Source organism: Neoaquamicrobium sediminum (assembly GCF_040970315.1).
In the GTDB taxonomy this organism is placed as follows: Bacteria; Pseudomonadota; Alphaproteobacteria; order Rhizobiales; family Rhizobiaceae; genus Aerobium; species Aerobium sediminum.
The window spans coordinates 619,567-729,173 of record NZ_JAZHFV010000001.1; the positions used below are offsets into that span (position 1 = coordinate 619,567).

The 109,607-nt window shown below is 63.9% G+C and carries 117 protein-coding genes, 1 tRNA gene, 1 pseudogene and 1 riboswitch; of the genes and pseudogenes, 64 read left to right on the forward strand and 55 right to left on the reverse strand.

Going from position 1 to position 109,607, the window contains the following annotated elements; translation table 11 throughout:
- Position 1: 1 nt before the first annotated feature.
- The 7 genes from bglB (at position 2) to V1479_RS03135 (ending at position 8,961) form a co-directional block, all read left to right on the forward strand.
- On the forward strand, positions 2-1,108 hold the full coding sequence (gene bglB, locus V1479_RS03105; RefSeq protein WP_368801620.1) for a beta-galactosidase BglB: 1,107 nt from the start codon (positions 2-4) through the stop codon (positions 1,106-1,108).
- A complete protein-coding gene (gene kduI / locus V1479_RS03110) occupies positions 1,105-1,941 on the forward strand; it encodes a 5-dehydro-4-deoxy-D-glucuronate isomerase (RefSeq protein ID WP_368801621.1) in 837 nt (278 codons plus the stop codon). Before bglB ends, kduI begins: the two co-directional genes overlap by 4 nt.
- Positions 1,938-4,475 (forward strand): hypothetical protein, encoded by a 2,538-nt coding sequence (locus V1479_RS03115; protein WP_368801622.1) that lies wholly within the window; start codon positions 1,938-1,940, stop codon positions 4,473-4,475. The genes kduI and V1479_RS03115 overlap by 4 nt, the downstream gene beginning before the upstream one ends.
- 37 nt (positions 4,476-4,512) lie before the next feature.
- Complete coding sequence (locus tag V1479_RS03120; RefSeq protein WP_368801623.1) at positions 4,513-5,778, forward strand: ABC transporter substrate-binding protein; 1,266 nt, start codon at positions 4,513-4,515, stop codon at positions 5,776-5,778.
- Between the two features lie 62 nt (positions 5,779-5,840).
- Positions 5,841-6,815, forward strand: coding sequence for a carbohydrate ABC transporter permease (locus V1479_RS03125; RefSeq protein ID WP_368801979.1), 975 nt, complete (start codon positions 5,841-5,843; stop codon positions 6,813-6,815).
- The gene (locus V1479_RS03130; RefSeq protein ID WP_368801624.1) at positions 6,815-7,867 is read left to right on the forward strand and encodes a carbohydrate ABC transporter permease; all 1,053 of its coding nucleotides are present in this window, start codon (positions 6,815-6,817) and stop codon (positions 7,865-7,867) included. The genes V1479_RS03125 and V1479_RS03130 overlap by 1 nt, the downstream gene beginning before the upstream one ends.
- A gap of 8 nt (positions 7,868-7,875) precedes the next feature.
- On the forward strand, positions 7,876-8,961 hold the full coding sequence (locus V1479_RS03135) for an ABC transporter ATP-binding protein (protein ID WP_368801625.1): 1,086 nt from the start codon (positions 7,876-7,878) through the stop codon (positions 8,959-8,961).
- On the opposite strand, the gene V1479_RS03140 is transcribed toward V1479_RS03135, so the two are convergent.
- Complete coding sequence (locus V1479_RS03140; RefSeq protein ID WP_368801626.1) at positions 8,943-9,836, reverse strand: alpha/beta hydrolase family protein; 894 nt, start codon at positions 9,834-9,836, stop codon at positions 8,943-8,945. The two genes, V1479_RS03135 and V1479_RS03140, sit on opposite strands and share 19 nt — an antisense overlap.
- Positions 9,837-9,912: 76 nt before the next feature.
- Positions 9,913-10,797, reverse strand: a complete 885-nt coding sequence (locus tag V1479_RS03145; protein WP_368801980.1) for a LysR substrate-binding domain-containing protein — start codon at positions 10,795-10,797, stop codon at positions 9,913-9,915.
- 103 nt (positions 10,798-10,900) lie between these two features.
- On the opposite strand from V1479_RS03145, the gene V1479_RS03150 reads away from it, so the two are divergent.
- From V1479_RS03150 to V1479_RS03165, 4 genes are all read left to right on the forward strand, one after another.
- Positions 10,901-11,881: an NAD(P)-dependent oxidoreductase gene (locus tag V1479_RS03150; RefSeq protein WP_368801627.1), complete on the forward strand. Its 981-nt coding sequence runs from the start codon at positions 10,901-10,903 to the stop codon at positions 11,879-11,881.
- A 132-nt stretch (positions 11,882-12,013) separates the two neighbouring features.
- On the forward strand, positions 12,014-12,541 hold the full coding sequence (locus tag V1479_RS03155; RefSeq protein ID WP_368801628.1) for a Spy/CpxP family protein refolding chaperone: 528 nt from the start codon (positions 12,014-12,016) through the stop codon (positions 12,539-12,541).
- 41 nt (positions 12,542-12,582) lie between these two features.
- Positions 12,583-13,281, forward strand: coding sequence for a response regulator (locus V1479_RS03160; protein WP_368801629.1), 699 nt, complete (start codon positions 12,583-12,585; stop codon positions 13,279-13,281).
- Positions 13,282-13,288: 7 nt separating this feature from the next.
- Positions 13,289-14,533: a sensor histidine kinase gene (locus tag V1479_RS03165; protein WP_438620498.1), complete on the forward strand. Its 1,245-nt coding sequence runs from the start codon at positions 13,289-13,291 to the stop codon at positions 14,531-14,533.
- Here the strand turns inward: V1479_RS03165 and phnN are convergent.
- The 14 genes from phnN to phnG all read right to left on the reverse strand — a co-directional run bounded on the left by phnN (position 14,486) and on the right by phnG (position 26,144).
- Positions 14,486-15,109 (reverse strand): phosphonate metabolism protein/1,5-bisphosphokinase (PRPP-forming) PhnN, encoded by a 624-nt coding sequence (gene phnN, locus V1479_RS03170; RefSeq protein ID WP_368801631.1) that lies wholly within the window; start codon positions 15,107-15,109, stop codon positions 14,486-14,488. The genes V1479_RS03165 and phnN overlap by 48 nt on opposite strands.
- Positions 15,106-16,245, reverse strand: coding sequence for an alpha-D-ribose 1-methylphosphonate 5-triphosphate diphosphatase (locus tag V1479_RS03175; protein ID WP_368801632.1), 1,140 nt, complete (start codon positions 16,243-16,245; stop codon positions 15,106-15,108). The genes phnN and V1479_RS03175 overlap by 4 nt, the downstream gene beginning before the upstream one ends.
- Positions 16,246-16,247: 2 nt before the next feature.
- Complete coding sequence (locus tag V1479_RS03180; protein WP_368801633.1) at positions 16,248-16,967, reverse strand: DUF1045 domain-containing protein; 720 nt, start codon at positions 16,965-16,967, stop codon at positions 16,248-16,250.
- Positions 16,968-17,044: 77 nt separating this feature from the next.
- Positions 17,045-17,902, reverse strand: a complete 858-nt coding sequence (phnE, locus tag V1479_RS03185; protein ID WP_368801634.1) for a phosphonate ABC transporter, permease protein PhnE — start codon at positions 17,900-17,902, stop codon at positions 17,045-17,047.
- A complete protein-coding gene (phnE, locus tag V1479_RS03190) occupies positions 17,899-18,813 on the reverse strand; it encodes a phosphonate ABC transporter, permease protein PhnE (protein ID WP_368801635.1) in 915 nt (304 codons plus the stop codon). The genes phnE (V1479_RS03185) and phnE (V1479_RS03190) overlap by 4 nt, the downstream gene beginning before the upstream one ends.
- A gap of 4 nt (positions 18,814-18,817) precedes the next feature.
- Positions 18,818-19,669: a phosphonate ABC transporter ATP-binding protein gene (phnC, locus tag V1479_RS03195; protein WP_368801636.1), complete on the reverse strand. Its 852-nt coding sequence runs from the start codon at positions 19,667-19,669 to the stop codon at positions 18,818-18,820.
- 77 nt (positions 19,670-19,746) lie between these two features.
- A complete protein-coding gene (phnD, locus tag V1479_RS03200) occupies positions 19,747-20,676 on the reverse strand; it encodes a phosphonate ABC transporter substrate-binding protein (RefSeq protein WP_368801637.1) in 930 nt (309 codons plus the stop codon).
- Positions 20,677-20,850: 174 nt separating this feature from the next.
- Positions 20,851-21,465, reverse strand: coding sequence for a DapH/DapD/GlmU-related protein (locus V1479_RS03205; protein ID WP_368801638.1), 615 nt, complete (start codon positions 21,463-21,465; stop codon positions 20,851-20,853).
- On the reverse strand, positions 21,462-22,169 hold the full coding sequence (phnL, locus tag V1479_RS03210; RefSeq protein ID WP_368801639.1) for a phosphonate C-P lyase system protein PhnL: 708 nt from the start codon (positions 22,167-22,169) through the stop codon (positions 21,462-21,464). The genes V1479_RS03205 and phnL overlap by 4 nt, the downstream gene beginning before the upstream one ends.
- A gap of 2 nt (positions 22,170-22,171) precedes the next feature.
- Entirely contained in the window at positions 22,172-22,963 is a 792-nt protein-coding gene (gene phnK / locus V1479_RS03215) for a phosphonate C-P lyase system protein PhnK (RefSeq protein ID WP_368801640.1), read from the reverse strand.
- Positions 22,953-23,819 carry an alpha-D-ribose 1-methylphosphonate 5-phosphate C-P-lyase PhnJ gene (locus V1479_RS03220; protein ID WP_368801641.1) on the reverse strand — a complete coding sequence of 289 codons (867 nt, stop codon included), beginning with the start codon at positions 23,817-23,819 and terminating at the stop codon, positions 22,953-22,955. The genes phnK and V1479_RS03220 overlap by 11 nt, the downstream gene beginning before the upstream one ends.
- A gap of 150 nt (positions 23,820-23,969) precedes the next feature.
- Positions 23,970-25,067 carry a carbon-phosphorus lyase complex subunit gene (locus V1479_RS03225; protein WP_368801642.1) on the reverse strand — a complete coding sequence of 366 codons (1,098 nt, stop codon included), beginning with the start codon at positions 25,065-25,067 and terminating at the stop codon, positions 23,970-23,972.
- Positions 25,068-25,071: 4 nt separating this feature from the next.
- A complete protein-coding gene (gene phnH / locus V1479_RS03230; RefSeq protein WP_368801643.1) occupies positions 25,072-25,677 on the reverse strand; it encodes a phosphonate C-P lyase system protein PhnH in 606 nt (201 codons plus the stop codon).
- Complete coding sequence (gene phnG / locus V1479_RS03235) at positions 25,677-26,144, reverse strand: phosphonate C-P lyase system protein PhnG (RefSeq protein ID WP_368801644.1); 468 nt, start codon at positions 26,142-26,144, stop codon at positions 25,677-25,679. Before phnG ends, phnH begins: the two co-directional genes overlap by 1 nt.
- 83 nt (positions 26,145-26,227) lie before the next feature.
- Here phnG and phnF point away from each other — a divergent pair, with 83 nt between their 5' ends.
- On the forward strand, positions 26,228-26,992 hold the full coding sequence (gene phnF / locus V1479_RS03240) for a phosphonate metabolism transcriptional regulator PhnF (protein WP_368801645.1): 765 nt from the start codon (positions 26,228-26,230) through the stop codon (positions 26,990-26,992).
- On the opposite strand, the gene V1479_RS03245 is transcribed toward phnF, so the two are convergent.
- On the reverse strand, positions 26,989-27,918 hold the full coding sequence (locus V1479_RS03245) for a sugar phosphate isomerase/epimerase family protein (protein ID WP_368801646.1): 930 nt from the start codon (positions 27,916-27,918) through the stop codon (positions 26,989-26,991). The two genes, phnF and V1479_RS03245, sit on opposite strands and share 4 nt — an antisense overlap.
- Positions 27,919-28,148: 230 nt before the next feature.
- On the opposite strand from V1479_RS03245, the gene V1479_RS03250 reads away from it, so the two are divergent.
- From V1479_RS03250 to V1479_RS03290, 9 genes are all read left to right on the forward strand, one after another.
- On the forward strand, positions 28,149-28,511 hold the full coding sequence (locus V1479_RS03250) for a hypothetical protein (protein WP_368801647.1): 363 nt from the start codon (positions 28,149-28,151) through the stop codon (positions 28,509-28,511).
- Positions 28,512-28,633: 122 nt separating this feature from the next.
- A complete protein-coding gene (locus V1479_RS03255; RefSeq protein WP_368801648.1) occupies positions 28,634-29,971 on the forward strand; it encodes an extracellular solute-binding protein in 1,338 nt (445 codons plus the stop codon).
- A gap of 88 nt (positions 29,972-30,059) precedes the next feature.
- A complete protein-coding gene (locus V1479_RS03260; RefSeq protein WP_173188169.1) occupies positions 30,060-30,944 on the forward strand; it encodes a carbohydrate ABC transporter permease in 885 nt (294 codons plus the stop codon).
- 14 nt (positions 30,945-30,958) lie between these two features.
- Entirely contained in the window at positions 30,959-31,855 is an 897-nt protein-coding gene (locus V1479_RS03265; protein WP_368801649.1) for an ABC transporter permease subunit, read from the forward strand.
- A 13-nt stretch (positions 31,856-31,868) separates the two neighbouring features.
- On the forward strand, positions 31,869-32,996 hold the full coding sequence (locus V1479_RS03270) for an ABC transporter ATP-binding protein (protein ID WP_368801650.1): 1,128 nt from the start codon (positions 31,869-31,871) through the stop codon (positions 32,994-32,996).
- Positions 32,997-33,044: 48 nt separating this feature from the next.
- The gene (locus V1479_RS03275; protein ID WP_368801651.1) at positions 33,045-33,881 is read left to right on the forward strand and encodes a UDP-2,3-diacylglucosamine diphosphatase; all 837 of its coding nucleotides are present in this window, start codon (positions 33,045-33,047) and stop codon (positions 33,879-33,881) included.
- An 11-nt stretch (positions 33,882-33,892) separates the two neighbouring features.
- Complete coding sequence (locus V1479_RS03280) at positions 33,893-34,954, forward strand: glycosyltransferase family 4 protein (RefSeq protein WP_368801652.1); 1,062 nt, start codon at positions 33,893-33,895, stop codon at positions 34,952-34,954.
- Entirely contained in the window at positions 34,951-36,207 is a 1,257-nt protein-coding gene (locus tag V1479_RS03285) for a BtaA family protein (protein WP_368801653.1), read from the forward strand. The genes V1479_RS03280 and V1479_RS03285 overlap by 4 nt, the downstream gene beginning before the upstream one ends.
- Before the next feature lie 5 nt (positions 36,208-36,212).
- The gene (locus V1479_RS03290) at positions 36,213-36,881 is read left to right on the forward strand and encodes a class I SAM-dependent methyltransferase (RefSeq protein WP_368801654.1); all 669 of its coding nucleotides are present in this window, start codon (positions 36,213-36,215) and stop codon (positions 36,879-36,881) included.
- Positions 36,882-36,884: 3 nt separating this feature from the next.
- On the opposite strand, the gene V1479_RS03295 is transcribed toward V1479_RS03290, so the two are convergent.
- The 3 genes from V1479_RS03295 to V1479_RS03305 all read right to left on the reverse strand — a co-directional run bounded on the left by V1479_RS03295 (position 36,885) and on the right by V1479_RS03305 (position 39,757).
- Entirely contained in the window at positions 36,885-37,700 is an 816-nt protein-coding gene (locus V1479_RS03295) for an ABC transporter permease (protein WP_368801655.1), read from the reverse strand.
- Positions 37,697-38,707 carry an ATP-binding cassette domain-containing protein gene (locus V1479_RS03300; RefSeq protein WP_368801656.1) on the reverse strand — a complete coding sequence of 337 codons (1,011 nt, stop codon included), beginning with the start codon at positions 38,705-38,707 and terminating at the stop codon, positions 37,697-37,699. The genes V1479_RS03295 and V1479_RS03300 overlap by 4 nt, the downstream gene beginning before the upstream one ends.
- Before the next feature lie 153 nt (positions 38,708-38,860).
- Entirely contained in the window at positions 38,861-39,757 is an 897-nt protein-coding gene (locus V1479_RS03305) for a LysR family transcriptional regulator (protein WP_368801657.1), read from the reverse strand.
- A 101-nt stretch (positions 39,758-39,858) separates the two neighbouring features.
- On the opposite strand from V1479_RS03305, the gene V1479_RS03310 reads away from it, so the two are divergent.
- The gene (locus V1479_RS03310; RefSeq protein ID WP_368801658.1) at positions 39,859-41,724 is read left to right on the forward strand and encodes an adenine deaminase; all 1,866 of its coding nucleotides are present in this window, start codon (positions 39,859-39,861) and stop codon (positions 41,722-41,724) included.
- Between the two features lie 6 nt (positions 41,725-41,730).
- Here the strand turns inward: V1479_RS03310 and V1479_RS03315 are convergent, their stop codons facing one another.
- The gene (locus V1479_RS03315) at positions 41,731-43,617 is read right to left on the reverse strand and encodes a bifunctional sugar phosphate isomerase/epimerase/4-hydroxyphenylpyruvate dioxygenase family protein (protein WP_368801659.1); all 1,887 of its coding nucleotides are present in this window, start codon (positions 43,615-43,617) and stop codon (positions 41,731-41,733) included.
- A gap of 116 nt (positions 43,618-43,733) precedes the next feature.
- Positions 43,734-44,420 carry a TetR/AcrR family transcriptional regulator gene (locus tag V1479_RS03320; RefSeq protein WP_368801660.1) on the reverse strand — a complete coding sequence of 229 codons (687 nt, stop codon included), beginning with the start codon at positions 44,418-44,420 and terminating at the stop codon, positions 43,734-43,736.
- 125 nt (positions 44,421-44,545) lie between these two features.
- On the opposite strand from V1479_RS03320, the gene V1479_RS03325 reads away from it, so the two are divergent.
- From V1479_RS03325 to V1479_RS03350, 6 genes are read left to right on the forward strand one after another with little or no spacing between them, the layout of a single operon-like run.
- The gene (locus tag V1479_RS03325; protein ID WP_368801661.1) at positions 44,546-45,595 is read left to right on the forward strand and encodes an ABC transporter ATP-binding protein; all 1,050 of its coding nucleotides are present in this window, start codon (positions 44,546-44,548) and stop codon (positions 45,593-45,595) included.
- A 46-nt stretch (positions 45,596-45,641) separates the two neighbouring features.
- Positions 45,642-46,691 (forward strand): ABC transporter substrate-binding protein, encoded by a 1,050-nt coding sequence (locus V1479_RS03330; RefSeq protein WP_368801662.1) that lies wholly within the window; start codon positions 45,642-45,644, stop codon positions 46,689-46,691.
- Positions 46,692-46,707: 16 nt separating this feature from the next.
- Positions 46,708-47,550 (forward strand): ABC transporter permease, encoded by an 843-nt coding sequence (locus tag V1479_RS03335; RefSeq protein WP_368801663.1) that lies wholly within the window; start codon positions 46,708-46,710, stop codon positions 47,548-47,550.
- Positions 47,547-48,344, forward strand: a complete 798-nt coding sequence (locus V1479_RS03340) for an ABC transporter permease (protein ID WP_368801664.1) — start codon at positions 47,547-47,549, stop codon at positions 48,342-48,344. The genes V1479_RS03335 and V1479_RS03340 overlap by 4 nt, the downstream gene beginning before the upstream one ends.
- Before the next feature lies 1 nt (position 48,345).
- Positions 48,346-50,007, forward strand: coding sequence for an AMP-binding protein (locus V1479_RS03345; RefSeq protein ID WP_368801665.1), 1,662 nt, complete (start codon positions 48,346-48,348; stop codon positions 50,005-50,007).
- 18 nt (positions 50,008-50,025) lie between these two features.
- Positions 50,026-50,823 (forward strand): enoyl-CoA hydratase/isomerase family protein, encoded by a 798-nt coding sequence (locus tag V1479_RS03350; RefSeq protein ID WP_173188140.1) that lies wholly within the window; start codon positions 50,026-50,028, stop codon positions 50,821-50,823.
- Positions 50,824-50,915: 92 nt separating this feature from the next.
- On the opposite strand, the gene V1479_RS03355 is transcribed toward V1479_RS03350, so the two are convergent.
- Positions 50,916-51,959 carry a class I SAM-dependent methyltransferase gene (locus tag V1479_RS03355; RefSeq protein ID WP_368801666.1) on the reverse strand — a complete coding sequence of 348 codons (1,044 nt, stop codon included), beginning with the start codon at positions 51,957-51,959 and terminating at the stop codon, positions 50,916-50,918.
- Positions 51,960-52,210: 251 nt separating this feature from the next.
- Here V1479_RS03355 and V1479_RS03360 point away from each other — a divergent pair, with 251 nt between their 5' ends.
- Positions 52,211-54,190: a putative bifunctional diguanylate cyclase/phosphodiesterase gene (locus V1479_RS03360; protein WP_173188138.1), complete on the forward strand. Its 1,980-nt coding sequence runs from the start codon at positions 52,211-52,213 to the stop codon at positions 54,188-54,190.
- 18 nt (positions 54,191-54,208) lie between these two features.
- On the opposite strand, the gene V1479_RS03365 is transcribed toward V1479_RS03360, so the two are convergent.
- From V1479_RS03365 to V1479_RS03410, 10 genes are all read right to left on the reverse strand, one after another.
- Positions 54,209-55,192 (reverse strand): TRAP transporter substrate-binding protein, encoded by a 984-nt coding sequence (locus V1479_RS03365; RefSeq protein ID WP_368801667.1) that lies wholly within the window; start codon positions 55,190-55,192, stop codon positions 54,209-54,211.
- Between the two features lie 15 nt (positions 55,193-55,207).
- The gene (locus V1479_RS03370) at positions 55,208-56,998 is read right to left on the reverse strand and encodes a TRAP transporter large permease subunit (protein WP_368801668.1); all 1,791 of its coding nucleotides are present in this window, start codon (positions 56,996-56,998) and stop codon (positions 55,208-55,210) included.
- Complete coding sequence (thiD, locus tag V1479_RS03375; RefSeq protein ID WP_368801669.1) at positions 56,995-57,798, reverse strand: bifunctional hydroxymethylpyrimidine kinase/phosphomethylpyrimidine kinase; 804 nt, start codon at positions 57,796-57,798, stop codon at positions 56,995-56,997. The genes V1479_RS03370 and thiD overlap by 4 nt, the downstream gene beginning before the upstream one ends.
- Complete coding sequence (thiE, locus tag V1479_RS03380; RefSeq protein WP_368801670.1) at positions 57,795-58,457, reverse strand: thiamine phosphate synthase; 663 nt, start codon at positions 58,455-58,457, stop codon at positions 57,795-57,797. The genes thiD and thiE overlap by 4 nt, the downstream gene beginning before the upstream one ends.
- Complete coding sequence (locus V1479_RS03385) at positions 58,444-59,178, reverse strand: hydroxyethylthiazole kinase (protein WP_368801671.1); 735 nt, start codon at positions 59,176-59,178, stop codon at positions 58,444-58,446. Before V1479_RS03385 ends, thiE begins: the two co-directional genes overlap by 14 nt.
- Positions 59,175-60,113 (reverse strand): ABC transporter substrate-binding protein, encoded by a 939-nt coding sequence (locus V1479_RS03390; protein ID WP_368801672.1) that lies wholly within the window; start codon positions 60,111-60,113, stop codon positions 59,175-59,177. The genes V1479_RS03385 and V1479_RS03390 overlap by 4 nt, the downstream gene beginning before the upstream one ends.
- A 29-nt stretch (positions 60,114-60,142) precedes the next feature.
- On the reverse strand, positions 60,143-60,886 hold the full coding sequence (locus tag V1479_RS03395) for an ABC transporter permease (RefSeq protein WP_368801673.1): 744 nt from the start codon (positions 60,884-60,886) through the stop codon (positions 60,143-60,145).
- Positions 60,887-61,011: 125 nt separating this feature from the next.
- A riboswitch (TPP riboswitch) is annotated at positions 61,012-61,114 on the reverse strand.
- Between the two features lie 127 nt (positions 61,115-61,241).
- Entirely contained in the window at positions 61,242-62,114 is an 873-nt protein-coding gene (locus V1479_RS03400) for a glucosamine kinase nucleotide-binding domain-containing protein (protein WP_368801674.1), read from the reverse strand.
- 75 nt (positions 62,115-62,189) lie between these two features.
- Positions 62,190-63,965: an NAD(P)-binding domain-containing protein gene (locus tag V1479_RS03405; protein ID WP_368801675.1), complete on the reverse strand. Its 1,776-nt coding sequence runs from the start codon at positions 63,963-63,965 to the stop codon at positions 62,190-62,192.
- 40 nt (positions 63,966-64,005) lie between these two features.
- Positions 64,006-64,974 (reverse strand): MurR/RpiR family transcriptional regulator, encoded by a 969-nt coding sequence (locus V1479_RS03410; RefSeq protein WP_368801676.1) that lies wholly within the window; start codon positions 64,972-64,974, stop codon positions 64,006-64,008.
- A gap of 263 nt (positions 64,975-65,237) precedes the next feature.
- Between V1479_RS03410 and V1479_RS03415 the strand changes: the two genes are divergently transcribed.
- The 5 genes from V1479_RS03415 (at position 65,238) to V1479_RS03435 (ending at position 70,590) form a co-directional block, all read left to right on the forward strand.
- Positions 65,238-66,071, forward strand: coding sequence for an ABC transporter ATP-binding protein (locus tag V1479_RS03415; RefSeq protein WP_368801677.1), 834 nt, complete (start codon positions 65,238-65,240; stop codon positions 66,069-66,071).
- A 7-nt stretch (positions 66,072-66,078) separates the two neighbouring features.
- A complete protein-coding gene (locus tag V1479_RS03420) occupies positions 66,079-66,924 on the forward strand; it encodes an ABC transporter permease (protein WP_368801678.1) in 846 nt (281 codons plus the stop codon).
- A 73-nt stretch (positions 66,925-66,997) separates the two neighbouring features.
- Positions 66,998-68,161, forward strand: coding sequence for an ABC transporter substrate-binding protein (locus tag V1479_RS03425; RefSeq protein WP_368801679.1), 1,164 nt, complete (start codon positions 66,998-67,000; stop codon positions 68,159-68,161).
- 77 nt (positions 68,162-68,238) lie between these two features.
- Positions 68,239-69,324 carry a Gfo/Idh/MocA family protein gene (locus tag V1479_RS03430; RefSeq protein ID WP_368801680.1) on the forward strand — a complete coding sequence of 362 codons (1,086 nt, stop codon included), beginning with the start codon at positions 68,239-68,241 and terminating at the stop codon, positions 69,322-69,324.
- Positions 69,325-69,381: 57 nt separating this feature from the next.
- Entirely contained in the window at positions 69,382-70,590 is a 1,209-nt protein-coding gene (locus tag V1479_RS03435; RefSeq protein WP_368801681.1) for an amidohydrolase/deacetylase family metallohydrolase, read from the forward strand.
- A 15-nt stretch (positions 70,591-70,605) separates the two neighbouring features.
- Here V1479_RS03435 and V1479_RS03440 read toward each other — a convergent pair whose 3' ends face one another.
- The gene (locus tag V1479_RS03440) at positions 70,606-71,334 is read right to left on the reverse strand and encodes a class I SAM-dependent methyltransferase (protein ID WP_368801682.1); all 729 of its coding nucleotides are present in this window, start codon (positions 71,332-71,334) and stop codon (positions 70,606-70,608) included.
- A 195-nt stretch (positions 71,335-71,529) separates the two neighbouring features.
- Between V1479_RS03440 and V1479_RS03445 the strand changes: the two genes are divergently transcribed.
- On the forward strand, positions 71,530-72,288 hold the full coding sequence (locus tag V1479_RS03445) for an SDR family oxidoreductase (RefSeq protein WP_368801683.1): 759 nt from the start codon (positions 71,530-71,532) through the stop codon (positions 72,286-72,288).
- Between the two features lie 24 nt (positions 72,289-72,312).
- Here V1479_RS03445 and V1479_RS03450 read toward each other — a convergent pair whose 3' ends face one another.
- From V1479_RS03450 to V1479_RS03460, 3 genes are all read right to left on the reverse strand, one after another.
- Positions 72,313-72,537 carry a hypothetical protein gene (locus V1479_RS03450; protein ID WP_173188109.1) on the reverse strand — a complete coding sequence of 75 codons (225 nt, stop codon included), beginning with the start codon at positions 72,535-72,537 and terminating at the stop codon, positions 72,313-72,315.
- Positions 72,538-72,678: 141 nt separating this feature from the next.
- Positions 72,679-73,224, reverse strand: a complete 546-nt coding sequence (locus tag V1479_RS03455; RefSeq protein WP_368801684.1) for a GIN domain-containing protein — start codon at positions 73,222-73,224, stop codon at positions 72,679-72,681.
- Positions 73,225-73,518: 294 nt separating this feature from the next.
- Positions 73,519-75,069: a winged helix-turn-helix domain-containing protein gene (locus tag V1479_RS03460; protein WP_206680490.1), complete on the reverse strand. Its 1,551-nt coding sequence runs from the start codon at positions 75,067-75,069 to the stop codon at positions 73,519-73,521.
- A 138-nt stretch (positions 75,070-75,207) separates the two neighbouring features.
- On the opposite strand from V1479_RS03460, the gene V1479_RS03465 reads away from it, so the two are divergent.
- The 6 genes and pseudogenes from V1479_RS03465 to V1479_RS03490 form a co-directional block, all read left to right on the forward strand.
- Complete coding sequence (locus V1479_RS03465; protein ID WP_173188103.1) at positions 75,208-75,576, forward strand: cupin domain-containing protein; 369 nt, start codon at positions 75,208-75,210, stop codon at positions 75,574-75,576.
- Positions 75,577-75,635: 59 nt separating this feature from the next.
- A complete protein-coding gene (locus V1479_RS03470) occupies positions 75,636-76,721 on the forward strand; it encodes a PLP-dependent cysteine synthase family protein (RefSeq protein WP_173188101.1) in 1,086 nt (361 codons plus the stop codon).
- Positions 76,722-76,744: 23 nt separating this feature from the next.
- Positions 76,745-78,217 (forward strand): pyridoxal phosphate-dependent decarboxylase family protein, encoded by a 1,473-nt coding sequence (locus V1479_RS03475; protein WP_368801685.1) that lies wholly within the window; start codon positions 76,745-76,747, stop codon positions 78,215-78,217.
- A gap of 242 nt (positions 78,218-78,459) precedes the next feature.
- Positions 78,460-78,840 carry an alpha/beta fold hydrolase gene (locus V1479_RS03480; RefSeq protein ID WP_368801686.1) on the forward strand — a complete coding sequence of 127 codons (381 nt, stop codon included), beginning with the start codon at positions 78,460-78,462 and terminating at the stop codon, positions 78,838-78,840.
- Complete coding sequence (locus V1479_RS03485; RefSeq protein WP_368802005.1) at positions 78,732-79,049, forward strand: alpha/beta fold hydrolase; 318 nt, start codon at positions 78,732-78,734, stop codon at positions 79,047-79,049. The genes V1479_RS03480 and V1479_RS03485 overlap by 109 nt, the downstream gene beginning before the upstream one ends.
- A gap of 375 nt (positions 79,050-79,424) precedes the next feature.
- Positions 79,425-80,006: pseudogene (locus V1479_RS03490) on the forward strand (IS3 family transposase); the annotation flags it as partial.
- On the opposite strand, the gene V1479_RS26165 reads toward V1479_RS03490, so the two are convergent.
- From V1479_RS26165 to V1479_RS03515, 6 genes are all read right to left on the reverse strand, one after another.
- On the reverse strand, positions 79,962-80,192 hold the full coding sequence (locus V1479_RS26165; RefSeq protein WP_438620499.1) for a DUF6894 family protein: 231 nt from the start codon (positions 80,190-80,192) through the stop codon (positions 79,962-79,964). The pseudogene V1479_RS03490 and the gene V1479_RS26165 overlap by 45 nt on opposite strands.
- Before the next feature lie 176 nt (positions 80,193-80,368).
- Positions 80,369-80,584, reverse strand: a complete 216-nt coding sequence (locus V1479_RS03495; RefSeq protein WP_173188095.1) for a hypothetical protein — start codon at positions 80,582-80,584, stop codon at positions 80,369-80,371.
- A 428-nt stretch (positions 80,585-81,012) separates the two neighbouring features.
- Positions 81,013-81,189: a hypothetical protein gene (locus V1479_RS03500; protein ID WP_173186367.1), complete on the reverse strand. Its 177-nt coding sequence runs from the start codon at positions 81,187-81,189 to the stop codon at positions 81,013-81,015.
- Positions 81,190-81,262: 73 nt separating this feature from the next.
- Positions 81,263-81,655, reverse strand: a complete 393-nt coding sequence (locus tag V1479_RS03505) for a hypothetical protein (protein ID WP_368801687.1) — start codon at positions 81,653-81,655, stop codon at positions 81,263-81,265.
- Between the two features lie 72 nt (positions 81,656-81,727).
- The gene (gene groL / locus V1479_RS03510; protein ID WP_368801688.1) at positions 81,728-83,362 is read right to left on the reverse strand and encodes a chaperonin GroEL; all 1,635 of its coding nucleotides are present in this window, start codon (positions 83,360-83,362) and stop codon (positions 81,728-81,730) included.
- A gap of 37 nt (positions 83,363-83,399) precedes the next feature.
- Entirely contained in the window at positions 83,400-83,717 is a 318-nt protein-coding gene (locus tag V1479_RS03515) for a co-chaperone GroES (RefSeq protein ID WP_368801689.1), read from the reverse strand.
- Positions 83,718-84,225: 508 nt separating this feature from the next.
- Here V1479_RS03515 and V1479_RS03520 point away from each other — a divergent pair.
- The 6 genes from V1479_RS03520 to V1479_RS03545 all read left to right on the forward strand — a co-directional run bounded on the left by V1479_RS03520 (position 84,226) and on the right by V1479_RS03545 (position 86,625).
- Positions 84,226-84,489: a hypothetical protein gene (locus V1479_RS03520; RefSeq protein WP_368801690.1), complete on the forward strand. Its 264-nt coding sequence runs from the start codon at positions 84,226-84,228 to the stop codon at positions 84,487-84,489.
- Positions 84,486-84,854: a hypothetical protein gene (locus tag V1479_RS03525; RefSeq protein ID WP_312860506.1), complete on the forward strand. Its 369-nt coding sequence runs from the start codon at positions 84,486-84,488 to the stop codon at positions 84,852-84,854. The genes V1479_RS03520 and V1479_RS03525 overlap by 4 nt, the downstream gene beginning before the upstream one ends.
- A gap of 107 nt (positions 84,855-84,961) precedes the next feature.
- Complete coding sequence (locus tag V1479_RS03530) at positions 84,962-85,201, forward strand: hypothetical protein (RefSeq protein WP_368801691.1); 240 nt, start codon at positions 84,962-84,964, stop codon at positions 85,199-85,201.
- Positions 85,198-85,527, forward strand: coding sequence for a hypothetical protein (locus V1479_RS03535; RefSeq protein ID WP_438620478.1), 330 nt, complete (start codon positions 85,198-85,200; stop codon positions 85,525-85,527). The genes V1479_RS03530 and V1479_RS03535 overlap by 4 nt, the downstream gene beginning before the upstream one ends.
- A complete protein-coding gene (locus V1479_RS03540) occupies positions 85,524-85,787 on the forward strand; it encodes a DUF1488 family protein (RefSeq protein WP_173188083.1) in 264 nt (87 codons plus the stop codon). Before V1479_RS03535 ends, V1479_RS03540 begins: the two co-directional genes overlap by 4 nt.
- A 10-nt stretch (positions 85,788-85,797) precedes the next feature.
- A complete protein-coding gene (locus tag V1479_RS03545; protein ID WP_368801692.1) occupies positions 85,798-86,625 on the forward strand; it encodes a transglutaminase-like domain-containing protein in 828 nt (275 codons plus the stop codon).
- 223 nt (positions 86,626-86,848) lie between these two features.
- On the opposite strand, the gene V1479_RS03550 is transcribed toward V1479_RS03545, so the two are convergent.
- Positions 86,849-86,938: transfer RNA gene (locus V1479_RS03550), tRNA-Ser, on the reverse strand.
- Between the two features lie 207 nt (positions 86,939-87,145).
- Here V1479_RS03550 and V1479_RS03555 point away from each other — a divergent pair.
- From V1479_RS03555 to V1479_RS03570, 4 genes are all read left to right on the forward strand, one after another.
- On the forward strand, positions 87,146-87,472 hold the full coding sequence (locus V1479_RS03555) for a hypothetical protein (RefSeq protein WP_368801693.1): 327 nt from the start codon (positions 87,146-87,148) through the stop codon (positions 87,470-87,472).
- A gap of 31 nt (positions 87,473-87,503) precedes the next feature.
- Complete coding sequence (msrA, locus tag V1479_RS03560) at positions 87,504-88,169, forward strand: peptide-methionine (S)-S-oxide reductase MsrA (protein ID WP_368801694.1); 666 nt, start codon at positions 87,504-87,506, stop codon at positions 88,167-88,169.
- Between the two features lie 223 nt (positions 88,170-88,392).
- Complete coding sequence (locus tag V1479_RS03565) at positions 88,393-89,388, forward strand: BMP family lipoprotein (protein WP_173188075.1); 996 nt, start codon at positions 88,393-88,395, stop codon at positions 89,386-89,388.
- Positions 89,389-89,508: 120 nt separating this feature from the next.
- Entirely contained in the window at positions 89,509-90,729 is a 1,221-nt protein-coding gene (locus tag V1479_RS03570) for an MFS transporter (protein WP_368801695.1), read from the forward strand.
- Here the strand turns inward: V1479_RS03570 and V1479_RS03575 are convergent.
- Both V1479_RS03575 and V1479_RS03580 read right to left on the reverse strand, forming a co-directional pair.
- Positions 90,698-91,468 carry an anti-sigma factor gene (locus tag V1479_RS03575; RefSeq protein WP_368801696.1) on the reverse strand — a complete coding sequence of 257 codons (771 nt, stop codon included), beginning with the start codon at positions 91,466-91,468 and terminating at the stop codon, positions 90,698-90,700. The genes V1479_RS03570 and V1479_RS03575 overlap by 32 nt on opposite strands.
- The gene (locus V1479_RS03580; RefSeq protein ID WP_368801697.1) at positions 91,465-92,016 is read right to left on the reverse strand and encodes a sigma-70 family RNA polymerase sigma factor; all 552 of its coding nucleotides are present in this window, start codon (positions 92,014-92,016) and stop codon (positions 91,465-91,467) included. The genes V1479_RS03575 and V1479_RS03580 overlap by 4 nt, the downstream gene beginning before the upstream one ends.
- A gap of 180 nt (positions 92,017-92,196) precedes the next feature.
- Here V1479_RS03580 and V1479_RS03585 point away from each other — a divergent pair, with 180 nt between their 5' ends.
- Entirely contained in the window at positions 92,197-92,994 is a 798-nt protein-coding gene (locus V1479_RS03585; RefSeq protein WP_368801698.1) for a DUF4394 domain-containing protein, read from the forward strand.
- 28 nt (positions 92,995-93,022) lie between these two features.
- Here V1479_RS03585 and V1479_RS03590 read toward each other — a convergent pair whose 3' ends face one another.
- Genes V1479_RS03590 through V1479_RS03600 form a run of 3 tightly spaced genes read right to left on the reverse strand, consistent with a single transcriptional unit; the run spans position 93,023 to position 94,835 of the window.
- Entirely contained in the window at positions 93,023-93,229 is a 207-nt protein-coding gene (locus tag V1479_RS03590) for a SlyX family protein (RefSeq protein ID WP_173188064.1), read from the reverse strand.
- Positions 93,226-93,663: an acyl-CoA thioesterase gene (locus V1479_RS03595; RefSeq protein WP_368801699.1), complete on the reverse strand. Its 438-nt coding sequence runs from the start codon at positions 93,661-93,663 to the stop codon at positions 93,226-93,228. The genes V1479_RS03590 and V1479_RS03595 overlap by 4 nt, the downstream gene beginning before the upstream one ends.
- On the reverse strand, positions 93,660-94,835 hold the full coding sequence (locus V1479_RS03600) for an iron-containing alcohol dehydrogenase (protein WP_368801982.1): 1,176 nt from the start codon (positions 94,833-94,835) through the stop codon (positions 93,660-93,662). Before V1479_RS03600 ends, V1479_RS03595 begins: the two co-directional genes overlap by 4 nt.
- Positions 94,836-94,981: 146 nt before the next feature.
- On the opposite strand from V1479_RS03600, the gene V1479_RS03605 reads away from it, so the two are divergent.
- The 11 genes from V1479_RS03605 (at position 94,982) to V1479_RS03655 (ending at position 103,605) form a co-directional block, all read left to right on the forward strand.
- A complete protein-coding gene (locus tag V1479_RS03605; protein ID WP_368801700.1) occupies positions 94,982-96,514 on the forward strand; it encodes an ABC transporter ATP-binding protein in 1,533 nt (510 codons plus the stop codon).
- Positions 96,511-97,650: an ABC transporter permease gene (locus V1479_RS03610; RefSeq protein ID WP_368801701.1), complete on the forward strand. Its 1,140-nt coding sequence runs from the start codon at positions 96,511-96,513 to the stop codon at positions 97,648-97,650. Before V1479_RS03605 ends, V1479_RS03610 begins: the two co-directional genes overlap by 4 nt.
- Position 97,651: 1 nt before the next feature.
- Complete coding sequence (locus tag V1479_RS03615; RefSeq protein ID WP_368801702.1) at positions 97,652-98,623, forward strand: ABC transporter permease; 972 nt, start codon at positions 97,652-97,654, stop codon at positions 98,621-98,623.
- 22 nt (positions 98,624-98,645) lie between these two features.
- The gene (cdd, locus tag V1479_RS03620) at positions 98,646-99,038 is read left to right on the forward strand and encodes a cytidine deaminase (RefSeq protein WP_368801703.1); all 393 of its coding nucleotides are present in this window, start codon (positions 98,646-98,648) and stop codon (positions 99,036-99,038) included.
- Entirely contained in the window at positions 99,035-99,841 is an 807-nt protein-coding gene (locus tag V1479_RS03625; RefSeq protein WP_368801704.1) for a purine-nucleoside phosphorylase, read from the forward strand. The genes cdd and V1479_RS03625 overlap by 4 nt, the downstream gene beginning before the upstream one ends.
- 252 nt (positions 99,842-100,093) lie before the next feature.
- Positions 100,094-101,413 carry a thymidine phosphorylase gene (gene deoA, locus V1479_RS03630; protein ID WP_368801705.1) on the forward strand — a complete coding sequence of 440 codons (1,320 nt, stop codon included), beginning with the start codon at positions 100,094-100,096 and terminating at the stop codon, positions 101,411-101,413.
- A gap of 60 nt (positions 101,414-101,473) precedes the next feature.
- Positions 101,474-101,824, forward strand: a complete 351-nt coding sequence (locus V1479_RS03635) for an ArsR/SmtB family transcription factor (protein ID WP_368801706.1) — start codon at positions 101,474-101,476, stop codon at positions 101,822-101,824.
- Positions 101,821-102,264 carry an SRPBCC family protein gene (locus tag V1479_RS03640; protein WP_368801707.1) on the forward strand — a complete coding sequence of 148 codons (444 nt, stop codon included), beginning with the start codon at positions 101,821-101,823 and terminating at the stop codon, positions 102,262-102,264. Before V1479_RS03635 ends, V1479_RS03640 begins: the two co-directional genes overlap by 4 nt.
- Positions 102,265-102,267: 3 nt before the next feature.
- Positions 102,268-102,837, forward strand: coding sequence for an SRPBCC family protein (locus tag V1479_RS03645; RefSeq protein ID WP_368801708.1), 570 nt, complete (start codon positions 102,268-102,270; stop codon positions 102,835-102,837).
- Complete coding sequence (locus tag V1479_RS03650; RefSeq protein WP_368801709.1) at positions 102,834-103,196, forward strand: VOC family protein; 363 nt, start codon at positions 102,834-102,836, stop codon at positions 103,194-103,196. Before V1479_RS03645 ends, V1479_RS03650 begins: the two co-directional genes overlap by 4 nt.
- 19 nt (positions 103,197-103,215) lie before the next feature.
- Positions 103,216-103,605, forward strand: coding sequence for a VOC family protein (locus tag V1479_RS03655; protein WP_368801710.1), 390 nt, complete (start codon positions 103,216-103,218; stop codon positions 103,603-103,605).
- Positions 103,606-103,609: 4 nt separating this feature from the next.
- Here V1479_RS03655 and V1479_RS03660 read toward each other — a convergent pair whose 3' ends face one another.
- Genes V1479_RS03660 through ubiE form a run of 6 tightly spaced genes read right to left on the reverse strand, consistent with a single transcriptional unit; the run spans position 103,610 to position 108,481 of the window.
- Entirely contained in the window at positions 103,610-104,140 is a 531-nt protein-coding gene (locus V1479_RS03660; RefSeq protein ID WP_368801711.1) for a GNAT family N-acetyltransferase, read from the reverse strand.
- Complete coding sequence (coaBC, locus tag V1479_RS03665) at positions 104,137-105,363, reverse strand: bifunctional phosphopantothenoylcysteine decarboxylase/phosphopantothenate--cysteine ligase CoaBC (RefSeq protein ID WP_368801712.1); 1,227 nt, start codon at positions 105,361-105,363, stop codon at positions 104,137-104,139. Before coaBC ends, V1479_RS03660 begins: the two co-directional genes overlap by 4 nt.
- Before the next feature lie 18 nt (positions 105,364-105,381).
- Positions 105,382-105,783, reverse strand: coding sequence for a type II toxin-antitoxin system VapC family toxin (locus V1479_RS03670; RefSeq protein WP_368801713.1), 402 nt, complete (start codon positions 105,781-105,783; stop codon positions 105,382-105,384).
- Positions 105,783-106,058 carry a FitA-like ribbon-helix-helix domain-containing protein gene (locus tag V1479_RS03675; RefSeq protein WP_368801714.1) on the reverse strand — a complete coding sequence of 92 codons (276 nt, stop codon included), beginning with the start codon at positions 106,056-106,058 and terminating at the stop codon, positions 105,783-105,785. Before V1479_RS03675 ends, V1479_RS03670 begins: the two co-directional genes overlap by 1 nt.
- A 58-nt stretch (positions 106,059-106,116) precedes the next feature.
- Positions 106,117-107,691, reverse strand: a complete 1,575-nt coding sequence (ubiB, locus tag V1479_RS03680) for a 2-polyprenylphenol 6-hydroxylase (RefSeq protein WP_368801715.1) — start codon at positions 107,689-107,691, stop codon at positions 106,117-106,119.
- Positions 107,692-107,704: 13 nt separating this feature from the next.
- Positions 107,705-108,481: a bifunctional demethylmenaquinone methyltransferase/2-methoxy-6-polyprenyl-1,4-benzoquinol methylase UbiE gene (gene ubiE / locus V1479_RS03685; RefSeq protein ID WP_368801716.1), complete on the reverse strand. Its 777-nt coding sequence runs from the start codon at positions 108,479-108,481 to the stop codon at positions 107,705-107,707.
- Between the two features lie 112 nt (positions 108,482-108,593).
- Here ubiE and V1479_RS03690 point away from each other — a divergent pair, with 112 nt between their 5' ends.
- Positions 108,594-109,574, forward strand: coding sequence for an adenosine deaminase (locus tag V1479_RS03690; RefSeq protein WP_368801717.1), 981 nt, complete (start codon positions 108,594-108,596; stop codon positions 109,572-109,574).
- The last annotated feature ends 33 nt before the right edge of the window (positions 109,575-109,607 follow it).

The following is a 109,607-nucleotide window of genomic DNA, read 5'->3' on the forward strand; positions in this document are numbered from 1 at the left end:
AGTGGCCCCGTCGGCAGGATTGATACGTTCGCATCTGGAGCGGCTGGTGGGCGGCATGACGGCGCTGCGCCACGATGGGCGCTTCGACGAGCCGAATCTCGACGGTAGCGCCGGCGATTACATCTCCTTCAATTCGTGGGAATGGCCTCAAGGAGTAGGGCTCTACGGCATCGTGCGCCTGTGGATGCATACGCAGGATCCTGCGCTGCGCTCCATCGTCGAGGACTGGTATTCAAGGCAGATCGAGCAAGGCCTGCCGCCGCTTAATGTCAATACGACCGCGCCTATGCTGGCATTGTCTTTGCTGTGGCGCGAGACCCGCGACCCGCGATGGGAGAAGCCGCTGGCCGCCTGGGCGGACGAGGTGGTGAGCCACCTGCCGCGCACGCCGGAAGCGGGTTTCCAGCACGACGTCTCCGACAGGATCAACGATGACGAGCTGTGGGACGACACGCTGTTCATGGTCGCGCTCTTCCTTGCCTCCTACGGACAGGCGGCCGGCAAGCCTGAGCTGGTGGTCGAGGCGCAGCGTCAATTCCTTGTCCATGCGCGCTATCTGGCCGACCCTCATAGCGGACTCTGGTTCCACGGCTGGACGTTTGCCGGGCGGCACAATTTCGCCCGCGCGTTGTGGGCGCGGGGTAATGCCTGGATTACGGTCGGCATTCTCGACTTGATCGAACTCGGCGGCATCGACGAGCCCGTCCGCTCCTATTTGCTCGGCGTCCTGACCACCCAGATCGAGGCGCTGCTGAACGTGCAGGCGCCTTCCGGGGCGTGGCGCACCTTGCTGGACGACGCCTCGTCCTACGAGGAGATGTCGGCAACAGCGGGTTTCGGCTATGGCCTGCTCAAGGCGGCGCGACTTGGTCTCGGCCCGCGCGGCTGCGGTGAGGCGGGACTGCGTGCGCTAGGCGCGGTCCTCTCCAACATTGACGACGATGGCGTGCTCGGCAACGTGTCCTATGGCACGCGCATGGGGCATGATCTTCAGTTCTATCGCGACATCCCGATCCAGCCGACGGGCTACGGGCAGGCGCTGGCGATTCTCTGTCTGACGGAGGGTGTCATCCATTACGAAGCAGAGAAAGAAGGCAGGGCGGCATGAACATGCGGGTACTCTACGGCGCCGGTCCCGGTGACATCGATGGCTACGGAACGGAGCGGCTGCGTGCCGAATTCCTGATCGAAAATCTGTTTGTTCCGGGCGAGATCGCCTTCGCCTATACCCATGTGGACCGCATGATCGTCGGCGGCGCCGTGCCGCGTGATGCGCCGATTTCCTTCGGCGACGGTGCCGAAGTCGGCACGCCGCTCTTCTTCACCGCCCGCGAAATGGGCATTGCCAATCTCGGCAGCAACGGCGCCGTCACGATCGACGGCAAGCGCTTCGAGGTCGGCAACCGCGACATCGTCTATGTCGGTCGCGGCGCGCAGGAAGTGGTGCTGGAAAGCGCGGATTCGGCGCAGCCTGCATGGTTCTACATGAACTCGGTTCCCGCTGGCGCCGACATCGAGCATCGCCTGATCCGCAAGGACGAGGCCAAGCCGCTGGAACTGGGCGACGAGAAGCGCGCCAACAAGCGGCGCCTGGCAATGTATATCCATCCGGAGGTCGCACCCTCCTGCCTGCTTCTCATGGGCATCACCGACCTTGCGCCCGGCAGCGTCTGGAACACCATGCCCCCGCACCTGCACGAGCGGCGTATGGAAGCCTATCTCTATTTCGATATGGCGTCGGAAGACCGCGTCATCCACCTGATGGGCCGGCCCGACAATACGCGCCACCTCATCGTTGCCAATGGCGACTGCGTGATCTCGCCCGCCTGGTCGATTCACATGGGCAGCGGTACCGGCCCCTATGCGTTCGTCTGGGGCATGACTGGCGAGAACCAGGCCTACAACGACGTCAATCCGGTCCCCGTGGAGACGCTGCGATGAACGCACCGGGGCATGTCGGAGGCGATTTTGCCCTGCGCCGGCCGCTCGAGGCCGGGTCCCCTGTTGTCTACTGGCAGCTCGGCAATACGGCCGAGCAGCGCTACGACGTGCCCGACCAGCCCATGAAGGGGGAGATGGACCCCTTCTTCTTCCTGACCAAGCACAAGAACTTCATCCCGCACGAATATCCCTGCCGCACGCAATTCGCGGCCGAGCGTAGGGGCACACGTCCGCTTCCCGTCGGAGCGTTCGACGCGGCGCGCACCTGGCTGCCCTTCGGTTCGCCGCGTGTCGATCTTTCAGGTTTCTGGTTCCGCCCCACCGTAATCGGCACATGGGCGTGCACGGCGCTTGCGGCTTCCACTCCCGGCCGCGCCCGGCTGCGCCTGCGCACCTGCGGTGGGGCGGTTCTTTTCGTCAACGGAACGGAAATCGGCTGGATGGCGCCCTACGGCCGAAACCTGGAGGCCGAAGCCGATTTCGAGGCCGACCTCGTTGCCGGCGACAACGAGATTCGCATCTGGTTCGACGATCTGGCCGAGCGCGATGCACGCTATTATTTCCAGCTCGACTATCTGCAAGGTCCGGTGGCCGAACAGGCCCTGCCTGTCGCCGTCGAAGGTACGCTCGCCGCGGCCATCGAACATGCGCTGGCAACGATGCATTTCGAGCGCCCCACCTACACGGGTGGCGAGGTGGCGTTGATAACTCCCGCGTCTCTGCCGGTGGCAGCGGACGTCTCGATCACCGTCGAAGGTGACTTCATGTCGATCGAGGAACCGGTGTCGTTCGCGCGCCGCATGGAGGCAGGCGAGACACGGCTGGCCGTCGCCGGGACGGACGAATTGCCCGCAGATTTCCGCCATTTCACCGTCGCGCTTTCCGTCGGCGGGTTCAGCGCGTCACGGGTTTTCGGTGTCGAGATTTGCCATGCAGACCGGCAAGGCGCAGCGCCAGCCGCGCTGTCGGATCGGGTCGACGAGGCGCTGGACGAGGTGGCCGAGCGAGCGGAGGCCGACACGGTTCGGGCGCTCGCGCGCCTTGCGACGGGACGAGACGGGCCCGAAACCGAAGCGATGATCGCGGCAGCCCTGCCCGCGATCGAGGATTGTCACGACTGCGCCGATTTCATTCTCGTACCGCTTCTGTGGTGCCGTCATTCATTTGCCGACCAAATGTCGGACGACCTTCGCGGCCGCATCGATAGCGCCATCCTTGGCTATCGCTACTGGATGGACGAGCCGGGCAACGACGTTCAGTGGTATTTTTCCGAAAACCACGCGCTTCTCTTCCACACGGCAGCCTATCTTGCCGGCCACATGATGCAGTCTGAGCGCTTCGTTCGTTCAGGGCGCACGGGGGTGGAGCAATCGGCGGTCGGTCTTTCGCGCGTGCGTGCCTGGCTCGACCATTTCGAACAGTGGGAAATGGCCGAGTTCAATTCGGCTCCTTATTTCCCCATCGATCTGAAGGGCCTGACGATCCTCTACGCGCTCGCGCCAGATGAGGACGTTCGCCGCCGCGCCGGCGCGGCGATCCTGCGTCTTCTGGAAATCGTCGCGCGCTCGGCGCATCGCGGCGTGCTGACCGGCGCGCAGGGCCGATCTTACGAGCACACGTTGCGCGCCGCGCGTTCGCTGGAACTTTCGGGCATCGCGCGCATGCTGTGGGGACACGGCAATTACGGCATGCGTTTCCATGCGTTGCCGCAACTGGCGCTCTGCATCCGCGATTATGGTCTGGTCGTTCCGGAGTTCCTTGCCGCCATCGCCTGTTTCGAGTGCGACGGCGCTCAGGAATGGTGTTTCGCGCAGGGTCAGGACCGCATTGCCAAACTCTACCACTACAAGACCAGCGCATGGGCCATGGGCACGGCGGCGGCCTATCGCTGGAACGAGTGGGGCTATCAGGAAACGGTGCTGCATCTGCGGATGGGCGGCAACCCGGACGCGCAGGTCTGGATCAACCATCCTGGGGAGACGATCCATTCGGGTTATGGCCGGCCCTCCTACTGGGGCGGTTCAGGCACGTTGCCGCGTGTACAGCAATATCGCGGCCTCGCCGTTGTGCTGTTTGATTGCGCGGCCGAACAGCCGGATTTCACCCATGCCTGGTTTCCCCGAGCCGCGTTCGACGAGGCGTGGGTGGATGGCGGGCGCGCGCTTGCGCGCGGCGGCGACGGCCTGCTCCAATTGAAAACCGACACTGGGCTGCACATCGTCGAGAGCGGACCGACTGCCGGCAACGAACTGCGCGCGGACGGCCGCAAGACAGTATGGATCGTGCGGCTGGGAGATGTCGGCAGGCATGGCGCGCTCGAGACCTTCGGAAAACGCTTTTCCACTTTGCAGCTTCGTCGTGAAACCGACGGCCTGCTGCTGGTTGACGATCCGGAGTATGGTGAGGTCCGATTCCATCGGGATGGACGGGTGGAGGCGGAGGGCCGGATCGTCGACCCGGCAGAATGGACTGTTAAGGGAGAAGCCGCCTTCCATGAGGCCGGCGCGCTGCCGGGCGCAGCGACAGACAAGTAAACGCGGATAGGGAGCCGCACCAAAGGAGGAGACTACGATGCAAACCAGAAAGATTGTGCTCGCCCTGACGGCAGGCCTTATGTCGTCGACGGTCGCATTTGCCGGCGACGTGCGCGTCATGTGGTATTCTGACGGCGTGGAAGGCGAGGTCATCCAGGACCTGCTCAACCGCTTCATGGAGCAAAACCCCGACATCAACGTCATCCTGGACAACGTCGCCTATCAGGTGATCCAGGAACAGCTTCCGATCGAGCTGGAAGCGGGTCGTGGCCCCGACATCGCCCGTGTCACCAATATCAAGACGCTGGCCGATCACTGGCTCGACCTGACGCCCTATCTGGCGGACCCCGAATACTGGCGCACCAACCTCGGCGCTCAGTTCGACTGGATGCGGCCGGATGGCTCCGAGATCATTCCCGGCTTCATGACGCAGCTAACCCTGACCGGCGGTTTTGCCAACAAGACGCTGTTCGAGCAGGCTGGGGTCGAGATCCCCGGACCGGAAGCGACCTGGGACGAGTGGGTCGAGGCGGCCGGCAAGGTGCAGGACAGCCAGCAGCTCAACGCGGCCTTCGCAATCGACCGAAGCGGCCACCGCATATCGGCGCCCAACGTGTCCTACGGTGCCAACTATATTGGGCCAGACCGGCTTCCGGCCCCGGTCGATGAAGGCACCAAGACTTTTGCGCGCAAGCTGGTCGAGTGGACCGAAAGCGGCCGCATGAACAAGGACGTCTGGGTGTCCGCTGCCGGTACGACCTACCGGGCGGCAGCCGACGACTTCATCAACGCCCAGATCGCCTATTACTATTCGGGTAGCTGGCAGGTCGCCAACCTGTCGACGAAGATCGGCGATGCGTTCGATTGGGTGGCGACCGGCTCGCCCTGCGGCACGGTTGCCTGCTCCGGCCTGCCCGGTGGTGCCGCGCTCGTCGGGATCAAATACACCAAGAACCCTGAGGAAGTCGGAAAGGTGATGGACTACCTCGCCAGCGAGGACGTCGTGCGCGAGTTCACCGAGCGCACGCTGTTCCTGCCGGCTCACAAGGGCGTCATCGCCGGCGAGATCGACTTCCAGAGCGACGATCCGAACGTCAAGGCGGCGCTGACCGCTTTCGTGAAGGCAACCGGCCAGGTGCATGAAAACGCCAACGCGCTGCCGGCCTGGAAGTGGGGAACGCCGGTCTATGGCGCACTGGTGACACGCATCAGCCAGGCGATGGCGGGCGAACTGTCGATCGACGACGCCTTCACCCGCATCGACGAAGACATCAAGGCGCAGGTCGCCGAAGCGTCGAAATAGCGAGAGCTAGCGTGACGGCGAAGGCCAGCACGACGATCGCAAGAAGGGCCGGCGCCATCGTCATGGCGCCGGTAGCCCTGCTTGCGCGTGTCTTCGACCCGCCGTTGCGCGGCCTGCAGAAGCTTGGCGGCACCAATGCGATGGCCGCCTTCTTCCTTGCTCCGAACATGCTGATCTTCGGCGTGTTCGTGCTGTTTCCGCTTGCCGTCAACATCGCCTATTCCATGACCGGCGGAAACGCGCTGTTCCTGACGAACCGCGAATTCGTCGGGCTAGACCAGTATGAGCGCCTCTTCGACTGCGGCAATTATCTTGACCGGCAGACCTGTCGCGAAGACCTGTTCTGGACTGCGGTCTGGAACACGTCCGTCTTCGTCGTCCTGCAGGTCTCGCTCATGGTCGGCGTGGCGCTGGTTACCGCGCTGGTGCTCAATCGTGACCTCAAGGCGCGCAGCTTCTGGCGCGCCGTCTTCTTCTTCCCAGTGCTGCTGTCGCCGGTGGTTGTGGGCCTGATCTGGCGCTGGATCCTGCAGCGGCAGGGTCTGCTGAATTTCGGCCTCTACGAACTGGGCTTCGAGCCGGTCAACTGGCTGGTTGAGCGCAACTGGGCCTTCGCGGCTGCCGTCGGCGTGTCGGTGTGGGCGCATGTCGGCTTCTACGCGCTCATTCTGCTTGCCGGGCTGCAGGCCATCCCCAAGGAACTCTATGAAGCCGCCGAGATGGACGGCACCAGGCCGGGCCGCGTGTTCTGGCGCATTACCCTGCCATTGCTGATGCCGAACCTGCTTGTCGTGCTGGTGCTGACATTGATCCGCGCCGTGCAGATATTCGACGAGGTGTACGTGCTGACGGGCGGCGGCCCGGGAACAAGTACGCTGTTCCTGACCCAATACATTTACGAGGTCGGTTTCGCCTCGCATCTGCGCAATCCCGGCCTGGCTTCCGCCGCCTCGATCCTCATGGGGCTGGTGCTGATCGTGCTGACGCTATTCCAGCTCGGCATCGTGCGTCGCAATGACAGGCGGGGAGGCAAGTGATGAGCAGGGTCTCGAGCTTCCTTCTCCGCCGGCGGGGCGACACCCGCTGGGACTGGACCGACGTCTTCACCTGGTTCTGGCTGATCGGCGGCTTCATCCTGATGTTCGGCCCGGCCGCCTGGCTGGTGAACTCCTCTTTCAAGACGCCTGCCGCGCTGGCGGAATTTCCACCCACGCTGCTGCCCTATGTCACCGAACTCGTCCAGGTCGACGGCTACGACAATGCGCTGCCGCTCTATGAAGTGACGGACGAGAACGGCGATGCGCGCGTGCTGGCCGAGGTGCGGCGCATCGGCATCGTCTCGCAGATGGTCGATCCCGCCAATCCGGGAGAGATCATCAAGGTCAATATCCAGGACAGGACACCCAGGCGCACGGTCTCCTTCGCGACCGAAAACTACGTCGAGCCGCTCGTGGCAAACGACTTCCTCCGCTATCTCTGGAATTCGGTGTTCGTGACGGTGATGGCGACGATCATCACACTGCTGACCAATTCGATGGCGGCCTTTGCCCTGTCGAAATATCAGTTCCGCGGACGCTCGACGGTGATGATGCTGATCGTGGCCACGCTGATGGTGCCGCTCTCCGTTATCATCGTGCCGCTCTATTCGGTCATCTCGGCGATGGGCCTGTTCAACTCGCTCTGGGGTGTCATCCTGCCGACGGTGGCCACGCCGACTGGCGTGTTCATGCTGCGGCAATACATGCTCACCATTCCGGACGAGCTGATCGATGCGGCGCGCATGGACAAAGCCTCCGAATGGCAGATCTATTGGCGTATCGTGCTGCCGCTGACCGCACCGGCGCTGGCGGTGCTAGCGATCTTCTCCGTGGTCTGGCGCTGGAACGATTTCCTTTGGCCGCTGATCGTGCTGTCGCGGCGCGAGCTTTACACGCTGCAGGTCGGCCTCAACACCTATGCGGGCGAACTCAACGTCCAATGGCACTTCATTCTCGCCATGACGGTGGTGACGATGATCCCGGTCGTACTGGTGTTCATCTTCCTGCAGCGTTTCATTACCACCGGCATCGCCGGCGCCGGCCTGAAGTAGGAGGGCTCATGAGCCGTATCACCCTAACCGGCGTATCGAGGTCTTTCGGGCAGGTACAGGTGCTGCACGACATCGATCTCGACATCCGCGACGGCGAACTGGTCGTCTTCGTCGGCCCGTCCGGTTGTGGCAAGTCGACCCTGCTGCGCCTGATCGCTGGGCTCGATCGGCCCACCAAAGGCATCATCGCGATTAACGATGAGGACGTCACCCGTGTGGCGGCGGCCGATCGCGGACTGGCAATGGTGTTCCAGTCCTACGCGCTTTATCCGCATATGAGCGTGCGCCAGAACCTCGCCTTCGGGCTCGAGAACGCCCGCATGCCGCGCGCGGAGATCGATCAGCGCATCGCGGAAGCAGCCCGCATGCTCGAAATCGCCCCCTATCTCGACCGCCGCCCCGGCCAACTCTCCGGTGGCCAGCGCCAGCGCGTCGCCATCGGCCGGGCGATCGTGCGCAATCCGACGGCATTCCTGCTCGACGAACCGTTGTCGAACCTCGACGCCGAACTGCGCATTTCCACGCGCGCCGAGCTTGCCGCGTTGCATGAGCGTCTGTCGGCAACGATGATCTACGTCACCCACGATCAGACCGAGGCGATGACGCTTGCCGATCGCATCGTTGTCCTGCGCGCAGGCCGGATCGAGCAGGTCGGCACCCCGCTGGAGCTTTATAATCGTCCGGCCAACCTGTTCGTCGCTGGTTTCATCGGCGCGCCGCGCATGAATTTTTTGCCGGCAAAAATAGGTTGGACGAAAGACGGTCGCACGCGGCTGGATCTCGAAGGCGCCGGTTCGCTCGAAGTGGAAGCGGTTGCGGCTTCGGCTGGCGACGAAATAACGCTGGGGCTTCGCCCGCATCAGCTACGGCTGGTGGACGGTGGCGAGGGCATGACGGCCGAAGTGTCGCTGGTCGAGGCCCTGGGCTCCGAGACGGTGGTTCACACGCGCACGACGGGCGGGCAGAGCCTGCTCGCAGTTCTGTCGGGCCAGCATGACGTCGCGGCGGGGGAAACTGCCCGTTTCAGCCTCGATTCGGCTGACCTTCATCTTTTTGACAAGGATGGCGTCAGGATTCAGCCGGCCGCGAACTGATCGGCGAAGAAGGCAAGGACCGCCGCGCGCATCGCCGGGCTCTCGCAATGCCCGGTTTCCGGTTCGCGGTGCAGGCTCAATCTGTCGGAAGCACCGGCGGCGGCATAGGCAGCACGAGTTTGCACCAGCGCGATGTCGACTGCCGCCGGCGGCGTCAGCGGGTCCTGGTCGCTGATGCAGATCAGTTGCGGGCGGGGTGAAACCAGCCCGGCTATCTCGCCATTGGACGCTTGTCGCAGTAGGCCAGGGATTGTCAGGTAGATGCCGTGCAGGTCGTGCGCTTCGGTCTCGATCAGCGCGCCGAAATCGGCATAGCAGCACAGATGCGCCACGCAGGCGATGCGCGGATCCACGGCGGCTAGCCAGTAGCCGAAGGTCGCGCCCATCGAGATGCCGAATGCGCCGATGCGCCGCGCGTCCACATCTTCGCGGGCGGCCAGCCAGTCGAGCGCGGCCGCCTGCTCGCCAAGCATCTGCCCGGCCAGCGACTTGCCCTGCCACAGCAACGCTTTCGATAGTGCGCTTTCGGTGACGGTCGCGCGCTCGCCGAAGCACGGCATGTCGATGGCCAGCGTCACGAAACCCATGGCCGCCAGCACCGGGCCGAGCGGTGATTGCAGGGCAGGCCGCCCGTCCAGCAACTCGTTCGAGCCGATGCCGTAGCGCCCGCCATGGGCGTGGAGATAGAGGATGGCTGGCGCACGCACAGCGTCCGGTGGCCGCGTCACAAGTCCGCGCACCGCTTCACCGGCATGCGTCTCGAATCCGACGCGTTCGACGATATATCCGTCCGCCTCTGATGTCTCTCGCGACACCTCGCGCAATCCATGCCCTCCGATCTCGAACGATCGCCTCAACGTATCTCTATCAGCCAAGCCAATGCCTCCCGCGTGGTCCTGACGATTCAACCACGCGCAGCCGCTGCGGGCGACTGAAAACGTAGGGCCGGGCTCACATTGTGAGCTTCTCGATGAGGAAATCCGCGACGGCACGCACGGAAGGCAACTGGCCGCGCCGGTGCGGCATCAGCAGTGTCGTGGTGACACCCGGCGTACTCCAGCGCGGCAGCACGCGTTCCAGCCGTCCCTGATCGACGCTCTGCCGGCAAAGCTTGGTCGGCAGGCATGCGATGCCGAGACCGGCTGCTGCGGCTTCCAGCAGGATCATCGATTCGTCTGCGAAGAAACGTGCCTGCGGCACGGCCTCTGCCGCTCCGTCTTCGCCTTCGAGCTGCCATGAGGGTTGGGAAGGGGCTGTAAGCAGCCCGTCATGCCGGCTGATCTCGTCCGGGGCTCCCGGTCTGCCACGCGCGTCGAGATAGGCAGGAGAAGCGACCAGCCATCCAGGATCGGTGCCAAGCTTCCGCTGCACCAGCCCCGAATCCGGCAATGGCGAAAAATGCGAGCGCAACGCGATGTCGAAGCCTTCCTGCACGATGTCGACAAACCGGTCTGTGGCCGAGGCGAGGACGGTGATCCGCGGGTAGGCCCGCGCGAGATCCGGCAGCACGGGAGCGAGAGAAATCTGCGCCGTCGGCACCGAGGCGGTGATGCGCACGGTTCCGCTCGGCTCGGCCATCCGCCCGCGCACCAGCCCTTCGGCTGTTTCCGCCTCGATCACCATCGCCGCCGCGTGCCGATAGAGGTCCTGCCCGAGCTCGGTCACCGTGAACGAACGTGAAGTGCGCTGGATGAGCCTCACGCCCAGGCTCCTTTCCAGTTCGCCCACGCGCTTGGAGAGCGTCGATTTCGGCAGGCCAAGCGCGCGCCCCGCGGCAGCGAAGCTGCCATGGTCGACGACACGGACGAACAGATGGAGATCGTTGAGATTGAGCATCGGCGTCCACGGATATGCACGGTTGGTCCATGAATAGCGGACTGGCGCTTGATCGTCCACAAAACCATCTTGCGGACTACGACAATCTTTCAGGAACCGGACGATGTTTGAACCGCATGACGACCATTCGACTGCAACGCCCAACCGGCCAGATCCGGAGCCCGCTGATACTGGACCGGGCCATGGTCACAGCAGCTCAGGGCACTGGATTTCAGTGCTCGGCCTCGGCGCGATGGGCGCGGCCCTTGCAGAAGCCCTTCTCGGAGCCGGGCGAGAAGTCACGGTCTGGAACCGCTCTGCCGAAAAGGCCGCCCCGTTTGCCGGTCGCGGTGCCGGTATCGCCGGTTCCGCCGCCGAGGCGATTGGCGCAGCACCTTTGGTCATAATCTGCCTTCTCGACTATGCCGCCGTTCGCGATGTGCTGTCGGGCGCGGTGGATCAACTCGTGGGGCGCACCATCGTCAATCTCACCAACGGCACCCCGCAGGACGCACGCGACATCGCGACCTGGGTCGAGGATCAAGGCGCGAGCTACATCGACGGCGGCATCATGGCGGTACCGCCGATGATCGGCAGCCCCGACGCATTCATTCTCTACAGCGGAACCGCAGAAGCGTTCGACGACTATCGTCAGACGCTGGAGATTCTGGGGGCTACGCAGTTTCTTGGGCCGGATGCAGGCCTCGCGCCACTTTACGATCTGGCGCTGCTATCGGCCATGTACGGCCTGTTCGGCGGCTTCCTCCATGCCACGGCACTCGCAGGCAGCGAAAAGGTCGAAGCGGGGCGGTTCACCGAGATGCTCGTGCCGTGGCTGAATGCGATGACGGGCGTGCTGCCCGAGATCGCCCGTCAGATCGACACGCACAATTACGCCGCCGCCGACGGTTCCAATCTGGCCATGCAGGCCGTGGCGATCGAAAACATCATCGCGACATCGAACGCCCAGGGCGTGGACTCGGGTCTGATCGTGCCGATGCGGGCGCTGATGGCCCATCGCATCGCCTGCGGTTTCGGCGGCAACGATATTGCGGGCCTTTACCGCGTGGTCGCCTCGCGCAAGCGCGACGACAATTGTGGCTGAAAGCGATCAGGCGGCCGCGTATCCGCCATGGCGCTTTACATTTCTTCACGAACCCCGGCAACGGCGGAAACAGTCCCGGTCTAAGTTGTCCGTGCTGCCGCTGCCGCGGCCACTCAACGGAAGGAACGGACGATGGAACGTGACGAGCACAAGATCGAGATTATCGAACCGGCATCGAAGGGCAGGCGCTTCGCGCGAGGCCTGATGGTCGCCGGCGGCATTGCCGCTGTTGCAGCCGGAGGCATCGGCGTGGCGACTGCCACGGGCGTCGCTGATGGGATGGGTCACTACGTCGTCAAGACCGGCATGAACCATGGCATGGGCTTTGCCGGCCATGGCTTTGCCCGCGCGCTCGATGCGGTCGATGTGACGGCCGAGCAGGAAGAGAAGATCTGGGCGATCATCGACGAGGCGCGAGCCGAACTGCGCCCGATGATGCGCGAGTTCCGCGGCACACGCGAAGCCGTGGCCGAGCTCATCGGCGCTGCCACGCTCGATCGCGAGGCCGCCGAGACGCTGCGCGCCGAGCGCATCGCCATGCTTGACGACGCGTCGCGGAAGATGACCGCCGCGCTGATCGAGGCCGCCGAAGTGCTGACGCCAGAGCAGCGCGCCAAGCTGATCGAGAATTTTGAGGAGCGCAGGTTCGGCCGTCGGTGATAGGATCGGCCGGCAAGGCCGAACCGGAGACAGCACGAAGCATGGCGGACGAGATTCTGATCGTCGACGACGACACGCGGCTCTCCGCCATGCTGTCCGATTACCTGACCGGCAACGGCTTTTCCGTGCGCTCCGCCCCGACGGCCGGGGCCGGTCTCGCGCAGCTCACGCGCGACCCGCCCGACGCGGTGATCCTCGACGTGATGCTGCCCGATTTCGACGGCTTCGAGACCTGCCGGCGCATCCGCGCGGTTTCCGATGTGCCGATCCTGATGCTCACCGCGAAGGGCGAGGAGACGGATCGCATCGTCGGGCTGGAACTTGGGGCCGACGATTATCTGCCCAAGCCGTTCAATCCGCGCGAGCTTCTCGCGCGCATCCGGGCGATCCTGCGCCGCCGGACCGGTGCGGTGCCTGAGGGCAAGGTCCTGCGCTTCGGCAGGCTGGAGATCGATCCTGCCTCGCGCATGGCGCGCGTCGACGGGCGCGACTGCGTGATGACCGGTCATCAGTTCGACCTTCTCGTCGTACTCGCCGAAAATGCCGGGCGCACGCTCACCCGCGAGCAGCTCGTGGACCAGTTGAAGGGGCAGGCATTCGATGTCTTCGACCGCTCGATCGATGTCCACATTTCGCGCATCCGGGCAGCGATCGAGGACGATCCGAAAAGTCCGCGCCGCATCGTGACCGTCCGTGGCGCCGGTTACGTCTTCGCGCGCAGGCAGGATGACGATGGGTAGGCGGGTCATGCGTCACAGCCTGTTTCTGAAAGTGTACCTGACCTTGCTGGCGAGCCTGGTTGTCCTGGCTCTGGCAAGCGGCATGTTCGTGCATTTCAGTGACGACGAGGACGAGCGCGGCTGGAGCGGGCGGCGCGACGCCGTGTTGGCCGCATTGCTGCCGGCCGAAGCCGACCCGGCAGAAACCCGGATCGTCGTGCGCCGCCTGGGCGAGGCGTTCAAGGCCGACATCGCCCTGTTCGAGAGTGATGGCGACACCATCGCCACGGTTGGAGAACCGTTGGCGTTTCCTCGTGAGCACTCCTGGCAGTCCTATCGCAAAGGCAAGCTCCGTCATTTCGTCACCCGCCTGCCGGACGGTCGAGTGCTTGCGGCGCGGGTCGGCATCCCGTTCGGACCATCCCGTACCAATGCCCTGGTCTGGCTGGCGTTGATCGCAGGTGTCACGGCCATCGCCGCGTGGCCGATCGTGCGGCATCTGACGCGGCGTCTGGAGCGTTTGCGCCATGGTGTCGAGGCGTGGGGCCAGGGCGATCTGGCGCTGCGCGTGCCGGTCAAGGGCAAGGATGAGGTCGCGGCGGTATCCGCCACCTTCAACAGGGCGGCGGAGCGAATCGAAAAGCTGATCGCTGCGCACCGTTCGCTGCTTGCCAATGCCAGCCATGAATTGCGGTCGCCGCTGGCGCGGCTTCGGATGGCGATCGATCTCTACGAGCAGCAGCCGGGAGAAGCGCGCAAGGAAGAGATTGTCCGCAACCTCGCCGAGCTGGACGAACTGGTTGAGGAAATCCTGCTGTCGAGCCGGCTCGATCACAATCAGCCGGTCGACCTGTCGCAAAGCGTCGACCTGCTTGCGCTGGCGGCGGAAGAGGGAGCGCGGCACGGCATCGGCGTGACCGGGGATGCCGCGATCGTTAAAGGCGATCCCCGGCTTCTCGCACGGCTGGTGCGCAACCTCATGCAGAATGCCCAGCGCCACGGCGCTGCGCCGTTCGACGCGCAAGTGCGCAAGCTAGGCGAAACAGTGGAACTCTCCGTGAGCGACCATGGCGACGGCATCGCCGACGGCGAGGGCGAGCGGGTGTTCGAGCCATTCTACCGCCCGACAGGTCGCGCCGAAGCGGCGGGCGGATGGGGTCTCGGTCTGGCGTTGGTGCGGCAGATCGCCGAACGCCACGGCGCCACCGTCCGCCATGAACGGCCGTCAGGCGGGGGCACCCGCTTCACGGTTTCGTTTCCCGCCGCGGACTAGCAGGTCCCGCTCCCGCGCCGTCTCGATGATCTGGGTGAACTGCGCGGCGGCTTCGTCCAGCGCACCGCTGTTGTCGACGACATGGCAGTCTGCGTCGAGTGTTCCATATTCGTCGTTGCGTCGGATGCGGCTGGCGATCTCGTCGGCTGTCTCGCGCCCGCGCGTTGCGAGACGTGCCGCAAGCACATCCCTCGATACGGTGATGAGGACCGGCAACGTGTTCCGGTAACGCTGGCGGATCGCCGCGACCACGCCGCGCGAGACGTTGGCCACGACCACGCCGCCGTCGAGGATGGTCTTGTCGATGCTCACCGGGATGCCATACGACAGGCCATGCGAGCGCCATGCAAGGGCGAAGGCGCCGGCGGCCTCGGCTTCGGCGAAGGAGGCGGTGTCCAGCGTGTCGTGGTCTTCGGCGTCGGGGCTACTAGGGCGCGTCACGATCCGCCGCGCAAACAGAAAGCCGGGTCGACTGTCGAGATGCTGCCGGGCGCGGGCGATGAGTGAATCCTTGCCGGCACCGCTGGGGCCGATCACCGGAATGAAAACGCCCGGGCCGAGCGGCTCTTCGTTCATGCGACGCGCCTGCCCTCGCGCCAGACACCGCGCACCACCGGCACGCCGCCGTGCCAGCGCACGCGCAGCAGGTCGGCGCGCTTGCCCGGCGCGATCTCGCCGCGGTCGCTCAAGCCAACCGTTTCAGCCGGCCGCCGCGTCACCAGTGCCAGCGCCTGCGGAAGGCTGATCGTTTCGACATCCTCGGCGAGCTTGAAGGCGCCATGCAGCAGGCTTGACGGAACGTAGTCGGACGAGAGCACGTCGAGCAGCCCCGCCTCGGCGAGGTCGCGCGCGGCGATGTTGCCGGAATGTGATCCGCCGCGCACGATGTTGGGCGCACCCATCAGCACGCTCATGCCTGCCTCGTGGGATGCGCGCGCGGCGTCCAGCGAGGTTGGGAACTCGGCAAGCCTGACGCCGTCATCAAGCGCTTCGCCCACATGGTCGAGCGTTGCATCGTCATGACTGGCGAGCGTGACGCCGTTGGCGCGGCAGTGCTCGGCAATCGCCTTGCGGTGGGGAGCGGAGAAACGCGCCGACTGCTCCTGACGCATCTCGACATAGCGCGCGAACGCTTCGTCGCTCAGGCCGCGTTTCGTCTTGTAGTAGAGCTCATACTGGCCCATCGTCTGGAACTGCCGCTGGCCCGGCGCATGGTCCATCAGCGAGGCGAGCCGCACTCGACGCTCGGCGCGGAAGGCTTCGAAATCGCTGAGCACGTCCGGCGTCGAGACCTCGCAGCGCAGGTGGATGAAGTGTTCCGCGCGCAGCCTGTCTTCCCGCTGCGCCTGGTCGATGGCGTCTGCAAGCTCCCGCATCTCGCCCTTGGCGAAGCCGTCGGTGCCCTCCGACCCCATGCGCAGGCAATCGAAGACCGTGGTGATGCCCGAGGCGGCGATCTGGGCATCGTGTGCCTGCACTGCCGCAACGGCGTTCCAGCGTACGCCCGGGCGCGGCGCGTAGTGCCCTTCGAGATGATCGGTATGCAGTTCCACGAGGCCGGGCACCAGGAAGTCGCCTTCGAAATCCTCTCCGATCGAGCCGCCGGCCGTATCGACCGCCGCGATCGTGCCGTCCGCGACGGTGAGGCTGCCCTCGATAATCTCGTCGGCAAGGACGATGCGGGCGTTCCGGAAACTCGCTTCGGCAGGCATGGTCAGGCAGTCTTTCTTTGCGTTTCGCTTTCGGGGACGAGGTCGAACTGATGGAAGGAGCGCACCACGAACGGGGCCCCAGGCTCCGTCTCCAGGAAGAGCGCGAGCGAGCCGACTTCCAGCGGCTCTTCCAGCACCGGTCCGAAATGCTCTTCGATGGCGCGATGCACGCGTACGGCCTCTGCCTCATCGACGCGGCCGGTCAGCGTCATGTGGAAGCGGAAGTCCTCGAACACGTAGGGATAGCCCCACTGCATGAGGTTGCGCAGTTGTGACGGCGAGAGATGTGTGGCGCTGCGCCGTGCGCGTTCGGCTTCGCTCAGCGGCGCGCGGAAACGGTCGAACGCCACCACCACGTCGCGCGCGAGACCGTTCAGCGCTGGACTGGGCGTCTCGGGGACAAGCGCGAAGAAACCGTCGAGCCGGGTGATAACTACGCGCGGTACGCAGAACGCATCCTGCGCCTCGCAGAACGCATCCAGTGCTGCGCGCAGGCCATGCTCGCTCTCGCCGTCCGCAAGGGTGAAGGGCGCAAGGATCGTGCCATGGAAGCCGTAGCGCCGCGCCGCCGCGGTGTGATAGGCGACCTCGGCCGCAGGCAGCCTGCCGGTCGCGCGCGGCGGCGTGCTCTTGCCGGTGAAAGCGGAGCGCCCGAGCCAGCTCGTGGCAAGCTCCGTCAGCGGATCACGCTCGGCCGGCGTGTAATAGATCGCATAGCGCATGGTCGCATCCTGCCCTGTCACACATCGACCCGTGCTTTAGGCGAGTCACGTGACAGGTTGACGACTGTCCGTCGGCTTTAGTGAGATGTCTCGCCGATGAACCGCTCGCGGATCTTCCGCGACAGCCAGTCGATCACGAAGATGCAGACGAGTACGTTGAGCACCACGAACGCGACCTGATCGAACAGGTTGGCGCGGAAGCGCTCGATAATGATCATGCCAATGCCGCCGGCGCCGACGAGGCCGAGGATCGTTGCGCTGCGGGTGCTCGACTCGAAGAAATAGAGCGACTGCGAGATGAACACCGGCAGCACCTGCGGCAGGTAGCCGTAGCGCACCACCTTGATCGGCCCTGCGCCGGTGGCGCGAACGCCCTCGACCTGCTTGCGGTCGATGTTCTCGATCGCTTCCGAGTAGAGCTTTGACAGCGTGCCGGTGTCGGAGACGAAGATGGCGAGCACACCGGCCAGCGGTCCGAGCCCCACGGCACGGACGAACACCAGACCCCAGATGAGCTGGTCGACGCCGCGCAGCACATCGAGCAGCCGGCGCACCAGGTGGCGAAGCGGGCCGAAGGGCATTGTGTTGCGGGCTGCGAAGAAGCCGATGAACAAGGCTGCAAGGGAAGCAAGCATCGTGCCGAGAAACGCCATAGCGAGCGTCTGCGCGATGCCGGTATAGATGTCGGCGTAGCGCCAGGTCTCCATGTCCTTCCAGGTGAACATCGCCGCGATCAACCGCCAGACCCGGTCCGACGCATAGGCGAATTTCCAGACGTCGAAGTACCAAAGCGAGCCGATAACGTAGGCAATGACGCCGACCCATACGGCCCATTGGACCAGCTTGCCTCGCCACGAGCCGAAAGCCCGCGGGTGCATGCGTCGGACGCTGGCGATCTCGTCCGGGCCGATGCCGGCCAGAGTTGCGGCGGTCATGCGAAATGTTCCTTGCCGATGAAGTGCGTGCGCAGGCGCTCCGACAGGAGGTCGATGAGTGTGACGGTCAGAACGATGAGCAGCAGAACGGCCACGACGCGGTCATCGGAATAGAGGCTGATGACGCGATTGAGCTCTGTACCGATGCCGCCGGCACCAACGAAGCCGACAATCGAGGACGCGCGCACGTTGATCTCGAAACGCAGCAGCGTGTAGGAGATGAAGTTCGGCATCACCTGCGGGACGACGCCGTAGCGCATCTCCTCGAACCAGTTGCCGCCCGCGCCGCGAATGCCTTCCACAGGGCGCAGCGAAGCGTTCTCGTTGACCTCGGCGAAGAGCTTGCCGAGTGCGCCTGCGGTGTGGATGGCGATGGCGACCACGCCGGCCAGCGGGCCGATGCCGATGGCGAAGACCAGCACCAGCGCGTAGAGGATTTCAGGCACGCCGCGGCAGATTTCCATGAAGCGCCGGGAGATCTGGAAGACGACGCTGTTGGGCGCGAGGTTGCGCGCTGCCGGGAAGCAAAGCAGGAAGGCGCCCGCGGCTCCGATGATCGTCGCCGTCAGCGCCATGAAGATGGTTTCGATGATGAGCTGGATGTAGGTCCAGAAATCCGAATACCAGTAGGCGATCGATCCGGGAATCGCGCGCCCGTCGTCGCCGCGCGACAGGAACAGCTTGTCGAGCTCGAGGTTCGGCATGATCGTGCCGAAATATTCGAAGATGCGCGGCAGACCGGACGCGAGACGATCCGGGTAGAAGCGCGAAACATAGATCGACGCAACGAGTGCGGCGAGAAAAAGCACCACGAACAGCGCTGTTATCGCGCGCTTGCTGCGCAGCAGTTCGGCGCGGTGCCGTTCGAATTCGGCAACCGTGTCGTCGCCGGAATATGTCATGGCGGCCATCTGCTCAGCTCGCCGCCATGCCGAGTTGCGCGTTCTTTGCCAGGTCGCGCTCGGTCAGGCGCTGCTTGGCGGGTACGCCACCCAGCGAAGTCGAGGTCAGGCCTTCGGCAAACGCGCCGTCGGCTTCGGCACCGTAGATTTCCCGCGCCATCTCCTGCGTCAGCATTTCGGGCGTGCCGTCGAAGACCAGCACGCCGTCCTTCAGGCCGATGATGCGGTCGCAGTAGGAGCGCGCGGTGTCGAGCGTGTGCAGATTGCAGACGACGGTGATACCGTCCTCGCGGTTGATGGTGCGCAGTGCGTCCATCACCACCTTGGCGTTGAGCGGATCGAGTGAGGCGATGGGCTCGTCGGCAAGCAGGATGCGCGGCTCCTGCACCAGCGCGCGGGCGATCGCCACGCGCTGCATCTGCCCACCCGAAAGTGTGTCGGCCTGCTGGAGTGCGGTATGCGCCATGCCGAGCCGGTCGAGCGCGCGGATCGCGAAGGCGCGCTCCGAAGCGGTGAAGAGCTGCAGCATCGAGGCGACGAAGCCGTGGTGATAGAGCCGGCCGGTCAAGACGTTGGTCAGCACGTCGAGGCGGCCGACGAGATTGAATTGCTGGAAGACCATGGCGCAGGTCGCGCGCCATTCGAGCAGCGCGCTGCCGCGCAGCGCGGTCACGTCCCGGCCTTCGAAGGTGATGCGGCCGTCGGTTGGTTCGGCCAGCCTGTTGACCATGCGCAACAGTGTCGACTTGCCGGCGCCGGAGCGGCCGATGACGCCGACCATCTGGCCCTGCGGTATGGAAAGCGAGACGTCGGAGACCGCATTGCGGGTCTTGAAGCTCTTGGTGAGTTTCTCGGTCGTCAGCATTGGCGGCTCCGTTCGTCCAGCCCGAATACGAGGCGGCCGCCGTCCAGATGGACGGCGGCCGGCGATGTCAGGGAGATTTAGCGGGAGCCTTCGAGCTCGCGGCGGCGCATCTCGACGACGTTGGTGAAGAACTCGTGATCCACGCGCTTGAAGCCCTGGCCTTCGCCCTGGGACACGTCGACGTAGCACTGGTAGTCGGTCTCGTTCAGCGTCTCCATCCAGGCGATGGCGATGTCCTTGGCTTCCTGCGGCGCGTCCTTGCGCACGACCCACGGGCCGTTGGGGATCAGGTTCGACTGCCAGATGATGCGCAGGTCGGACATGTCGAGCAGGTCCTTGTCGACCATCGAACGCAGCGCGCCGCGGCTGAAGCCTTCGGACTCTTCGCCGACGCCCGAGGTCCAGGTGACGCCGGCGTCGTACTGGCCGTTCAGAACGGCGACGACCGCCTGCTCATGTCCGCCGCCGAAACCGGTCGAGGCGAAATAATCCTCGAGGTTGATTTCCTGCATTTCCAGCTCGGCCTTGGGCACGAGGTAGCCGGAGGTCGAGTTCGGGTCCGCAAAGGCAAGCGTCTTGCCCTTCATGTCGTCGATGCTCTCGATGCCGGAATCGGCGCGCGTGTACATCACCGAATAGTAGCCGTCGGATCCGTCGTTCTCGAGCGCCACGAAGACCGGCTCGACGGCTTCCGGGTTCTGGAGATAGATGCCGGCATAACCCGAGGCGCCGAGCTGGGCGGCATCGAGCTGGCCAGCGAGCAGGCCCTGCATGACGCCGGCATAGTCGGACGCCGGATAGAGTTCGACCGGCACGCCGAGCTTTTCGCCGAGCTGCTCGACCATGCATTCGTTCTTGCGCAGGCGGTCGGCTTCGTTTTCGCCGCCGAGAAGGCCGACGCGGAAAGCGGGAAGGTCGGACTTCCAGTCCTGGGCGATCGCCGGTGTCGCGAGCGCGGAGGCGAGAATGGCTGCTGCTGCAGTGGTGCGGGTGAGAAGGGTAAACATGTCGGGCTCCAGACGCTTTGGAGGGTGAACTTTTCAAGCGCGGTCCGGACGTGTTCCGGCCTGCTGGCCGAGTCCCCTATCGGTGTTTCGCGACAGCTCGATTACGCTTTTTCTGCGGTTTTGTGACGGTTCACAGTTTGGTCGCGCTGCGGGGCCCGCAATGTGTGCAAATGCCTAGCCGGCATGCTTTTCCAGGAAGGCTTCTGCTGACAGCGCGCGGAAATCGTCGAGCGCCGCACGCAGCCGGTCATGATCCCAGTCCCACCAGGCGAGCGCGCTGAACCGCTCGGCGATGGCTTGCGGAAAGCGCGCGCGGATGGGTCGGGCAGGCACGCCGCCGACGATGGTGTAGGACGCGACGTCTTTCGAGACGACCGCGCCGGCACCGATCACCGCCCCGTCGCCGACCGTCACTCCCGGCAGGACGGTCGAACCGTGGCCGAGCCAGGTATCGTGCCCGATCGTCACTGCATTCGTCCGCCGCCATGCGAAGAACTCGTCCTCATGGGTGGCATCAGGCCAGTAGTCCGAGGCCCGATAGGTGAAGTGGTGCAGCGTCGGACGCCATGTCGGGTGGTTTGTGGCGTTGATGCGCACGGCTGCCGCGATGTTGGAGAACTTGCCGATCGTCGCGCACCAGATGCCGCAATCCTGCATGACGTAGGAGTAGTCACCGAGCGTCGATTCATGCATGCGGCTGCGGTCGGCGATCTCCGTGTAACGACCGAGCATGCTTTGCGTCACCTCTGCGCTTGGGTGCACGAGGGGCGTTTCCGAAAGTCTGGTCACGACACGCGCCTGTTCATCGCAAACTGGGTCACGTCGATGATGCGGTCCGCAACCGCTTCACGCACGCCTGCATCGTGAAAGATGCCGAGCAATGCCACGCCACCCTGCTTCTTCTCCGCGATCAGCGCGATGACCACCTCGCGATTCTTGGCGTCGAGAGATGCCGTTGGCTCGTCAAGCAGCAGCACAGGATGGTCTGTGATGAAGCCCCTCGCGATGTTGACCCTCTGCTGCTCGCCGCCGGAAAAGGTCGCCGGCGGCAGCGACCACAGCTTTTCGGGCAGGTTCAGGCGCGACAGCAGGCCGGCCGCCTTGTCGCGGGCCTTGGCCGCCGCCACGCCGCGCGCGGTCAACGGCTCGGCGACGATGTCGAGTGCCGCAAGGCGCGGCAGGGTTCGCAGGAACTGGCTGACATAGCCGATCGTATGGCGCCGAACGCCTAGCACCGTGCGGGGGGCGGCTGCGGCGATGTCGACCAGCCGCCCCTGATGCTGGACGATGATCTGGCCCGTGTCGACCGAGTAGTTGCCGTAGAGCACCTTGAGGATGGAGCTCTTGCCGGCGCCGGACGGCCCGCCGAGCACCGCGCATTCGCCGGCTCGCAGCGCGAAGGAAACGCCTTCCACGACCGGCAGCTCGATGCCGTCGCGCAGATGCATGGTGAAGGTCTTGGCGAGTTCGGAAACAACCAGCGGTGTCGGCATCGTCACACCTGTAGGATCGAGGAAACGAGAAGCTGGGTGTATGGCGCGTGCGGATCGTCCAACACGCGGTCGGTCAGCCCGTGCTCGATGACGCGGCCGTCCTTCATCACCATCATCCGATGGGAAAGCAGCCGGGCGACGGCGAGGTCGTGCGTAACCACGATCGCTGACAGGCCGAGGTCTGCGACCAGCCCGCGCAGGAGGTCGAGCAGGCGAGCTTGCACGGACACGTCGAGGCCGCCGGTCGGCTCGTCCATGAAGACCAGGCGCGGATGTGTGACGAGGTTGCGGGCGATCTGCAGGCGCTGGCGCATGCCGCCGGAAAAGGCGCGCGGTTCGTCGTCGACGCGGTCGGCGGCGATCTCCACGCGGCCGAGCCAGTCGGTGGCGGTGCCGCGGATGCTGCCGTAGTTGCGTTCGCCCACCGCCATCAGCCTTTCACCGACATTGGCGCCGGCCGAGACCGTCATGCGCAGGCCGTCTGCCGGGTTCTGGTGGACGAAACCCCAGTCGGTGCGCATCAGGAAACGGCGTTCCGCCTCGCTGAGGCGGTAGATGTCGCGCATCTCGGCGTCGCGCATGCGATAGGAGACATTGCCCGACGACGGGATCAGTCGCGTTGCGAGGCAGTTGAGCAGTGTCGTCTTGCCCGAGCCGGATTCGCCGACGACGGCGAGCACCTCGCCGGGCCACAGCTCGAACGAGACGTCCTCGCAGCCCACCCGCGCGCCATAGAATTTCGACAGGCCGGAAACGCGCAGAAGCGGTTCGTCGTCGTTGATTTCACTGGTCATCGCGCCGCTCCTCGCAATGGTCGGTATCCGAGCAGACGAACATCCGCCCGCCCTGGTCGTCGAGGATCACCTCGTCGAGATAGACACCCTTGGCGCCGCACAGCGCGCAGGGTTCGGTGAAGCTCTGGATTTCGAAGGGATGGTCTTCGAAGTCGAGGCTGACGACGTCGGTGAACGGCGGCAGCGCGTAGATGCGCTTCTCGCGGCCGGCACCGAAGAGCTGCAGCGCCGGTGACATGTGCATCTTCGGATTATCGAACTTCGGCGTCGGCGAAGGGTCCATGACGTAGCGCCCTTCTACCTTCACCGGATAGGCATAGGAGGTGGCGATGCGGCCATGCCGGGCGATGTCCTCATAGAGCTTGACGTGCATCAGTCCGTATTCCTCAAGCGCATGCATCTTGCGTGTTTCCGTCTCGCGCGGTTCGAGGAAGCGCAGCGGCTCGGGAATGGGCACCTGATAGACGAGGATCTGCCCCGCCTTCAGCGGCCTTTCGGGAATACGGTGCCGCGTCTGGATAATCGTGGCATCTGCCGTGCGCGTGGTGACCGCGACATTCGCCACCTTCTGGAAGAAGGCGCGGATCGAGACCGCGTTTGTGGTGTCGTCTGCACCTTGGTCGATCACCTTGAGCACGTCGTCCGGACCGATGATCGAGGCGGTCACCTGCACGCCGCCGGTGCCCCAGCCATAGGGCATCGGCATCTCGCGCGAAGCAAACGGCACCTGATAGCCGGGAATGGCGATCGCCTTGAGGATCGCACGCCGGATCATCCGCTTGGTCTGTTCGTCCAGATAGGCGAAGTTGTAGGCGGCGATACTGGCGGCCGCAGCCGGTGCAACGCTAGGCGGCATGAGGCGTTTCCTTCACTGAAAGGAGGCTCTTATGGATCTGTTGCTGATACCGGCCATCGCAGCCCTGCTGCTGACGGCCTACCTCATCTATCGCGGTTATGCAGCGCGGGCGCGCGGTCGCCGGACACCCGATCAGGACGTCTAGCGCGGTCATTCCGCCGCTTCCTTGCGCTCGGACGCAGCGTCGGCCTGCTCTGCTCTCATTCGGCGTATGAGGTCCAGTTCGGCCTGGAAGTCGACGTAATGCGGCAGCTTCAGGTGTTCGACGAAGCCGGTCGCCTGTACGTTGTCCGAGTGCGAGATAACGAATTCCTCGTCCTGCGCTGGTGCTACGACGTCTTCGCCGAACTCGCTGGCGCGCAGCGCCCGGTCGCATAGCGCCATCGCCATTGCCTTGCGCTCCGACTGGCCGAAGACCAAGCCGTAGCCGCGCGTGAACTGCGGCGGCACTTTCGACGACCCCTTGAACTGGGTGACCATCTGGCATTCGGTCACGCGGATCGAGCCCAGCGGCACGGCAAAGTCCAGCTCGGGCACCTCCAGTTCCAGCTCGACTTCGCCGATGCGGACCTCGCCGACGAAGGGGTGCGAGCGCGCGTAGCCGCGCTGCGTCGAATAGGCGAGCGCCAGCAGGAAACCCTCGTCGCCGCGCGCCAGCGCCTGCAGCCTCGTATCGCGCTCCAGCGGAAATTCGAGCGGCTCGCGCGTGATGTCGCCCGGACGATGGTCGTCGGGAAGTTCGCCATCGGCTTCGATGAGCCCTTCACTGGCAAGGATTGAGGAAACCCTCATAACAGGTTCCATAGGCTCGTCCCGCTGTTCCGGCTCCGGAACGGAAGCGTCCCCCGCGAGCTCGGGGTCGAGCAGTCGGTGGGTGTAGTCGAAGGTAGGCCCGAGAAGCTGGCCGCCGGGCAGGTCCTTGTAGGTTGCCGACACGCGCCGTTCGACCAGCATCGCGGCAGTGTCGACAGGCCGTGTATAGCCGAAACGCGGAAGCGTGGTGCGGTAGGCGCGTACCAGGAAGATGGCCTCGATCATGTCGCCGCGCGCCTGCTTGACTGCCAGAGCGGCCAGCTCACGGTCGTAGAGCGAGCCTTCCGCCATCACGCGATCGACGGCCAGTGCGAGCTGCTCGACGATCTGGTCGAGGCCGATCGACGGCACCGAACGGTCGCCGCGCCGGCGGTCGTCCAGCAGCCTGTGCGCGTTGCGGATGGCGGTCTCGCCGCCTTTGACTGCGACATACACGGGCTCAATCCTCCGCCGGTGAGATACGGGTGGTGCGCGGCAGGCAGGCAAGCGCCTGGGGCGCCGCAAGCACGAGGTCGACCCCGCGCGGGAAACGGCCGCTGTTCTGCCGCCACTGCTCGACGAAGTGGCGCGGCATCGGTGTCGGCGCCAGTGTTGCTACGGTTTCGATGCCTGGGCCTTCCAGCCGCAGCGGCGCGCCGCCGTCGAGGCTGTCGACCTGCAGGATCAAGGTTGCCGAGCGATCGGGGTAGTCCTGACTACCCTGCGCGAAATTCTCGAGCGCGATGAGCGCCGCTGTGTCTGCGACCAGCGCGAAATGCGCCTCCGCCGACGTGCTTGCCAGCGGCGCTCCGGTGTGAAAGCCAAGCCATGCCGTGACGGCCGCAGAGCCCTTCAGGGCCGGGTCGAGCCACACAGGCGTATCGTGGTCGCACAATGTGAGGGCTACCGTCGCGGCCGTTGCCGTAAGCGGGGCGGGCGGCGTCGCCGTCCCAGCGAGCGTGCTGGCAGTGCCCGGCCGCGCCATGGCGTCCATCACCGCGCGAAACGCGGCCTGCGCGTCGAGCACGGTTTCTGCAAAACCACCTTCGATGTGAGATGCGTGCATCAATCCTCTCCTCGCGCGACGGTGAAGAAATCCACCTTCGTTGCAGCAGTCTCCGCGCGGCGCCTGTTTTCCTCGGCAGCATTCAGCGCCCGCAGCGGAGCCAGAACCCTCTCTTCCACCTCGCCGGCCTTGTCGGCGCGCTGGAGGAGGGCGTCGACGGTCGCTGCAAGCCGCGCCCGCTCGGCGTCGCGGCCGAGCAGATAGGCATGGCCGACCTCGCCGCTGGCTAGGCGCACGGTGGCTCGTGTCACGGTCGCTTCGCCGACGTTGAAAGGCGCACCGCCACCGCCGATCCGCCCGCGCACGGCGACAAGGCCGGTTTCGGGGCCACGCAGCGTTTCCGCTTCGGCGGTTATCGCGGCTTCGTTCCAACAACGCCGGAGCTGTGCGGCGGGAGCGGCAGCGACAATTGCCATCGCCGCACGGCGGTGCTCGCCCAACTTGTCGCCCCGGTTCGAATGGCGCATCGCCAAAGTCTCCAAATAAGTCTATTGTTATAGACAACTATACAACTTATCGTGCATCCCTAGCGGGGCAGGATGACAGGGCGATGACAGAGACGATCGAGGCGCCGGGCTCAGTGACGGCGATGGAGCGCGGCAGCGGTGTGGCCCTGTGGCGGCAGATCGCCGACCGCATAAGGCAGGGCATTGCCGAAGGCACGTTCGAGGAGGGCGGCAGGTTGCCGCCCGAGATCGCGCTGGCCGAGCGCTTCGGCGTCAACCGGCATACGGTGCGCGGCGCGATCGCGGCGCTGGTGCAGGAGGGTGTACTGCGCGCCGAGCAAGGGCGGGGCACTTTTGTCCAGCACGCTCCTCGGATTTCTTATGCGCTTGGCCGGTACACGCGCTTTTCAGCCAACCTGCAAGGCCAGGTTCGCGAAACGAAAGGGCGGCTGCTTGCCAGTGCGGTCGTGCCGGCCGACAGCCGGACCGCTGGCGCCCTCGGTCTCGACGCCGGCGCGTCCGTTCTGCGGCTCGACACGCTCAGCGAAGCTGACGGCCACCCGGTCTCGCGGGCGACGAGCTGGTTCGACGCGATCCGCTTCTCGGGCATGGAAGACGCTTACGCAAAGACGGGCTCGATCACCGCCGCCTTCGCCCGCTGCGGCATTGATGATTATATGCGCCGTTCGACCGTCGTGTCGGCACGCCATGCCGACGCCACGGTGCTTGCCGACCTGTCGCTGTCGGCCGGCGCTATCGTGCTCGTCACGGTGGCGATCAACGAGGACCCGGAGGGACGCGCGATCCAGTTCTCCGAGACCCTGTTTGCCGCCGACCGTGTGGAGCTGGTGGTGGCCGAGGGGCTCTAGGCCGCTTCGGCCTGCGCGGCGGTACGGGCCGCACTAGCCAGCCGCTTGGTGGCGTCGACGGTTTCCTGCGCCGCATACCAGTAGCGTTCGTTCAGCTCGATGTTGAAGAGAACACCTTCGGGAAACGTGCATTCGGCGACGATCCTGTCCCAGGGAATCTCGCCCCAGCCGACCGGCAGGTGCAGGTCGCCATGGCCGTAGGCGACGCGTTCGCCATCGGTAAACATCCAGATGTCGTCCTGCCTGCCAAAGCTGTCATGGATGTGCAGGTGGCGCGACCATGGCGCCAGCGCCTTCACCTCTTCGACGAAATCGTCACGACGCCCGTCATAGTCGAGCTTGAGCCATGCATGGCTGAAATCCAGCGTGGCAAGAACGTTGGGATGATTGATTGCTCCCAGTTCTGCCGCCAGCCGCTTCGGCGAGGAAGCAATGCCCTTGCCTTCGTAGCCCGCAAACAGCGTTTCGACGCACAGGATCAGACCGTGCTCGGCGGCGATGTCGCCACCGCGCGACAGCCATTCGCGCTGGCGGTCGTAGGCCGCTTCGACCCCTTCGCCCTGCTGCTGCGGCACCAGCCCCGAATGGATGACGTAATGCTCCGCACCGACCTCGGCCGCCACGTCCAGCGAAGCCTCCAGCACCTCCATGTGGCGCGGCAGCCGCCAGGCCTCATCCATGAAATTGATCGCCAGCGGGCCATGCACGGAATAGGCGACATCGCGTCCGGCGCAGGCCTTCTTGAGCGCCTCCATCTGCGGGCGGCGGATCTTGCCGCCGACCACGATATCCATGTCGTAGGTGGGCAGTTCGATCGTCTCGACCCCCAGCGCCTCGATCATGTCCAGTTCGTCGGAGAAGTCGCTGAGATCGTTGGCTCGTTTGTGGGCCGAAATGCCCGTGCCGGTAGCGCCGTTGGCAAGCATGTCTGGTGGTCCTCGTTCGCGGGATTGGGTGAGGGCGATATGCCCTGTGACCATACCATGATCGGCGGCTTTGATGACGGGCGTCTGACGGCATGCCGGGAAATCCGCTCGCAACAGCCTGTCCGGCATTTGTCGCAACCGTGATCGGCAGGGGCTCGACTTGAGCCGGCGAATGTCATTTCCTTGTCATCCAGCCGTCACATGCGGCGGTGATTCCCGGGGAATCCGCGATGTTGCGCCATCTCTTGCTTTGTATCCTTATCGCCCTGCCGACTGCGGCATCGGCATCCGACCTCACGCATGGCGAAATCGAGGACGAGCTGGTCGGCAGGCAGATTGCGTGGTGGGAAATGGAAGGCTGGCGTCACGGGCACCTCTTTCTGCTGCCCAACGGCGCCGCCGAGATGACGGTGGAGCGTCCGCAGGCGCAGCACGATGTCGGGCGCTGGTGGCTGCGCGGCGACCATGTTTGCACCCGCTGGGGCGAGGCGAGGTCCGGGCTCGAGAAGTGCTATCGCATCAGGCGCGGCGAAGACGGAGTTTTTGTCACCACTGGCGGCAACGTCTTCGAAATCCGCGAGCTCGGGGTCTGACGTCCAAAGTTCATAAAACGGTCGCGGGACTGTAATCGCGCCAATACAAAACTGTCATTGACCGTCTCTAGGGAAGCGGCAGCGGGATCGACCCCGCGCCAATCTTCCTCTGGAGGCTGATAATGAAACGGTATTCCCTTCTCGCCGCGGCCGCATCGGTCATCGCGATGGCGTCGGGCGCTCACGCTCAGGAGCGCACCAAGTTCGAATTCTGGTATGGCCTGACCGGCCAGCTCGGCGAAGTGATGGCCAAGCAGTGCGAGCTCTTCAACGAGAGCCAGGAGAAATACGAGGCCGTATGCGTCGGCCAGGGCGGCTATGACAAGGCCGAGCAGAACACGATCGCCGCCTACCGCGCCAAGCAGCACCCCACCCTCGTCCAGATCTACGACGCCGGCACGGTGAACTTCATGCTCTCCGGCGCGATCTATCCCGCCAACAAGTTCGCCGAGGACTACAAGATTGATGTCGACTGGGACGCCTACTTCCCCGGCATCGCCAATTACTACGCGACCTCCACCGGCGAGATGTGGTCGTTCCCCTATAATTCGTCGACCGCCGTCCTCTACTGGAACAAGGACCAGTGGGCGAAGATCGGCAAGTCCGAGGCGCCCAAGACCTGGGCCGAATTCGCCGCTGACCTCAAGGCGCTCAAGGAAGCGGGCGTCGAATGCGGCTTCGCCTTCGACTTCGACACCTGGATGAATCTCGAACAGTTCTCCGCCATTAACGGCCTGCCGATCGCCACGCTCGACAACGGCTATGGCGGTCTCGGCGCCGAGGTCGAGTTCCACCAGACGGCGTTCGCCGATCACATGAACAACTTCAAGGACTGGATGGACGCGGGCTATGCCCAGATCCAGACCAGCCAGGTCGGCAAGAACCTGATCCAGTCCTTCGCAGACGGCACCTGCGCGTCGACCACCAGCTCCATCGCCAACCACGGAGTCGTCGGCTCCACCAAGGCCGAAGGCATGAACTGGGATGTCGCGATGCTGCCGGTCCTCGAAGAGGGCAAGCGCACCAACTCCATCGTCGGCGGCGCGTCGCTGTGGATCATGGAAGGCAAGACGCCTGAGGAGTACGAAGCCACCGCCGCTTTCGTGAAGTATGTCACCGCTCCCGATACCGGCGAGAAGTACATCGCCGAGAACACCGGCTACATCCCGGTCACCACGGCCGGCTTCGAGCTCCTGAAGTCGGAAGGCTTCTACGACAAGGAAGGTTATGCGGGTCGCGAGGTCGCGATCGAATCCCTCACCGCATCGGACGTGACCCCGCTGTCGCGTGGCATCCGCCTTGGCAACTTCACCTCGATCCGTGCCGAAGTCCGCGCCGAGCTGGAAGCTGCCTTTACCGGCCAGAAGGACATGGAGACCGCCCTCAGCGATGCGGCCGACCGGTCCAACCAGATCCTGCGCCGCTACGAGCAGACCTACCGTGGCGCCGACCTGCCGTGATCTGACACCGCTTCAAAGCACCGATCGGGAGGCGCCGCCGACGCGGCGTCTTCCTTCCAACACTTGAGACAAGCGGGAGCATGCCGTCTTGGAAAAGCGTGTCACCTTCTCGAACACATGGCTCGCCGCGGCGCTGATCCTGCCGCAGATGCTGCTGGTCTTCGTCTTTTTCTACTGGCCCACGGGTGAGGCGCTTTACTGGGCCTTCACGCTCGAGCGCCCCTTCGGCGGCGGCAACGAGTGGGTCGGCCTCTACAATTTCGAGGGCGTCTTCGGCGATCCCAAGTACTGGAGCTCGGTGCGGGTCTCCATGATCTTCGCCATCGCGGCCACCGTGCTTTCTCTGGTGATCGCCGTGCTGATGGCACTGTTCGTCGACCGACGGTTGCCCGGCCATCAGGTCTACAAGTTCACCTTCTTCCTGCCTTACGCGCTCGCTGCCCCTGCCGTAGGCCTCGCCTTCCGCTTCATCTTCTCGCCGGATGCGGGTTTCGTCTCCGCCATCAATCAGTTCTTTCCGGGGCTGTGGAACCCGGCGCTCGATGGTTTCGACGCGCTGCTTCTCATCATACTCGCGCAGGCCTGGAGCCTCGTCGGCTATAATTTCATCTTCTTCCTGGCGGCGCTGCAGTCGATCCCGCGCACCATGAGCGAGGCCGGCGCCATGGATGGCGCGGGCGTCATGCGGCGCATGTGGGACCTGCAGCTTCCGCTAATCACGCCGACGCTGTTCTTCCTGATCGTCATCAACATCACCGACAGTTTCGTGAACTCGTTCGGCATCGTCGACATAACCACTGGTGGTGGCCCGGCCCGCGCCACGGACCTCATGGTCTACAAGATCTACACCGACGGTTTCCAGGGCAAGGACTACTCGCTGGCCGCCGCCCAGTCGATCGTGCTGATGGTCCTCATCGTCGCCCTCACCTTCATCCAGTTCCGCTTCATCGAGCGGCGCGTCCACTACACCTGACGAGGGCCGCGACCATGATCGAACGCACTCCCGTTCTCGACTTCATCACCCAGGCGATCCTCGTTCTAAGCCTTGTTGCGCTGCTGATGCCGCTGTGGGTCGTGTTCGTGGCTGCCAGCCACGACTACCAGACCGTCAACCAGGTGCCGATGCCGTTGTGGCCGGGCTCTCACCTGTTCGAAAATCTCTCGGCAGCATGGGCGGCCGGTAATTTTGACCGCGTGATGCTGAACTCCGTGATCGTTGCCGTCGGTGTCACTGCCGGCAAGATCTGCATCGCGGCCCTGTCGGCATTCTCGATCGTCTACTTCAACTACCGGCTGCGCATGCTCCTGTTCTGGCTCATCTTCATCACGCTGATGCTGCCGCTGGAAGTGCGCATCGTGCCGACTTACGCGGTCGCGGCCAATGCGCTGGGTCCGTTCGAGGCTATCCTCAACGCCATCGGCATCAGCATCTACCTGCCCGAGTGGAACCTTCTCAATTCCTATTCCGGCCTGATCCTACCGCTGGTGGCGACGGCAACCGGAACGTTCCTTTACCGCCAGTTCTTCATGACGATCCCGGACGAACTTGCCGAGGCCGCCAAGATGGACGGGTCGGGGCCGCTGCGCTTCTTCTTCGAAGTGCTGCTGCCCCTGTCCAAGACCAACATGGCCGCTCTGGCGACCATCATGTTCGTCTGGTCGTGGAACCAGTATCTGTGGCCGCTACTCATCGTCACCGACCACGCCAACTACGCCACCGCCACCATGCAGTTGCAGAAGGTGGTGCCGGGCCCGCTGTTCGGCGCGCCTCCGGTCTGGAACACGGCGATGGCCGCCAACCTGATCGTGCTTACGCCGCCTGTGCTCGTCACCATCCTGCTGCAGCGCTGGTTCGTGCGCGGCCTCATCTCAACCGACAAATAGAGGGTCATCGACCATGGCCGAAATAACCCTTCGCAACGTCCGTAAATCCTACGCCAAGACCGAGGTCGTTCACGGCGTCGATCTCGACGTTTCGGCCGGCGAGTTCATCGTCATCCTCGGGCCCTCCGGTTGCGGCAAGTCCACGCTTCTGCGCATGGTGGCCGGCCTTGAGAGCATCACCGAAGGTGAGATCGAGCTCGGCGGTCGCGTCGTCAATCAGCTCGAACCGCGCGAGCGCGGCTGCGCCATGGTGTTCCAGAACTACGCGCTCTATCCGCATATGACGGTCGGGCAGAACATCGGCTATTCGCTGAAGATCGCCGGCGTGCCGCGCGCCAAACGTGACGAGCGCGTGCGCAAGGTCGCCGCCTCGCTGGGGCTGGAGGATTTTCTCGATCGCCGGCCGGGGCAGCTTTCGGGCGGCCAGCGCCAGCGCGTGGCCATGGGCCGTGCGATGATCCGCGAGCCGAAGGTCTTCCTCTACGACGAGCCGCTTTCGAACCTCGACGCCAAGCTGCGCGTCGCCATGCGCATCGAGATCCGCAAGCTGCACCAGTGGCTGGGCACGACGACGCTGTTCGTCACCCATGACCAGGTCGAGGCGATGACGCTCGCCGACCGTATCGTGGTGATGAACAAGGGCGTCGTCGAGCAGGTGGGCTCGCCGGCTGAAATCTACCGGCGGCCTGAGACCACCTATGTCGCCAACTTCATCGGTTCGCCGGGTCTCAACCTCATCGCCGCCACGGCCGACCCGGACAAGGGCACGGTGACGCTGCCCGATGGTCAAAAGCTTGCCTACGACACCAGCCGCTGGCCCGATGTCGGCTACGGACCGGTGACCGCCGGCTTCCGGGCCGAAGCCGTTCGGCTGGTGCCCGGTGGCATTTCCGGCTCGTTCGAGTTCGCTGAGGAGCTCGGTTCAGGCAAGCTGATGCACTGCAATTTTTCAGGCCACACGCTGATCGCGCACGCTTTCGGCGACCGATCCTTCCAGCAGGGTGAGGCGGTATCGTTTCAGATAGACCCATCGGCGGTCCATCTGTTCGACGCCGAAACCGGCAAGCGGCTGGCGGAGGCTGATGGGAGCGCCCTGGCTCCCGAACCTCGCAAGGCCGTTGCTGCGACGCTGTCGGCTTAGCCGGCTCACGTCACGCGCCTGTCATTGGAATCTGCTGAAAGGTGACGCATGGAAGCGCCCCGGCAAAGTGATTCGAACGGCTCCGATCGGCCTCGCCACTATCGCAGCCTGTTTCTGTCCGACATTCACCTTGGCACCAAGGGCGCCCAGGCCGACGCCCTGCTCGAATTCCTCAAGGAGCATGACGCCGATACCATCTATCTGGTCGGCGACATCGTCGACGGATGGCGGCTTCGCTCGGGCTGGTACTGGCCGCAATCGCACAACGACGTTGTCCAGAAGCTCCTGCGCAAGGCACGCAAGGGCTCGCGCATCATCTATGTGCCGGGCAATCACGACGAGTTCCTGCGCGATTTCTACGGCACCCATTTCGGCGGCATAGAGGTCTGCGAGACCATCGTTCATGTCGCTGCTGACGGCAAGCGCTACCTCGTGATACACGGCGACGTCTTCGACATGGTCGTACGTCACGCCAGGTGGCTCGCCTTCTTGGGTGACTGGGCCTACGAGATCGCGCTCGCCATCAGCACCCGCATCAACTGGGTCCGACGCAAGCTGGGCTTCACCTACTGGTCGCTGTCAGCCTGGGCGAAGCGCACGGTCAAGAACGCCGTCAACTATATCGGCCGCTTCGAGGAGACGCTTGCAGCGGAAGCGGAGCGGCATGGCGTCGATGGCGTCATCTGCGGCCACATCCACTCCGCAGCGATGCGCGACTTCGACGGCTTCACCTACATCAACACAGGCGACTGGGTGGAAAGCTGCACGGCATTGGTCGAGCACGAGGACGGACGGATGGAGATCATCCACTGGTCGGAGGTGAGCGAGACGCTCAACGCACGTCGGGCGGTCGCGATCCCTTTCCGCCGCCATCGCGCCGCTTGAGGCCTACGGCGTTGCGCATCCTAATCGTCACCGATGCCTGGCGACCGCAGATCAACGGCGTCGTGCGAACCCTTGAAAAGCTTGGTGAAACGCTGGGCGAGATGGGGGTGGTAGTGGATTTCCTCACGCCCCTTGGTTTCCGCTCCGTGCCCATGCCCTCCTATCCCGACATAAGACTGGCGCTGACGCTTCCCGGCAAAGTGGCGCGCCGCATCGACGAGGTTCAGCCCGACAGCATCCACATCGCGACCGAGGGCCCGCTGGGCTTTCTGGCGCGGCGCGTGTGCCTGTCGCGCGGTATCCCTTTCACCACCAGCTATCACACGCGTTTCCCGGAGTTTCTGCGCGCGCGTCTGCCGGTGCCCGAAAGCTGGAGCTACCGCTGGCTCAGGCGTTTCCACAATGCCGGCTCGGGTATGATGGTCGCCACGCCCTCGCTCGGGCGGGAACTCTCAGAGCGTGGCTTCGACAATATCTGCCTGTGGTCGCGCGGTGTCGACACCTCGCTCTTCAGCCCCGGCCGCCGGCGCGATCTGGGGTTGCCGGGACCGATTTTCCTGAATGTTGGTCGGGTGGCGGTGGAAAAGAACCTGCCGGCGTTCCTCGATCTCGACTTGCCCGGCAGCAAGGTGGTCGTCGGAGATGGTCCCGCGCTGGAGGCGCTGAAGGCACGTTACTCCGATGTCCACTTCCTGGGCGTTCGCACCGGCGACGACCTCGCTTCGATCTACGCGTCAGCCGATGTGTTCGTATTCCCGAGCCGCACAGACACGTTCGGCAACGTGATTCTGGAGGCGCTGGCGAGCGGCTGCCCGGTCGCGGCCTTTCCCGTTACCGGTCCTCTCGACATCGCCAGCGACGGCCATGAGGGCGTGGTTGTCGATGAAGACCTCGCCAGGGCCGCGATGACTGCGCTCGCGATTCCCCGCGCGACCGCCCGCGCCAAAGCGGAAACCTATGACTGGCGCGAATGCAGCCAGCAATTCCTCCGCAATCTCCCAGCAGCCCGGCATTGTCTGCCTGCCGCAACGCTCAGACTGCCGGCGTCGATTACAGAAGGTATCTCCCGATGAATGCCACCGCTGCATATCGGCAAGCTTCGCCCACGGGTTCGAAAAAGCACGCCGGCGCAAGGTTGCAGCAGGCTGTCCGCCGCAACTCGCTGCTGTCTCCCGCCGGCCTTTCGGAATACGTCTTCGCGCGCCTCTTTCACGGGCTCGTCTACGCCCAGATATGGGAGGACCCCGAGGTCGACATGGCGGCGCTGGAGATCGGCCCCGGACATCATCTGGTGACCATAGCTTCCGGCGGCTGCAATGCGCTGTCCTACCTGCTGGCGGACCCGGCGCGGATCGAGGCCGTCGACCTGAATCCCGCCCATGTCGCGTTCAACCGCCTGAAGCTTGCAGCGCTGGCGACGCTCCCCGACTATGAGACCTTCCACCGGTTTTATGGCAAGGCCGACGATAGCGCCAATATCGAGGACTATGGCCGCTATCTCGCACCGGTTCTCGATGCCGAGACCCGCGCCTATTGGGAGGGCCGCACCCTTTCGGGCCGCAAGCGTATCTCGATCTTCCGCCGCAGGCTCTATCGCCACGGCCTGCTTGGAAACTTCATCGGCTGGGGCCACCGCGTCGCCCGCCTCTACGGCGCGGACCCGCGCGGCCTGTTGCAGGCACGCACGCTCGAGGACCAGCGGCGCTTCTTCGATAGCACCATCGCGCCGCTGTTCGAGAAGCGTCTGGTTCGCTGGGCCACGGGCCAGAAATCATCGCTCTTCGGCCTGGGCATTCCGCCGCAGCAATACGAAGCGCTCGCGGGCGGCAGCGACATGGCAACGGTGCTGCGCGCGCGCCTTGAAAAGCTTGCCTGCGATTTTCCGCTGTCGGAGAACTATTTTGCCTGGCAAGCCTTCGGCCGCGGTTATGGCGAGGGTGATTGCCCGCTGCCGCCCTATCTGTCGCGTGAGAATTTCGAGGCCGTGCGGGCCCGCGCCGATCGCGCCTCGGTGGTCAATGTCTCGATCACAGAGCTGCTGGCGGCCAAACCCGCCGCATCAGTCGACCGTTACGTTCTGCTCGACGCACAGGACTGGATGTCCGACGAGCAGCTGAACGCGCTATGGGCCGAGATCACGCGCACGGCCAAGCCCGATGCGAGGGTCATCTTCCGCACGGCCGCGGCGGACAACCTGCTGCCGGGCCGGGTCGAGGACGCCACGCTTTCGCGCTGGGATTATCGCGAGGCGGAATCGCGTGCGTTCCACGCGCGCGACCGCTCCTCGATCTACGGCGGCTTCCACCTGCACGTTTTCCGGGGATGAGCACCATGGATGCACGTTCCGACCACGCGTTGCTGATGGACCGCATCTACCGCTATCAGCGGCGGTTCGGCATTTACGACGCCACGCGCAAATATTATCTGCTCGGCCGCGACCCGATGATCGCTTCGCTGGCGCCGCCGGCCGGGGGCACGGTGCTTGAGATCGGCTGCGGCACTGGGCGCAATCTGGTGCAGGCGGCCCGTCGCTACCCCGAGGCTCGTTTCCACGGCATCGACATATCGAGCGAGATGCTCGCTGCCGCCGGCGACGCGATTTCCTCCGCCGGGCTGCGCGGTCGTGTGCGGCTGGCCTGCGCGGACGCCGCAACCTTCGATCCGCGCCTGACCTTTGGCAGCGAGAGCTACGACCGCATATTCATTTCCTATGCGGTGTCGATGATCCCGCAATGGCGTGCCGTCATGGCCGAAGCGTCCCGTCGCCTTGCGCCCGGCGGCGAACTGCATGTCGCCGACTTCGGCGACATGGCAGGGCTTCCAGCATCGTTCCGCTCGGCCGTATATTCATGGCTGCGGTTGCATCACGTTGCACCCCGCAAAGACCTGTTCGAAACGGCAGCGGGCATCGCCGAATCCGTCGGCGGCGCGACGCAGGAGCGGCGCCTGCATCGCGGCTTCTCCTGGATTTCGGTGATACGCCGTCCGGCGGCTGCCTGATCGTCAGCGCCTACGGTAAAGCCAGAGCGTGACCGGCGCCAGAAGCACGGTCAGTGCCACCGGTGCCGCGAGCGCCAGTGCAATCTGTGTGGCGTCGCTGTTGCCGCTCATCAGCCCGCGCATGGCGGTGGTCATCAGCGAAACCGGGTTCACGTCGACAAAAGCGCGCAGCCAGCCGGGCATGGTTCCCGGATCGACCATGATGTTCGACGCGAAGACCAGCGGGAACAGGAAGGTGAAGCCGAACGTCATCACCGTCATCGGCGTGCGTACCAGCAGGCCGAGTACGATAAAGACCCACCCCATGCCAAAGCCGATAGCGATGAGCAGTGCGAAGGCTGCGACCACCCCGAAGATGCCTGCTTCCGGGCGATAGCCGAGGATGAGCCCGATGGCGAGAATGATGCCGCCGGCAATCAGGTGACGTAGGATGTCGCCGACCATCAGCCCCGCGAATGGCGCCAGCGACCAGATCGGCAGCGAGCGGAATCGGTCGAAAAGCCCCTTCGACAGGTCCGTCGAAAGCCCCATGCCCGAATAGACCGCATTGAAGACGACCGTCTGGACGAGAATGCCCGGCAGGAAGAACTGCAGATAATCGCCCGTCGAACCCGCCAGCGCGCCGCCGAACACGAATGTGAACAGCAGCGTGAACATGATGGGCGTCATCACGAGGTCGAAGAGCTGTTCGGGCACGTGCTTGAACTTGAGCACGGCGCGCCAACCGAACACCAGCGCGTTTGAAAACGCCGACGGCTCCTTCGGGCGCGGGATCGGCCGCAGGATCTGCGACAGGGCTTCGGGAGACGTCTCGCTCATGCCGGGTTGTCCGTGTTTGCGTGTTGGTCGGCCGGTCCGCCGGTGAGGGCAAAGAACACCTCGTCGAGGCTTGGCGAGCCCATGGAGAAGTCGGCGGGCTCGATCCCGGCTTCGATGAGCGCTGCGAGCGCTTCGCTGGCCGCCTGGGCCGATCCCGCCATCACCGAGAGCCTGCCGCCCTCGACGCCGCGCTGGACCGTTCCGTCAAGCTTCTCCGCCAGCAGCCGCTCGGCCTGGTCGATCTGGTTCGGGTCGGCGAGCGCGATATGCAGGAAGCCGGAGCCCGTCGCGGCCTTGAGCTCGCGGCTGGTGCCCTCGGCGATCTTCCTGCCGTGGTCGATCACGACGATGCGCGCTGCAAGCTGGTCCGCCTCGTCGAGATATTGCGTCGTCAAAAGCACGGTGACGCCGGTCGCCGCCAGCGCCCGGATGATGCGCCAGACGCCCTGCCGGGCCTTGGGGTCGAGGCCGGTCGTTGGTTCGTCCAGGAACAGCACGCCCGGCGTGACGATCAGCGAGGCGGCGATGTCGAGGCGCCGGCGCATTCCGCCTGAATAGTCCTTCACCTGTTTGCCCGCCGCGTCGGCAAGGTCGAAGGCAGCCAGCAGCTCGTCGGCGCGCGCCTTGGCCTGCCCGCCTCTGAAACCCCAAAGACGCGAGATCAGAACGAGGTTTTCGCGGCCTGTCAGGTCTTCGTCGAGCGAGGCGAATTGCCCCGTCATGGCGATCGACCCGCGCACGGTCTGCGGTGCGCTGACGAGGTCGTGGCCCATCACCGTGGCCGTGCCGGCATCGGGCTTGGTGAGCGTCGCCAGCATGCGCATCAACGTGGTCTTGCCCGCGCCGTTGGGCCCGAGAATGGCAAAGATCATACCGCGCGGCACGTCGAGATCGATGCCGTCGACGGCGCGAAGCGTGCCGAAGGATTTCGCCAGCCCACGCGTTGAAATGGCAAACGCTGGCTGCTGGCCGGACAAGATCGCTCGCGCGGAGGGCGTTTCGTTCACTGTCTTGCTTCCATGTTTCGGTGCCGGTCTGGAGACACCTCGGGCGGTGAACCGGGCGCTGGCATATAGCAGGTTACATGCGCCTTTTGAACGGCGCGGCCCGGCGGGAACTGCAGCCAACTGACAACACCCTGACGGGAGGCCGGCGGGTGGTCAGCGCCCCGCGGCGTCCTGCATGGCCAGCTTGAGCTGGGCGACGAAGTTCTCGGCGTAGCTCGACAGGGCCGCGTCCTTGCGCATGCCGACGAAGGTCTGGAACGTCGTCTCCTCGGTGATCGGAATGACCGCGATCTCGTCACTGCGCATGTCGGCGACGGTGAAGATGTCGAGCACGGCAACGCCGAGGTTCTGCTTCACCAGCGCACAGACGGTCGTCCCGAACCGGGCGCGGATGGCGATCTCGTAGTCCAGCCCCTCGCGCGCGAAGATGCCCGCCATGATGCCGCCGAAGGGGTCGTTCGGGTCGATGCCGATCAGCGGGTAGTTCACGATGTCGGCCGCCTTCACCATCTTCTGCTGCGCCAGCGGGTGGCCGGGGGCGGTGATGCAGACAAGATGCCCTCTGGCCAGCGGCTCGAAAGTGAGCGACGGATGCTCCAGCCGATAGCTCATCACCGCCAGCTCGCCCTTTTCGAGCAGAAGGAAATCGATCGCGTCTTCCAGCTTGATGACGTCGAAGCTGATCCGCAGATCGGGATGAAGCGCATGCACGCCGGCGATCGCGCGCGGTACCATCACATTGGCAATGCTGGGCACGGAAGCGATCGACAGCTCCGCGCCCTTGCCCCGCTCGAGCTGGTTGATGGAGAACTGCAGGTCGCCGAGCTTCTTGTGAACGTCCTGCAGCAAGTCGAAGAGCGTTCGAGCCTCGGGCGAGGGTACGTAGCGGCCGCCCTTGCGTACGAAGAGCTTGATACCCAGGACGGATTCCAGATGCTTCATTGTCCGGCTGACGCCGGGCTGCGCGACGTTGAGCATGCGCGCGGCGCCGGCGACGCTGCCGGCAACCATCACGGCGCGGATGACTTCGATCTGGCGCAGGGTCAGCATTGCGCCGCGACAATGCCTCGCTGCGGCTCGCCAGTCCAGCGCCTGCGGTCGAAACATTGTCCCATTGACAGGTGACCGGCCCGCGAGGACATAAGCGGCGCATGACCCAAGCTTCCCACGACATCTCGCTCGACGCTGACACCGAGATCGCCATCCGGCAGAACCTGACGCTCGTCGCTCTCGGCAAGCGGCCGGCCGATGTGGCGCTGCGGGTCGGTCGCCTGCTCGACGTTCACACCCGCACATGGCTTTCCGATCAGGAGATCGTCATCAGCGGGCGGCGGATCGCCTACGTGGGCAATGCGGGCACCTGGCCCGGCGAAGTCGCGCGGCGGGTCCACGAGCCCGATCTGGCCGCGGTCCCAGGGCTTGGCGAAGTACACAAGCACATAGAAAGTTCGCATCTGACGCCCGAGTGGGAAGCGGCACTCGTCCTGCCGCGCGGCAACACCTGGACCTGCGAGGCCAGCCACGAGTTCTCCAACGTCAACGGTGCCCGCACGCTCGACTTCTGGCTGGCGGCGCGGCGTGCCGGTTCGCCTCTCAAGATATTCCCGCTGCCGGGCTCGGCGGTCCCGCCCACGGGCTATGAGCACGGCGGCGGATGGCTCGGCTATGACGAGCAGCGCGCCTTCCTGCGCGAAAGCCTGATGGTGGCCGGGCTGGACGAGGTGATGGACTGGCCGGCGGTCTGGAATCCCGACAACCCGTCCTACGACCGGCTATGGGGCATGATCCGCGCGACCTTCGAGCAACGCGGCGTCGTAGAGGGCCATGCGGCGGGCATTCGCGACATGCCAACCATCAACGCCTTCGCTGCCGCCGGGCTTGCTTCGGACCACGAGGCGTGGACACTCGAGGAGTTCTGGGACAAGCTTTCCCGCGGCCTGTTCATGGAGCTGCGCCCGCATACGCTCCCCGAGGTGATCGCGGGATTGCTGGAGAGGGGGCTGGCCGACTGGTCGCAGGTCGCGCTGACGACCGACGACCGCAGTGCCTCCGACACGCTCGAACTCGGCGCGACCGATCACAACGTCCGGCTTGCGATCAAGGCGGGGCTTGAACCCGAGATCGCGGTGCAGTGCGTGACGATCAACCCGGCCCGCCACATGCGGCTGACCCCGTGGGTCGGTTCGCTCGCGCCGGGGCGCTATGCGGACATCGTGCTCCTGTCGAACGTCGCGGATTTCGAGATCGCAAAGGTCTGGGCCGACGGCGCTCAGGTTTCCGAGGGCAAGACCTACCTGCCCAACGTGCCGAAAATCGACTGGCCGGACTGGGCAGCCGATACGATCAATATCGGCAGGTCGCTACAGGCCGAAGACTTCGCCATTTCCGCTGCGCCCGAGCGCCATACCATGACGGCGGCCGTGCTGCGCCCGTTCCACTGGGCCGACGACTTCCTCACCTTCGAGCTGCCCGTACGTGACGGTCTGGTGCAGCGCGATGAAAGCCGAAACATCACCAAGTTCGCCATCGTCGATCGCTTTTCCGGCGCCGGCGCGGTCTCGAAGATGTTCTGGCTCGGCTGTGGTCCCCGCACGCCCGAGACCGCGCTCGCCTGCTCGATGGCCCATGACAAGCACAATGTCTGGTGTGTCGGCTCGTCGGATGCCGCGATGGCGAAAGCCGTCAACGCACTGGCCGAAAACAGGGGCGGGTGGGCGCTGGTGCGTGAAGGCGAGGTGGTTGCCCGCGTGCGCTACGAGATCGCGGGGCTGATGTCGTGCCGCCCGGCAGAGGCGCTGCACGAGGAGATGCAGAATCTCTATGCGGAGGGCGCGAAGGTCGAGTGGATGTACGAGCCGACCTTCCATCCGCGATGGTTGCCGGGTTTTCCCGAACGGCTTGCATTCGCCACGTTGACCTGCGCGCCATGGCGGTGGGTGCTGGTGGCGCCGAGCGAGCATGCGCCGCAGGGCCTGGTCAACGTCCAGACGGGCGAGACGCATCCCGTCGTGTTCTGACGGGCATCAGCGTCGGGGCATGCCCTTCGGGCCGAGCGCGCGCTGCTGGGCGGCGATCCGGAACTGGGCATTCGGCGCGCCGTAGCCCTGATAGCCGTTGCGCCGCTCCACCACTTCGAGAAAGAGGCCCTCGCCGAAGAGCGGGCTGTAGAGCTGGAAATACTCCCCGCCGTCGATGTCTCGGTCATAAAGGATGTTGGCCTCGCGCAGCCGGTCGGCCAGCTCCGGGGCAAGACCCAGCCGCGCCTCCAGATCGTCGTAGTAGTTGCGCGAGATCTGCAGGGTGGCAAAACCCGCGGCCTTGATCGCCTCGGCCGTCGCGAAGATGTCGGCGCTGGAGAATGCGAGATGCTGGACGGATGAGCCGAAGCTTTCGGCAACGAAGCGGCCGGCAAGCGTGCGCCGGCTCTCCGCGCCGTTGAGCGTCAGCCTGAACCGGCTATCGAGACCCTGCACGACCTGGCTGCGCACGAGACCAGCGGGATCGACGACGTCGACGACGGGGGATTTTCGTGTCGCGAAGATCGAGGTGTAGAAGAGAAGCCAGCTCAGCATCTCGTCGGTGTTCATGGTCTGCGCGACGTGGTCGATCCGTTGCAGGGCGGCGCCGGAGGCCGCCGGCTCCAACGTTTCGAACTCGATGTCCCAGACGCGCGACAGTCCCGACGGCTCGTCGATGAAGTAGAGAACGCTGCCGCCGACGCCACGGATCGCCGGGACTTCGAGTTCGCCCGGCCCGCGGGGTTCGAAAAAGACTTCCGCTCCAAGCGCGGTCGCGCGTTCCACGGTCGCCTTTGCGTCTTCCACGCGCAGTCCGATCGCATAGGCGGAAAGGCCGTGGACGGTATGCGACGAGTGCGCGAAGCCTTCCTTGCCGGTGTTGATCACGATGTTGATGTCGCCTTGGCGGTAAAGGACCACATCGCGGTTGCGATGCCGGGCGGCGAGCGTGAACCCCATCGAGACGAGAAGCTTTGCAAGCCTTTGCGCTTCATCCTCATTTGCGGCGAACTCGACGAATTCCACCCCTTCCACCGCCACCCGGTCCGGCATCGGCGGCAGTTCGACCGGCACCGGCTCACTGCGCCGCACCTGGTCAATGAGGTAGATGAGCGACCTGTGTCCATCGGCGGCGATGGAACGGGCTGAGCCGCCGCGAAACTGGTCGTTGAATATTTCCAGCGAGATCGGCCCTGCATAACCCGTCGCGGCGACCGCGCGCATGAAGTCGGCTACCGGCAGGTCGCCCTCGCCGGGCATGTTGCGGTAGTGGCGGCTCCACTGGAGCAGGTCCATGTCGAACTTCGGCGCATCGGCGAGCTGGACGATGAAGATGCGGTCGCCGGGGATCGACCGGATCGAGGCGACGTCTATCTCGCGTGCCAGCGTGTGGAACGAATCGAGGATCAGCCCGATATTCGGATGGTCGGCCCTGCGCACCACCTCCCATGCGTCGCGATGATCGTTGATGAAGCTGCCCCAGGCGAGCGCCTCGTAGCCGACCCGCAGGCCGCGCTTCGCAGCGCGTTCGCCAAGCTCCCGGAAGTCGGCAGCCGCGCGGTCGATGCCGCCAAGCGCGACCGGCGACACGCTGGAGCAGATCAGCATCAGGTCGGTGCCGAGCTCCTGCATCAGGTCGAATTTGCGCTCTGCGCGGTCGAAGGCGCGGCTCCGCTGCGGCTCGGGCAGCCCTTCGAAATCGCGGAAAGGCTGGAACAGCGTGATCTCGAGCCCGTGGTCGCGGACCATCCGGCCCACCTCCGCCGGCGACTCGTCGAAAGCAAGAAAATCGTTTTCGAATATCTCGACGCCGTCAAAACCTGCTTCCGCAATCGCGGCGAGCTTCTCCTTCAGGTCTCCGCTGATCGAGACCGTGGCGATGGATGTCTTCATGTTCGACCCCTGACTTGTGCGCGCGACCGCGGCTGCGCGCTGACTCCCCATCCCATCAAGTGGGCGAGCACGAAATGAAGTCAAATACCAAGAATGGGAAGAATCATAACATGACGTTATAGTTCGGCGGCATTGACCCTGGACGTCCCGGCGCTCGGTGCATCGGCATAGAGCGCTGCGTACCAAAGGCGTGAAACCGTCGACGCCACCATGTCAGGATCGTCTGCAAACTCCACCAGCGGCGGATTCGTGCGGCCGTAGATCTTGAGCAGCAGTTCGTCGACCATGCTGATCAGGCAGTAGGTACGCAACCGCAGCTCCGGCAAATCGTCATCGTCGATCTGCACACTCCTGCGCAGCCGCCGGATCATGCGCTCCGACATGCCCCGGTCCGCAAGCCGGCCGACCTGGGCAATCATCTCGTCCTCATCCTTGAGGTGAAAGTGGCAGCGCATCAGTCCGACATTCTGGCGGAAGCAGTAGATGTAATGGCGGTTGCCGATCTCGATGGCTTCGAGGTCCGAGGCCTCTCGCGGGACGGGCGGCCGCGCGTCACGAACGAATTCGAAATAGTCGGTGAGCGTCTTGGCGACGACCTCGCGTTTTCCCGCGAAGTAGCGATAGAAAGTGCCGTGCGCCAGCTTTGCCTGCTCGGCGATCATGTCGACCGATATGGAGTGATAGGCTTTGGTGCGCAGCAGCGTCGCCGTCGCAATCTCGATCTGCAACTCGGTTCTAACCGTTTTCCTGTCGTTGCGAGCGTTCGCAAGCTTCTGCTCGAGAAACTCGACGTAGTCGTGCATGGCCTTTCGCCTCTTCAGTTGTCCGACCAGCCATAGCAACGCCGACGCCCGTTCGCAAAGCCGCTTGACAAAAAATGACAATACCGTCACTTTTTGAATTGAGGGATGGAGAGACCGATCTGACCATGGCAACCAAAGGTTCATCGATCGAGTTCAGAAGCGTGCGGAAGACCTACGGGAGCTTCGTTGCGCTCGAGGATTTCTCCATGACCGTGGCCCCCGGCGAGTTCATGACGCTGCTGGGCCCCAGCGGCTCCGGCAAGACCACGGCTCTCAACTGCCTCGCCGGCTTCATCGACATCGGCGATGGCGACATCCTCATCGACGGCGTCTCGATCGCCCGCGTGCCGACGGAGAAGCGCGGCATCGGCATGGTCTTCCAGAACTATTCGCTGTTCCCGCACCGCTCGGTCATGGGCAATGTCGCCTTCCCGCTCGAAATGCGCGGCATGGCGCGCGACGAGGTCAGGCGGCGTTCGCTGGCGGCGCTAGAGATGGTGCGCCTCGATGGGCTCGCGGATCGGATGCCCCACGAACTTTCCGGCGGTCAGAAGCAACGCGTGGCCTTTGCGCGCGCGGTGGTGTTCGAGCCGAGCGTGTTGCTGATGGACGAGCCGCTCGGCGCGCTCGACCTCAAGCTGCGCGAGACCCTGCAACTGGAGATCAAGCAGTACCAGCGCCAGATCGGCTGCACCGTGATCTACGTAACCCACGATCAGGGCGAGGCGCTGACGCTTTCCGACCGCCTGGCCGTCATGGACAAGGGCGTCATCCAGCAGCTCGGAACACCACAGGAGCTCTATGACCAGCCCGCATCGCGCTTCGTTGCTTCCTTCATCGGCTCCAACAACATCCTCAAGGTTTTCCGCTCGGAGGGCTCGACCGTGAGCATCGAGGGACTGGGCGCGATCGAGATGACCGGGCGCGAGCCGCCGAGCCGCGGCTACGTCGCGCTGCGGCCCGAGCATATCAGGCGTACGCCGAAGGGGCGGGCGTCCGCGACGCTGGAGCAGGCGGTCTTCTTCGGAAATGCCATCCGCTACGTGCTGCGCGGGACGGACGAGAAGGAAATCTCGTTCACCGAACCGCGCAGCGGCGCGGTCAACGTACCGGCACCTGGTACCGAGGTCCGTTTCGATTTCGACGACAGTAGCCTGACTTATCTCCCGGCCTGAGCCGGGGACGCATGGGGAACTCAACAAAGCTTCAAAGGAGCGTCACATGGTGAATCTGACGAGACGTGCATTTGGTATCGGTGCGGCTTCCGTAGCGCTGGGAGCGTTGAGCGCGCGCATGGCCGCCGCTCAGGACGTGACAATCGTCGTCAACGGTTCGGGCGGCTCGCTGGCCGAGGTGCTGAAGAAACTCTTCGAGGATCCGTTCACCGAACAGACCGGCATCAAGGTGCGCGCAACTGCGCCTGTCTCCCTGCCGAAGCTCAAGGCGATGGTGGAGTCCGGCAATGTCGAATGGGACCTCACCGAACTGAACGGCGATGACGTCGTGCTTGCGACGAAGGAAGGATGGCTCGAAGAGATCGACTATTCGATCGTCGATCCGGAGAACGAGCTTCCCGAGATGGCCAAGCTGCCCACTGCCATGGTGCGCGCATCCTACTCGACCGTGCTTGGGTTCCGGACCGACCGCTTCCCCGAAGACAAGCAGCCGAAGACGTGGGCGGATTTCTGGGACGTTGAGAACTTCCCCGGACCACGCTCGCTCGAGAACTCGCCCAAGTGCAATCTGGAATTCGCGCTTCTCGCCGACGGTGTTCCGCTTGACGAGCTTTACCCGCTCGATGTCGACCGGGCCTTTGCAAAGCTGGACGAGATCAAGGACCACATCCCGGTCTGGTGGGACAATGGCGCCCAGCACGTCCAGCTCCTCGTCGATGGCGAGGTCAACATGACGTCCTGCTGGAACGGCCGCATCACGCCGCTCAAGAGCGAGGGCCGCCCGGTCGAAATAAGCTGGGCCGGCGGCGCATTGCTGCTTTCCTACCTCGGCATCCCCAAGGGAGCCAAGCACCCCACGGAAGCGATGCAGTTCATGAAATTCCGCATGGACCCCGTCGCCTCCGCCGAATTCGTGAAGGTCATGCCGTATCCGGGTTTCGTGCCGGGCATGATGGAGCTTCTGGAGCCGGAATTCGTGGCAACACTGCCGACCGCGGCTGAAAACGCCGAGCAGCAATTCGCGTTCAATTCGAGCTGGTGGGCCGAAAACCTCGAAGAGGTTCAGAACCGCTGGAACGAATGGCTTCTGATCTAGACGGCGTCCTCCCAAGATGACCATGAGAAGGCCGATCATACTTTTGCTGCTTGCACCGGCTGTGCTGCTGGTCGGCCTTCTTTTCGTGGCGCCGCTGGTCAGCGTGATGAGCCTTACCGTTCATGACGGAACCAGCTTCACGGCTGACCCGATCCGCGAATTGCTGGATTCGCGTGTCGCGCTGGTTGTGCTCGAGCGCACCTTCATGCTGGCGGCGTCGGTGACGGCGATCTGCCTGCTGCTCGGCTATCCGGCCGCATACTTCATGAGCACCCTGCGACCGCGGGTGCGTGCCTATGTGACATACCTGATCCTTCTGCCCTTCTGGGTCAGCATCCTCATCCGCACCTACACCTGGATCGTGATCCTGGGGCGCGAGGGCATTGTCAACACCGGCCTTGGGGCACTTGGCCTGGCGCCGGTCCAGATCCTCTACACCAATGTCGCCGTGCACATCGGCATGGTTCAGATCCTGTTGCCGATCGTAATCATCACCTGCCTGGCGTCCATGCTCGACATCGACAAGGACCTGATGAAGGCGGCCCGCTCGCTGGGCGCCTCGCCTGCGCAGTCGTTCTGGAAGGTGTTCTTTCCGCTCAGCGTCAGCGGCGCCGCGACCGGCGGCCTGATCTGCTTCATCCTGTCGCTGGGCTTCTTCGTGACGCCTGCCCTGCTTGGCGGTCGCCGCAGCATCATCATCGCCAACTTGATTGACCTTCAGGTGCATCAGACACTCAACTGGGGTTTTGCGGCAGTGCTCGCGACCGCCCTGCTGGCGATCACGCTCGCCTGCCTCGGCGTGTTCTGGCTGCTCATGCGCCGGCGGGTGGAATTCAGCGGCGCGGGGCTGGGTCGATGAAACGACTGCTGGCCGTCTATTTCCTTCTTCTGGTCGGGTTCCTGATCCTGCCCTTGATCTTTCTCGTGCCGATCTCGCTGTCGGCCAGCCAGTTCCTGGAGTTTCCGCCCACCTCGCTGTCGCTGCGTTGGTACGCGGCCTTCTTCGAGGACCCGACCTGGGTCGGCGCGGCGATCCTCAGCTTCCGCGTGGGCATCGGCGCGACCGCCCTCAGCCTCGTCGTCGGCACGCTTGCCTCGATTGCGCTAGTGCGCGGCAACTTTCCCGGCAAGAGCGCGCTGACGGCGATCTTCATAGCGCCCTTGATCCTGCCGACGGTCGTTCTGGCGCTCGCGCTCTATATCGTGTTCCTGCGCTGGCAGCTCGTGGACAATGTGTTCGCCCTCACGCTGGCGCATGCGATCGTGGCGCTGCCCTATGTGGTGATGATCGTGTCGGCGAGCCTGCGCCGCTTCGACACCACCATCGAGCGTGCCGCCCGCGTGCTGGGCGCAGGGCCGATCAAGGCCTTCATGCTGGTGACGCTGCCTTATCTGGTTCCGTCGATGTTCGCGGCGGGCATTCTCGCCTTCTTCGCGTCCTTCGACGAGCTGATTATCACGCTGTTCGTTTCGGGCGGTGCGCAGACGCTGCCGGTCCGCATCTGGAACGATCTCGGCCTGAAGCTCGACCCGACGGTGCCCGCCGTCGCCGTGATGCTGACCATGCTCAGCATCGTCGGCATGGGCATCGGCGAAGTCATCCGCCGCCGCAACGAACAACGCTATCAATCCGTAACACCTCCCGAGGCCTGACATGACTGCAACCGCGCCCGCCCCCGCCAGCGACTGGGCAACCCTTTCCGGCGACGTCGAAAGGCTGGTCGCTGAGATCGAGGCAACCAGACTGCCGCCGAACATCTGGTCGCTTGTCGACGGTGCGGTCGCAGCCAATGGCCACAAGCCGATGTGGACCTTCTTCGAGGAAAGCGAGGGCGGCACCGCGACCTATGACGAAGTCAGGGCACGGGTCGAGCGCACCGCGGCTGCCCTCTACGAGGCTGGCGTTCGCAAGGGGACGCACGTCGCGGTCATGCTCCCGAACATACCGCAGTTCCCTGCCACATGGCTGGCGATTGCCCGGATTGGTGCCGTGATGGTGCCGGTCAACATCAACTATACCGGCCGCGAGCTGCACTATGTGCTGACCGATTCGGACGCGACCTTTCTGGTTATCCATGCCGACTGCCTCAAGGCCTACGAGGCCCTTGGCAGCGACGCGCCTCTTGCGCCGGAAAACCTCCTCGTGGTGGACGGCGCTGCCGGTTCGGGACGCTCGATGGCAAGCCTTCTGCACGAGGCGCCGGCGCTGCCGGCAGACCTGCCCCAGCCGGCGATCGATGATCTCGTCAACATCCAGTACACCTCAGGCACGACGGGCTTTCCCAAGGGCTGCATGCTCACCCATCGCTACTGGCTCACGCTGTCGCTCGTGGCAGAAATGCGCGGTGGCGCAGACGAGCAGGCGACCAACATCCTCGTAGCCCAGCCCTATTTCTACATGGACCCGCAATGGCTGACGCTGATGGCGATGCGCGCCGGCGGTCAGATATTCGTCGCCCGCCGTGCGAGCTCGTCCCGCTTCATGGACTGGGTCCGCAAATACGAGATCCACTACTGCCTGTTTCCGGAGATCGTCTACCAGCAGCCACCCGATCCGCTGGACGGGCAGAACAGCCTCAAGCGGGTGTCGATCTTCGGCTTCGACCGGGAGCGACATGCCGATCTCGAGCGGCGCTTCAACACCATCGCCCGTGAATCCTTCGGTATGACGGAGGTCGGCTCCGCGCTGTTCCTGCCGCGCGAGGCAACCCACATGGTCGGTTCGGGCTCGTGCGGGCGGCCGTCGCCTTTCCGCGAGGCCAAGATCGTAGACGAGCATGGCGAGGAGGTGCCGACCGGTACGGTCGGCGAACTGTGCATCCGCGGCCCAGGCATCATGCAGGGCTACTACAAGAAGCCGGAAGCAAACGCATCGTCCTATTTCGGCGACTGGTTCCGCACCGGCGACCTCTTCTGGAAGGACGAGCAGGGCTTCCACTATATCGTCGGCCGCCTCAAGGACATGATCCGCCGCAGTGGTGAGAACATTGCCGCGCGCGAGGTCGAGGCGGTGCTGCGCGAGCATCCCGCCATCCTCGAAGCTGCCGCCGTTGGCGTGAAGGACTCGGCGCGCGGCGAGGAGGTGAAAGCCTATATCGTGCTGCGGCCTAGCAAGTCACCGGATGACGCGCCGCCCGCCGCGATCTTCGAACACTGCGCCACGAGGCTCGCCGCGTTCAAGATTCCGCGCTTCATCGAGTACCGGGACGCGCTGCCCAAGACCCCATCCGAGAAAATCGCCAAGCAGAAGCTGGTGGCGGAGAAGGCCGACCTCAGGTCGGGCAGCTTCGACCGCGTTGCCGGCGCCTGGCTCTGAACCACGAGAGGTTACCGAATGCCGATAGAATACGAACGCAAGGGCAAGATCGGATATTTCACCATCCGCAATGGAAGCGTGAACCCGATGACACCGGCCATGCACAAGCAGCTCTACGGCCACATGCTGGAGTTCCTGGCGGACGACAATGTGCATGTGGGTATCATGCAGGGGGCCGGCGACCGGGCCTTTTCCGCCGGCGATGACATCAAGACGCCCTATGCCAAGTTCGACACACCGATGGCCGAGCTGGAATATTACCTGGCGCCGAAGCATCGCATGGAAACCAAGGAGCCGGATACGTTCAGCTGGTCGCGCGACGTGCTCGCGCTCGATCGTTTCAAGCCGATCATCGCGGCCGTGCGCGGCTACTGTTTCGGCCAGGGGATGATCTATCTAAGCCACCTGACCGACATTCGCGTGGCCTCCGAGGACGCGAAATTCGGTTTCCCGGAAATCGCCTATGGCATGGGCGGTGCCGGCGGTTCGACGCGTCTGTCGCGTTTCATTCCACATACCGTGGCGATGGAGATGCTGCTGACCGGCGATCCGCTAGATGCGCAACAGGCGCTACGTGCCAACCTCGTCAACGCGGTGGTGCCGGCCGATCAGGTGCTTGCCAAAGCGGAAGCCTACGCCGAACGCATCGCACGCCACCCGCTCGTTGCACTGCGCGTCGAGATGGAAGCTTCGCTTCGCGGTATGGACATGTCGCGTCAGGGCGCCCTCGACCACGCCAAGAACCTCTACCGCATGCAGCGCCTGGCCTATGGCGGCGAGGAACGGGTGAAGGAATTTCTCTACAAGCAGGACTAGGCGTCTGGCTTGCGTCGCGGTGGCGATTTATGATCCGCCGCGACGTTCACGCGTTCGCTTCCCAGGTACTTGGCCGAGCGGCCGCAGGGACGCTACTCCGCGTGCTTGCGGACGACGCCGTAAACGATGTTGCGGTTGGTGCCGTAAAACACCTCGGCTTCCACCGTGTTCTTGTCCACCGATCCGTTGATGATGTCCCACATGTCGTCGGCCGATCGCAGGATCAGCGGCCAGTCCATGAAGGTTTCCATGTAGCCGTCTGTCGTGATTTCGTCGCTGAAGTTGGCGAACAGGAACTCGCCGCCCGGCTTCACGAACTCCATCGCACGCTGCATCAGCCGGATGCCGACCGCACGCGGCAGGTAGTCGTACAGACCGGACGCATAGACGAGATCGAACGTGCCGAGATTGTAGGCGCGGCGCAGGATGCCCTTGACGGACCCGTCGACGGCCTCCACCGCCGTGCCGGCCAGATCGCGGTTGACGATACCGACGCTGATCGGGTCCTGGTCGAGCCCCACCCAGCGCTTCAGCTTCTTCCCGGCCAGCGCCCGGGACAGTTCTGCTTCGCGAAGATGTCCGCAGGCGATCGCAAGAACCTCCGCGTTCTCGACGCGTTCGGCGGTTGCATCCACCGTTCGTGCAAGGATGTCGCGCCGCTCGCGACCTGCGGCCGAACTCGCCGCTTCGCTGGTGTAGGCGTAAATCTCCCGACCCAGTTCCGTCGAGGAGGCCACGATCTCATCCGCGCTCGGGTGCTTGTAGTAGATGTCAAGCAGGCTGGCGTCGCCTGAATAGCCGCGCGGCTTGTCGAAAGACCAGCGCGTAAAGGGGTCCTGTTTGAGGAATGCGGAGACTGGATGCTCCTGCGCCAGGGGGATGAGCTGCTGCCAGACGGCCGCATTGACCTGGTTTCGCAGCTCGTGCAGTCGGCCCGCCAGACGATCGACGATCGTTGCAGCGGGCTCCCCTGCCTCGAAACCTTGACGCGCCAGATCGAGCGTCAGCGCAAGCTGCGCGGTTTTCTCTCTGACGACCGCGGCATCGGCGACATCTACTGCCGGCGCGTGCTTTTTGATGAGCTGGGACGTGATGAGACTCTGCTCATCGAGCTTCAGTTCGGAGCCTTGCGCCACGGTGATCCCCTTCGATGCTACCAAATGGAGTATAGACGGATTGGCCGCGATGCGAAACAATTTCATTAAATTCGCATAAAAGCTTAATGTTTAGCATACACTGATAAGCGGCTCGGGCGTACGATCCGTTAACCCTTGATTAGCGTAGTTCGATGTTTTCCGTTGGTTGGCGGGCAGTGCGTGCAGGGGAATTAAGACATCCCCATCAACTCGGCTGCTAAGAGAAGCGATTGTTGCAAAGGAAGGTTGCGATGCAACTATCCGCCGATATCGCCCGAAAGGTCGTTGAAGCGCGGTCGCGGCCACGTTCGAGCTTGGCCGACCCCAAGCTTATGAATTTGCTGTTCCAGCGAGATGCCGGTGAAAACCGGCATATTGTTCGTTGGGGCATGTGGGCGGCTGTGCTCAGCTACATGGCCTACGGCGTATTCGACTGGTTTCTCTTTCCCGACATCGCAGCCAGACTGGTGATCGCCCGCATTGCCGTGGGTGTCATATTCCTTGCGGCGATCGAGATGGGTGTCCGGCGTGGCACAGCGCTTGCTGTCCTTCACTTGATTGCGGCTTCGGCCATCGTGACCGGCGCTGTCGCGTGGCTGCTCCTCGCGCTGGGTACAGCGTATCAGGAGGCTTTGTCCCACTTCATCGTCTTCGGCATCGTCTTCGTGCTTGGCGCCAACCTGTTCTTCAACTTCCGTTTCATGCTTTCGGCGATCTCCTCCACGATCATCGCGGTTGTGTTTGTCACAGCGACACTGTTCTTCCTGAAGGCCGATCTTGCTTCGCGCATCGTCATCGCCGCGCTGTTCGTCAACTGCCTCGTTTTCTCCCTCTATCTCTCGTGGCGTCTCGGGGTGGAGAGGTACTGGACGTTCCTCGAGGCCCTTCAGGCCAAGACCCAGGAACAGGCGGCGATCGAAAAGGGCCAGGAACTGGTCGAGATCGCCAATACCGACCCGCTGACTGGATTGAGGAACCGTCGCGCGATCGCGCGCGACTTCCTGGAGTTGTATCGGGAATGGTCCAGGGAGAACTATGAGATCGGCATCATTCTCGTCGATGTGGATCACTTCAAGCGGTTCAACGACCGGCTTGGCCACCAGGCGGGCGACGATTGCCTGATCCGGCTGGCGCGGGCCTTCGTGGAGACGGCGGAAGCCAACGATGCCATTGTCGGACGCTATGGCGGTGAAGAGTTCATTGTGCTTTGCCGTGTTGCCGACACGAAACGTCTTCGCGAGATCGCGCAGGAATTCTGCCGCGCGGTCGAGCAGCTGCGCATCTATCACCCCGACCGCGGCGACGGCATCGGTATCGTGACTATCAGCGCCGGCGCATCGCTGACATCGACCGAAAATGGCGCCGAGTTCCGGGCGATCCTTCAGGAGGCCGATCGCGCACTCTACGTCTCGAAATTCGCCGGCCGGGCACGTGTGACGATCTACGATCCGCGCACTGTGGGTGTCGACCGCTCAAGTGAGAACCTGACGGATCTGCTGACGCACGCCGTTGAAAGGCAGCTCATCTCGGTGGTTTATCAGCCGATATTCGAGCTCGATACCGGACGGTTGCTCGGACACGAAACGCTCATGCGACTGCGTGAGGTCGATGGACGCGCGATCAGCCCCGATGTCTTCATCCCTGCTGCCGAGCAGAGCGGCGCGATCGTCGATCTGGGTATGTGGGTCATCGATCAGGCCTGCGCCGACATGGCGCGGGCCGGGCTCGGCACCGTGATTGCGGCGAACATCTCTGCCGTTCAGCTCAAGGCCCCGAATTTTTCCCTGCGTGTCGCGGAAATCCTGAACAGGCATGGCCTCGCGCCGCATCAGCTTGCCCTCGAGGTCACCGAGAGGATCGATCTCATTCCCGAGCCGCAGGTTTCTCGCAACCTCGACCACCTCCAGAACCTCGGCGTGCAGATGTGGCTCGATGATTTCGGAACCGGCTATGCCGGGATCGGCTGGCTGCGCCGATTCGAATTCGACATCGTCAAGATCGACCGTAGCTTCCTCAACGAATGCCAGACGGCGCAAGGCGTTCGCATGCTGCATGGCATGGTCAGCCTGTTGCGCAGCCTCGGTCGCACCGTGCTTGTCGAAGGCGTCGAAACCGAAGAGCAGAAGCAGTTGCTCAGGCGACTCGGCGTCGATCTGGTTCAGGGGTATCTGATGGGTCGGCCTGAACCAATCAGCGAGGTTCTGCGCGGCCGGCGCAATCTTGTCGCCTAGCACCAAGCACCAACGCCCCTATATCCCGGCAATTTCTTCGATGCGTTCCAGGCCGCCGGCCTGTTCGGCGAAGAGCGTCCATAACTCCCGCGCGGGCGCTTCCCACGCCGGCCGGTCCGCAATCGTATGAAAGTGGGCGCCGGCTGCCTTCGTGACGTCCATGGACCGGCGCTCGTCCTGCCGCACCAGCGCGTTGAAATGTTCCGCGCCTGCCTCGGTGGCCCGTTGGAGTACGTCCCGCCTTTGCGGGTCGAGTTCCTGCCAGAAACTGTCGGCGAAAATCACCGCGCCGACCGCCCTGATATGGCCGGTCAGCGTCACGTGTGGCGCGACCTCGTTCAGGCGGAAGCCGGCATAGGCCGAGATCGTCAGGTCCATCGCATCGACATGCCCGGTCGATAGAGCGTTGTAGCTCTCGGTGATCGGAAGTGCGATCGGCAGCGCGCCTAAGCGTTGCCATAATTCCGCGTGCAGGCGGCTCTGGATGACGCGGATACGTTTGCCATTCATTGCGCCCGGCTCCAGCAGTGGCCGGGGCGCCAGCAGATGCCGCGCGCCATAGTCGATAAAGGCCGGTGCGATCAGGCCCTCCCGCTGGAGTTGTTCCTTCAGCCGACCTGCCGTGGCGCTCCGCAGCGCCGCAGCAAGATGCGCGTCGTCGCGAAACAGGAACGGCAGATCGAACAGGATGCATTCCGGCACCCAGGCAGTCAGGTTCGACAAGGTCGAAAGGCTTGCCTGGATCGACCCCAGCCGCATGCCTTCCACGACCTCCTTCTCACCGCCAAGCGCGGCGTTGGGGACGATGTTGAAGGTGAATGCCCCGGGCATCTCGGCTTCGACCAGATCGCGGATGTGGTTCCAGACCAGCGTTTCCGGTTTGTCGTCGCCGAGCACCGACGCCACCACCAGCGGTGTCTGGGCTGCCGCGCGTCCGGTGATGGCCGGCAGGGCTAGTGTGGCGGTAAAGCCTGCGAGTAGCGAACGGCGCGTAACGGTCATGATGGGCTCCCTGATCTAGAAGAAATATGCCTCGGCCGCGATGCCGAGGCTCATGGTCAGCAATGCGCCGACCAGCGCCGCGAGATAGAGCGGCATGGCCGCGAATATTCGGGCTGCAGGGTGGCCGGTGGTAGCGCCGACGACCTGAACGAGGATGCCTACCGGCGGCGTTAGCCCGCCGATCATCAGGTTGACCACGAGCAGGACGCCGAAGGCGACCGGGTCGATGCCGGCCGCGATCGCCACAGGCAGCAGGAAGGGCCCGAACAGCAGGATAGCCGCGCCGATGTCGAGCACGAGCCCTGCCGCAAGCAAAAGCAGGTTGGCGGTTGCGAGCACGATGAATGGGTTATCGCCAAGCGCAAGAACGAGACGGGCCGCGCCCGCGGCCACCCCATCCGTTGCCAGGAGAAACGCAAGCGGTGTTGCCGCGCCGATGAGCAGGATGATGCCTGCCGTTTCGACCCCTGCCTGTCGGAAAGCGGACGCCATTGCGGTCCAGCCAGTCTTCGAGGCAAGCGCGGCTGCAAGCGTGTAGGCGGCAGCAAGGGCCGCCGCTTCCGTCGGACTGACGATGCCGAAACGTATGCCGATGACGACGATGAGCCCCAGCCCGAAAAAGGGTGCGGCGCGTGCCGCCAGCAGCCATATGGAGCCGCGCTCGTCGTTTGGTGACGGTGCCTGAGGGGTCGATGAAAGGTGAATGGCCGCGGCGAGCGCCAGGGCCAGCATTGCGCCGGCGACGAGCCCACCTGAAAGCAGCGGCCCGACGGGAAGGTTCGTCGCAGCCGCCAGGATGAAGAAGGCGATCGACGGCGGCACGATATTGTCGAGCACTGCCGTGGCGGCGATGATCGCGCATGCGCGGTCCGGCCGGTAGCCCCTGTCGACCATCGGCCGGAAGAAGGTCTTGGCGCTGAATGCCGCATTGGCGATGGATGAGCCGGAGGCGCCTGAGAAGGTGAGGCTCGTCAGAAGCACGGTCTGCCCGAGACCCGCGCGCTGTCCGCCCACCAGCGCGGCTGCAAACCGCACAAGCCCGTCCGCCATGCGCGAGCCGACAAGCAGCGCCCCGGCCAGCAGGAAGAACGGTATCGCCAGCAGCAGCGAACGGCCCGCGCCCGAGAGAATCTGTGCCGCAAGCGCAGGCTCTGTCAGCGGGCTCCCGAAGGCGATCGCCACGAACCCGGCGAGGATGAATATATGCGGCAGTGGCGCGGCAACCAAAATTCCTGCCAGGATCACAAACAACGCAGCCAGGCTCGGCGGCATGACCGCAAGCGTCAGGCCTGAGGTGACACCTGCCCAGCCGAGCACCGCGAGTGCAGCGGAGATAATGAGCCGGCGAAGTTCGCCGCGATGAAGCAGTTGCAGGCATCGCAGGATGATTGCGACCGCCCCGGATGCGGCAAGCCCGGCCGGCCGTGTCCATTCCGCCAATCCGAGCAGCGGGGACGTGCCGCCAAGCTGAAGCGCGGCCTGCCACCCGGCCGACACGAGCACAAGCGACGCCAAAAGCACGATCGTCTCCGAGAGCACCTGCCTCACGCTCTCGAACGCAGGCGATGGGGCGAAGAAGTCGACCCGCAATGCGGAGGCATGCCCGGCAACGAGGGGAAATCCAAGGCATACAAGCAACAGCAGCAACCAGCCGCTAGCCTCTTCCGCTCCCAGGAAGCCGCTCGACAGCAGATAACGCTGGAATACCGTGACCAACACGAGGGCAAGCATCGCAAGCAGCACGAGTCCGCAGACCGCTGCCAGCCCACGCTCCAGAAACCGCGCAACGGCTGCCGCTGGCTTCATCGGGTCTCCCACCAATGGTGGAAATGATGCACCGGCCCGTGCCCGCGACCGACAAGCAACCGGTCGGAGGCCTGCAAGGCCTTTTGCAGATAGGTCTTTGCCTGCGCCACCGCGTCCTCAAGCGTAAGGCCGGAAGCGAGGCCCGCCGCGATCGCCGCCGACAATGTGCAGCCGGTACCGTGCGTGTTGGGCGTCTGCACCCGCGGCGCCGCATAACGTGCCGTTCCCTTGCTGGTGACGAGAATATCGACGCTCTCCGCGCCGTTGCCGTGCCCGCCCTTGACCAGCACTGCCCCGGCTCCGCTTTTCAGGATCGTCTCGGCCTGCTCGATCATATCCTGCTCGTTTTCGGCGATGCCGGTGTCGGCCAGCAGCGCGGCCTCGGGCAGGTTGGGCGTCACGAGGGCTGCGATAGGCAGCAACTGTTCCCGCAACGCTCCCACCGCGTCGGCCGCCAGCAGCCGGTCGCCGGAGGTCGCAACCATCACCGGGTCGAGCACTGGCCGCACCGCGCGCCGGCTCAGCCGTTCGGCGATCACTGCGATGGTTGCTACGCGCGAGACCATGCCGATCTTGGTGGCGCCGACCGCGATGTCGTCGAAGATCGCGTCGATCTGGTGCCCGACCATCTCCGGCGAGATGTCCTCCACCGCGCGCACGCCGAGCGTATTTTGCGCGGTGATGGCGGTGATGACGCTGGTGCCGAACACGCCTAGCGCGGAAAACGTCTTGAGATCGGCCTGGATCCCCGCTCCGCCGCCGCTGTCCGATCCGGCGATGGTCAGCGCAATCGCATTCATGAGCTATGCCCTACCAAGGTATCGTCCACTGCTGCGCGCAGCGCTCGCGCCGCCTGCGCGATGTCGTCGGCGCGAAAGATTGCGGAGATGACCGCGACCCCGGACGCACCGGCGGCGACGACTGCACGGGTGCGTTCCACGTCGATCCCCGCGATCGCACCGACGGGCAGGTCAGCGCGTGCCGCGGCAATCTTCCGCCGCAGGGACGTAAAGCCGTCGAGACCGACAGGTGGGTCCGGATTGTCCTTCGACAGCGTCTCGAACACGCCGCCGATGCAGGCATAGTCGATGGGCGCGGCGATGGCGGCATCGGCATCGGCTGCATTCTTCACGGTCAGCCCGATGATCGCATTCGTGCCGAGAAGCTGCCGCGCGGTCGCCGCCGGCATGTCGTCCCGGCCGAGATGAACGCCGTGCGCTCCGGCAGCCATCGCAACGTCAAGCCTGTCGTTGACGACGAGCGGTACGCCGCTGCTCGTTATGGCCTCGCGGATAGCGATGGCGTTCTCGATCATCGCCCGGGTCGAGGCATGCTTGTCGCGATACTGGATGATCGTCGCGCCGTTCGACGCCGCGATGGCCGCAAGCTCCGGCAGCGATCCGAGAGCGGAGAGCGATCCGTCGACGATGGCATTCAGCCTGTAGTCAATCCTGGGCATGAGCCACCCGCGCGCGTTTCGTGATTTCTGCCGGACCGATCCTGTCGAGCGCATCCAGAAATGCCGGCTCGAAGCTGCCAGGCCCATGGGCTGTCTCGCCAGCGATCTCCGCAGCGACACCGACCACCAGCATCGCCGCCGTGGCCGCCTGGAAGGCGTCTCTTTCAACTGCGAGGAATGCGGCGATGATCGCGCCCGACAGGCACCCCGTGCCCGTGACCTTCGCCGTCAGCGCATGGCCGTTTTCGATCGCAAGCGACCGCTCGCCCTGTCTCACCAGATCGCTCGCGCCGGTCCGGACCCCCACCACAGTGTCTGGCACCGACAGCAGGACGAACTCGCTCGCATTCGCCCGCATGACCGCGGGACCGCGTGCCAGCAGTTCCTGCGCGAAAGTCGCGCGCGGGGGCGAATAATCGCAGTGCGCAGGGTCAAGCACCCACGGCTTCGCCTTGTCTTGAACCGTATCGAGCGCCAGTCGGATCGCCTGCCTGCGCTGGTCGTCCAGCGTGCCGAGATTGACCACAAGCGCATCAGCCTTGGCGACGAAGCCGGATACCTCGTCGACGGAGGACGTCATCGACGGTATCGCGCCGAGCGCCGACAGCCCGTCCGCCACCGGCTTCTGCACGACCGTGTTCATCAGGCAGTGGACGCGTGGGGTGGCGCCGCGCAGGCGTTGCAGCATCTCGGCGGCTTGTTCGGGAAAATCGCCGCTCATTGCAGTTCCACCGCGATCGTGTCGACAGTTGGCGCTGCCTCGATCAGTCCGCTTTCCACCATGAACGCGCCGAACCGCCGATAGCGGGTGCGGTCGAGCGCCATCGGCCGCTTGGCGAAGCGTGGCAGCGTATCGATCCAAGCCTGCCGGTTGAGCGGGTCGTCGAGGTCGGGGTAGGCGCGGATGAAGAGCTTCCAGCTCTCCTCCGGATGGTTGGTCAGGTGGATCGCGCCGCGCTCCACTGCCTGCAGGAAGCGCGGCAGCCGGTCGTCGTCGGCAAGGTCAGACCGGGTAACGAAGATCAGCTCGTCATAGACCGGGACGCCGTGCTCCTCGGGAAAGAAGGCGCGGCCTTCATGGCCTTCGAGCTGCATCTGGGTGAGCTCGAAATTGCGAAATCCCCCGATGGTCGCGTCCACCTGTCCACCGATCAGCGACGGTGACAGGGAGAAGTTGACGTTGATGAGTTCGACGTCTTCGAGCGCCACGCCGGCGCTCTCCAGCATCCGTCCCAGCATCGCATCCTGAAAACCCGAGACGGAGTAGCCGATGCGTTTGCCGGCGAGATCGGCGATGCTCTCGATCGGGCCGTCGGCCAGCACGGTCACGGTGTTCAATGGCGTCTCGACCAGCGTCCCGACGCGGATGAGCGGAACACCTGCGGCATGATCCAGATAGAGGTTCGGCTGATAATGGATACCGATGTCGGCCTGTCCGGACGCGATCGCGCGCGGCACGATGGAGGGATCGGAGGGCGGCAACAGCTCAACCTCAAGCCCCGCTTCCTCGAACAGACCAAGCTCCTGTGCAACGACAAGCGGAGCGTGGTCGGGGTTGACGAACCACTCCAGCAGAACGGTGAGGCGCTTCTGCGCGTGCGATTGCCCTGTCGCGGCGAGGCTGAGGGCTATGGCCAGAAGAATGGGTCTTGTCATGGCGGTGTTGGCTCCTGAAGGTTCGGTCGTCATGCTTCCCGTGCCCACGGCACGAGAAGCGGCGCCAGCGCGTCGACCAGTCCGCGCAGGGCAAGGGTGAGGGCCACGACGATGGTCATCGCGGCAAAGACGGTGTCTGTCTGTAGCCGCGCATTGGCCTGGATCATCACGAAGCCGAGGCCGGCGGAGGCGCCGACCCATTCGCCGATGATCGCGCCCAGCGGCGCGAGCGGGGCCGCAACCCGCAGGCCGGAAATCAGCGCGGGCAAGGCGAGCGGCACCCGGATGTGGAACAGCGTTTCGAGGTTGTCGGCCTGCGTCAGCGCGGCGGCGTCGAGCACATCGGGGTCGGTGCGCCGCAAACCATCGGCAAAGGCAGAGGCAATGGGAAAGAAGATGATCAGCGTGGTCATTGCGACCTTGGAGGCCATGCCGAAGCCGAACCAGAGCACCAGCAGCGGCGCGATCACGAATACGGGGAAGGCCTGCGCCACCAGCACCAGCGGCCAGGCGACCGCGCCGAACCGAGGCAGCGCGACGATGCCCAACGCGGTGACGATGCCCAGGGCGGTGCCAGCCGCGAAGCCAATAGCGATCTCGGCCAGCGTCACGGCCGTGTTGGCAAGCAGATAGTTCCGCTGGCGCCATAGCGCGTCGGCGACGTCGAGCGGACCCGGCAGGATGTAGCGGGGCGGTTCGAGCACAAGCACAAGCGCCTGCCAGGCGACCAGCAGGACGACGACAGTGCGCAGAACCGTCGACAGCGTAGACATGCGCGTTCTCGCTCAGGCCGGCGGATCAGGCGGACGTTCGAACAAGAATGGCTGCATGGCGATCTCCCGATGGTCATCATGGAGATCCAGGTGAAGCGAAGAAGAGATCAGGATTGCCCCGATTGGCGGGACCCTTTTTCCGTTCCTACGCCGGCATGACCCGGATCAGGTTCAAGGGTCCGGCTCAACGCCGTCTCAGCACCGTGCGGTGCACCCCTCGGAATGGCTGCAACCTATGCAAGGCCGCGGCGCTCGTCAACTCGGCCAGATGCGGTGTCCGAAGGGGCCAGAACGGAAAGAGCGGCGGCAAAAGCTTGCTATGCAGGGGCAAGGCGCGTCGTTCGCCTGTGCGCATTCAGGCCTGCGGTGAGGCGAAGGTCTCCACAGCCAGTTCGACCGCGCCCGCCAGCGCATTGCCGCGCACAGGCTTGAGAATCCGGAGGAACGTCTCTGCCAGCCGGTGCTCGTAGTTCGGTGCCAGCCCGCCCGTCAGGCACAGGTGCTGGCATCCGTCCCAGACAATGGCGCCGAGTGCAGCATTCACGTCGGCTACCGCACCGGCCACAACAGCCATGGCGATGGCATCGCCCCGGTCAGCGGCCTCGAAAACGAGCGGTGCATAGCGGGCGAAATCGGCCGGTCGCGCGGTGGTGCCGAAAGCCACGATCCTGTTGGGGTCGTCGCCATAGTCGCGCATCACCGAGCGTGTGAGCTCCGATTCGGGCACCACGCCGTCGTAAGCGAGCAGCGTCTGTTCCATGAGCGCCCGCCCCAGGCGTGCGCCGCTGCCCTGGTCCCCAACCACGAAACCCCACCCGCCGGCGCGCAGCATCTTTCCGTCGCGCCGTCCGCCATAGACCGAGCCGGTGCCCAGCACCGCCATCACGCCGTCGTTGGGCCCCAGCGCGCCGCGCACGGCAATCACCGAATCTTCGACGATGCGCGTGTCGCGAAACGGCAGGCCGGCAATCAGGCTGCTGTGATCGGGCTCGACATTCGCGCCGGCCAGCCCGAGATAGGCGTGGATCGACGACAGCGGCGTCTCGGCGATTCCGCCGGCGGCAAGCGCGGCGCGTGCGGCGTCCACCACGCTCGCCATCGCTCCCTGCGGGTCGGTTGCCATGTTGGCGGATCCGGCCGTCGCCCGGCCCAGTATGGTGCCGTCGAGGGCGGCGATTGCCGCCCTGCACTGTGTCCCGCCCCCATCCACCGCCAGGATATAGGACATTGGATGCTCCGTTCTTCTCGGGGCGGAACGGCGTGTGCTCCAGTCGAGACCGCCGCGCCGCGTCCACCTTTGCCGCTATTGCAGGGGCGTCGAATATACCGGGGTGGGGATTCTTTCCATCCGTGCCTTGATCTGCAGCGCGACAAATTTCGAGAAAAACCGCGATAGCGCTAGGTTGCCGCCCTGGAACCACAGGTTTTCCTGCGCGACCGGCTTGTACATGTTGCGCAGTTCGCCATGCCAGGGACCGGGATCGTTGCGGGTGCCGGAGCCGAGCCCCCAGCAGGTGCCGATCTCGTCGGCGATCTCGCGCGACACGATCTTTGCCACCACCTCGTGCATCGACTGGAAGCCCGTCGACTGGATGACGATTTCGGCCTCGATCTCGCTCCCGTCGGCAAAGCGGATACCGGTCGGCGTCAGCCTGTCGATCTCCACGCCCGCCTTGATGCCGATCTCGCCGTCGATGATCAGTTGCGATGCACCCACGTCCACATAATAGCCGGAGCCGGTACGATAGGCCTTCATCATAAGCCCGGTCTCGTCGGGCCCGAAATCGAGGAGGAAGCCGGTCGCTTCCAGCTTGCGATAGAACTCGGCGTCGCGTGCACGGATGCGGTCGTAAAGCGCCTTCTGCTTCGGCGGCTGCAGGGCGAACGGCGTCGCCGCCGCGATCATGTCGGCCTTGTCGACATCGATCCCGCGTGCGACCGCTTCCTCGGAATAGATGTCGAAGGCCATGTCCATCAGGGTCTGCGAGCGCACCACGGTTGTCGGCGAGCGCTGCACCATGGTGACGTCGGCGCCGGCTTCCCAAAGGTCGACCGCAACGTCGTGGGCCGAACTCGCCGCACCGATCACCACCACCTTGCGGCCTCGATAGGCCGAGCCATCCGAATATTGGCTCGAATGGATCATTTTGCCGCCGAAGCTGTCGGCGCCCTTGAGGTCCAGCATCTTCGGCGGCCCATAGGCGCCGGTGGCGAAGACGAGCTGGGCGGGCCTCAGCGTGATCGTTTTGCCGTCGCGCCGCAGCTCGACCGTCCAGCGCTTTTCGGCTTCGTCGAACTGCGCCGAGACGCATTCCGTGCCGCCCCAATAGGTGAGCTCCATCACCTTCACATACATTTCCAGCCAGTCGCCCATCTTGTCCTTGGGCGTGAACACAGGCCAGTTCGCGGGAAAGGGGATATAGGGCAGGTGATCGTACCAGACGGGGTCGTGCAGCACAAGCGAGCGGTAGCGGTTGCGCCAGGAATCGCCGGCCCTGGCGTTCTTTTCGACGATCACGGTGGGCACGCCGAGCTGCTTCAGGCGCGCGCCGAGCATGATGCCGCCCTGGCCGCCGCCGATGATCAGGCAGTAGGGGTCGGTGCCGTTCCCGTATGCGGCTTCTTCGGCGGCCCGCTGCTCGGCCCAGGTCGCCCGGTTGCGGTCCGCGCCGTGGCGAACGCCGTTGGCGCGGCGTGGCCCGAGGGGTTCCTCATGCCCGTCGAGCGATTGCAGCGTCGTCAGCATCGTCCGGCACTTGCCGTTTTCGAGCGTGAAGATGCCGCTCCCGCGCCCCGCAGCCGTGGCAAAGGTGAACCATGCCTCTATCGGTTCCGAACCGGCGCCCTGTGTCACGGCCCAGTCGCGCGGGCCGGTGGCGGCAAGCGTCGCGTCCAGCATCGCGGCGATCGCGGGCTTGCCTTCCATCGTTTTCACGTTCCACGTGAAGGCGACCAGATCGCGCCAGTAGCAGTCCTCGGCAAACAGCTCCAGCGCGCCCGCCACGTCGCGACGCTGGAGCGTGTCCGCCAGTTGCGCCAGCCAGGCCGATGCCTTTGCCGCGGGTGCCGTGTCGTGCATGAAGTCCCTCCTGAAATGCCGGTGTTGCCGGCGCGCAGGCTCAGTCTCCGAGCGGTTCGGAGGCGCTGCCTTTGCGATGGTTGACGACGGTGTATTTGATGCGCCTAAGCGTCTCGCGGGCATCCGCATCCAGCCTGTAACCGACTGCGGTGGACAGGAGATCGATGATCGCGAGAAACGCGTAGCGCGAGGCAGTGGGCTTCAGCGGATCCGGAAATTCAGGAATGGCGGCGGTCAGCGCCAGGTCGACCTCGCCTGCCACATCGGTCGCCGGTGCCGTCAGCGCGAGCGTCTTGGCACGGTAGTGTTTGGCCAGCGCGACCGCCTCGATAACCTCGCGCGTGCGTCCCGTGCTGGAGATGGCAATGACGAGATCGTTGGGCTTCAGCGTCGAGGCCGTCATTTTCATGACGTAGGGGTCGGAGTGGGCGGAAACGACGACGCCGTAGCGAAACAGCCGGTTCTGCGTTTCCTGCGCGAGCGCCGTCGAGCTGCCGCCGAGACCGAACACCAGCACCTGATGGGCGTTGGCAACGAGTTCCGCAGCCCGCATGACGTCGGCCGGGTCGAGGCTGCGCTCCACCACCGCTAGCGCGTTGCGCGCCTCGCCGAAGACGACGTTCCAGAGCGGCGAGCCGTCCTCGCCGGATTCAGGGCGCGGCAGCGGCGAGAGGTAGAGCCGTCCGACCACCACGCTCTGCGCCAGCTTGAGCTTGAAATCGCGCACACCCTCGCAGCCGATGGCCCGGCAGAAGCGGGTGACGGTCGGCTCGCTGACGTCCGCGCGCCTGGCGATCTCCGCGTTGGATGCGTCGACCGAGAAGGTGACGTCGGCGAGCACCACGTCGGCTACGCGCCGTTCGGCGGGTCGTAGGTCGCCGTAGAAATCCTTTATCTGGGAAAGGATGTCGGGCACCGGCCGCAGATAGGGTTCGGAACCGGCCTCGTCCGGCTTTCCATTGATGCTTCGCTCCTCGTCGAGCGGCTGTTCCATCTCTGCGTCCGTCATGAGCGTCCTTCGCCTGGCCGTTCTTCGGTGCGGCCTTTGTACATGTCTAGAAGCGTTGCCGTCTCAGAAAATTGATGGAACTATGTAGGAAAGTTACGAACTGAACAAGAGCAAAACCTACGGCTTACGCAGGGTTTCAAACGTGATGCGCTGCGTAATGTTTGCCGCTTGACTCGGAAAGTCGGATAGTTACAGACTGCGAGAAAGGGGCGGGTAAGATGAAAATGCCCGCCTCCCGTCGACAAGGGACTGCGCGAGGCGGAATGACGGCTAAGCAATCCACGCAACCCAAGCTCCGGGTGTCCGGTGCGACCAAGGTCTACAATACGAGATCGGGCGATCTGACCGCCATCGACCGTTGCTCGCTCGACGTCATGGACGGCGAAATCGTCTCCATCGTCGGTCCGTCCGGTTGCGGGAAGACCACGCTTCTATGGTCGATGTCGGGTCTGCATGGGCTTAGCTCGGGCGAGGTTCTGCTGGACGGCGTGCCCGTGACCGGACCCAATCCAGAGATCGGCCTGGTCTTCCAGGAAGCCAATCTGCTGCCCTGGCGCGACCTCGACGCCAACATCAACTTCCCCTTCGAGATCAAGGGTACCAAGCCGGACCGGGCGTGGATCAATGAGCTGCTGCACCGGGTAGGGCTCGACGGTTTCGGCGGGCGCTATCCCCGCGAGCTTTCGGGCGGCATGCAGCAGCGCGCCGCACTCGTGCGTGCGCTCTCCTACAAGCCGTCGCTGCTTCTCATGGACGAGCCTTTCGGCGCCCTCGACGCTTTCACCCGCGAGGAGATGAACCGGCTGGTCGAGGAGATATGGATGGATACGCACACCACCATCGTCCTCATTACGCACTCGATCGAGGAGGCGATCTTCCTTTCGGACCGCGTGGTGGTGATGAGCCCGCGGCCGGGGCGTGTGGCCAGCATCCACGAGATACCGTTTCCCAGGCCGCGCTCGCTCGACATCATGGCGAGCAGCGAGGTCTTCAACCTGATGAACACGATCAAGATGGAAATCGTCGGGTCGCGGCAGAGCCGCTATCCGCAGGGTGGAACGGCTGCGGCACCGCAGCCGGCCCGGGCAGCCGAGTGAGGATGCAGTGAGCGAGACCGACGCCATTCCCGAATTCAAGTCCAAGGGCGCCGGCGCCAGCGATGTTGGCATCACCAACATGTCCGCGCTCACCTCCGGCCCCGGCATCAAGTCGGTGCGCGAGGTCGTGGCGATCGTGCTGGTGGCGGTCATCGTCATCGGCGGCACGGAGGCTCTGCTGAACATCTTCGCCGTGCCGCAATATGTGCTGCCCAAGCCCAGCCAGATCGCGGTTGCACTGGTCACCGAGTTTCCACTGATCGCCCCGCATCTCGGCCATACGCTAATCGAGCTCTTTGGCGGCTTCGCGATCGGCGCATCGGTCGGCCTGATCCTGGCGGCCGTCATCACGCAGTTTCCTTTCGCCGAAAAGATCGTGACCCCCTACATCCTGCTTCTGGTCACAACCCCGATGCTGGCGCTGGTGCCGCTGCTGATCCTGCGCTTCGGCTTCGGCTACGAGCCCCGCATCATCGCGGTGGCGCTCGCCTCCGGCCCCATGGTTATGATCAACGCCGCGACCGGTTTCCGCCGTGTCGACCAGGCCAAGATCGCGCTGGCGCGCTCCTACGGGGCGTCCACGCTGCAGATCTTCTGGAAGGTGCGCGCCCCGATGGCGCTGCCGATGATTTTCGTCGGCCTGATGGTCGGTTCGATCTTCGGCCTGCTCACGGCCGTGGGCGCCGAAATGGTCGGCGGTGGCTTCGGCCTCGGCAACCGCCTCACGTCCTATTCGTCGATGATCCAGATGCCGCAGTTCTTTGCGGTGGTCCTGATCCTCTCCATTCTGGGCATTCTCATCTACGTCTTCTTCTTCCTGATGGGAAAGAAGTTCGCGAGCTGGGAAGCCTGATCGAAATCCGGTGCCGGGAGGATTGGCGCCGGGAACGGGAACAACGCAACGTTCCATCAACAGGGGAAAAGCAATGAACAAGCTCTCGATGTCAGGCAATCTCAGTCGCCGCACCTTCTTGCAGGTCTCAGCCGCCGGCGTCGTCACCGCCAGCCCGCTGGGCACGCTTGGGCGTGCTGTCGCGGAACCCTATTCGAAGTTCACCTGGATCTCGCCGCGCGGCACCCTTGAGGTGCTCGACGACTATCCGTACTGGATCGGCAAGAAGATGGGCTACTTCGACGATCTCGGCGTGGAGACGGACATGCAGCCCGGGCCTTCCGACGGTACGGCGACGGTGAAGTTCGTCGATGTCGGCCAGGCCGACATGGGCTTTCCGTCTCCGGGCGTCTTTTCCTTCGCGCTCGAAAACGGCATGAAGCTCAAATCCGCCTTCCATATGGGCGCCAAGGACACGTTCAGCCTGGCGTTCCGCAAGGGCGAGGGCACCAACGATCTAAAGACGCTCGAAGGCAAGACGATCCTTCTCGGGTCCGCCGCATGGCAGTCGATCGTCGATCCGATGCTCGCTGTGCAAGGCGTCGACGTCAGCAAGGTGAAGTATGTCGAGGCGGGCTGGCCCACCTGGGCCACCGCGCTCAAGGCGGGGCAGGGCGACGCCGCGCTGGGCTGGGAAGGCCTGCGTGCGGAGTGGATCGGAACCGGGCTCGATTTCGAATACTGGCTCGGCGTCCAGCATTCGCCGCTCTTTGCAAACACCTTCGTGGTGCGTGCCGCCGATCTGGAGGATCCAGACAGGAAAGCCTTCCTCGACAAGTATCTGCGTGCCTGGGCAATGGGTCTCGAGTTCGGCTACCAGAACCCCCGCGCTGCGGTCGAGGCCGTGTTCGAACAGTTCCCGACACTGGCGAGCAATATCGGGCCTGAACTCGGCGTGACCTCGATCCTCCAGCAGATCAACGTCTTCCGTGGCGACATGGACAAGCGCGCCGGCTGGGGCGATCACGACATGGCCGCCTGGCAGACCTTCTTCGACGAGATCCACAAGCTCGGCCAGATCAGCTCGCCGGTGAAGGCTGAGGACGTCTGCTCCAACGCCTGCATCGAAGCGGCCAACGATTTCGACCACGACAAGGTCAAGGCCGATGCCGATGCCTACGAGTTGACCGAGGCTTTCGCCGCGATCGACGTCGAGAAGGTCAAGGCCGGGCTCTACGCCCAGGCAGTGCCGGGCTGAGCACGGTCCCCGGAAAGCAGTTCGGCGGGCGGCATCTGCCGCCCGCGCCACACGACACGTAGATTTGGGAGGGCGGCATGGCCGACGCGGTTAAGGTACTAGTGGTTGGGCTTGGCAATATGGGTGCGTCGCACGCCAGCGCCTACCATCGTAATCCGGGCTTCGAGATCGTCGGCATCATGAGCCGTTCGATCAAGTCGAAGCCGATACCCGACGAGCTCAAGGGCTACCCACTCTTCGAGGATTACGACGAGGCCCTGAAGGCAACGAAGCCCGATGCGGTTTCGATCAACAGCTGGCCCAACACCCATGCCGAATACGCCATCAAGGCGATGAACGCCGGCGCGCATGTCTTCATGGAAAAGCCGCTGGCGACCAACATCGAAGATGCCGAGGCGGTGGTGAAGCTCGCGCGCGAGAAGAACCGCAAGCTGGTGCTGGGCTACATCCTGCGCGTTCACCCGAGCTGGATGAAGTTCATCGAACTCGGCAAGACGCTGGGAAAGCCGCTGGTCATGCGGCTCAACCTCAACCAACAGAGCAACGGCCCGGCCTGGGGTTGGCACAAGAACCTGATCGACAGCCTCATTCCGATCGTCGATTGCGGCGTGCATTATGTCGACGTGATGTGCCAGCTCACCGAGGCCAAACCCGTGCGCGTGCACGGCATCGGCGCCAAGCTGTGGGATGACGCCGCCAAGCAGAACTACGGCCATCTTCACGTGACGTTCGATGACGGTTCGGTCGGCTGGTACGAAGCCGGCTGGGGACCGATGATGAGCGAGGAAGCCTTCTTCGTGAAGGACGTCGTCGGTCCGCGCGGCGCGGTCTCGATCGTGCCCGGCCATTCCGAGGGCAAGGACCAGCTTGCGGACATCTCGGATTCGGCCGACATCGACCGCCATACCAAGACCGACGCGATCCGCTACCACCATGCAGAGGTCGGCCCCGACAAGAACTTCGTCAAGAAGGACGAGATGTTCAACATGGAGGACGAGCCCGGCCATCAGGACTTGTGCGACCGCGAGCAGGAATTCTTCCTCAAGGCGATCCGCGAGGACCTCGACCTGAGCGAGTCCATGGACGCCGCCGTCAACAGCCTGCGCATCGTGCTCGCGGCAGAGCAGTCCATCCACGAAAAGCGGGCCATCGAACTCGCGTGAGTTGATGACAAAGGTCAGAGCAGGCGCGATGCCGGCCCAAGCAACCGGAGAAACCCGATGAGTGAGCCGGCCGCCCAGGCCTTCGACCTTGTTCTTGCCGGCGGACGTGTGCTCGACGAGCGCAACGGCGTCGATGGCGTCATGGATGTCGCGGTCAAGGATGGCCGCATCGCCGCAGTCGGCGAAAACCTCGCCGCAGGCGCGCGCCGTGTCGAGGACGTGAGTGGTTCGATCGTGGCCCCCGGCCTGATCGACATCCACACCCACGTCTACCACAAGGCAACGTCGCTGAGCGTCGATCCCGGCTTCATCGCCCGCCGCTCGGCGGTGACCACGATGGTCGATGCCGGCAGCGCCGGCGCCGGCAACTATGACGGCTTCCGCGACTATGTGATGGCGCATTCGCCCTATCGGATATTCGCGTTCCTCAACATCTCCTTTCCCGGCATCTTCGGCTTCGACAAGGGGCTGTTCATCGGCGAGGCGACGCTGCGCGAGATGCTGCCGGTCGACCGGTGCGCCGCCAAGGTCGAGGCAAACCGAGACCGCATCGTCGGCGTCAAGGTGCGGATCGGCGGTCCCGTGACGGGCGAGCTTGGCCTTGGCGCACTGGAACTCGCGCTTGAGGCGGCCGACGCAGTCGGCCTGCCGTTGATGACCCATATCGGAACCGCGCCGCCGAGCTATGCCGATGTCGTCTCCATGCTGCGGCCCGGCGACATCCTCACCCACTGCTACCGGCCAGAGCCGAACTCCGCGCTTGGGCCGGACGGCAAGGTGATGCAGGCGCTGCTGGATGCGCGCGAGCGTGGCGTGCTCTTCGACATCGCGCATGGCATGGGCGCGTTCGGCTACGATACGGCCGAAGCCGCGTTGCGGGACGGTTTCCTGCCGGACCTCATTTCCTCGGACGTGCATGTGATCGCGGTCGAAGGCCCCGGCTACGATCTCCTGCACACGATGAGCAAGCTGCTCAATTGCGGCCTGACGCTGCCGCAGGTCATCGGCATGTCGACCAGCCGGCCCGCCCTTGCCATCCGGCATCCGGAGCTTGGGCATCTTGGGGTCGGCGCGCCTGCCGACATCACCGTCCTTCGCCAGGTCGACAGCGACTACGTCTTTGCCGATGTCGAGGGCAAGACCCGTCAGGGTTCGACGCTGCTGCATCCAATGGCCGTCTATCTGGGCGGGCGCGAGATGGAAGTCGCGCGCCGCCCCTTCGAGGAGCCGTTCCTCCTTGGAGGCCACGGCCGCTGTTCGTGCTGAGGCGGGCCGAACCGTTCAGCGCTGCGCCGCGATGATGAGCATCATCGGGCGTTCGAGTTCCTCGGCCAGGGCCGGCTGGACCGCGATCTGCTCGGGCGAGGGGGCAAATTCGGAAACCCTGCGGATCGAAAAGCCCGCTTCGATCAGCGTGTTCAGGGTCGTTGCCATGGTCCGGTGATGCTTCACCACGCCCTTGGCGAACCAGTCGGTCCGCCGTTCGCCCTCGATGGCGTAGCGGTTGACGGGCCATGTCTTTCGGCCATCCTCGTCCTCGATCCAGTGTGGATGCGTGGCGGCCATGAAGATCGGGTGCTCGATCGTGAATACGAACCACGACCCGGCAGTGAGCGCTCCATGCACCGTCCGCGACAGGCGCGCAAAATCCTCGACATAATGGAACGTCAGCGAGCTGAACGCGAAATCGCATGACGCTTCCGGCAGTTCCAGTGTCTCGAGGTCGGCGATGACATAGTCGATGGCAACATCGTTAGTATCGGCTCGGGCGCGGGCGATCATGTTGGTCGAAACGTCGTAGCCGCGCACGCTGGCGGCTCCGTTTTCCCGCATCCAGCGTGAAACCCAGCCGAAGCCGCAGCCGAGATCGATGGCGCGCTTGCCCGAAAGGTCCGGAATCATGCCCCGCACTACCGGCCATTCGGGCGCGCCAGAGAGCCCGTGAGTCTGCCGCGGAAGTTGCGAATAGCCGCCGAAGAAATCGGCGTTGTCATAGATGTTCTGTGCCATGGTTCTTTCCCGGATCGGCTCGAACCGGCTGCTTTGCACGCGCGGTCCTGCCCGGCAAGCGGGATGCGGCAGCTCATCCTCATTGATCGTCCACGTATGTGGATGAAAGGTCGCCGATGTGACGGATTTCAACAGGGCGTCCACGTTGCCACATAGGTCGCGGATCAACCGCACAGCAACATATGAGGCAAGGCAATGCGATATCCTGAGAAGAATGCAGTCATTATCGGCGGCAGCCATGGCATGGGGCTCGCCACCGCCCGGCTGCTGGCCGCGGAAGGCGCCAGCGTGCTGATCACCAGCCGCAATGAGCAGAACCTGCAGTCAGCGCTCGCCGAACTCGGCGGCAAGGCGCACGCCGCCCGTTCCGACATCGCCGACATGGGCGATATTGCCCGGCTGGGCGACACTGTGCGCGACAAGCTCGGCACGATCGACCTCCTGCATGTCAATGCCGGGCTCGCGGAACTGGAACCGTTCGAGCAGGTGACGGAGGCCTCTTACGACCGCCAGTTCACCATCAACACCAAAGGCGCGTTCTTCACGATCCAGCGACTGGCGCCGTTGATCCGCGAGGGCGGCGCGATCGTGGTGACGTCATCCGTCGCCGACGAAGGCGGAGAACCCGGCATGAGCGTCTACAGCGCTACCAAGGCCGCGTTGCGGTCCTTCGCCTCGGGCCTGGCGGCAGAGCTCCTCCCGCGTGGCATACGCGTCAACGTGGTCAGCCCCGGTTTCATCGACACGCCCACTGCGGGCGTCGCCGGCATGTCGGATGAGGAGCGCAGGGCCTTCCACGAGGTCGGCAACGCCGTCACGCCGATGAAGCGCAACGGTACTGCGGAAGAGGTGGCGCGCGCGGTCGTCTTTCTGGCTTTCGAGGCGACCTACACCACCGGGGCGAAGCTCGCGGTCGATGGCGGTCTCGGCCAGAAGATCAGCGCGCCGCAATAAGCGGCATCCGACGCTTCGGCGGAGTTATTTGCGTTCTTTCAGCTCTCTGCCCGCGTCTGAGAAAGCGCTGAAATCCGACACTTCTGCAAAGCCGGCATAGGAGTCTATCCAGCTTCGATGCCGGAACATCCGCTCGAAGGGATCGAACAGGTCGACGGTAGGCCCCTGATTCTGAGCCCTCGACGTATCCTTGGGTTTGCTTCTGGGCTTCGCGGTCATCTCGTCCTCGTTCGTGAGGTTGCCCGCCACGCCGTTACCATTGTCACGACCGCCCTAAGCGTTCGTTAACCGACTTGTTAACCCGGCGCATCGGAGAGCATTGGCGAAGTGCGGAGAGAAGCTGGTCGACACGGGTGGCGCTGGCAAGCGTCACCCGCCGTCTGCCATTGTTCAGGGCACCTGCCGGATGCTGCCGCTGCCTCTGACCTCGGAGCGCCGCATGACGGGGCCGCCCGACAGTTCGACATCGCCGCTTCCGGATACGAACACGTCAGCATCGACCTGCGCTGTCAGGCTGGCGTCGCCGCTGCCTTGAATGTTTACCCGCACGGATTTGGCGGTCAGCTTTCTCAACGCAGCGTCGCCCGAACCGGAGATGTTCACATCAACGGCATCGGCTGTGCCGTTTGCCGAGACACTCCCGCTGCCACGGATTTCCAACTGCACCGACTTGGCGGTGAGGCCCCTCAGCTCCGTGTCGCCTGAGCCGGAAATGTTTACTTTGACGTCATCCAAGGTGCCGTCGACGTAGACGCTACCGCTGCCTTTGGGACGCAGAAAGGCTATGATCGCTTCTAACTCGCGCCGCCCCTCCCTCGACGCGCCGGATACTTTCTCTGCACGAACGACCTCGCAACCTTCGCCGCGAAGTCGGGCAAGCTGTGTTTCCAGATCTTGGTCAGTCGTGCTGACGCGGGCGTACCCTATTTTGGCCATGTGTCACCTCAGGCTTAAAAGCCGAGGCTACCGCGTCACAAATAGCCGACGTCAACCGCGATGTTACGGCACGATCTGTCACCCGGCAGGTGTCACACGAGGGCATACCCCGAAGTGCGGGCTCGCTGTCGCTCACCAAAGGCAGGAATGGGGCCGATTGCGGCCTGTCCGGTTCTGGGGATCGATCAGCGGTAAGCTGCCGTTCTGCGTCCGATACCATAGTGGACATTCGGCAAGCATTGCCCACAAGAGAAACCTGCCAACCGCGCAGCTATGGACGTTCGAGGCGTGGGATCAGAAGCCATGACGGCGCAGTTCCTTTTCGATACGCGCACGGGATGCCATTTCGCGCGTCGGGAAAGCGGCGAAGTAGTCCGCCGATCTGGCATCTGGCTTAAGCCGCCGGATCGCCCGTCGCCACCGGGCTGCCTGCTCATGACGCTCGGCCATCCCGTTCGCTACAAGCGCGATCATGGCAATCAGGTAATGCGCCCCGGGCGTGGTTGCCGCTCGGTCGCCCCAGCCGGCCGCGGCCTCATGATCCCCTTGCTGGATGAGCATCTGCGCCCGCACTCCGTGAATGCCGTAGAGCAGCGGGTCGAGGGGGCTTAAATTCAACGAGGTATCCAGCGCGGCGAACGCGGCAGGCGCGTTTCCTGTCAGCATTGCCGTGAACGCCGAGGCGTAGAAGCCTTGCGCATAATTCGGGTTCAGCGATGTAGCCCGCGCCAGCCAGTCGGCGGCGATATCGGGCTCATCGGAGAGCCAGAACGTGCGCCCCATCGTGAAGTTCGCAAACGGGTCGAGAGGGTCGAGTTCCAAACCACGCTCTGCATGACGCCGCGCGTTCTGCGCAGCCATAGCCGGATCGGGTGTCAGGCGCAGGAACGCCTCGAGAAAGCTGGTAAAGGACAGCCCCGCATGGGCGCGCGCCAGTCTAGGGTCCGCTGCGATCGCGCGCTCGAAACAAAGCTTCGCCAGGGCGTTGTCGGCTGCCGTGAAACGATAGAGGTGCCCGAGGCCAATGTGATAGTTCGCCCAGGCGTCGAGCCCGGTCGGATCGCTGAGCCGCGCGATGCGCGCCTCGTTGAAGGGTATGTGCGCCTCGAGCGCTGATACCAGATGCGTAACGATCCGCGACCTCAACTCTTCGACCTCATTGACGGGTGCGACGAGTCTGTCGGCCCAGATGATCTCGCGCGAGCTGGAATCGCTCAGTTCGAGGGTCACCGCGATGGTTCGTCCGGGGCTTTCGATTACCCCGGACAGAACGTATCGCGCGGAAAGCGCCGTTGACACCAGATCAATGTCTGCGGCGACCCGTCGGACGCGGAAAGTCGACCCCCGCGCGATCACCGCAAGCCAACGCATCCGCGACAGTGCCTCAATGATCTCGTGCGGGATAGCGTCGCCAAGGATGGCGAGTTCCGGCACCATGCCAAGTTGCTCGAAGGGCAGCACAGCGATCGAGGGACGCCCTCCGTTGTGATTTGGCGGCGAAGGAATGAAGCCCTCCGACGCCGCATGCCCTGGGGACTCGTTCGTCACCTCGGGGATGAATTGGAAACCTCTTCCATGAACCGTGCGGATCACGGCCTGCCGAGCACCATCGTCGCCGACCGCCTGGCGGGCCGAGCGTATGCGACTGGAGATACTGGCATCCGAGACAGCCTCGCCCTGCCAGACCGAGGCAACGATCTCGCCCTTCGTGACCATATGATCGCGGTTGCGGACAAGATGGATGAGCAGGGACAGAACCTGCGGCTCCAGCCTCACCCGCTCGTCGCGGCAGCTAAGCTGGAATCGCTCTGGGTCAAGTCGATAGTCACCGAAAGACCAAGTCATGGGGAAGCATACAGCACAATTGGCTGCTTCTACAGGATTTCTTCAGAACTCCATCAAGCATACCCGAAGCGGATGACGCAGTGTCAATGAGCGAAACCTGCCTCGCGAGTCAGAAGCAAGCAGAGAAGGAGCGTAACAATGCAAGACAACGCGATAGAAACCCGGCGATTTGAAACACCGGACGAGCGCCTCGACATGAAGGAGCGCGGTGGCATTTCCATCGTAAAGATGGCCGACGGCAGCGCGGGCATGCACGCGATCTTCGAACCCGGCTGGTCGTGGGAGGTTGACGAGAAGCCACTTCTTGGGTCGCCCGACTCCTGCCCTATGCGACACAAGGGCTACTGCATTTCGGGCAAGCTGGTCGTCCGCATGATCGACACTGGCATCGAGACCCACATCGGCACCGGCGACTTCTTCGAAATCCCGCCAGGGCATGACGCCTATGTCGAAGGTGTCGACCGAGTCGAACTGATCCTCTTCGAGCCAGCAGGACACCGGCACTGACCGCCCGCGCCGATCGCGCGGGTTCGCCTTGGGTGATGATCACAAAACGGAGAAAATCGATGGACGCGACAACAATGCGCACAACACAGGGGCGCGGCAGGCTTTTCGCCAGCGTGCTGGAAACCGTGGGCGACACCCCCGCAATCCGGATCAACAAACTCGCCCCTTCCGGTGTCGAACTCTACGTGAAGGCGGAAGCCTTCAATCCGGCTGGGTCGGTCAAGGACCGGCTGGCGCTCAACATCATAGAAGAGGCCGAATGCGACGGAAGTCTGCGTCCCGGTCAGACGGTAGTCGAGGCAACGTCGGGCAATACCGGCATCGGTCTTGCCATGGTCTGCGCGGCCAAGGGTTACCCGCTGGTGGTGACCATGGCCGACAGCTTCTCGATCGAGCGCCGCAAGCTGATGCGCATGCTCGGCGCCAAGGTCGTTCTCACGCCGCGCGCCCAGAAGGGTTTCGGCATGTACAAAAAGGCCGTCGAACTGGCCGAGGCGAATGGCTGGTTCCTAGCGCGGCAGTTCGAGACCAAGGCAAATGCCGCCATTCATGAAGCAACGACCGCGCGCGAGATCATCAACGACTTCGCCGGATCGAGGCTCGACTGGTTTGTGACCGGCTATGGCACCGGCGGCACCGTGGCAGGTGTTGGCCGAGTGCTGCGCCGGGAGCGCCCAGAGACGCGGATCGTGCTTGCCGAGCCCGCAAACGCACAGCTTATCGGCAGCGGTCATCTGCAGGAGCGTGCACCAAATGGCGCCCCAGCATCAAGCCACTCCGCGTTCGAACCCCATCCGATTCAGGGCTGGACGCCGGATTTTATCCCGCAGGTCCTGCAGGAAGCCATCGACACCCGTCTCTACGACGAAGTGACCCCTGTTGCGGGTGCCGAAGGAATCAAATGGGCCAAAGCCCTCGCGCAGGCGGAGGGAATCCTTACGGGAATATCTGGTGGCGCCAGCTTTGCAGTGGCCAACCATATTGCGGGACGCGCCCCGGCCGGCTCTGTCATCCTGTGCATTCTCCCCGACACAGGCGAGCGGTACATGACGACACCGCTCTTCGACGGCATCGAGGCCGACATGGACGAGCAAGAACGCGCCTACTCGCTGTCGACGCCCGGGTTCCAGCTCGCACTCGCGTGAAACCGCCGCCAGGGAGAGACAAGATGGATGCTTTGCGCAGACCCGCGATCTCGGACGCGGAGGAAACGCTCGACCCGACCGACTGGAGCGATGTGCGAGCGCTCGCGCATCGCGTGGTCGACGATTCGATCGACTATCTCCGCGACATTCGGAAGCGTCCGGTGTGGCAAGAAATGCCGGCGGAGGTGGAGTCTGTCTTCGAGGAACTTTTGCCGCATGCACCGACACCCCTCAATGAGGTCTACCAGCAGATCAGCGACAACTTGATGCCCTATCCGATGGGCAACATCCATCCGCGCTTCTGGTCTTGGTACATGGGGTCGAGCAACGTCACCGGCGCCTTGGCGGACTTCCTGGCGGCCATCCAGGGATCGAACCTCGGCGGCGGCAACCATGCCGCAGCATTGATGGACAGCCAGGTCGTGAATTGGTGCAAGGAGATGATGGGGTTTTCCCCCTCGGCCAGCGGAACGCTGGTCAGCGGCGGCTCGATGGCCAACCTGATCGCCCTCACCGTCGCGCGCAACGTCAAGGCGGGCGTGGATATCCGCGAGGATGGCGTCGATGCGGTCGAGAAGCCGCTGCGCTTCTACGCCTCCGACCAGGTGCATAGTTGCCACCGCAAGGCGTTGGAAGCGCTCGGGCTGGGCAACAAGGCGCTGCGTCGCATTCCCACGGACGCGAAGTTGCGAATCGACATCGCTTCGCTTCGAGCCTCTATTTCGGAAGATCGCGCAGCGGGGTTTCAACCGGCTTGCCTGATCGCAACGGCCGGCACGGTCAACAGCGGCGCCATCGATGATCTGGAAGCGCTCGCGAACTTGGCGTCGGACGAGGGTCTCTGGTTCCACGTCGATGGCTGCATCGGCGCGCTGCTGGCGATCGCCCCCGCGAACGCCTATCGCGTCTCCGGCATTGCGCGCGCCGATTCCGTGGCCCTCGACCCACACAAATGGCTGCATGCCCCATTTGAGGTTGGCTGCGTCCTGTTCCGTGACGCTTCCGCGCATCGCGGCGCTTTCGCTGTCTCGCAGGAATATCTCGAATCGACGCCGCGCGGCCTCGCATCAGCCGAATGGCTGTATGAATATGGGCTTCAGACGACGCGCGGCTTCCGGGCGCTGAAGGTCTGGATGGCACTGTGGGAACATGGCGTCGCGAAGTTCGGCCGCCTGATCGACCAAAACATTGCACAGGCCCGCTATCTCACCGGGTTGATCGAGCAGAAGCCCATTCTCGAACTGGTTGCCCCGACAAGCATCAACATAGTCTGCTTCCGCTATAGCCCCGATGGCATTGAGGATGCCGCGCGCAAGGCGCTCAACATCGAGATCATGCTGCGGCTGCAGGAAGAGGGTATCGCCGCCCTTTCCGACACAACCATCCATGGCGAGCATTGCCTGCGGGTGGCGATCAACAATCACCGAACCCGGCGCGAGGATCTCGACATTCTCGTCCAAGAAGCCTTGCGCCTCGGTGCACTGCTGACGCCATAACGGCAGAATAAGCTGGGGAGGCGAGCATGCACGGCATAGATTACGTCGAAGTGGGCAGCAGCCCGACGGTGCTCTTTGTTCCTGGTTCCTACAGAACACATGCAGCTTGGCGCCCGATCCAAAAGGTGCGGGTCCGACGCTACCGGATGGTAGGGATCAGCCACTGCGGCTACGGAACAACTTTGGCAACCCGAACGCGCGACGATTTCGACATGCGGCACGAGACGAGGATCGTCGAGTAGGTGACCCGTCGCGCCGGCGGGCATGTCCATCTTGTCGGACATTCCTTTGGCGGCACAGTTGCGCTGGCGGCGGGTCTCGGTAGAGCAATCGACGTCGCGAGTGTGTCGCTCTTCGAGGCCAATCCGCTCTCAGTGCTGCGAGCGCACCCAAACTATGCGCTCCATCAGGAGGCATACGCCCTCAGCCGTCAATTCGAAGCCGAGGTTGACGACGACCCCTTTGCAGCGGGTCTCTTCATCGACTTCTGGGGCGGAGACGGCACGTTTGCGCAATGCCGGAGCCTTTCCGGAACTACTGCCGCGAAACGGCATCTGCGGACGTCCTGGACTGGCGTACCGATTTCGGCTTCGACGCCGCGAGCAACGACTACGCCGTTCTGAAGGTTCCGGTGCTCCTTGTCAGAGCCGCATTGGCCAACCCGGCAATGGTCGCTATGATGGAAGCGCTGAAACAAGCACTGCCGGACCCGCGCTCCCCAATCGTTCCAGGAGCCGGCCACTTCCTCATCACAAGCCATGCCATCGAATGCGCGGCGCTGCTAACGGATTTTCTGACTGAGGCATCTGAGGATACCGCCAGACCGGGCTAACGAAGACACCTGATCCGGGTGAAGTTCGGCGGCCCTTTCGGGGCCGTCTGATGCCTGTCCGGTTCTGGTTGGAAAACTGAGAAAGATGACTTCGGCCAACGACCCCAACCCGGTCGTTTGGCTTGGTTTGCCCGCGACTCGAAACGCGTCCTTCGAAAGGATTTCGGATTTCGGATTTCGGCATGAACGGGGCGTCTTCTGCTCGTCCGGTTACGGTCAGGCATATATAGAGCCGCCGTCCGCTCCTCTCGTCGGTGTCAGTCGCTGGAGCAGGTCAGTCAGTTGCTGGCAAGTCCGCCAGTTGTAGGAGTTTGGGCTGCTGCCGGTTTCGTGGACACCGAGACAAGGTGTTTTGGACGAAGCCGAAGTTTGTGAATGCAGAGAAGGAAATTCAGCTGCGAGTTCAAGCTTGACGCGGTGAGACTGGTCAAGGAACGAGGCGTGTGGGTCGCCCAGGCTGCGCGCGTATGCTGCGCAAATGGGTCAGGGAATTAGGCGCTGACCCGCAACATGCGTTTGCCGGTCACGGGCAGATGAGACCTGAGCAGTTGGAGATCGACCGATTGCACAAGGAGGTCGCAAAGCTCCAGGCGGAGCGCGACATCTTAAAAAAGGTCGCAACCCACTTTGCAAAGGACGCGATATGAGATTCGCCTTCATTGCAAAGCACCGTTCGATCTGGCCGGTGGCATGGCTCTGCGAAGCGCTGGATGTGTCGCGGTCGGGCTTTCATGCCTGGCTCACCCGGACTCCCAGCGCACGATCGATCGAAGCTTCGAGAGCAGCGTCCGCACCTATGGCGCACGTCGGGTCTGGCACGATGTCCTCGCCGATGGGTTCTCCTGCGGCCTGCACCGCATCGAGCGGCTAATGCGGGAGAACGCCCTGCGGGCGCGACCACGCCGGCGTGTGCTACCGAAGAACACGGGCGAACGGGCAGCGGTATCGCAAAACCTTCGCGTGCTCGTCGACGACGGTCGTCACCCAGGTGTTGCCAAGCCAGAGCGTCATCCCGCGATTAGCCATCATTTCTGCGGCTCCACGAAGAGCCTCTGTGCGGGCAACTGTGTCGTTCTCAAGTTCGAGACCTTCGGTATCGACGATAGCGTGGCCATCCATGACGTGAAAAAAGTATCGGGGCATACCTGCTACTCGCCATGGCGGGAGCGCGATATGTCTCTCTGTCTCAGCATGCCAGTAACATCGCTCACGATTTGACAATTGGTGCTTCTTTGGCACGGAAAGCAACAAACTATCGGCGGCCCAACGAGGCCACTGTCGTGCTCGCGTTGCAGGACGTTTCCCAACGAGGTGGATGATTAGGCGGAACCGACGGCTGCGCGAAGCAAGTCCATGTCCGCTGTCGTAAGGCGAAGCTCGTAGCGGTACAGTGCCCCCACCCCATGCACTCCGTCGGCGCAGAAAGTCAAAACCGTTTCTCCGTTAAAGGACGTCACGTCCTCATCGATCAGCGGGCGATCCAGAATACTCTTTCTGGTTCCAATCCGCTTAGCAGGGCCGATATCGACCAGCATGCCTATTCTCCCATTCCCCCTTGCGTAAATCCCCTAGATTAACTGAAGGCAGCACTGTGGCGAACTGGTGTCCAAACTCCCTGCGACCACACAACCATTGCAGAAGTGCAATATTTCAGCCGCAATCGATGAACCACTCGCCTTCACCGCGATGATCGAAACTCAGCGCGGCGTCCGCTTACTGATCTGATGGCCGTTGCATTCCATGGTTTCAGTTCCGACCCGTCGCGGATATCTGAAACTCGGCGTGCCGATGCGCCTTGTTTCACCCGACTATCACTCAATAGGTGATGCTGGTGAAAACCATGTAAAGGATCGTGCCGGCCATGCCCCCGAACATCAGTATCAGAAGCCAGAGCGACGGTTCCGTCGTTATTCGATCAAGATATTTCATCGGATGCTGCCTTTTCTGGTAGGACGCGTGCACCTCAGATCAGCCGGTTGTCCTCGGCCGCCTGGCGGGCGCGGCGGCGGGTGCCGTCGGTGTCGGATTTCCGATGCCTCTCCTTTGCGGCCTCGCGGATCTGTTCGAAACGGTTCTCTTTGCTTTCGTCAGGCGCAGGTTGAGGCTCGGCTTTCTTTACAAAGGTGATCATCAGTCGCACTCCTTGTTCAGTTGATTGGAAATGTGCGCCGGGACGGATGCCCCGGCGGAAGCCGTTTCAATTCCGGCGAGTTTCAGGCAGTCAGTGCAACCGCACAGGCTTCGGCGCCGCGCCTGTCGGGACTGGTCTGCCCAGGCATCGTCGCCCAGCCGCCAGCCTCAACGAATTGTCGCTGGGCTGAGCTGCTGGTTATCGCCTTCAGTTCGACCAGGCGTGCCGCCGAGTTTGGTGCGGCATTGAAGCGCTCGACGCAGATGTCGCCTGCCAGTTCGCCGCGCGCCGCGTTTTCCGCTGTCGAGACAAGATCGCGCGATGTACCGCCGGTGACCCAGCCGCCCCACGAAAATCCGACGATCATGGTGGCGACAGCCGCCGCGGCACACGCCCAGATGAGCGTCGATTTTGTTGGCCGATAGTCGTCCCAGCGCTGGGCGACCGATTTGTTAATATTGCTCTGCGTAGCCATGGAAATGTTCCTTCCTGATTGCTGTTGAGGATCGACCCTCCGGCCACGGTGACCGAACGGCTGCGGCATTGCTCAGTATCCCATCCCGCCCATGCCCCCGCCGTTGCCGGCTGGGGTCGCATTATTCGGTGGGCTGTCAGCTATCATCGCCTCGGCTGTGATCAGCAGGGCGGCGATCGACCCGGCATCCTGTAAGGCGGTGCGCACGACCTTGGCGGGGTCGACGATACCGGCCTTGATCATGTCCACATAGGATTCGGTCTGCGCGTCGAAGCCCTGGTTGCGGTCTTTGCTGTCTGCCAGCTTGCCAATGACGATCGAGCCCTCGAAGCCTGCGTTTTCGGCAATCTGCCGGATCGGGGCCTCGAGCGCCCTAAGCACGATCGAGATGCCTGCGGTGACGTCGGCATTACCACCGGCCAGCGTGGCCAGCACATTCCTGGCGCGCAGTAGGGCCACGCCTCCACCGGGAACGATGCCTTCCTCGACCGCAGCGCGCGTCGCGTTAAGTGCATCGTCGATGCGGTCCTTCTTTTCCTTGACCTCGGTCTCGGTTGCGCCGCCGACACGGATCACCGCGACACCACCGGCGAGTTTGGCGAGCCGCTCCTGGAGCTTCTCTTTGTCATAGTCCGAGGTCGTTTCCTCGATCTGCGCCTTGATCTGGGAAATACGGGCGGCGATGCTGGCCTTATCGCCAGCGCCGTCGATCACCGTGGTCGTGTCCTTCTCGATGACCACGCGTTTGGCGCGGCCGAGCATGTCGAGCGTGACGTTCTCGAGCTTGATGCCGAGATCCTCGGAGATCATCTGGCCGGCCGTCAGCACGGCGATGTCTTCTAGCATGGCCTTGCGGCGATCGCCGAAGCCCGGAGCTTTCACGGCCGCGACCTTCAGGCCGCCACGCAACTTGTTGACGACCAGCGCGGCGAGCGCCTCGCCCTCGACATCCTCGGAGATGATCAGCAGCGGCTTGCCGCTTTGCACAACCGCTTCGAGGATCGGCAGCATGGCCTGAAGGTTGCCGAGCTTCTTCTCGTGGATGAGGATGTAGCAATCCTCGAGCTCGACGCGCATCTTCTCGGGATTGGTCACGAAATAGGGCGAGAGATAGCCGCGGTCGAACTGCATGCCTTCAACGACATCCAGTTCGGTTTCCGCTGACTTCGCTTCCTCGACGGTGATGACGCCTTCAGTACCAACCTTGTCCATGGCTCGGGCGATCATCTCGCCGATCGTGGCATCTCCATTGGCTGCAATCGTGCCGACTTGCGCTATTTCGCCTGACGATTTTACCTTGCTGGACCGCGCCTGGATTTCCTTGACGACGGCGGCAATGCCTTGGTCGATGCCGCGCTTCAGATCCATCGGGTTCATGCCTGCGGCGACCAGTTTGGCCCCTTCGCGCAAGATGGAAGCGGCTAGAACTGTCGCCGTGGTGGTGCCGTCGCCTGCAAGGTCATTGGTCTTCGAGGCCCCTTCGCGCACCATTTGCGCGCCCATGTTCTCGAACTTGTCGGAAAGCTCGATTTCCTTGGCGACGGTCACACCGTCCTTGGTGATGCGTGGCGCGCCGTAGGCCCTGTCGATGACGACGTTGCGCCCTTTCGGACCGAGCGTCACCTTGACGGCGTTGTTGAGCAATTCGACGCCGTGCAGCATACGGTCGCGCGCGTCGGTGGAGAATTTGATTTCCTTGGCAGACATGATGTTCGTCCAGTTCGATGTTGAGATCGGGGATCGATCAGGCCACTTTTCTGGTGGCCCCCTCCGTTTTCTCGAAGATTCCCATGATGTCGGCCTCCTTCATGATCAGAAGGTCTTCGCCATCAATCCTGATCTCGGTGCCGGACCATTTGCCGAACAGGATCGCGTCGCCTGTTTTTACGTCGAGCGGCATCAGCTTTCCGCTTTCGTCACGCAAGCCGGGGCCGACGGCTATCACTTCGCCTTCCTGGGGTTTTTCCTTCGCCGTGTCGGGAATCATGATCCCGCCCTTGGACATCAAATCGCCTTCCGCGCGTCGAACGACGACACGATCGTGGAGTGGCCGGAATTTCATCGGATTCTTTCTGAGGTCGGCGCTTAGGGCGACCACATCATCAATGTAGCGCCTTTGGCACCCGAATGATAGGAGTGCCAGAATTATTATTGAGTGGCTGATAGTATCAAACTCAGTAATTTAAGGCAGAAATCTCGTATCTTTCTGACCAATTCGGCTCTTTTTCTCAGTGAGAACTTTCTCCGAATCTAAGGAATCAGGGCGACTAGGGTCGGCCTGTAAATAAATCGCGCGGGCGCCCTTGTTTGGAGCAAGATTGAAGCGTATCTATAAGGCACGTTGATTTGGCCGATTTGGCTTCGCGGTGTCAGAGACTTGGACCCGCCAATCACCACCCAGCTTCTCGACACCATGTGCATGTCGCCAATCGGGCGCGCATGCCGCTCGTTCGAACACTGGAATGAACCCGGCGCTGACCACGGATGTACTGGCAGCATCGGGGTTGTTTCGGTTCGGACGGGAATAATGCAGGCGGCGCATCCGCGTAATCCTGCGGAGACATCTGACCATGACCACCCGTACTACGCAGACCGTCGTCCGGTTCTCCTCGCCCTTTCAATTGCCCGGCTTCGACGCCCCGCAGCCTGCAGGCGATTATCGCGTCGACCAGGACGAGGAACTGATCGAGGTCCTGTCCCGTCTTGCCTGGCGACGTGTCGGCGCCTTTGTCCACCTGCCGGCCATCGGCATGAACGGTCAGACGCAGCAGATGGTGCCGATTGACCCCGCCGATCTCGACTCAGTACTCGAAAAGGACCAACAACAGCCATGACCTCTACGAGCCTTATCCGACATGCCGCCCGGGCGACGCGGCGGGAGACCCCAACGCATCTCTTTGCGGTCGGGCAGAGCGTCCGCCTGAAGGGCGGTTTTGGAAGGTCGGCCTTGCCTGCGGACATCTACCACGTGACCGCCACGCTGCCGCCTACGGGCGGTTCACCCCAATATCGCATCCGCAATGACGACGAACGTCATGAGCGGGTGACGACACAGGACAGTCTCGAGCCGGCAGGCATGTCGCGGCCCGGTGACGGCGCAACTCTCATCGAAAGGACGTTTGGCCATGGCCAAGGGACAGAAACGAAGCAATCGCGAGATCAGAAAGCCGAAGCAGGAAAAGGCTCCGCCCAAGCCTGAAAGCACCTTCGGCAACCAGATCAAGCTCGCCACGGACGCCAACGCCTCACGCGGCAAAGGCAAGAGCTGACGGCAATGACGCTTCTGCGGAACTACGAAGGATGGCGATGCGGATCGTAATCGAATTCTACCGCACGCGGGGCACCGACGACGCGCATGCCGTCGTCGGTCGCGAGATGATGGAGGCCGCGGATCTCGACGACGCAATGGAAGTCGCACGGCAGCTTTCGTTGACCCTCGACATGCCGCAACGGCCGGATGCCCTAACGATCACCGACGCGGCCGGCGCGGTGCTCTATACCGGCGCTCTCGACGCCGAGGAGACGAACGAAGGAACTTCGCGATGATGAACCCACAGGATGATAATACCGAACGTCTGCGCAATCTTCTCGCAATCGGCGTCTGGGAGAATGAAGGTGGCGCTGGCCGTCATGCCCCGAACGAACAGTATGGCCGTCGCATCGAAACGGATCGCTCCTGGACCGTCTACCATGTGTTCAGTGGTGTTCCTGCGAGGTCAGGGGGTCAGAACATGACCAATCTCGATCGGGTCGACGCCACCGAAGGCATGCTGTCCCTCAACCGGGGCAACCAGGGACGTCGCATGGCTCAGGGGGGCCTCCTGCCACGCACACCGATCGAACGATCTCCAATCGAGGATTGCGAGCCATGACGCTGGAGTTTCCCAACAGAAGCCGCAGCTTCGATGAAGCTCGCGACGCCGTTCGGTTCATCGGCCATGACGGCATGTTCGAAGTACCGTTCTTTGTCGAGACTGCCGCCCTTCATCGAGCTGTCACGACCTCACAGACCGAGACGGATTTCCTCACCGCTTTCGACGCAGCGCGCAGTTCCATCCACGATATCGCACGCAAGGCCTATTCGCGCGGGCGCCGGCCGTCCTACACTCTGACCGTCGCGGATTTCCGCTAGGCGGCTCGCGATGCTGATCCGCTACGGCTACGAGATCACGCTGACCTGCCAGCAGCCGACGGCGTTGGTTTGCCTGCTTTCGGTCCACGAGGATCGCGCCGCTGATATCAGGGTTCCCGAAACGATATTCACCACTCCCGACGTTGCGGTGTCGACCTACCGCGATCTCTTCGGCAACCGCTGCGAACGTCTGGTCGCGCCGGATGGCGACCTGACCATGTGGGGCGATGCCACGATCGAGGACGACGGCAGGCCGGACCGGATTCTGCTGGGTGCCCGGGAGATGCCGGTGCCGGAATTGCCGGACGATTGCCTCGTCTACCTCATGGGCAGCCGCTACTGCGAAACCGACCGTCTCAGCCAGACTGCCTGGGACCTCTTTGGTGCGATCCCTCCGGGTTGGGGTCGCGTGCAAGCGATCTGCGACTTCGTGCACAACCAAATCCGCTTCGACTACATGCAGGCCCGTTCGACGCGGACGGCTTTCGAGACATTCAACGAGCGCGTTGGCGTTTGTCGGGATTTCGCGCATCTTGCGATCACGTTCTGCCGATGCCTCAACATCCCCGCTCGCTATATCAACGGCCATCTCGGCGACATCGGCGTGCCGGTCGTCGATCCGATGGATTTCAGCGCCTGGATGGAGGTCTTCCTCGATGGCGACTGGCATACCTTCGATCCGCGCAACAATACGCCGAGGATTGGCAGGATTGTTGTCGCACGCGGCCGCGACGCGGCCGACATCCCGCTCATCAATTCCTTCGGACCGCATGGCCTGAAAGCCTTCAGGGTTTGGACGTACGAGGTACCGGCTCCGAGTTCGACATGTCCGCTTTAAGGAGCACTGGCATCTGACCCGAACGACCGAAATGGGGGCGCATTGCAGACATTTGTCGATGTTCAGTCCGAGAAAGGCAAGGAATAGTGCCGCTACGGGTGGTGCCGCGCTAAAGCAACGATGTAGTCCACTAGGATCCAGGAAAAATGTGGGGTGAATTGAGGGTTTGTACCCCAAGGGATTTGAGAAAAGCCAATAAAAGCAACTGCATGGCAAGCTGAAATGGCGGAGAGAGAGGGATTCGAACCCTCGATACGGTTTCCCGTATACACGCGTTCCAGGCGTGCGCCTTCAACCACTCGGCCACCTCTCCGCAGCACGTCCCCGCTAATGCGGGGCGGTCGATGGCGCTCATCTAGTCGATCCTTTGCCGAATGCCAAGCCGTGAATGCGTTCTTTCCTGCGAACGCGCTGATGGCTTCCACATCGCCGGCGATTGCCAATGTGCCCTTCCTTGCCTATCTGATGGGAGAAGAAGCTCGTCGTCGCGCCGGCGCGGGCAAACGGCCCGTTACGTTTCATGTTCAAAGCACTGCTGCGCCTGTTGTCCATGGTCATGCTTGCCATCGCCGTCATCATGGCGGTGCTGGATGCGACGCGGTCGATCGCGGCGAGCGCCCTTGTTCTGACGCCGCTAGGCGATTCCTGGGCCGCAGTGGCGCCGTCGACGCTGGAAACGATCGAACGATCGATTTCAGAGAATTTGCCGGGCTTCTTCTCCGATCCGCTGGCGACGGGCTTTCTGAGCCTGCCGGGGTTTGCGGTGTTCGCCGGCCTTGCGCTGCTGCTTGCAATTGCGGGGCGCAGGCGAGAACGCACCGCCAGCCGGTTCATGGTACAGCGCTGACAATGCCCGCAAGGGCGAAAGGAGCGAAGAGATGTTCTTTCTGAGCGACATGCTGAACAAGAAGCTGAAGCTGCCGACCGCCAAGGACGCGCTGCCCGGCCGTGAGCGCGCAATACCGACCGCGTCCAAGCACCATGTCTCAAAACGCCCGCTGCATGGCCCCTATCCGGAAGGGCTGGAAGTCGCCTATTTCGGCATGGGCTGCTTCTGGGGCGCCGAGCGCCTGTTCTGGGAAACGCCGGGCGTTTGGGTGACGGCGGTGGGCTATCAGGGCGGCGTGACGCCCAATCCGACCTATCAGGAAACCTGCACGGGCCTCACCGGCCATGCCGAGGTGGTAATGGTCGTCTACGACCCGTCCGAGGTCTCCTATGCGGAGCTGCTGCGGATTTTCTGGGAAAGCCACGACCCCACGCAGGGCATGCGCCAGGGCAATGATGTCGGCACGACCTACAGATCGGCGATCTACACCACCACCGATGCCCAGCACGCCGAGGCCGTCGCCTCGAAAGAGGCCTACGAAAATGCGCTGGCTGCTGCCGGCCGTTCGCGCATCACCACCGAGATCGAGCCGGCGCCTGCGTTCTATTTCGCGGAAGCCGACCACCAGCAGTACCTTGCCAAGAACCCGTTCGGCTATTGCGGCCTGAAGGGCACCGGCGTCGCCTGCGCCGTTCCCGCACCCGCCAGCGCCTGATTGCAACGGCAGACCGCGTAAGGCTGAGCGCCGGAGCCACTTGGTTTCCGGTGCTCCTGCTCTTATCCAAAAGGTCAAAATTCTGCGTGAGTTTTTGCAACGCTCGTGCAACAGTAAAATCTGAGCGGGGGCTCAAACCCCTGCCGGACGGGGGTAGCCGCTTGTTGCAAGCCGGCAGCTCGCGTCGTGAAGCCAAAAAAGCAACCGACAGGGTGTGGATCATATGAAGCGTTTTGTTCTCGGCCTTCTGGCCGCCACCGCGATGACCGCTACGGCATTCGCGCAGGAAGATATCAAGCCGGGTCTTCTGTTCGACCTCGGCGGCAAGTTCGACAAGTCGTTCAACGAGGCATCGTTCGGCGGCGCCGAGAAGTTCAAGTCCGAAACCGGCATCGAATATGTCGAGTTCGAAATCTCGAATGACGCCCAGCGCGAGCAGGCGCTTCGCCGCTTTGCCGAGGATGGCCGTAACCCGATCGTCATGGCCGGTTTTTCGTGGGCGTCCGCGCTCGAAATCGTCGCCGAGGAGTTCCCGGATACCGATTTCGCCATCATCGACATGGTGGTCGACAAGCCGAATGTGCGCTCCGTCGTCTACAAGGAACAGGAAGGTTCCTACCTTGTCGGCGTGCTGGCCGCGATGGCATCCGAGACTGGAACGGTCGGCTTCGTCGGCGGCATGCAGATCCCGCTCATCGGCAAGTTCGAGTGCGGCTACGCATCGGGCGTGATGGAGACCAACCCGGAAGCCACCGTCATCCGCAACTACACCGGCGACACGCCGGCAGCCTGGAACGATCCGACGCGCGGCGGTGAAATCACTCGTTCGCAGATCGATCAGGGCGCGGATGTTATCTACCATGCGGCGGGCGGAACGGGCGTTGGCGTCCTTCAGGCTGCGGCGGACGCCGGCAAGCTCGGTATCGGTGTCGACTCCAACCAGAACGGCATGCATCCCGGCAGCGTGCTGACCTCGATGCTCAAGCGCGTCGACGTTGCCGTCTACAATGCGTTCACGGACGCCCAGAAGGGTGAGTTCAGCGCCGGCATCAACGTGCTCGGCCTCGCCGAGGACGGCGTCGGCTATGCCGTCGATGAAAACAACGAGAAGCTCATCACCGACGAGATGAAGGCCGCCGTCGAGGAAGCCAAGGCGAAGATCATCGCCGGCGAGATCGAGGTCCACGACTTCATGAGCGACAATTCCTGCCCGTACTGATCGGGAACGGAAGTCTTGCAGCGAACCGCCGGGCGCGAGCCCGGCGGTTTTCTTTTGGCGCATGAGTTTTCGCGCTCTGTGCAATGACCGACCGCCGTTCATTGCCTATCGTGGCCCGCAATGAGCTCTGATTCCTTCCGCCCCTCCCATGCAATCGCGCCGCGCCTTGCGGCGATCGTGTTCATCCTGCTTGCAGGTGTGCTGACAGGCGCGCAGCTCGGCAAGATCGCGCCGCTCATTCCCTGGTATCGCAACGAGGTCGGGTTTTCGCTGGTCGAGGCCGGCTGGCTGGCGGCGATCCTCGGCATTTTCATTGCGTTGGCCGCTCTTCCCGCGGGCTGGTTCATCGACCGGATAGGCCTCAAGCGTTCCATCCTGACCGGTGCACTGCTCCTGGCAGCAGGTGGTATCGCGCTCGCGCTGGCGGAAACACCCGTTGCGATCTTTGCGGCAAGGCTGGTCGAGGCTGTCGGCTATCTTGCCCTGTGTGTGGCGTTGCCGGCCATTCTCGCCGACATCTCCCCGGTCAACTGGAAGGGGCCGGTGCTGGCGATCTGGAGCGGGTTCGTCCCGCTGGGTTTCGCAACGTCGGATTTTATCGCGCTGGCGATGCTGCCACTCTACGCGCCCCCGGCCTACCTGCTTGTCATGGTGCTGCTGTTTGTCGTTCTGGCCGCCGGCGCGCTCTGGCTCGTCAGCGGCATTGCGGTTTCCGCGCCGGCAGGCGCGACGGGCGGCGTGTCGAAGACCTTGTCGCTGCCGGTCGTGCTGGTGGCCGTCGCATTCGGCGCGTTCGTGGTCCTGTCCGTCTCCATGTTCACCTTCATGCCAACCTTCGTGGCCGGCGATGGCGCGCATTTCCTCATTTCCGCCGGCGTGGTCGCGCTGAGCGTGCCCGTCGGCAACATTCTCGCCAGCGTCCTGGTGAGAGGTAGAGGCGCGGGCTACATGGCGCGGCTTGCCGTGTTCGGCTTCGCTGTCAGTGCAGCAACCGCGGTTCCGGCCTTCACGCTTGCGGACCCTGTGCTTGCGACAGTTTCGGTCTTGGCGCTGGCAATCTCGGGCGCTCTGGTGGCGTCCGCGCAGTTCGCGGCAATTCCTTTCATTACGCCTCGCGACGGCTCGGTTCCCGTGGCCATCGGTCTCGTCTGCCAGGCTGGCGGCCTCGGCACCGTGTTCGGCCCACCATTGGCGGCATCCGTGGTCGAGGCGTCCGGTTGGTCCGGCTTCGGATGGTTCCTGTCGGCGGTGGCCGTTGTGGGCCTCGCCTGCATGCTTCCTATTCTGAGCCGATACCCGGCAGCGAAAGCTAGCGTGGCGGACGCACCGCGAACCCCTTGACCAGGATCGGTCCGGTCGGACGGCCGACCGGCGAGCCGGGCGCGTCTTCAAGCGTGATCTCGTAAAGTTGTTCCGGCCGGGGCGTCGGCTGGTCGGGCCCTTGCAGGGTGATCTCGGTAGAGCGTCCGAATGTCCCGAGAGACACCGGGCCGACCTCGCGGTCGTAAAGTGTCCAGACTTCGAGGGTCTTGCCCTGCGGCACCTCGAAATCGACCAGCGGAACGATTCGGACGGCATCGTTTCCGTAGGCTTCGACGAAAGCGCCCGGCGCATTGTCTTCATCGGCCAGCACGACGACGACGACCGGCTCGGGCGCAGGTCCCATCGCCTGCCCGGACAGATAGCCGACGCCCAGTGCCCCGATCAGGCAGGCGGCGATCAGTCCCCCGCGCCAACCGGCGGACTGGTGTGCGTAGGGCCGCTTCAACTGGAGTATCCCCTTGCGGCTGGGGTCGGGCGCTTGCAAGGTTGTCAAATCGAGGCGCTCACGGGCGATGTCTGCCGCGGTCATCTGCGGCATGTCGGCAATCCGCGCGGCAACCGTCTGCCACATATCGCCGGGAACCTCGGCGGGCGCCACGTCCTTGTCGAAGGCATGGAAGCGTTCGGCGAGATGGATGACGCAGTCGCGAAACTCCGCATCGACCTCCATGTCGCGTTCAGCGCGCGTGCGCTCCTTCTCGTCCATCAGGCCAAGCACATAGTCTCCGGCACGCGCCATGCGTTCCTCGCGACTCATGACATGCACTCCTGCAACGCGATGACGCCGCGCCTGATCCAGGCCTTCACGGTGCCGATCGGCGCCTTCAGCCGCCCTGCGATTTCACCGTGGGTGAAACCTCCGACATAGGCCAGGACGATGGAGCGGCGGCGTACGGGTTCAAGCTGGTCCAGGCAGCGCCGCAGGTCGCTTGCTGCTGGCAGTGCCTCATAGGCGAGATCCGCCTCCCCACCGGCATCGCCCAGCGCGGCAAGCGTCTGCGGCTCGACGAATTCCATCCGCTGCCCGTCGCGGATCATGTTCAGGGCGCGGTTGCGGACGATCGTGGTCATCCAGACCCGGCCGGAGCCGCGGCCTGGATCGAAAAGCGTCGCCTTGCGCCAGATTGTCACGAATGCTTCCTGCACCGCTTCCTCGGCGAGGTCCGCGCGGCGCACGATGCGGCGCGCCACGGCCACGAGGCGACCGGCCTCGATCTTGAAGAGCTCTGCCAGCGCGCCGCGCTCTCCAGCGGCAACCCGCCCCAAAAGAAGGGTACACGCATCGTCATGATTGTCCGCGGTCATGCAGCGACTGCTCTCCTCGCCTTGGTCAGCCTGTTATGCAGATTACACATGAAATCCTCCGAACGATGCAAACAAGACAAAAAATAATTGCTGTCGCTGCATCCAGCAGGCGTGCCTCGTGGGTAACCACAATGCGGACATGTGCCGCCAACGCCATTTTACATCTAGAGGAGACAAGCCATGAAGCCCACTACCCGGACAATCATCCGCTCCACGCTCGCTGGCGCATCGTTCATCGCGCTGACTGCAGCGGCCACCGCAGCGCCCGCTGTTGGCCTTGTCGGCGATAAGACCCTCGTGTGGTTCGACACCGACAATGCCGAAGTCACGCGCAGCGTCGAGGTTGAAGGCGTCGATAGCCTGATGGGTATCGACGTTCGTCCTTCGAACAACATGCTCTACGGCGTCGACGGCAACGGCATGATCGTGACGATCGACCTGGAGAGCGGCGCTGCTACCATGGGTGCCGAGCTGTCGGAGAAGCTGCCTGACGGCGTGACCGCCAGCGTCAACTTCAACCCGGTCGCTGACAAGCTTCGCCTGATGGGCTCGGATGGCACCAATCTGCGCATCGATGTCGAGACCGGCGCTGCGACTGTCGACGGGAGCCTCAAGTTCGAGGCCGGCGACGCGAATGCCGAAGCCACGCCCAACGTGGTGGCGACCGCTTACACCAACGGGCTGGACAAGCCGGAAAAGACCTCGATGTGGGACATCGACGCGTCGTTGGGTGCGCTGCTGCGCCAGACGGCACCGAATGACGGCACGCTGGCCACCATCGGCATGCTCGGTATCGAAGGCGCCGATCACTACGCCATCGATTTCGAGGTGCGCGCCATCGACGACAACGTTCTCTGGCTTGCCGCCGGCAACGGCCTCTACACCGTCAATGTGGAAAGTGGTGCAGCAACCATGGAGTCCGAATTCAGCGGCCTCGACGGCACGCTGCGCGACATCGCCATCCTGCCGGCCATGTAAGTTCGTATCCCAACCTGCGAAGCCGCCGCTACCAGTGCGGCGGCTTCGTCACCGGCACGTCCGGTGAAGCCTGTTCTTCCAGTTCCAGGAAACGTTCGGTCAAGGCGTCGAGCTTGCGCTGCAGCTTGTCGATCGTCTTCCACTGTTCGGCGATCTCCTGCGACAGCTCCGAAATGGTCTTCTCCTGCTCGGCCGCCAAGATTTCGAGTTGGGTCAGGCGCGCCTCGTCGCTCATGCCGTGATGCCTTCCAGAGCGGCGCGCAGACCGGGATCGAGCTGCGTCGGCCGGCGCGTTGCGCGATCCACATAAACGTGGATGAAGAAGCCTTCGGCAGCCGCCGTCTGCTCCTCGTTGCGAAAAAGTCCGACTTCGTAGCGCACCGACGACGAGCCGAGCCGGGCCACCCGAATGCCGGCCGTGACCATGTCGGGAAACGCCATCTCCGAGAAATAGCGGCAGCCGGTTTCCACGACCAGCCCGATCTGCTCGCCCTTGTGGATGTCGAGTACGCCTTGTTCGATCAGCCAGCCATTCACCGCCGTGTCGAACAGCGAATAGTGCACCACATTGTTCATGTGGCCGTAGAGGTCATTGTCCATCCAGCGCGTCGCAATCGTGCGGAACGCGCGGTAGTCGCCGCGGCTCGATGGGGTGGGGCGCTCGCTCACCACGCCGCCCGATAGATCGCCAGCGCGTCGGCCTCGTTTACGTCGCGCGGATTGTTGACCAGCAGGCGCTGCTGCTTCATCGCGTCTGAAGCCATCTTGGCCAAATGCTCCTCGCCGATGCCGACATCGCGCAATCGCGGTTGCAGCCCGACATTGCGCGACAGCCTCGCCAGTTCCTCAATGAAGGCCGCGCAGCGACCTTGCACGCCGTCCTCGGCGGCGAGCTGCGGAAATGCATCGGCCGCGATCTCCGCATAGAGATGCGCCGCATCCGGCGCGTTGAAGCGCAGCACATGCGGCAGCACCAGCGCGTTGGAAAGCCCATGCGGAATGTGGAACGTGCCGCCGATCGGATAGGCAAGCGCATGCACCGCGGCCACCGGCGAATTGGCGAAGGCCTGGCCCGCCAGCATCGAGCCCAGCAGCATCGCGCCGCGCGCCTCGATGTTGGTGCCGTCGAGTACGGCCGTCTCGATGTTGGCGCCCAGCAATTGCAGCGCCTGACGGGCCAGCATCCGCGACAGCGGGTTGTTGTTGGCGTTCCTGGACGCATAGGCCTCGATCGCGTGCACCATGGCATCGATGCCGGTCGCGGCGGTAATTGCCGGCGGCAGGCCCAGTGTCAGCTCGGCGTCGAGAACCGCGATGTCGGGCAAGATGATTGGCGAGGACACGCCGCGCTTTTCTTCCTCGCCAACGGTGATGATGGAGACCGGCGTCACCTCCGATCCGGTGCCCGCAGTGGTGGGCACCAGTGCCAGCGGCAGGCGCGGCCCTTTGGCCTGCGCCACGCCCCAGGCCGTGTCGAGATCCTCTCCGGAGCCGATCAGCAGGGCGGCGAGCTTGGCGACGTCGAGCGACGATCCGCCGCCGAAACCCGCGAGACCCGTGGCGCCTGCAGTACGGCCTGCTTCCACCGCCTTTTCAAGTGTCTGGCGCGAAGGGTCCGCCTCGACCGCGTCGAAAATGGTGACGGTCGCACCCTCCGCCTCCAGCGATGTTATCGCATTGTCGCAAAGCCCGAGCTTGCGCAGGCCGGGATCGGTGACGAACAGCACCACCCGTCCGAGCTTGCGGCCGGCGAGCGCGCCGAACCGGCGCGCGGCCCCCGGCTCGAAGATCACGGATGGGGTTGTGTTGAAGGTGAAGGGGGCAAAGGCGTGGGTATCCATGCCGTCGAAATTGACAAGGGCGCGCTGATTTGTCGAGAGTGAACCGGGATTGTGGCAAGTTGAGCGCATTGGCAAGGCGGAAATCGCCATGCTAGATGTCTTGACCAAACGATAAAAACAAAGTTCCAGAGGGGTTGATCGGGCGCATGGCAGAAGCTGCGATCGAACTGGTCGGCATAAACAAGAGTTTCGGCGCGGTTCACGCCAACCGGGACATCCATCTCGAGATTCCGCGCGGCACCATTCACGGCATCATCGGCGAGAACGGCGCGGGCAAGTCGACCCTGATGTCGATCCTGTACGGCTTCTATCAGGCCGACAGCGGCGAGATTCGCGTGTCGGGGAAGCCGATCCAGATCGGCACGCCGAACGACGCGATCGCGGCCGGCATCGGCATGGTCCATCAGCACTTCATGCTGGTGCAGAATTTCACCGTTGTGGAAAACGTCATTCTCGGCGCGGAAGGCGAGGCGCTTCTGGGCTCCTCCATCGCCAAGGCGCGCGCGGAACTCGTGCGGCTGGAGAAGGAATACGGCCTCGAAGTCAATCCCAACGCGATCATCGAGGAACTGCCTGTCGGCCTGCAGCAGCGCGTGGAAATCCTCAAGGCGCTCTATCGGGGCGCCGAGATCCTGATCCTGGACGAGCCGACCGGCGTGCTCACGCCGGCCGAGGCCGACCATCTGTTCCGTATCCTCGCCCAGTTGAAGGACGAGGGTAAGACCATCGTCCTGATCACGCACAAACTACGCGAGATCATGGCCATCACCGACAACGTCTCGGTCATGCGGCAGGGCCAGATGGTTGCCACGCGCAAGACCGCCGAAACCACGGTCGAGGAATTGGCCGAGCTTATGGTCGGGCGTCGCGTGCTGCTACAGGTGGAGAAGGGCGCAGCCAAACCCGGCGAGTTCAAGCTTTCGGTCAAGAACCTGACGGTGAAGGATTCGCGCGGCGTGACCATGGTCAACGAGGTCTCCTTCGACGTGCGCGCCGGCGAGATCGTCGGCATCGCAGGCGTTGCCGGCAACGGCCAGTCCGAGCTTCTTGAAACCATCGCCGGCATCCGCCGCGCCGAATCCGGCACCGTCATGCTCGACGGCAAGCCGATCGACGTGACCGGGCTGGCCGACCCCGGCGAGTTGCGCGACAGGGGGCTCGCCCATGTTCCGGAGGACCGGCATTATGTCGGCCTCGTCCTGCCGTTCGAGGAATATGAGAACTCGATCCTCGGCTATCACGACCACAAGCAGTATTTGCGAGGGCCCTTTCTCGACATCGAGGCCATCCGCGCCGATGCGCGCGAAAAGATCGAGAAATACGACATCCGCCCCGCCAACGAGCGGTTGAAGACGGCCAATTTCTCCGGCGGCAACCAGCAGAAGATCGTGCTGGCGCGCGAGATGGAGAAGGACCCGGGCGTTCTGGTCGTCGGCCAGCCGACGCGCGGTGTCGACGTCGGCGCCATCGAGTTCATCCACAAGCGCCTCATCGACATGCGCGACGCCGGAAAGGCCGTGCTGCTGGTCTCGGTGGAGCTGGACGAAATCCGCTCGCTGTCCGACCGCATTCTCGTCATGTTCGACGGTCGCATCGTCGGCGAGCGCGACGGCGAGGCCAGCGAAGGCGAACTGGGCCTGCTCATGGCCGGCGTCGAACAACAGGAGGCCGCGGAATGAGCGCGCCCTACGCAAAGCTTCCGGCCTGGGCCGACTATGGACTGATCCCCGTCATCAATCTCGTCGTCGCCTTCGCGGTCGCGGGGCTGGTCGTGCTGCTGGTGGGGGAGAACCCTTTCCGGGCAGCCGCCATCATGGTCGAGGGCGCGTTCGGCGGCGGTCGCAACATCGCCTACACGCTCTATTATTCGACGAGCTTCATCTTCACCGGCCTTGCTGTCGCGGTCGCCTTCCACGGCGGCCTGTTCAACATCGGTGGCGAGGGGCAGGCCTATGTCGGCGGGCTCGGCGTCGCGCTGGTTTGTCTGGCGTTTGATTCCATCCTGCCCTGGTGGCTCACTTTTCCGCTCGCCATTCTCGGCGCGGCGGCCATCGGTGCGGCCTGGGCCTTCATTCCCGCCTATCTGCAGGCCAGGCGCGGCTCGCATATCGTCATCACGACGATCATGTTCAACTTCATCGCCGCCAGCCTGATGGTCTATCTGCTGGTGGGCGTGCTCAAGCCCACCGGGTCGATGGCGCCGCAGACCCGCACCTTCCTCGATGGCGGGCAGCTCCCCAAGCTCAACTGGCTGATGGAGGCGTTCGGCTTCACCGTGCGCTCATCGCCCTTCAACATATCGTTTCTGCTGGCGCTGCTCTGCGCCTTCCTCGTCTGGCTGCTGATCTGGCGCACGAAGCTGGGCTACGAGATTCGCACCCAGGGCTTCAGCCCCAAGGCTGCGCGTTATGCCGGCATCGGCGAGGCGCGTATCATCATCATCACCATGATGATCTCCGGTGCGCTCGCCGGCATGATGGCCCTCAACCCGGTGATGGGCGACCAAAACCGGCTTCAGCTCGATTTCGTCACCGGCGCGGGCTTCGTCGGCATCGCCGTGGCGTTGATGGGCCGCTCGCATCCTGCCGGCATCGTTCCGGCCGCCATCCTGTTCGGCATGCTTTACCAGGGCGGCGCGGAACTCGCCTTCGAGATGCCCAACATCAGCCGCGACATGATCGTCATCATCCAGGGCCTCGTCATCCTGTTTGCCGGCGCGCTCGAGCACATGTTCCGGCCCTCGGTACAGGCTCTGTTTGCAAGCCTCAGTCCGAAGTCCATGGGCGTGACCGCTGCCCGGCAGGGAGACGCCTGAGATGGAGTTCTTCAACACCCTCGTCGTCATCCTCGACTCGACGATCCGCCTGTCGATCCCGCTGCTGCTGGCCTGCCTCGCTGGTCTCTATTCCGAGCGGTCCGGCATCTTCGACATCGGTCTCGAAGGCAAGATGCTGGCCGGCGCGTTCGCCGCCGGCGCGGCTGCAGCCGTCTACGGCTCCGCGTGGTATGGGCTCGGCGCGGCGATCCTGGTTTCAGGGTTCCTGGCGCTCGTTCACGGCTTTGCCTCGATCACCCATCGCGGCAACCAGATCGTCTCGGGCGTTGCCATCAACTTCATAGCTGCCGGCTCCACCATCATTCTCGGTCAGGCCTGGTTCAGCCAGGGCGGTCGCACCCCATCGCTCGGCGGCGACAGCCGCTTCGGTGCCATCACCCTTCCGTTTGCCGAGGCCGTGCGCGATGTTCCGATTGTCGGCTACGTCTATTACGAGCTGATTTCCGGCCAATCGATCCTCGCCTATTTCGCCTTCTTCATGGTCTTCGCCACATGGTGGGTGCTGTTCCGCACCCGCTTTGGCCTGCGCCTGCGCGCAGTGGGTGAAAACCCGGCGGCGGTCGACACCGCCGGCATCTCGGTCACATGGCTGCGTTATCGCGCCGTGCTGATCACCGGCGCCCTTTGCGGCGTCGCGGGCACCTATCTGGCGCTGACGCAGAATGCCGGCTTCGTCAAGGACATGACCGCCGGTCGCGGCTTCATCGCGCTTGCAGCCCTCATCTTCGCCAAGTGGCGGCCTGTGCCGGCGATGTTTGCCTGCCTGCTGTTCGGCTTCCTCGATGCGCTGGCGATCCGCCTGCAGGGCACGCCCTTGCCGCTGGTCGGCCGTGTGCCGGTGCAGTTCTTCCAGGCGCTGCCCTATGTGCTGACCGTGATCCTGCTTGCAGGTTTCATCGGCAAGGCGATCCCGCCGCGCGCCGGCGGCGTGCCCTATGTGAAGGAGCGTTGAGTGAAATTGTTCGAGTGCCGCCATGTCGCATGATCTTTTCCTTGCCGCGCGCGAAGCGATGGCGAAGTGCCATGCGCCCTATTCCAGATTTCCGGTCGGTGCCGCGCTCCGCACCGAAGACGGGCGCATCTTCGCCGGCGCGAACATCGAGGTCGCGTCCTATCCCGAGGGCTGGTGCGCGGAAACGACGGCGCTCGGCCACTATGTGATGGGTGGTGGCGGCAGGATCACCGAGATCGCGGTGGTCGCCGAAAAGATGCCGCGCATCACGCCCTGCGGCGGCTGCCGCCAGCGGCTAGCCGAGTTCGCCGGGCCGGACGCATGGCTTCACCTGTGCGACGAAACGGGTGTCGTCCAGACACTGACCATGGGCGAGATTCTGCCGCTGGGCTTTGCCGGAGACATCCTCAAATGAACCGCACCATTGCGAAGATCACCGAGGCGCTGGAGGGGCGCACGCCCAAGACGGCGCTGGTTCTGGGCTCCGGGTTGGGCAGCCTCGTCGACGAGGTCGAGAACGCGGTGCGCATTCCCTATGCCGAATTGCCGGTCTTTCCGCACAGCGGCGTGACCGGCCATGCCGGACAGCTCGTCGCCGGTGACCTCGGCGGCACGCCTGTCATCATGCTGGCCGGACGCGCCCACTATTATGAGCACGGCAATCCCGCAGCGATGCGGCCGGCACTGGAGGCGCTGACCGGCATCGGTATCGAGAAACTGATCCTCACCAACGCGGCCGGCTCGCTGGAGCCCGATATGGGCCCCGGCTCGGTGATGCTGATCACTGACCACATCAATTTTTCCGGCACCAACCCGCTCTTCGGCGAGCCGACCGATAGACGCTTCGTCGGGCTCACCGAAGCCTACGACGCCGGCATGCGCGCCGCATTCGAGAAGGCCGCGGAAGCGACGGGCACGGCGCTCCACAAGGGCGTCTACATGTGGTTCTCCGGGCCATCCTTCGAAACGCCGGCGGAGATCCGCATGGCGCGCATCATGGGCGCCAACGCAGTGGGCATGTCGACCGTGCCGGAGGTGATCGTCGCGCGTTTCCTCGGCCTGCGCGTGGCCGCGTGTTCCGTCATCACCAACCTCGCCGCCGGCATGACCGGCAGCGAGCTTTCGCATGACGAGACGAAGGAGATGGCACCGCTCGGCGGCCAGCGTCTCGCAACGATCCTGAAGAAGATGTTTGCCGACGGGACGGTGGACGGGTAGGCGAGCGGATATGAAGGCATCCTCTCGCGCCCCCCTCTGGCCTGCCGGCCATCTCCCCCACGAGGGGGTAGATCGGCAGTTTCACGTTCACCGCTCCTTCTGCAACGTCGGCGATTGGCGAAAGCCGCGCGGCCGATCGATCTCCCCCCTCGTGGGGGAGATGGCCGGCAGGCCAGAGGGGGGCAACGTCGAACGCCATGCTTTGTGCGTGGGCAACTTAACGCGCCACGTCGCCCTTCAAGAGCGCTGACCATGCTCCCTCAGGAAATCGTCAGGAAAAAGCGTGATCGGCAGCCGCTGGCGCCCGATGAGATCGCCGCTTTCGTAGCCGGCCTTACCGACGGTTCCTTCTCCGAGGGGCAGGTCGCGGCGCTCGGCATGGCGATCTTCCTCAACGGCATGGAGCGCGACGAAGCCGTCGCGCTGACGCTCGCGATGCGTGATTCCGGCACGGTGCTTGACTGGTCGGACATGCCCGGCCCGGTGACGGACAAGCATTCGACTGGCGGCGTCGGCGACAACGTTTCGCTGATGCTCGCCCCGATCGTCGCGACCTGCGGCGCCTATGTGCCGATGATCTCCGGCAGGGGGCTTGGCCACACCGGCGGCACGCTCGACAAGATGGATGCCATCCCCGGCTATGCCAGTCAGCCCGACAAGGCGCTGTTCCGCAAGGTGGTGCGCGAGGTGGGCTGCGCGGTGATCGGCCAGACGGCCGATCTGGCGCCCGCCGACAAGCGCTTCTATGCCATTCGCGACGTGACCGGCACCGTCGAATCGATCCCGCTGATTACCGCGTCCATCCTGTCGAAGAAGCTTGCTGCCGGGCTCCAATCGCTGGTGCTCGACGTGAAGGCCGGCAATGGCGCTTTCATGGCAACGAAGAAGAGTGCCTCCGGGCTCGCGCAAAGCCTGGTCGCGGTGGCGAACGGCGCCGGCCTGCCGACCACGGCGCTGATGACCGACATGAACCAGCCGCTGGCAAGTGCTGCCGGCAACGCCGTCGAGGTTGCCAATGCCGTCGATTTCCTCACCGGCCGCGCCCGCGACCGCCGGCTGGAGGAGGTGACGCTGGCGCTTGCGGCCGAGATGCTGCTCGCGGCCGGCATCGCATCCACCCACCGTCAGGCCGAGAGCCTTGCCGGCAACGCGCTCTCGTCTGGTCGCGCTGCCGACGTCTTCGGCCGCATGGTCTCGGCTTTGGGCGGCCCGGCGGATTTCGTTGAGAAGTACCAGACCTATCTGCCTCAGGCGCCCGTCATACGGCCGGTGAAGTCCGGTAAGTCGGGCTTCGTCACGGCAATCGCATCGCGCGACATCGGCATCGCCGTCGTTGCGCTCGGCGGCGGCCGCACGAAGCCGGAAGACGTGATCGACCATGCTGTCGGCATCACGGCGCTCGCGCCGGTCGGCACTGACATCGCCAAGGGTGACGCGCTGGCGATCGTCCATGCGCGCAATGAAGCCGACGCGGACCAGGCGGAAGCGGCGGTTCATGCCGCCTACACGCTGGGCGAGGGCAGGCCGCGTATGCCTCGGCCAGTTATCCGCCGCATCGCGCTCTCAAGCTGAGTTCGGAAAACATTAAACCGATCGGTTGACAGTCAAGCTGGCGCATTCTAATTAAACCAAATGGTTGAGAATGAAGCCGCCCAACTTGACGCAGTCTTCCACGCGCTGTCCGACGCGACCCGCAGGGCGATGCTGCACACGCTGACGACCGGAGAAAGAAGCGTCGGCGAGCTGGCCGCGCCGTTCTCAATGAGCCTCGCGGGCGCCTCCAAGCACGTGAAGGTGCTGGAAGGTGCAGGCCTCGTGCGCCGCGAGATAAGAGGCCGCACGCATTTGTGCAGGCTCGACGCGGCGCGGCTCGCCGAGGCGCAGGCCTGGCTTCGCTACTACGAGCGCTTCTGGACCAGCCGTCTCGATGCGCTGGATGCGCTGCTGCGCGCCGAGGACGAAGAGATGGAGCATTCGAAATGACCGCCAGTCAGCCCGTCATCTTGCAGGTCAAGCGCCGGTTCGACGCATCGGCGGAGCGGGTCTTCGACGCCTGGCTAGATCCGGAGACAGCCGGCAAATGGTTGTTCCGCAGCGAGGAAGGTGAGGCCGTCACTGGCCGTGTGGATGCACGGGTCGGCGGCAGCTTTGCCTTTGTCAGCCACCGCAAAGATGGCGACATCGAACATACCGGCGACTATCTGGAGATCGACCGGCCGCGACGGCTGGTCTTCACCTTCGCGGTGCTGGCGTTCAGCCCGGAATACGACCGCGTGACGATCGAGATCGCGCGTCTCGACAAGGGATGCGAACTGACGCTCACGAGCGAGATGGCGCCGGATGTCTTTGCCGAGTGGGGCGAGCAGACCCGCAAGGGCTGGACCATGATGCTCGACGCCCTCGCGGCGCAACTGGAGGCCTGAGCCATGTTCAGGGTCGATCCGGCACAGGACGGGCAGGGCATCGTTTCCGAGCCCGCGACGGTGCGGATACAAAAGCTGCTGCCTGGGCCGGTCGAGCGCATATGGGACTATCTCACCGATCCCGCCAAGCGGCGGCTCTGGCTGGCTGCCGGTATCATGGAGCCCCACCCCGGCGGGCAGGTCGAGCACCTGTTCCGTCATCGGGAACTGTCAGACGAGGCAACCCCGGAAAGATACCGCGACTTTGAGGACAGCCCCGCCATGCACGGCGAGGTCACGCAATGGGATCCGCCGCGCACCCTCGCCTACACATGGCCCGGCGACAACGGCGCGAGCGAGGTTACCTTCGAGCTCTTTCCCGAAGGGCGTGATGTGCTGCTTGTCGTGACTCACCGCAGGTTGGGCGACCCGGAGACGATGGTCAGCGTCGCCAGCGGCTGGGATGCGCATCTCGGCATCCTTGCCGACCGGCTCGCGGGTGAAACGCCGCGCGGCTTCTGGAGCGCACATACGCGGCTCGAAGCAATCTATCGGGACAGATTCAACAAAATCGACGGAGAGAACAGCAGATGACCGACTTTGCAGGCGGCCGCAACATCGCCATGAAGGTGCCGCCCCACCAGTATGAAGAAACGGTGCGCTTCTATCGCGATGTCATCGGCCTCGCCCGGATCACGGGCCACGAGCCTGCTATCGGCTTTCATTTCGGGGCAAACCAGCTCTGGATCGACAAGGTGCCCGGCATGAGCCAGGCCGAAATCTGGCTGGAAATCGTTACCGAAGACAAGGACAGCGCAGCGGCCCACCTCGAAAAGGCGGGTGCTGTGCGGTGTGACGAGATCGAGCCGCTGGGACCCGAATTCAGGGGGTTCTGGATTTCGAGCCCGGCTTCAATCGTCCATCTGGTGGATGAGAAGGCGGGGGCCTGGTGAATACGAAAGGGCAAACCCGATGATACGATGCAGTCTGTCCTCGGTGATGGTGCTAGACCAGCAGAAGGCCGAGGATTTCTATGTCGGACGGCTGGGCTTTGTGAAGAAGCACGACGTTCCGGCCGGAGCGGCGCGCTGGCTCACCGTTCAGGCCGCCGACGATTCCGGTGTGGAGCTGCTGCTGGAGCCGGCGGGCATGGACTTCGCCCGGGACTATCAGACGGCGCTCTACGAGCGCGGCATCCCGTTCACCCAGCTCGGCTGCGATGACGTGAAGGCGGAGTACGAGCGGTTGACAGGGCTCGGCGTCGTTTTCCGCGGCGAACCGCGTGCGCCCGGATCGGACATGCCCATGATGGCGACATTCGAAGATGGCTGCGGAAACCTGATCCTGTTGGTCGAGGGCTGAGCGCCTACGCGCCCGCCGCACGCCGGAAATGGATGACGGTGGAGTCCTGCAGGGCGCCGCGGGGCGTTTCTTGAAATCCGAGGTGCGTCGCGAGTTGCACGGAAGGCTTGTTGCCTTCGCTGATGATGCAGCTCAGTGGAACGCCCGTATGGTGTTGGTCGGCCCAGTCGAGAATCGCTGTCATGGCTTCCCGCGCCAGTCCCTTTCCCTGGACGGAGGGATGCAGTGCCCAGCCAGCCTCAAGTGTGCCGTCCAGCGGCGGCTCGATGGCGCGCTTGATGTCCATCAGCCCCGCCTCGCCGATTAGCTTGCCGGATTCTCGATCCGTCAATGTCCAGAAGCCGGCTCCCAGCACGGCCCACAGGCCGCGCGAACGCAGGATGCGACCCCAGCATTCCGACCTGGTGAGCGGACGCCCGCTGATGAACCGCACGACGTCATCCTGGGTCCAGAGGTCGAGATAGGCGTCGAGGTCCTCGGGACGGTGCTCCCGCAGGATGAGACGCTCGGTTTGGAGAACGGGAACGGCGCTCATTGTCCGCCGAGCTTTTCGGCAATCAGTGCGGCAAGCCTTGTGGCCACCTCGTTCTTGCTCATTTCCGGCCATTCCTCGGCGCCGTCGGCGGAGACGATGCGGACGAGATTACGGTCGCCGCCCATCACGCCCGACGCGTTAACGCCGCTGTCATGGGAAACGTCGTTGGCGACGATCAGGTCGGCGCCCTTCTTCTTCAACTTCGCGCGGGCGTTCTCCAGAACGTTCTGCGTCTCGGCCGCAAAGCCCACCACCAGCTTCGGCCGGTTGGCGTGGTGTCCGATGGTGGCCAGGATGTCGGGGTTCTCGACCATCTGCAGCGCCGGTGGGCCCTTGCCGACCTCTTTCTTGATCTTCTCACCGGCCTCGCCCTCGGTACGCCAGTCGGCGACCGCTGCAACGAAAACGCCTGCGTCGGCGGGCAGCGCCGCTTCCACGGCAGCCTTCATCTGTCGAGCGGATTCGACGTGTACGACGTTGACGCCGGCCGGGTCGGCGATCGTCACCGGACCCGATACGAGATGCACCTCCGCGCCGAGCCGCGCTAGCGCGCCGGCGATCGCATGGCCCTGCTTGCCCGAAGAACGGTTGGCGATGTAGCGCACCGGGTCGATCGGCTCGTGCGTCGGTCCCGATGTCACCACGATCTTGCGGCCGGCAAGCGGTTTTGGCGCTTCGTCCAGCAGAGCCTCGATCGCGGCCACGATCTCCAGCGGTTCGGCCATACGGCCGTCACCGGCCTCGCCGCTCTCGGCCATCTCGCCGCGCCCCGGTCCGACGAAGGCGACGCCGTCCTGCTCCAATGTCGCGCGATTGCGGCGCGTGGCCGGATGGCTCCACATGCGCGGGTTCATGGCCGGCGCGATCAGCACCTTCTTGTCGGTGGCCATCAGCGTGGTTGATGCGAGGTCGTTGGCGAGCCCGTTCGCCATCTTCGCCATCAGGTCGGCGGTGGCAGGCGCCACGACCACAAGGTCGGCCTCCCGCGACAGGCGGATATGGCCGACATCGTGCTCGTCCTGCCGGTCGAAAAGGTCGCTGAACACATCATCGGCCGAGAGCGCGCCGACAGCCAGCGGCGTCACGAATTCCTGTGCCGCAGCCGTCATCACGCAGCGCACCGACGCGCCGCGCTCGCGCAGGCGCCGTATCAGGTCGAGGCATTTGTAGGCCGCGATGCCGCCGCCGATGATGAGCAGGATGCGTTTGCCGGAAAGGATCATGCGTCGCCCGCGATCACGTCACGCCGGCTTCAGTGCCGGCTCGACGTCGGTATGGACGAAATCGTCGCCTTTGAACAGCAGTGGAAGGCCGCGCGTCTTGGCCAGGGCGTAAGCGAAACAGTCGCCGTAGTTGAGCTTCGCCGCATGACCTGAACCTCGGCCAAATCGTGCGCGCGCATCTACAGCAGCATCCAATTCATCCGCACCGAATGGCACTATCTCGATCAGGGTGTCGGCGATCAGGTTTTTGAGGAACTCGATACCCTTGGTGGGAGCGACGCCTGCCACCACGAAAACACATTCCAGATAGGTTGGCGCCGCCATGATCTTTCCTGGCGTTTCGGCAAGCAACTTGCTGAACGCAAAAGCTTCCGGCTCACGCCGGGCGATCGCAATTACGGCGGACGTGTCGACAACCATTACAGCCCCTCGAACTCACCGGATATGATGTCGCTGAGTTCCTTCTGGCTAAGGTACATATATCGCCCGTCAGCGGGCTCGTCGGATTCAAGATCCTTCGCGCGGCGCATGATTTCCTCAGCATCGATAAGGGAAGAGGGGTGTCTTGTATCCTTGATCTGTTCAGCAAGCAGGATGCGTAGAGTCTCCTCCAGCGAATGCCCGCTCTTGGCGGCCTTTATGCGCCAAGCTTTTTTTACATCCTCGGGCACGTTTCTGATTGTGAAGGTAGCCATCAATGACACCTGTGCTTTCAATGCTAGCAATGTAGCCATTGCTAGCATTGGAGTCAAACTACCCGAGCTGCACCGCGATCCAAATCAGCGTCGCCGCGATGACCCATAGCGCTATGCGCCCGGAGCGCGTGCGCCGCGCCTCGGCGCGTCCGATCTTGTCGGCCGTTTCGTCGTCGAAACGAAGCCCGTTTTCGGCCATCGCGTCGATCTCGCGCGACAACCGCTCGGTGCGCGCAGCAAGGTCGGGTGCCTGGCGGGCCAGCGAAACCAGCGCGCCGACGCCGTCGCGGGCGTCCTCAAGCATGCCGCGCGGCCCGAGATTGGCCCGGATCCAGTCGCCCACCACCGGCTCCGACGTCTTCCACATGTTGAAGGCCGGATCGAGCGTGCGCGCCACGCCCTCCACCACCACCATGGTCTTCTGCAGCAGCACCAGCTCGGTCCGGGTCTGCATGTCGAATAGCTCTGTCACCTCGAACAGCAGAGTCAGCAGCCGCGCCATGGAGATGGTTTCGGCCGGCTGCCCGTGGATCGGCTCGCCGATGGCGCGGATCGCCTGCGCGAAGGCATGCACGTCGTGGGTGCGCGGCACGTAGCCGGCCTCAAAATGCACCTCCGCGACGCGCAGATAATCGCGCGTGATGAAGCCGTAGAGGATTTCGGCAAGGAAGCGGCGCTCCTTCTTTCCGAGCCGCCCGGCAATGCCGAGGTCGACGGCGACGATGGTCCCGTCCGCTTCCACGAACAGGTTGCCGGGGTGCATGTCGGCATGGAAGAACCCGTCGCGAAGCGTGTGGCGCAGGAACGACTGGATCAGCGATGCCGCCAGCGCCTTGAGGTCGTGCCCCGCGGCGCGCAGGCCCTCGATGTCGTTCATCTTGACGCCGTCGATCCACTCCATGGTGACGACGTCGCGCCCGGTGCGCTCCCAGTCCACCCAAGGCACGCGGAAGCCCGGATCGTCGCGCGTGTTCTCGCCCAGTTCGGACAGGGCCGCCGCTTCGAGCCGCAGATCCATTTCGATCTTGGTCGTCTGCGCAAGCGTCTGCGTCACCTCGACGGGCTTCAGCCTGCGCGAGGAAGGCATGAAGCGCTCCTGCATCCGCGCAGCGATGAAATAGCTCTCCAGGTCGTTGAAGAAGCGCCGGCGCACCCCCGGCCGGATCACCTTCACCGCGACTTTCGTCTCGCTGCCATCCCGCAGAACGGCTGCCGGATGCACCTGCGCGATCGATGCGGCGGCGATTGGCGCGTCGAAGTGACGGTAGAGTTCAGTGATCGGCCGGCCCAGCGATTCCTCGATCTCGGCGACAGCTTCCGCGGTCGGGAAGGTCTTCATCCGGTCCTGAAGGTTGGCAAGGTCCGTCGCCACATCGGCACCGACGACGTCCGGGCGCGTCGCCAGGAACTGGCCGAGCTTCACGTAGGAGGGGCCCAGCCGATCGACGGCAAGCGACATCCTCTGGCTGCGCTCGCGGTTCTTCACCTTGCGCCGCGCAAGCAGTTTCGCCGTGCGCCATGCCATTCGGGGCGCGCCGGTAAGCTGATCGCCCGGCAGGGCTGCGAACACGCCTTCTCGCGCGAGAATCCAGCCGGCGCGAACGAGCCGGAAATAGGCGCCCAAAGTACTCATACGGCCGCCTGCTTCAAAGCTTCCAGCCCGAATGCAGCGCCGCGATGCCGCCCGAATAATCGCGCCAGCTCACGCGGTCGAAGCCTGCTTTCCGGATCATCGCCGCGAAATTCTCCTGGTTGGGGAACTTGGCGATCGATTCGACCAGATAGCGATAGGGTTCGCCCTCGCCGGCCACCATTTCGCCGATGCGCGGAATGGCGTTGAAGGACCATGCCTCATACGCCTTGTCCAGAAGCGGCATCTGCACCTCGGAGAATTCGAGACAGAGAAGACGCCCCCCCGGCTTCAGAACGCGAAACGCTTCGGCAAGCGCAACATCGATGCGCGGCACGTTGCGGATGCCAAACGCGATCGTATAGGCGTCGAAAGTCCGGTCTTCGAAGGGCAGTTCCTCGGCGTTCGCCTCGACGAAATCGATATGCTGAGCGATGCCGCGCTGCTCTGCCCGGTCGCGGCCAACTGCCAGCATCGACCCGTTGATGTCCAGCACCGTGGCGTGAGCATTACGCTGTGAAGCCTCGATGATGCGGAAAGCGATGTCGCCGGTGCCGCCTGCAACGTCCAGCACACGCCAGCCGGGCCGCCTTGGTGGGTTCAGCCAGGCCACCATCGCATCCTTCCAGAGACGGTGCAGACCGCCCGACATCAGGTCGTTCATCAGGTCGTAGCGGTTGGCAACCTTGTGGAACACGTCGTTGACGAGCTCCTGCTTCTCGCCAGCGCCGACCTCGCGAAAGCCGTAGGCCGTCTCCATGCCGCCCGTGGCGGTCGTGCGCTGTTCCGACATATGCTCACCTGTTCGAATTTTGGCCGGACCATAGCCGATCGCGGAACGGGGCGCTATTGTCGAAGCCGCGATGAACGGCCGCGCCTCGCAGCGGCGAGACGAGGAGAAAGCGATGGCGCTGAAGGCCGAACTGCACTGCCATGTGGAAGGCGCCGCCGCGCCCGACCTGGTGATCGAACAGGCACGCAAATACGACAAGCCGGTCGAGCCTTTCATCCGTGACGGATCGTTCGTCTGGCACGACTTCACGTCCTTTCTCGCCGCCTACGATTTCGCTGCCGACCTGTTCCGCACGGAGGAGGACTACGCCAAGCTCACCGAGCACTACCTGACCGGTCTCGCCCGCGACGGCGCGATCTATTCCGAAGTCTTCACCTCGCCCGACCACGCCACCAAGGCCGGTCTTTCGCCGAAGGCGTATACCGATGCGCTCGGCGAAGGTATGATGCGCGCCAAGGCCAAGACTGGCATCGAAGGCCGCATGATCGTCACCGGCGTGCGGCATTTCGGGGTCGAATCGGTCGAGGCTGCGGCACGCTTTGCGGCCAAATGCGGCCATCCGCTGGTCACCGGCTACGGCATGGCGGGCGAGGAGCGTTTCGGGGAGGTCGAGGATTACGTCCGCGCCTTCGAGATCGCGCGCGAGGCAGGCCTCGGCATCACCGTCCATGCCGGCGAGCTGGCGGGCTGGGAAAGCGTGCAGGCCGCGCTCGACCATCTGCGGCCGTCACGTATCGGCCACGGTGTTCGAGCGATTGAAAATCCAGATCTCGTCAGGCGCATCGCTGCCGAAGGCATCGTGCTCGAGGTCTGTCCGGTCTCGAACATCGAACTGAAGGTCTTCCCGTCCTTTGCCGAACACCCTTTCCCCGCGCTGCGCAAGGCAGGCTGCAAGGTCACGCTGAACTCCGACGATCCGCCCTATTTCTGGACGTCGCTGAAGCGCGAATACGAGGTGGCGGCCGAGCATTTCGGCCTGTCCGAAAAGGATCTGAACCAGATCACGCGCGCCGCGATCGAGGCCGCTTTCGTCGACCGCAAGACGCGGGCCGCGTTGCTGGCAAGGCTCGATGCGCCCGCATCGCGTCACTGACAAATTTGTGGTTGTCGAAACGCGCACGGTATC

What these genes read in the sequence shown, in the direction of transcription:
- V1479_RS03165 (WP_438620498.1), top strand. Translation starts at nt 13,289, where the DNA reads ATGCGTCACAGCCTGTTTCTGAAAGTGTACCTGACCTTGCTGGCGAGC.
- V1479_RS03460 (WP_206680490.1), bottom strand. Translation starts at nt 75,069, where the DNA reads ATGACTTGGTCTTTCGGTGACTATCGACTTGACCCAGAGCGATTCCAG.
- V1479_RS03505 (WP_368801687.1), bottom strand. Translation starts at nt 81,655, where the DNA reads ATGGCTACGCAGAGCAATATTAACAAATCGGTCGCCCAGCGCTGGGAC.
- phnG (WP_368801644.1), bottom strand. Translation starts at nt 26,144, where the DNA reads ATGCGCCATTCGAACCGGGGCGACAAGTTGGGCGAGCACCGCCGTGCG.
- thiD (WP_368801669.1), bottom strand. Translation starts at nt 57,798, where the DNA reads ATGAATGCGATTGCGCTGACCATCGCCGGATCGGACAGCGGCGGCGGA.
- kduI (WP_368801621.1), top strand. Translation starts at nt 1,105, where the DNA reads ATGAACATGCGGGTACTCTACGGCGCCGGTCCCGGTGACATCGATGGC.
- V1479_RS03150 (WP_368801627.1), top strand. Translation starts at nt 10,901, where the DNA reads ATGTTTGAACCGCATGACGACCATTCGACTGCAACGCCCAACCGGCCA.
- V1479_RS03275 (WP_368801651.1), top strand. Translation starts at nt 33,045, where the DNA reads ATGGAAGCGCCCCGGCAAAGTGATTCGAACGGCTCCGATCGGCCTCGC.
- V1479_RS03305 (WP_368801657.1), bottom strand. Translation starts at nt 39,757, where the DNA reads ATGCTGACCCTGCGCCAGATCGAAGTCATCCGCGCCGTGATGGTTGCC.
- V1479_RS03430 (WP_368801680.1), top strand. Translation starts at nt 68,239, where the DNA reads ATGGCCGACGCGGTTAAGGTACTAGTGGTTGGGCTTGGCAATATGGGT.
- V1479_RS03470 (WP_173188101.1), top strand. Translation starts at nt 75,636, where the DNA reads ATGGACGCGACAACAATGCGCACAACACAGGGGCGCGGCAGGCTTTTC.
- V1479_RS03295 (WP_368801655.1), bottom strand. Translation starts at nt 37,700, where the DNA reads ATGAGCGAGACGTCTCCCGAAGCCCTGTCGCAGATCCTGCGGCCGATC.
- V1479_RS03315 (WP_368801659.1), bottom strand. Translation starts at nt 43,617, where the DNA reads ATGAAGACATCCATCGCCACGGTCTCGATCAGCGGAGACCTGAAGGAG.
- V1479_RS03385 (WP_368801671.1), bottom strand. Translation starts at nt 59,178, where the DNA reads ATGAGCGGCGATTTTCCCGAACAAGCCGCCGAGATGCTGCAACGCCTG.
- V1479_RS03455 (WP_368801684.1), bottom strand. Translation starts at nt 73,224, where the DNA reads ATGGCCAAAATAGGGTACGCCCGCGTCAGCACGACTGACCAAGATCTG.
- V1479_RS03600 (WP_368801982.1), bottom strand. Translation starts at nt 94,835, where the DNA reads ATGGATACCCACGCCTTTGCCCCCTTCACCTTCAACACAACCCCATCC.
- V1479_RS03130 (WP_368801624.1), top strand. Translation starts at nt 6,815, where the DNA reads ATGAGCAGGGTCTCGAGCTTCCTTCTCCGCCGGCGGGGCGACACCCGC.
- phnK (WP_368801640.1), bottom strand. Translation starts at nt 22,963, where the DNA reads ATGACCAGTGAAATCAACGACGACGAACCGCTTCTGCGCGTTTCCGGC.
- phnN (WP_368801631.1), bottom strand. Translation starts at nt 15,109, where the DNA reads ATGAACGAAGAGCCGCTCGGCCCGGGCGTTTTCATTCCGGTGATCGGC.
- V1479_RS03610 (WP_368801701.1), top strand. Translation starts at nt 96,511, where the DNA reads ATGAGCGCGCCCTACGCAAAGCTTCCGGCCTGGGCCGACTATGGACTG.
- V1479_RS03465 (WP_173188103.1), top strand. Translation starts at nt 75,208, where the DNA reads ATGCAAGACAACGCGATAGAAACCCGGCGATTTGAAACACCGGACGAG.
- V1479_RS03350 (WP_173188140.1), top strand. Translation starts at nt 50,026, where the DNA reads ATGCCGATAGAATACGAACGCAAGGGCAAGATCGGATATTTCACCATC.
- msrA (WP_368801694.1), top strand. Translation starts at nt 87,504, where the DNA reads ATGTTCTTTCTGAGCGACATGCTGAACAAGAAGCTGAAGCTGCCGACC.
- V1479_RS03645 (WP_368801708.1), top strand. Translation starts at nt 102,268, where the DNA reads ATGTTCAGGGTCGATCCGGCACAGGACGGGCAGGGCATCGTTTCCGAG.
- V1479_RS03495 (WP_173188095.1), bottom strand. Translation starts at nt 80,584, where the DNA reads ATGCTGGTCGATATCGGCCCTGCTAAGCGGATTGGAACCAGAAAGAGT.
- V1479_RS03335 (WP_368801663.1), top strand. Translation starts at nt 46,708, where the DNA reads ATGACCATGAGAAGGCCGATCATACTTTTGCTGCTTGCACCGGCTGTG.
- V1479_RS03115 (WP_368801622.1), top strand. Translation starts at nt 1,938, where the DNA reads ATGAACGCACCGGGGCATGTCGGAGGCGATTTTGCCCTGCGCCGGCCG.
- ubiE (WP_368801716.1), bottom strand. Translation starts at nt 108,481, where the DNA reads ATGTCGGAACAGCGCACGACCGCCACGGGCGGCATGGAGACGGCCTAC.
- V1479_RS03330 (WP_368801662.1), top strand. Translation starts at nt 45,642, where the DNA reads ATGGTGAATCTGACGAGACGTGCATTTGGTATCGGTGCGGCTTCCGTA.
- V1479_RS03575 (WP_368801696.1), bottom strand. Translation starts at nt 91,468, where the DNA reads ATGAGTCGCGAGGAACGCATGGCGCGTGCCGGAGACTATGTGCTTGGC.
- ubiB (WP_368801715.1), bottom strand. Translation starts at nt 107,691, where the DNA reads ATGAGTACTTTGGGCGCCTATTTCCGGCTCGTTCGCGCCGGCTGGATT.
- V1479_RS03555 (WP_368801693.1), top strand. Translation starts at nt 87,146, where the DNA reads ATGTTCAAAGCACTGCTGCGCCTGTTGTCCATGGTCATGCTTGCCATC.
- V1479_RS03325 (WP_368801661.1), top strand. Translation starts at nt 44,546, where the DNA reads ATGGCAACCAAAGGTTCATCGATCGAGTTCAGAAGCGTGCGGAAGACC.
- V1479_RS03585 (WP_368801698.1), top strand. Translation starts at nt 92,197, where the DNA reads ATGAAGCCCACTACCCGGACAATCATCCGCTCCACGCTCGCTGGCGCA.
- V1479_RS03250 (WP_368801647.1), top strand. Translation starts at nt 28,149, where the DNA reads ATGTTGCGCCATCTCTTGCTTTGTATCCTTATCGCCCTGCCGACTGCG.
- V1479_RS03360 (WP_173188138.1), top strand. Translation starts at nt 52,211, where the DNA reads ATGCAACTATCCGCCGATATCGCCCGAAAGGTCGTTGAAGCGCGGTCG.
- V1479_RS03245 (WP_368801646.1), bottom strand. Translation starts at nt 27,918, where the DNA reads ATGCTTGCCAACGGCGCTACCGGCACGGGCATTTCGGCCCACAAACGA.
- V1479_RS03340 (WP_368801664.1), top strand. Translation starts at nt 47,547, where the DNA reads ATGAAACGACTGCTGGCCGTCTATTTCCTTCTTCTGGTCGGGTTCCTG.
- V1479_RS03310 (WP_368801658.1), top strand. Translation starts at nt 39,859, where the DNA reads ATGACCCAAGCTTCCCACGACATCTCGCTCGACGCTGACACCGAGATC.
- V1479_RS03390 (WP_368801672.1), bottom strand. Translation starts at nt 60,113, where the DNA reads ATGACAAGACCCATTCTTCTGGCCATAGCCCTCAGCCTCGCCGCGACA.
- V1479_RS03265 (WP_368801649.1), top strand. Translation starts at nt 30,959, where the DNA reads ATGATCGAACGCACTCCCGTTCTCGACTTCATCACCCAGGCGATCCTC.
- V1479_RS03635 (WP_368801706.1), top strand. Translation starts at nt 101,474, where the DNA reads ATGGTTGAGAATGAAGCCGCCCAACTTGACGCAGTCTTCCACGCGCTG.
- V1479_RS03690 (WP_368801717.1), top strand. Translation starts at nt 108,594, where the DNA reads ATGGCGCTGAAGGCCGAACTGCACTGCCATGTGGAAGGCGCCGCCGCG.
- V1479_RS03125 (WP_368801979.1), top strand. Translation starts at nt 5,841, where the DNA reads ATGGCGCCGGTAGCCCTGCTTGCGCGTGTCTTCGACCCGCCGTTGCGC.
- phnH (WP_368801643.1), bottom strand. Translation starts at nt 25,677, where the DNA reads ATGCACGCATCTCACATCGAAGGTGGTTTTGCAGAAACCGTGCTCGAC.
- phnC (WP_368801636.1), bottom strand. Translation starts at nt 19,669, where the DNA reads ATGCTGACGACCGAGAAACTCACCAAGAGCTTCAAGACCCGCAATGCG.
- V1479_RS03405 (WP_368801675.1), bottom strand. Translation starts at nt 63,965, where the DNA reads ATGCACGACACGGCACCCGCGGCAAAGGCATCGGCCTGGCTGGCGCAA.
- V1479_RS03615 (WP_368801702.1), top strand. Translation starts at nt 97,652, where the DNA reads ATGGAGTTCTTCAACACCCTCGTCGTCATCCTCGACTCGACGATCCGC.
- coaBC (WP_368801712.1), bottom strand. Translation starts at nt 105,363, where the DNA reads ATGATCCTTTCCGGCAAACGCATCCTGCTCATCATCGGCGGCGGCATC.
- V1479_RS03160 (WP_368801629.1), top strand. Translation starts at nt 12,583, where the DNA reads ATGGCGGACGAGATTCTGATCGTCGACGACGACACGCGGCTCTCCGCC.
- V1479_RS03580 (WP_368801697.1), bottom strand. Translation starts at nt 92,016, where the DNA reads ATGACCGCGGACAATCATGACGATGCGTGTACCCTTCTTTTGGGGCGG.
- deoA (WP_368801705.1), top strand. Translation starts at nt 100,094, where the DNA reads ATGCTCCCTCAGGAAATCGTCAGGAAAAAGCGTGATCGGCAGCCGCTG.
- V1479_RS03605 (WP_368801700.1), top strand. Translation starts at nt 94,982, where the DNA reads ATGGCAGAAGCTGCGATCGAACTGGTCGGCATAAACAAGAGTTTCGGC.
- V1479_RS03535 (WP_438620478.1), top strand. Translation starts at nt 85,198, where the DNA reads ATGATGAACCCACAGGATGATAATACCGAACGTCTGCGCAATCTTCTC.
- V1479_RS03570 (WP_368801695.1), top strand. Translation starts at nt 89,509, where the DNA reads ATGAGCTCTGATTCCTTCCGCCCCTCCCATGCAATCGCGCCGCGCCTT.
- V1479_RS03485 (WP_368802005.1), top strand. Translation starts at nt 78,732, where the DNA reads ATGCCGGAGCCTTTCCGGAACTACTGCCGCGAAACGGCATCTGCGGAC.
- V1479_RS03285 (WP_368801653.1), top strand. Translation starts at nt 34,951, where the DNA reads ATGAATGCCACCGCTGCATATCGGCAAGCTTCGCCCACGGGTTCGAAA.
- phnF (WP_368801645.1), top strand. Translation starts at nt 26,228, where the DNA reads ATGACAGAGACGATCGAGGCGCCGGGCTCAGTGACGGCGATGGAGCGC.
- V1479_RS03175 (WP_368801632.1), bottom strand. Translation starts at nt 16,245, where the DNA reads ATGCCTGCCGAAGCGAGTTTCCGGAACGCCCGCATCGTCCTTGCCGAC.
- V1479_RS03530 (WP_368801691.1), top strand. Translation starts at nt 84,962, where the DNA reads ATGCGGATCGTAATCGAATTCTACCGCACGCGGGGCACCGACGACGCG.
- groL (WP_368801688.1), bottom strand. Translation starts at nt 83,362, where the DNA reads ATGTCTGCCAAGGAAATCAAATTCTCCACCGACGCGCGCGACCGTATG.
- V1479_RS03400 (WP_368801674.1), bottom strand. Translation starts at nt 62,114, where the DNA reads ATGTCCTATATCCTGGCGGTGGATGGGGGCGGGACACAGTGCAGGGCG.
- V1479_RS03365 (WP_368801667.1), bottom strand. Translation starts at nt 55,192, where the DNA reads ATGACCGTTACGCGCCGTTCGCTACTCGCAGGCTTTACCGCCACACTA.
- V1479_RS03410 (WP_368801676.1), bottom strand. Translation starts at nt 64,974, where the DNA reads ATGACGGACGCAGAGATGGAACAGCCGCTCGACGAGGAGCGAAGCATC.
- V1479_RS03180 (WP_368801633.1), bottom strand. Translation starts at nt 16,967, where the DNA reads ATGCGCTATGCGATCTATTACACGCCGGCCGAGCGTGATCCGCTGACG.
- V1479_RS03425 (WP_368801679.1), top strand. Translation starts at nt 66,998, where the DNA reads ATGAACAAGCTCTCGATGTCAGGCAATCTCAGTCGCCGCACCTTCTTG.
- V1479_RS03120 (WP_368801623.1), top strand. Translation starts at nt 4,513, where the DNA reads ATGCAAACCAGAAAGATTGTGCTCGCCCTGACGGCAGGCCTTATGTCG.
- V1479_RS03650 (WP_368801709.1), top strand. Translation starts at nt 102,834, where the DNA reads ATGACCGACTTTGCAGGCGGCCGCAACATCGCCATGAAGGTGCCGCCC.
- V1479_RS03440 (WP_368801682.1), bottom strand. Translation starts at nt 71,334, where the DNA reads ATGGCACAGAACATCTATGACAACGCCGATTTCTTCGGCGGCTATTCG.
- V1479_RS03370 (WP_368801668.1), bottom strand. Translation starts at nt 56,998, where the DNA reads ATGAAGCCAGCGGCAGCCGTTGCGCGGTTTCTGGAGCGTGGGCTGGCA.
- phnL (WP_368801639.1), bottom strand. Translation starts at nt 22,169, where the DNA reads ATGCCGACACCGCTGGTTGTTTCCGAACTCGCCAAGACCTTCACCATG.
- V1479_RS03345 (WP_368801665.1), top strand. Translation starts at nt 48,346, where the DNA reads ATGACTGCAACCGCGCCCGCCCCCGCCAGCGACTGGGCAACCCTTTCC.
- V1479_RS03545 (WP_368801692.1), top strand. Translation starts at nt 85,798, where the DNA reads ATGCTGATCCGCTACGGCTACGAGATCACGCTGACCTGCCAGCAGCCG.
- V1479_RS03565 (WP_173188075.1), top strand. Translation starts at nt 88,393, where the DNA reads ATGAAGCGTTTTGTTCTCGGCCTTCTGGCCGCCACCGCGATGACCGCT.
- V1479_RS03415 (WP_368801677.1), top strand. Translation starts at nt 65,238, where the DNA reads ATGACGGCTAAGCAATCCACGCAACCCAAGCTCCGGGTGTCCGGTGCG.
- V1479_RS03625 (WP_368801704.1), top strand. Translation starts at nt 99,035, where the DNA reads ATGAACCGCACCATTGCGAAGATCACCGAGGCGCTGGAGGGGCGCACG.
- phnE (WP_368801635.1), bottom strand. Translation starts at nt 18,813, where the DNA reads ATGGCCGCCATGACATATTCCGGCGACGACACGGTTGCCGAATTCGAA.
- V1479_RS03640 (WP_368801707.1), top strand. Translation starts at nt 101,821, where the DNA reads ATGACCGCCAGTCAGCCCGTCATCTTGCAGGTCAAGCGCCGGTTCGAC.
- V1479_RS03155 (WP_368801628.1), top strand. Translation starts at nt 12,014, where the DNA reads ATGGAACGTGACGAGCACAAGATCGAGATTATCGAACCGGCATCGAAG.
- V1479_RS03675 (WP_368801714.1), bottom strand. Translation starts at nt 106,058, where the DNA reads ATGGCTACCTTCACAATCAGAAACGTGCCCGAGGATGTAAAAAAAGCT.
- V1479_RS03660 (WP_368801711.1), bottom strand. Translation starts at nt 104,140, where the DNA reads ATGAGCGCCGTTCCCGTTCTCCAAACCGAGCGTCTCATCCTGCGGGAG.
- V1479_RS03520 (WP_368801690.1), top strand. Translation starts at nt 84,226, where the DNA reads ATGACCACCCGTACTACGCAGACCGTCGTCCGGTTCTCCTCGCCCTTT.
- V1479_RS03670 (WP_368801713.1), bottom strand. Translation starts at nt 105,783, where the DNA reads ATGGTTGTCGACACGTCCGCCGTAATTGCGATCGCCCGGCGTGAGCCG.
- V1479_RS03435 (WP_368801681.1), top strand. Translation starts at nt 69,382, where the DNA reads ATGAGTGAGCCGGCCGCCCAGGCCTTCGACCTTGTTCTTGCCGGCGGA.
- V1479_RS03525 (WP_312860506.1), top strand. Translation starts at nt 84,486, where the DNA reads ATGACCTCTACGAGCCTTATCCGACATGCCGCCCGGGCGACGCGGCGG.
- V1479_RS03320 (WP_368801660.1), bottom strand. Translation starts at nt 44,420, where the DNA reads ATGCACGACTACGTCGAGTTTCTCGAGCAGAAGCTTGCGAACGCTCGC.
- V1479_RS03475 (WP_368801685.1), top strand. Translation starts at nt 76,745, where the DNA reads ATGGATGCTTTGCGCAGACCCGCGATCTCGGACGCGGAGGAAACGCTC.
- V1479_RS03445 (WP_368801683.1), top strand. Translation starts at nt 71,530, where the DNA reads ATGCGATATCCTGAGAAGAATGCAGTCATTATCGGCGGCAGCCATGGC.
- V1479_RS03590 (WP_173188064.1), bottom strand. Translation starts at nt 93,229, where the DNA reads ATGAGCGACGAGGCGCGCCTGACCCAACTCGAAATCTTGGCGGCCGAG.
- V1479_RS03270 (WP_368801650.1), top strand. Translation starts at nt 31,869, where the DNA reads ATGGCCGAAATAACCCTTCGCAACGTCCGTAAATCCTACGCCAAGACC.
- V1479_RS03135 (WP_368801625.1), top strand. Translation starts at nt 7,876, where the DNA reads ATGAGCCGTATCACCCTAACCGGCGTATCGAGGTCTTTCGGGCAGGTA.
- cdd (WP_368801703.1), top strand. Translation starts at nt 98,646, where the DNA reads ATGTCGCATGATCTTTTCCTTGCCGCGCGCGAAGCGATGGCGAAGTGC.
- V1479_RS03540 (WP_173188083.1), top strand. Translation starts at nt 85,524, where the DNA reads ATGACGCTGGAGTTTCCCAACAGAAGCCGCAGCTTCGATGAAGCTCGC.
- V1479_RS03655 (WP_368801710.1), top strand. Translation starts at nt 103,216, where the DNA reads ATGATACGATGCAGTCTGTCCTCGGTGATGGTGCTAGACCAGCAGAAG.
- V1479_RS03145 (WP_368801980.1), bottom strand. Translation starts at nt 10,797, where the DNA reads ATGCTCAATCTCAACGATCTCCATCTGTTCGTCCGTGTCGTCGACCAT.
- V1479_RS03255 (WP_368801648.1), top strand. Translation starts at nt 28,634, where the DNA reads ATGAAACGGTATTCCCTTCTCGCCGCGGCCGCATCGGTCATCGCGATG.
- phnD (WP_368801637.1), bottom strand. Translation starts at nt 20,676, where the DNA reads ATGTTTACCCTTCTCACCCGCACCACTGCAGCAGCAGCCATTCTCGCC.
- phnE (WP_368801634.1), bottom strand. Translation starts at nt 17,902, where the DNA reads ATGACCGCCGCAACTCTGGCCGGCATCGGCCCGGACGAGATCGCCAGC.
- thiE (WP_368801670.1), bottom strand. Translation starts at nt 58,457, where the DNA reads ATGCCCAGGATTGACTACAGGCTGAATGCCATCGTCGACGGATCGCTC.
- V1479_RS26165 (WP_438620499.1), bottom strand. Translation starts at nt 80,192, where the DNA reads ATGCCCCGATACTTTTTTCACGTCATGGATGGCCACGCTATCGTCGAT.
- V1479_RS03515 (WP_368801689.1), bottom strand. Translation starts at nt 83,717, where the DNA reads ATGAAATTCCGGCCACTCCACGATCGTGTCGTCGTTCGACGCGCGGAA.
- V1479_RS03220 (WP_368801641.1), bottom strand. Translation starts at nt 23,819, where the DNA reads ATGCCGCCTAGCGTTGCACCGGCTGCGGCCGCCAGTATCGCCGCCTAC.
- V1479_RS03395 (WP_368801673.1), bottom strand. Translation starts at nt 60,886, where the DNA reads ATGTCTACGCTGTCGACGGTTCTGCGCACTGTCGTCGTCCTGCTGGTC.
- V1479_RS03290 (WP_368801654.1), top strand. Translation starts at nt 36,213, where the DNA reads ATGGATGCACGTTCCGACCACGCGTTGCTGATGGACCGCATCTACCGC.